The following is an 84,618-nucleotide window of genomic DNA, read 5'->3' on the forward strand; positions in this document are numbered from 1 at the left end:
GGTGATGCCCCGCGTCGACCGGGCCATCAGCGCCGCCGAACGCCGGCTGCACCGGGCGCTGCCCTTCACCACCCAGGCCCGGCGCGGCCTCCTGTGGGGGATCAGGGAACTCCAGGTCCAGGCGTTCACCAAGCGGCCCGACGAACTCGGCCTGGTGGAGAGCCTCGCCAGGCGCAACATGGCCCGCGCGATCAAGGACCCCGCGCTGCGCGCGAAGCTCACCCCGGACTACCGCATCGGCTGCAAGCGGATCCTGCTCTCCAGCACCTACTATCCGGCGCTGGCCCAGCCGAACGTGGACGTGGTGGCGAGCGGGCTCAGCGAGATCCGCGGCTCGACGGTCGTCGCCGCCGACGGCAGCAGCGCCGAGGTCGACGCGATCATCTTCGGCACCGGCTTCCACGTCACCGACATGCCCATCGCCGAGCGGGTCGTCGGCGCCGACGGACGGACCCTCGCGGAGACCTGGAAGGGCGGCATGGAGGCGCTGCGCGGGGCCTCGGCCGCCGGGTTCCCCAACTGGATGACGATCATCGGGCCCAACACCGGCCTCGGGAACTCCTCCATGATCCTCATGATCGAGTCCCAGCTGAACTACCTGGCCGACTACCTGCGCCAGCTCCGCGTCCTCGGCGGGCGGGCGGCCCTGGACGCCCGCCCCGGTGCCGTGGCCGCCTGGAACCACAAGGTCCAGGAGCGCATGAAGCGCACCGTCTGGAACACCGGCGGCTGCACCAGCTGGTACCTCGACGCGAGCGGCCGCAACACCACCATCTGGCCCGGTACGACCACGGAGTTCCGGCGGGCGACCCAGCGGGTGGACCTCGCGGAGTACGACGTGATCCGCGCCCCCCTGCCGAGCGCCGGTGCCGGCGCCGGCGGCCTGGCCGGTGCGGAGGTGGGGGCATGAGCCGGCTCACCCACGTCACCTCCGGGCCGTACGCGCCGCCCGCGCCCGCCCGCGAACTCACCGTCGTCTCCGCCGACGGCGCCCGCCTGCACGTCGAGGTGCACGGCCCTAAGGACGCACCCCCCGTCGTCCTCGCCCACGGCTGGACCTGCTCGACCGCCTTCTGGGCGGCGCAGACACGCGAACTGGCCGTCGACCACCGGGTGATCGCGTACGACCAGAGGGGGCACGGGCGCAGCCCCGCGAGTCCCGCGTGCACCACCCAGGCGCTGGCGGACGATCTCGAAGCGGTGCTCGCGCAGACCCTCGCCCGCGGGGAGCGTGCCGTGGTCGTCGGCCACTCCATGGGCGGCATGACCGTCATGGCGGCCGCCGCCCGCCCCCGCTTCCGCGAGCACGCCGCCGCCGTCCTGCTGTGCAGCACCGGCAGTTCGCGGCTGGTGGCCGAGGCGCGCGTGCTGCCGATGCGCGCCGGTGGCCCGCGCACCTGGCTCACGGCGCGGGTGCTGGCCTCGCGCGCCCCGCTCGGTCCCGTCACGCCCCTCGCGCTGCGCATCCTCAAGTACGCGACCATGGGCCCGGCTTCCGCCCCGCACATGGTCGAGGCGTGCGCGCGGATCGTGCACGCCTGCCCGCGCGCCGTGCGCCACACCTGGGCCCGCGTCCTCGCACAGCTCGACCTCGACCACGGCGTACGGGAGTTGAGCGTGCCCACGGCGGTCGTCTCCGGCACGGCCGACCGGCTCACGCCCCCGGTGCACGCCCGCGCGCTGATCGCCGCGCTGCCGCACCCCCTCGGCCTCACCGAGCTGCCGGGCATGGGCCACATGACTCCGGTCGAGGCACCGGAGCTGGTCAACGGAAAGATCCGGGAGCTGGTCACCGCGTACGTGACCGGCGCCCCTGAGGAAGCCGGCGCCGACGGGCCCGAGCGGATCAAGGAGAGCTCATGAGCAGGGTCGGTCTCGAAGGACAGGTCGCCGTCGTCACCGGAGCGGCGCGCGGGGTCGGCGAGCTGCTCGCCCGCAAGCTCTCCGCGCGCGGGGCGCGGGTCGCGCTGGTCGGGCTGGAGGAGGAGGCCCTCAAGGAGGTCTCCGGCAGGCTGCACAGCGACAGCGCCCACTGGTACGCCGACGTCACCGACCACGAGGCGATGAGCCGGGTCGCCCGGGAGGTCAAGGAGCGGTTCGGGAAGGTCGACATCGTGGTGGCCAACGCCGGGGTGGCGAACGGCGGTCCGTTCGCCGAGTCCGACCCCGGCGCCTGGCGGCGGGTGATAGAGGTCAACCTGATCGGTTCGGCCGTGACGGCGCGCGCGTTCCTGCCGGTCCTCACGGAGAGCCGCGGCTATCTGCTGCAGATAGCGTCGCTGGCCGCGATCACACCGGCGCCGATGATGACGGCGTACTGCGCGTCCAAGGCGGGTGTGGAGGCGTACGCGCACAGTCTGCGCGCCGAGGTCGGTCACCAGGGCGTGCGGGTCGGGGTCGGGTACCTGTCCTGGACGGACACCGACATGGTGCGCGGCGCCGACCAGGACGAGGTGATGCGGGAGTTGCGGCAGCGGCTGCCGTGGCCGGCGAACAAGACGTACCCGCTGGGTCCGGCCGTGGACCGGATCGTGGCCGGCATCGAGCGGCGCTCGGCGCACGTGTACGGGCAGCGGTGGCTGCGCGGGATGCAGGGCGTGCGCGGGTACCTGCCGGCGCTGATCGGCACGGTCGGGCAACGGGAGATGAAGCGGTTCGCGCCCCGGCTGCAGGGCATGCGTACGGGGCTCGTCGGTGCAGGTGGGGCGGCCGACGAGGAGGCGCGCGCTACGCACCGTCATTGATCGAAATGCGCGCGTAGTCGGCCCGTGTGAATCTGGTCGAGGCCCCACTGAGGGCCGATCCCCTCACCCTCCACGGGAGTGAACCCACATGGGTATGAAGGACAAGGCCGGCAAGACGCAGGGACAGGCCAAGCAGAAGATGCAGGAAGGCCGCCCGCAGGCCCAGCAGACGCAGCAGCGTGGCCAGCAGGCCGCCCAGCACACGCAGGAGCGCGGCCAGCAGGCGCAGGAGCGCGGCCGGCAGGCGCAGGAGCGCGGCCGGCAGATGACTGAGCGGGGTCGTCAGAACATGGACGACACCGAGCAGGAGATGCAGGACCGGTTCGACCAGGACTACGACGCCTAGTCGTTGCCCTTGGCTCGGCCGACAGGCGTGGGGCGCCCTTCTTTTCGGAGGGCGCCCTGCGTCTTGTTGCGGGGTGGTCGCGGCGGGCGGCGGGTGCGGGGCGGTGGCGGCTTGTCGCGCAGTTCCTCCCCCAGCCTTCGGCCGGGGGTACCCCCAGCGCCCCTCTGGTGGGGACGCTCCCCGGTGTCTCAAGAAGGCCGTGGGGGCAGTTTGGGGCGGGAACGGTTCGGGACCTCGCTGTAGTCGGGCGGTACCGCTGCCGGGTGGTCGGTGAGGAGGTCGAGGGCCAGTTGGATCGCGTCGTCCATCTCGACGTGGCGGCCCTCCGCCCAGTCCATCGGGGTGCGCAGGACCTCCAGGTCGGGGGCGACGCCGTGGTTCTCGACGGACCAGCCGTAGTCCTCGAACCAGGCCGCGTTCATCGGCACCGTGATCACCGTGCCGTCGCCCAGGCGGTGGCGGCCGGTCATGCCGACCACTCCGCCCCAGGTCCGCTGGCCGACGACCGGGCCGAGCTTCAGCAGCTTGATCGCGGCCGTGATCATGTCGCCGTCGGAGGAGGTGGCCTCGTCGGTCAGTGCGACGATCGGGCCGCGCGGGGCGTTGGAGGCGTACGACACCGGCTGGGCGTTCCTCGTCAGGTCCCAGCCGAGGATGGTCCGGGTGAGCTGCTCCACGACGAGTTCGCTGATGTGGCCGCCCGCGTTGCCGCGCACGTCGACGATGAGCGCCGGCCGGGAGACCTCCATCCGCAGATCGCGGTTGAACTGGGCCCAGCCGGAGCCGCCCATGTCCGGGATGTGCAGGTAGCCGCACCTGCCGCCGCTCATCTCCCGAACCACCTCTCGGCGTTTGGCCACCCAGTCCTGGTAGCGCAGCGGCCGTTCGTCGATCAGCGGGAGGACGGCGACCCGGCGCGGCGGCCCCGACTCGCCCTCGCCCGGGGCGAACGTCAGCTCCACCGTCGTGGCCCCCGCCCCCGCGAGCAGTGGGAACGGTCCGGCCACCGGGTCCACCGGTCTGCCGTCGATGTGGGTGAGCACCGCGCCCTCCCGGATGCCGGTGCCCGCGAGCGGGGAACGCGCCTTGGAGTCGGAGGAGTCGCCCGGCAGGATCCGCCGGACCGTCCAGCCGGCGTCCCGGCGTACCAGGTTGGCGCCGAGCAGGCCCTGGAGGCGCTGGTAGTGCGGCGGGCCCTCGTTGCGGCGGGCCGGGGTGACGTAGGCGTGCGAGGTGCCCAGCTCGCCGAGGACCTCGCGGAGGAGGTCGGCGAAGTCGTCGGGGGACGCGACCCGTTCGACCAGCGGCCGGTACTGGTCGAGCACGCCGTCCCAGTCGATGCCGCACATCCCGGGGTCCCAGAAGTAGTCCCGGATGAGGCGGCCGGCCTCGGCGTAGGACTGGCGCCACTCGGCGGGCGGGTCGACCTCGTGCAGGATGCGGCGCAGGTCGATCCAGACGGTCGTGTCGCCGTCGCCGGACTCGGTCGACGGCACCGCCCGCAGATCGCCCTCGTCGACCACGACCAGTCGGCTGCCGTCGCCGCTGACCGTGAACCAGTCGAGGTGGTCCACGAGTTCGGCCTTCTTCGCCTTGGTGATGTTGAAGTACTCCAGCGTCGGCCGCCCGCTGGTGTCGGCAGGGTTGACGAAGGTCTCGCCCAGCGCGCCCGAGATCGGCCAGCGCAGCCAGACCAGGCCGCCGCCCGCGACCGGGTACAGCTCCGAGTACTTGGAGGCGGTGACCGGGAACGGGGTCACCCGGTTCGCCAGCCCCTCCACCTCGACCCCCACCGCGCCGCCCTCGCCGGGTTCCTCGTCCTCGACGGGGTCCAGGCCGCCGGCCGCCGGCCGCCCGTCCGGGTTGAGCGCGAACGGGGAAGGGGTCGCCGAGGAGAGCGGGACCAGGTAGGGGCGGCAGCCGAGCGGGAACGACAGGTCCCCGGTGTGCACGTCGTACACAGGGTCGAAGCCGCGCCAGGACAGGAACGCGAGGTAGCGGCCGTCGCGGGTGAAGACCGGGTTCTCGTCCTCGAAGCGGCCGTTGGTGACGTCGATGACGAGCCGGTCGCTGATGCGGGCCATCTTGATCTGCCGCAGCGAACGGCCGATACCCGGATGCGACCAGGTCAACCATGACCCGTCCGGTGAGAAGGCGAGATCACGGACCGGTCCGTTGATCGACTGGATCAGCTCGGTGACGACGTCTTCGGAGTCCGGTCCGTCAACAGAATCAATGCCGGCGGGGTGGTCGGCATCAACCCGGTCAATGCCGTCAACAGGATCAACAGGATCAACAGGATCAACAGGGTTGACTCGATCAACAGGATCGACGGAATCGACGGAATCGACGGAATCGACGGAATCGGCGGGATCAGCTGAATCAAGTGAATCAACGGCATCAACGGGAAGCTCCTCGACGACCTCGACCTCCTCGGTCACGTCGATGAGCAGCAGCCTGCCGTCGTGCGCCGCCACCGCCAGCCGTTCGCCGAGGGGGTCCGAGACGAGTTCGAGCACCCGGCCCAGCCTCCCGCAGGCGAGGCGGCGCGGTGGGCGGGCGCCGGTCGCCCGGGGCAGGTGGGCGATCTCGACGGCGTCCTCACCGCCGGCGTCGGTGACGTAGGCGATCTGCCCGGTCGAGCCCAGCATCTCCGGGAGCCGTACCCGTACCCCGGGGGTGTCGGCGATGGTGCGGGCCGGTCCGTCGCGGTGGGTGAGCCAGTACAGGCTGCCGCGTACGACGACGGCGCTGGCCCGGCCGGTCTCGTCCACGGAGACGCCGTCGACGTGCTGGGCGGCCGGCACCTGGTAGGGGCGGCGCCCGGCCCGGGGCCCGGAGAGGCGTACGTCGAGGCGGCGCGGTGCGGCGTCCGGGCCGAGGTCGTCGACGAGCCAGAGGTCACCCGCGCACTGGTACACGACCCTGCTGCCGTCGCTGGCGGCGTGCCGGGCGTAGAAGGCGTCGTGGTCGGTGTGCCGGCGCAGGTCGGAGCCGTCGTACGCGCAGGAGTAGAGGTTGCCGACGCCCTCGTGGTCGGAGAGGAAGGCGATCCGGCCGCCGACGAACATCGGGGAGTCCAGGTGGCCGCCGATGCCGTCGAGCAGCCGCTGCCCGTGCAGCCACAGCCGGCCCATGGCACCGCCCCGGTAGCGCTTCCAGCCGGCCGGTTCGTGCGGCGGGGTGCCGGTGAGCAGCAGGGCTTTGCGCTCGTCGGCGATGTCGGCGACCTGGATGTCGGCGACCGGTCCCCAGGGCAGCTTGCGGCCCGGGTCGCCGTCGGGGGAGACCTTGTAGGCCCAGGTGAAATAGGAGAAGGGCTGGCTGTGCGAGGCGACCGCCAGGATGTCCCCCTCCGGAGTCCAGCCGCACACCCGGGTGTCGCCGCTGCCCCAGTACGTCAGCTGCCGGCCGGGGCCGCCGCCGACGTCGACCAGGTGGATCTCGGGCACCAGGCTCCGCCAGCTCGTGTACGCGATCCGGCGGCCGTCGGGGCAGAAACGCGGGTGGCCGGTCTTGGTGCGGTCGACGGTGAGCCGCCAGGCGCGGCCCGGGGCGTCGAGCGAGGTCAGCCAGAGGTCGTCCTCGGCCACGAAGCACAACTGGTCGCCGCTGAGGTGGGGCATGCGCAGATAGCTCACCTCCCCATGCTTTTCCGGGGGCGGAGGGCCAGCAACTCGTGGCAGCTCACGGATTTCCCGGCCGCGTGAGACAGCACACGTACGAAACGGTTTCGTTTCTGTAGATCGCAGGGTATCTTCGAGGTGTAGACACGAAGTCGATGGTGGAGCGGTGAAGGGTGAGTGGCATGACTGAGGTCGCAACGGCGCGTCGCAGTCGCATCACGCCTGAGCGTGAGGCCGAGCTGTACGAGGCCGTGCTCGACCTGCTCCGTGAGGTCGGCTACGACGCCCTCACCATGGACGCCGTCGCCACCCGCACCAAGTCCAGCAAGGCCACCCTCTACCGCCAGTGGGGCGGGAAGGCCGAACTGGTGGCCAAGGCGGTGCGGTACCAGAAGCCCGGGGCCGCGATCGACGAGATCGACACCGGCTCGCTCCGCGGCGACCTGCACGCCATGACGCTGCGCTCCGACGACTGCGAGATGGAGCAGAGCTCCGCGCTGATGCGGGGCCTCGCCATGGCGATCCACGGCAACCCGGATCTCCTGCAGGCCTTCAAGGAGCACCTGATCGAGCCCGAGATGGCCGGTTTCCGGACCGTGCTGCAGCGGGCGATCGACCGGGGCGAGGTCCGTGCGGACAACCCGGCGATCGACTTCGTGATGCACATGATGATCGGTGGATTCGCCGCCCGCTCGCTGATCGACGAGCAGCCGCCCACCCAGACCTTCCTGCTGTCCTACATCGACGCCGTGGTGCTGCCCGCCCTCGGCGCGCCCACCTGCTGACCCATCCCCGCAGCCTGCCCACCTGACGTCTCCGCTCACGTCGTCGGGCCGATCACTCCTGCCACCCACAGGGTTGATCACCCCTGCCCCGAATACCCCACGACCTGACCGGGAGTACGCCCCCGTGGCCACGTTCCTCTACAAACTCGGCCGGTTCGCCTTTCGGCGACGGCACTACGTCGCCCTCATATGGGTGGCGCTGCTGACCCTCGCCGGCGTCGCCGCCGCCTCCGCCCCCGCGGCCGGCTCCAGCTCCTTCTCGATCCCCGGCACCGAGGCCCAGAAGGCCTTCGACCTGCTGGACCAGCGCTTCCCCGGCTCCAGCTCCGACGGCGCCACCGCGCGGGTCGTCTTCAAGGCACCGGTCGGCGAGAAGATGACGGACAAGCTCAACAAGGCGACCGTCAAGAAGACCATGAAGGAACTGGCGGCCGGCTCCGAGGTCACCTCCGTCACCGACCCCTACCAGCAGCACGCCGTGAGCAAGGACGGCACGGTCGCCTACGCCTCGGTGCGCTACGACGTCTCCGGCACGGAACTCAAGGACTCCTCCCGCGACGCGCTGGAGGCGGCCGGGCACGACGCCCAGAAGGCCGGGCTGACCGTCGAGGTCGGCGGGGACGCGCTCCAGTCCGGGGCCGACGCGGGCGGCGCGGGTGAGGCCGTCGGTCTCGCCATCGCCGCCGTCGTCCTCGTCGTCACCCTGGGCTCACTGGTCGCGGCCGGACTGCCCCTGCTGACGGCGATCATCGGCGTGGGCATCGGCGTCTCCACCATCACCGCCCTCGCCAAGGCACTCGACCTCGGCGACACCACGTCCACCCTGGCCATGATGATCGGTCTCGCGGTCGGCATCGACTACGCGCTGTTCATCGTCTCCCGCTACCGCGGCGAACTGGCCGAGGGCCGCGACCGCGAGGAGGCGGTCGGCCGCGCCGCCGGCACGGCGGGCTCGGCGGTGGTCTTCGCGGGCCTCACGGTCGTGATCGCGCTCGCGGGTCTCTCGGTCGTCGGCGTGCCGATGCTGACGAAGATGGGCCTCGCGGCCGCGGGCACGGTCGTGGTCGCCGTCCTCATCGCGCTCACCATGATCCCGGCGATGCTCGGCTACGCCGGCCGCAAGGTCAGGGCCGCGGGCGAGAAGCGCCGGACGCACGCCCACGCCACCCCGAAGGACAAGCCCGGCCTGGGCGCCCGCTGGGCGAGCTTCGTGGTCCGCCGTCCGGCGGCCGTGCTGCTGCTCGGCGTTGCCGGACTGGGCGCGATCGCCCTGCCGGCCACCCAGCTCGAACTGGGCCTGCCCGACGACGGCTCACAGCCCACGTCCACGACCCAGCGCCGGGCCTACGACCTGCTGTCGGAGGGCTTCGGCCCCGGCTTCAACGGGCCCCTGATGATCGTCGTCGACGCCAAGGGAAGTGACGCCCCCAAGAAGGCGGCCACCAGGGTGGCCGACGACATCAAGGGCCTCAAGGACGTCGTGACGGTGACCCCGGCGGCGTTCAACAAGGCCGGTGACACCGCGACGATCACGGTGATCCCGGACTCCAAGCCGTCCTCGGTGCAGACCGAGGACCTGGTGCACGCCATCCGCGACCAGGGTGCCGACGTCAAGGCCGACACCGGCGCACGGGTCCTGGTCACCGGCACCACCGCGATGAACATCGACTTCTCGCAGAAGCTCAACGACGCGCTGGTCCCGTACCTGGCGCTGGTGGTCGGCCTCGCCTTCCTCCTCCTGATCGCGGTCTTCCGCTCCGTCCTGGTCCCGCTGAAGGCGGCCCTCGGCTTCCTGCTCAGCGTGCTCGCCGCGCTCGGCGCCGTCGTCGCGGTCTTCCAGTGGGGCTGGCTCGGCGGCCTGCTCGGCGTCGAGCAGACCGGCCCGATCATGTCGATGATGCCGATCTTCATGGTGGGCGTGGTCTTCGGCCTCGCCATGGACTACGAGGTGTTCCTCGTGACCCGGATGCGGGAGGCGTACGTCCACGGCGAGACGCCCGGACAGGCCGTGGTGACCGGCTTCCGGCACAGCGCGCGGGTCGTGGCCGCCGCGGCGGTCATCATGATCTCCGTCTTCAGCGGCTTCATCACCGCCGGCGAGTCGATGATCAAGATGATCGGCTTCGGGCTCGCCATCGCGGTCTTCTTCGACGCGTTCGTCGTCCGCATGGCGATCGTCCCGGCGGTGCTCGCCCTGCTCGGCAAGCGCGCATGGTGGCTGCCGAAGTGGCTGGACCGGGCGCTGCCCAACGTCGACGTCGAGGGCGAGGGCCTGCGCGCCCTGTCCGCCGAGGACGCCGGGACCGGCAAGGACGACGAGGACCGGGAGCTCGTACGCGTCTGACGTACGGCTCGTGACAGACCGCCGGTGAGGGTCCGTGGGGACGGGGCGCCCTCACCGGCTTCCTCGTGCGGCCACGGTCAACGACTCGCCGTCGCCTCCCCGGCTTGGCTAGCGTGCCCCCATGACGACGACAGCCGCCACCGACGCCGGCACCGGGGACTCCGGTGCGCACCCTCGTTTCGCCGCCGCCCTGGCCGAGCTGGGCCTCGGGGAGCTGACCGCGCGGATCCGGCGCTTCCCGGACGCGACCCGAACCGCGGCCGAGGCCGCCGCCGCTGTCGGGTGCGAGCTCAGCGAGATCTGCAAGTCGCTGATCTTCGCGGCCGACGGGGTGCCGGTGCTGGTGCTGATGGACGGAGCCTCCCGCGTCGACGTGGAACTGGTCCGCAAGGAACTCGGCGCCGCGAAGGTGACCCGGGCCAAGGCGGACGTCGTCCGTGAGACGACCGGGTACGCCATCGGCGGCGTGCCGCCCTTCGGCCACCGGACCCGCACGCGCGTGCTCGCCGACCGGGCGCTGCTCCGGCACGACGTGGTGTGGGCCGCCGCCGGCAACCCCCACGCCGTCTTCCCCATCGCCCCCGCCGCCCTGGTGAACCACGCCGGCGCCACCGTCGTGGACGTACGCGAGCCCACCGCGTGACCCCGGCGGTCACCGCGGCCGTCCTGCTGGCCGCGGTCACGCACGCCGGCTGGAACGCCATCGCCCACCGGATCACCGACAAGCTCGTCGGATCCTCGCTGATCGCCGGCGGAGGCGTGCTGATCGGGCTGCTGCTGATGCCGTTCGCCGCGGTCCCGGCGGCGGCCGCATGGCCGTACCTGCTCGCCTCGGCGGTCGTCCACGTCGCCTACTTCGCGCTGCTGATGCTCTCCTTCCGGCTCGGCGACTTCGGGCAGGCGTACCCCATCGCACGCGGCACCGCGCCGCTCCTGGTGACGCTGTTCGCCGCCGTGTTCGCGCACGAGGTGCCCGACGCCCCGGCGGCCGCGGGCATCGCCGTGTCCTGCGCCGGGCTCACCGGGGTCGCCCTGTGGGGGCTGCGGGGCCGCCGCCCCGACTGGACCGCGATCGGGGCCGCCCTCGCCACCGGCGTGACGATCGCCGCGTACACCGTCCTGGACGGCCTCGGGGTGCGCGCCTCGGGATCCTCCGTGGGCTACATCGCCTGGCTGATGGCCCTGCAGGGGCTCGCCATCCCGGCGTACGCCCTGAGCCGCCGACGCGGCGAACTGCTCACCGCGGCCCGCCCGTTCGCGGCCCTGGGACTCGTCGGCGCCCTGCTGTCCGTCTTCGCCTACGGGCTGGTCCTGTGGGCCCAGACCCGCGCCGAACTGGCCCCGGTCGCCGCGTTGCGCGAGTCGTCGATCATCGTCGGGGCCGCCATCGGAGCGGTCTTCTTCAAGGAGCGGTTCGGGGCGCCCCGGATCGCCGCGGCCGGCCTTGTGGTGGTCGGGATCGGGCTGATGCTGCACGCCGGTTAGCGGGCCGTCGGCTCCGTCAGCCGCGTCGGGCCGAGGCCAGGAGCGCCGCCACGGCCGACACCAGCGCGGCCGCGACGAGGTACAGGCCGAGGCGGGCTTCGGGCACCGCCGTCGACCAGACCCGCCAGGCGGACGGCGAGTAGCTGTCGGCCGCCAGGTAGTCCCCGTAGATCCTGGCCGTCGTGCCGGTCTGTCCGCGCACCCACAGCAGGGCGCCGATGACAGCGCAGGTCCCGGAGACGGCGTAGAGGATCGTGGCGAGGCGCGGGGCCGGTCTGTTCACGGATTCACCTTCGGTAGGCGTCGCGGTCCGCCGATTCTCCCTCCTGACCGGTAAGGGACTTGAGCCGGATGCCGGTCCGCCGGACTTGCCGTTGCCTTGACGAACCGTTCTCCGGGCGTTCAGCCGACCGCCTGTGCCAGGGATGTGTGTTCTCCATAAAGTCCCTGCGAGTTGCGGAAGAAGGGACGCACGGGACTCATGGACACACCTCACGCGGTTCGGGCCCGCGGGATCACCAAGTGCTTCGGTGACGTCGTCGCCCTGGACGCCGTGGACCTCGACGTGACACCGGGTCAGATCCACGGCCTGGTCGGGCCGAACGGCGCCGGCAAGACGACGCTGCTCGGCCTGCTGCTGGGGCTGGCCGTCGCCGACGGCGGCCGGCTGGAGATCCTGGGCAGGCCGGTCGAGCGGGCGCTCGCCGCCCCCGACGGCGTCGCCGGCTTCGTGGACGCGCCCGGTCTCTACCCCTCGCTCACCGCACGGCAGAACCTCGCCGCGCTGGCCACGCTGCGCGGTCCGGACACCAGGACGGCAGGGACGTCGGGGACCGCAAGGACCGCGGGGAGCGCGGGTGTCGACGACGTGCTCGCCGAGGTCGGTCTCACCGACGTCGCCGACGACAAGACCCGCGGCTTCTCCCTCGGCATGCGCCAGCGGCTCGGGCTCGCCGCCGCCCTGCTCACCCGGCCCCGGCTGCTCGTGCTCGACGAGCCGTCCAACGGCCTCGACCCGGCCGGCAAGCGGCACGTGCACGGCGTCCTCACCAGGCTCGCCGCCGACGGCACCGCCGTGGTGCTCTCCAGCCACCGGATGGACGACCTGGAGGCGCTGTGCTCCGAGGTCACCATCCTCGCCACCGGCCGCGTCGTCTTCTCCGGCCCGCTGACCAGGCTCGCCGCCGAGAACCGTGCACTCGACTACCGGCTGCGCACCTCCGACGCCGGGACGGCACGCCGGCTCGCCGCGGACGCGCCCGGCATCCGGGTCGTCGACGACCCCGGCCCCGGCCTGCGGAACGACCCCGACGTGCTCGTCGTACGCGCCCTGGTGGCCGCCCTCGACCAACTCGTCACGCGGGTCGTGCGGTCGGGGGTCGCGGTGCGTGAACTCGCCCCCGTCGTCTCCCCGCTCGAAGCCGCGTTCCTCGCCCTCACCGAGCACGGGCACGCGCACGAACGCGAGCACGCGCACGAACGCGAGCACCAGCACGAACCCGAGCACCGGCGCCGGCACCAGGAGACCGGCCGATGACCCTCACGGAGAACGCTCCCGTCACCGGACCCGCGCCGGTCGCCCGTCGTGTCCCGGTCTCGCGCTGCTACCGCTTCGAACTGGTGAAGCTGGTCTCGCAGTGGCGGATCCGGCTGCTGGTGCTCGCCTGCTGGATCGTGCCGGGGCTGTTCGTCGTCGGGGTCGGCCGGCAGAGCACGCTGCCCGCCGACACGCTCTTCGGGCGCTGGATGCACGCCACCGGGTGGGCCGGGCCGCTGGTGCTGCTCGGTTTCGCGGGCACCTGGGCGCTCCCGCTGCTGACATCGGTGGTCGCCGGTGACGTGTTCGCCGCCGAGGACCGCCTCGGCACGTGGCGCCACCTGCTGGTGGCGGTCCGCTCGCCCACGCGGATCTTCGTCGCGAAGTCTCTGGCCAGCCTCACCGTCATCCTGCTGCTGGTGGCCGGACTGGCCGTCTCCAGCACGCTCGGCGGCCTGGCGTCGGCCGGGAACCATCCGCTGGTCGGCCTCGACGGCCACCTCCTGTCGCCCGGCGACGCGGCCGGCCGGGTCCTGCTCGCCTGGCTCGCGGCCCTCGCCCCGACCCTCTCCCTCGCCGCGATCGGACTGCTCGGCTCGGTCGCCCTCGGCCGCTCCCCGATGGGCCTGCTGCTGCCCCCGGTCGTGGCGCTCGCGATGTCGGTCGCCCAGATGCTGCCGCTGCCCGTCGCGGTGCGCCTCGCCCTGCCCGGCTATGCCTTCGTCTCCTGGAACGGCCTGTTCACCAGCCCCGAGCAGCTCGCCCCGCTGCTCATCGCCGTAGCGGTGAGCCTGGCGTGGACGGTGCTCGCGACGGTCCTCGCCCATGTGCTCTTCGTACGGCGGGACTTCACCAACCCGGCCTACGACGGCTCCGGGCGCCGCGCGCTCACCCTCGGCGTGCTGCCGCCGGCCGCACTGGCCGCCGTCACCGTCGGCGCACTCGTGGTGGCCACCCCGTCGACGGGCTCCGGGATCCGGCAGGACAAGGTGCAGAAGTCCCTCGCCACGGTCTTCGGCCACCTCTACCGGCTGCAGACCGAGCAACTGCACCGGCCCGCCGTGACCGAGGCCCAGCTGAGGGCCACGGCCGCGTGCACCAAGAGCGACGGCCAGGCCGCGCAGGAGGGCGCGGGCAACGACTGGCGTTGCGTCGTGAGCTGGCACCTCCCCGGCGTCCAGGTCACCGGGACGGCGATCTACCAGCTCGACATCACCTCGGACGGGCGGTTCGTGGCCGACGGCGACGGTCCCAAGGAAGTCAACGGCTACTTCCTGGTGCGGACCCCGACCGGCGACGCCCCGAATCCGCTGTGGCAGTTCGACGGCAACGTCGACCTGCTCGACACCCAGTGAAGGGAACAGTTCCGTGCAGGTAACCCGCCAGCGCCGGATCAGGGAAAAGAAGCAGTTCAACCTCTTCGGCAGACGCGTCGGCCGCCGGGCCCTGCTGGTCACGTCCGGCATCGCGGTCGCCCTGGGCGTCACGGGCACCGCGGTCGCCTCGACGTACCAGTTCGGCACCCAGCAGGTCGGCCGGACCACCGCCAACGGCCAGGTCGTCTCAGCCGATCAGTACATCAACCCCTACGGCACCCGCAGCGTCATCGACGATGGCAAGATCATGTCGTCGGTCGTCAGCCCGGACGGCAGCCACCTGGCCGCCTCGGTCGCCGACGGCGACGCGTCGCTCGTCGTCGTGGACCTGGCGACGGGTCAGGTCACCCAGAAGATCGGCACCAACGCCGCCGACGACCTGCGCATCGGCAGCGGCGCGGTCGGCCAGGAGGGCCCGACCTACTCGCCCGACGGCAAGCAGCTGTGGCTGGGCCAGGCGAACGGCTACACCAGGTTCACCGTCGCCGCCGACGGCACCCTCGCCAACCCGACGGCCGTCACCATCGCGGCCGACGGCGCCAAGCAGGCGCTGGTGGGCGCGGCCGTGTTCTCGGCCGACGGGGCCACCGTGTACTCGGCGGTCAACGGCGAGAACAAGGTGGTCGCCATCGACGCGGCGACCGGAACGATCAAGCAGACCTGGGCGGTCGGCAACGCCCCGCGCGGTCTGGCGCTGGTCGGCGGCAAGCTCTACGTCAGCAACGAGGGCGGGCGCCCGGCCAAGGCCGGCGACACCACCATCAACTCCTACGGCACCGACGTGGTCGCCGACCCGCGGACCGGCGCCAGCACCACCGGCACGGTCAGCGTCATCGACACCGCCGACCCGTCCGCCGCCGTCGGCACCGTCGACGTCGGCCTGCACCCGACCGCCGTGTACGCGAGCAAGGGCGCGGTGTTCGTCACCAACACCGCCGACAACACCGTGTCGGTCATCGACAGCCGCAAGGACAGGGTCGTCCAGACGATCTCCACCCAGCCGTGGCCCGAGGCGTCCGTCGGCTACGAGCCGAACGCGGTCACCCTCACCGACGACGGCCGCCTCCTGGTGACGCTCGGCCGTGCCAACGCCGTCGCCGTCTACCGCTACACCTCCGCGCAGCAGCCGGCCCGCTACGTCGGCCTGCTCCCCACCGACTACTTCCCGTCGGGCATCACCGCCCTCGGCACGAAGGTCGTCGTCGCCAACACCCGCGGCATCGACGCGCTGCGCCCCGACGCCGCCGGGCACAACACGCACGACACCACGTCGAGCCTCACCCGGTTCACGCTGCCGAGCGACCAGGTCGTCAAGGCGCAGACCGCCAAGGTGTTCAAGCAGAACGGCTGGACCGGCGGCTCGGTCGAGACGGCCGGCCGCAAGAGCCGTGCGAAGGCCGTCCCGGTCCCGAAGCGGATCGGCGACCCGTCGACGATCAAGCACGTCTTCCTGCTCGTCAAGGAGAACCGCACCTACGACCAGGTCCTCGGCGACCTCCCGCAGGGCGAAGGCGACTCCACGCTCACCCAGTTCGGCGAGAACGTCACACCGAACCAGCACGCGCTGGCCGAGCAGTTCGGCCTGTACGACAACTTCTACGACATCGGCACCAACTCCGCCGAGGGCCACAACTGGCTGATGCAGTCCGACAACCCGGAGTACACCGAGTCGTCGGCCGGCGAGTACACCCGCAGCTACGACACGGAGAACGACGTCCTCGGCCACCAGAAGTCCGGGTTCCTCTGGACCGGCGCGCAGGCGGCCGGACAGACCGTCAAGGACTTCGGCGAGTTCCAGTCGTACGAGAGCAAGCCGGCCGGTGCGACCTGGCAGAACCTGTACTGCGACAGCAAGGACATGGCCGCCACCGGGGCCCAGACCGCCTACCCGATCAAGACGGGCTCGGCGATCCCCTCGCTCAACGACGTGTCGGTGCAGGGCTTCCCGCTCTTCGACCTCGACGTCCCGGACATCTACAAAGAGCAGATCTGGAAGCAGGACTTCGAGAAGAACGGCCCGGCGAACCTGAACATGTTCTGGTTCTCCAACGACCACACCGGCGGCCCGGCGAACGCCGCCGCCGAGGTCGCCGACAACGACCTCGCGGTCGGCCGCATGGTCGACGAGATCACCCACAGCAAGTACTGGAAGGACTCGGCGATCTTCGTCGTCGAGGACGACTCCCAGGCCGGCCTCGACCACGTCGACGGCCACCGCGCCCCGGTCCAGGTCATCAGCCCGTACGCGCAGCACGGCACGGTCGACGACCACTACTACTCGCAGATCACCATGGTCCGCACCGTCGAGCAGATCCTCGGGATCCACCCGATGAACCAGCTCGACAGCGCGGCCACCCCGATGTACAAGGCGTTCACGCGCAAGCCGGACGACACGCCGTTCACGGCGGTCCCGAACCGCACCTCGCTGACCCTCGGCGTGAACCCGCAGCCGAGCTGCGGCTCGGACACCCCGGCGGCCCAGGACAGGCGGGCGGCGGCCGCGCCGACGTCGGTCTCCGTGCCGGCGGCCGAGGCCGAGGTCGCCGCGCAGTGGCGGACGTGGGCCTCACACCAGCGGCTGACCGGCAAGAACGCGGTGCCGGACTACGCGAACCCCACCCAGATGAACCGCTACACCTGGTACCAGACCCACAACTGGACCAAGCCGTACCCCGGCGACAAGAAGATCTACACGCCGGACGACGTGCCCGGCGCCTACCTCCCGTCCGCGGAGAACGACGGCTGAGCCCGGCCCGCTCGCGCACGGGGACCCCGGCCCTCGCGGCCGGGGTCCCCGTGGGTTCTCCGGCGCGCCGCCGGGATACCCGGACGCCGCGCGCCGGGCGGCCCGCGGTACGTCAAGCTGGCTGCGGAACGTACGAGGACAGGGAGACGTCATGACCGACAAGCCGACCGTGGCCGTGCTGGGCACCGGCATCATGGGCGCCGCGATGGCCCGCAACCTCCTGAAGGCCAGGCACAGCGTCCGCGCGTGGAACCGCACCCGCGCCAAGGCCGAGCCGCTCGCCGCGCACGGCGCCCAGGTCGCGGACACACCGGCCGAGGCCGTCGAGGGCGCCGACGTCGTCCTGACCATGCTGTACGACGGCGCCACCGCCCTGGAGACCCTGCGCGAGGCCGCCGGATCACTGCGCCCCGGGGCCGTCTGGGTGCAGTCGACCACCGCGGGCCTCGACCAGATCCCCGTCCTCGCCGCGTTCGCCGCCGAGCACGGCCTGGTCTTCTACGACGCCCCGGTCCTCGGCACCCGCCAGCCCGCCGAGGCCGGGCAGCTCACCGTCCTGGCCGCGGGGCCCGAGCAGGGCCGGGAGACGGTCACGCCGGTCTTCGACGCGGTCGGCGTCCGCACGGTGTGGACCGGCGACGACGGGTCCACGGCCGCCGCCACCCGGCTCAAGCTGGTCGCCAACAGCTGGGTCCTCGCGGCCACCGCGGCGGCCGGCGAGGTGGTCGCGCTGGCCCAGGGGCTCGGCGTGGACCCGCAGCGCTTCTTCGGCCTGATCGCGGGCGGCCCCCTCGACATGGGCTACCTGCGGGCCAAGGCCGCACTGATCCTCGACGGCGGGCTGACCCCGCCGTCGTTCGCGGTGGACACCGCCGGGAAGGACGCCAGGCTGATCGTCGCCGCCGGCGCGAGCCACGGCGTGCGCCTGGACGTCGCCCAGGCGGCCGCCGAACGCTTCGCCCGTGCCGCCGCTCAGGGGCACGGCGACGAGGACATGGCGGCCGCGTACTTCGCGAGCTTCGAGGACAAGTAGCGGGGCGGCGGGCCGGGCGGGCGCGGAGGCCGGGCCGACGTGACGGGCCCGGTGCCGGAGGAGCACCCTGGAAGCAGCGATTGCGGAGGTGGTCCCATGAACATGATGCAAACCGCTGTGGGATGGCATGTCGAGTTGGAGTTCCTGGAGGACGACACGCACACGCGCGCGGTGGCCCTGGTGCGCCTGGCCGACGGCACCGAGGTACGGGCGCACGGCCACGCGAGCCGGCACGAGTCCGACAGCAACCAGCCCAGAGTCGGCGAGGAGATCGCGGGCGCCCGAGCCCTGAACGAACTGGCCATGCAGCTGCTGTCCAAGGCGCACGGCGAGATCGACGCGCTGTCGGGACGGCATTCGCACCCGATCAACGTGTGAGCGGTGTGCGCGGCGCGCGGGTGCGCGCGGTGGTTACGACAGTGCCGTGCGCACCGCGCGTACCAGTGCCTGCGCCCGCGGGTCCGCCGTCACGCTCTTGCGGAAGCCGTTGGTGACGTAGCCGAAGGCGATGCCCGACCCGGGGTCGGCGAAGCCGAGCGCACCGCCGCGGCCCGGGTGGCCGAAGGAGCCGGGGGAGAGCAGCGGGGACGCGCTGCCGTGCAGCATGTAGCCGAGCCCGAAGCGGGTGGCGACGACCAGCACCCGGTCGGGGCCGGCCGACTGCTCGCCGCGGGCCAGCCGCACGGTCTCCGGCGTGAACAGCCGTCGGCCGCCGTCGACGTCGCCGATCAGGGAGGCGTAGAAGCGGGCCAGGCCGTCGGCGGTGGCGATGCCGTTGGAGGCCGGCAGGGCGGCCGCGCGGTAGGCGGGGTCGTTCTCGTCAGGGAGCGGGTCGATGGCGCCGAACGCCCGGCGGGTCAGCGAGCCGGGGTCGGCGTACGCCTCGGCGACGGCCCGCTTGGGCCGGGTCCGCAGCGCGCCCGCGCTCTGCGGTGCCGGCACCGGCCCGACGCGCCCCACACGTGCCTGCTCCGCCTCCGGCAGCCCGAGCCACAGTCCGGCGCCGATCGGCCCGGCGATCTCGTCCGCGACCCACTCGCCGACGGTCCGTCCGGTCACCCGGCGCACCAGCTCGCCGGTCAGCCAGCTGTACGTCTGCGCGTGGTAGCCGTGGTCGGTGCCCGGCTCCCACACCGGCGCCTGCGCCGCCACGGCGGCCGCGCCGAGGTCGGGGTCGGCGGCCTCCGCGGGCGTGAGCGGCCGGTCCAGCACCGGCACGCCCGCGGAGTGGGCGAGCAGCTGCCGCACCAGCGTCCGCTCCTTGCCGGCCGCCTTGTACTCCGGCCAGTGGTCGCCCACCGGCGCGTCCAGGTCCAGCTCACCGCGCTGGTGCAGGAGCAGCAGGACGGCGGCAGCGACGCCCTTGGTGGCCGAGCGCACGATCTGGGCGGTGCCGTGCTCCCACGGGGCGTCCCCGTCGACGTCCCTGCTACCGCCCCACAGGTCGACGACCCGGTGTCCGTCCCGGTACACGGCGACCGCCGCGCCCCGGTCCCCGAGCAGCTCGAAGTTGCCCGCGAACGCGTCCCTGACCGGCTCGAAGCCCTCCGCCACAGTGCCGTGCACGTCCACGTCCCGATCCCTCCGCCTGCCCATGTGCCGGTGACAGTGAGTGAAACATGGCCGTGCGGTCCCGGATTCCTCGGTACGGCGTGGTCTGCGGCACGTGGCCCGGGGTCAGCCGAGCACGATGGTCACCTCGATGTTCCCGCGGGTGGCGTTCGAGTACGGGCACACCTCGTGGGCGGCGTCCACCAGCTTCGTCGCGACGTCCGCGTCCAGTACCGGGAGCGAGACGCTGAGGGCGACCGCGAGACCGTAGCCGCGCTGCTTGTTGGGGCCGATGCCGACCTTCGCGGCGACCGTGGAGCCGGTCAGGTCGTAGCCCGCGCGGTTGCCGACGAGGATCAGCGCGTTGTGGAAGCAGGCGCTGTAACCCGCCGCGAACAGCTGCTCCGGGTTGGTGCCGTTGCCGTCACCGCCCAGCTCCGGCGGCATCGCGACCTTGAGGTCGATCTGGCCGTCCTGGCTGCTGACATACCCGTCCCGGCCGCCGTGTGCGGTCGCCTCTGCGACATACATGATCTTCGTCGGACGAGAGTCGACGGTGGCGCCTTCGATCACGGCGGGACCTCCCCCAGGGCGGAAACGGTGGTGGGCAACACAAAGGTGTGCAAGCACATCGTGCACAAGGTACCGACCGGTAGGAAGCCCTGTGACCACCAGGGGTGGAAACCGTGGGTGACGGCCGCCGGCCGTCACGACCGCAGGACCGTCCGGCCACGACGGCCGCGCGCGGCCGCCCGGTTACGACGGCCGCAGGGCCGCCCGGCCCGCCCGTTCCGCGAGGTCCCGCAGCTCCTCGCGCAGCCGGGTCACGTCGGCCCCGTCGAGCCCCGTCGTGGTGAGCAGGGCGCCGGGGATGCGCGCCGCGCGCTCCCGCAGCTCCTCCGCGCGCCCGGTGCAACCGACGAGCACCGAGCGCTCGTCCCGCTCCGAGCGCTCCCTGCGCACCAGCCCCGCCCCCTCCAGCCGCTTCAGCAGCGGTGACACCGTGCCGTAGTCGAGCCGGAGCGCCTCCGCCAGTTCCTTCACCGTGATCTCGCCCCGCTCCCACAGGACGAGCAGCACGAGGTACTGCGGGTAGGTGATCCCGAGTTCGTCGAGGAGCGGCCGGTAGGCGGCGGTCACGGCGCGTTGCGCGGCGTACAGCGCGAAGCACAGCTGGTCGTCAAGCCGCGGCGGTCCCGCGGCGGTCCCGGCGTCCTCTTGATGCGTCACGCGCCCATTGTCACGGACGCGGGACGAACCCGAAGGGCAGTTCCAGCCGGTTGGCACGCATCAGGGCGTCGTCGGCCAGGAGTTCGGCGGTGGGCCCGTCGGCGGCGATCGTGCCGTCGCTGAGCACCAGGGAGCGCGGGCACAGCTCCAGGGCGTACGGCAGGTCGTGGGTGACCATCAGGACCGTCACGTCCAGGGAGCGCAGGATGTCGGCGAGTTCGCGCCGGGAGGCCGGGTCGAGGTTGGAGGAGGGCTCGTCCAGGACGAGGATCTCCGGCTCCATGGCGAGCACGGTCGCCACCGCCACCCGGCGGCGCTGCCCGAACGACAGGTGGTGCGGCGGGCGTTCGGCGAAGCCGGCCATGCCGACCTGTTCCAGGGCGGCACGCACGCGTGCCTCCAGTTCCGCGCCCTTCAGCCCGGCCGCCGCCGGCCCGAAGGCCACGTCCTCGCGGACCGTCGGCATGAACAGCTGGTCGTCCGGATCCTGGAAGACGATGCCGACCCGGCGCCTGATCTCCGCCATGTGCCGCGTGCCGACGGGCAGTCCGGCCACCGTCACGGTGCCCGCGCCGCCGCCCAGGATGCCGTTGAGATGCAGCACCAGGGTGGTCTTCCCGGCGCCGTTCGGCCCGAGCAGCGCGACCCGTTCGCCGCGCGCGACGCGGAAGTCCACGCCGAACAGGGCCTGGTGCCCGTCGGGGTAGGCGTAGGCGAGGCCGGAGACCTCCAGGGAAGCCGGAGCAGGGGTCACAGGGCCCATCCCAACAGGCAGACGACGAGAGCGGACAGCGGCAGCGCGAGGGCGTACGACCACTCGGCCCGGGACGCGGTCACCTCGTCGATGACGGGCATCGAACCGGAGTACCCCCGGCTCACCATGGCCAGGTGGACGCGTTCCCCGCGTTCGTAGGAGCGGATGAACAGCGCTCCCGCGGACTTGGCGAGCACGCCCCAGTGGCGTACACCCCGCGCCTCGAAGCCGCGCGACCGGCGGGCGATCCGCATCCGGCGCATCTCGTCGGTGATGACGTCGCCGTAGCGGATCATGAAGGAGGCGATCTGGACGAGCAGGGGCGGCAGCCGCAGCCGCTCCAGCCCGAGGAGCAGTTCGCGCAGCTCCGTGGTGGCGGCCAGCAGGACGGAGGTCGCGACCCCCAGCGTGCCTTTGACCAGAACGTTCCAGGCGCCCCAGAGGCCGTTCACGCTGAGCGAGAGGCCCAGCACGTCGGTCCGCCCGCCCCCCGCGACGAACGGCATCAGCACCGCGAAGGCGACGAACGGCACCTCGATCAGCAGCCGCCCCAGCAGGAAGCCGGCGGGCACGCGCGCGTGGTGCGCGACGACCGCGAGCAGCACGGCGTACAGCGCGAACGCCCACATCGCCGTGCGCGGGGTCGAGACCACGACGACCACGAAGGCGAAGGCGGCGGCGAGCTTGGTGTGCGGCGGGAGCGCGTGCACGCGCGAGTGCGCGTGCCGGTAGAGCCGGTGCGTGTGCCCGGCACCCACGTCAGCGCACCTGCGAAGGGACGCCGGTACGGCGCCTGCGCACCGCCCAGAACACGGCGCTGCCCGCGATCACGGTCGTACCGACCCCGATCACGCCCGCGAGACCCCCGGAGAGCCGGGCGTCGGAGACGTCCTCGACGCCGTAGTCGGCGAGCGGGGAGCCGGCCGACGCGTGCTCCTTCGTCTGCGTGTCGATGCCGTGGTCGTGGGCGACCTTCTCCAGGCCGTCGGGGCTGGCGGAGGCGTAGTGGCTGACGAAGCCGGCGAGCACCAGGGAGGCCGCCAGGCCGCTGAGCCACAGCGCGCGGCGGGAGGTGCGCGCCGCCACGGGCGCGGCCGGCTCCGGCGCGTCCACCAGGTCGCCGTTCACCCGCAGCTTCAGCCCCTGTCGCAGCCCGCGCGCCCCGTACACCAGGTCGGGGCGTACGGCGATCACCGCGCCGACCGTCAGCGCGGTGATCGCGGCCTCGCCGAAGCCGATGAGGACGTGCACGCCGACCATCGCGCCGGCCACCTTGCCGAGGGCGACGTCGGTGGTGCCGCCGACCGCGTAGAGGAGGGTGAAGGCGCCGGCCGCGACGGGCACGGAGAGCAGGGCGGCGACGAAGGCGGCGCCGGTCACCGACCGCCGGGAGCGGGGCAGGACCTTCACCAGGCCGCGGAAGACGGCGTACGCGACCAGGGTGGTCACGACCGCCATGTCGGTGATGTTGACGCCGAGCGCGGTCAGCCCGCCGTCCGCGAACAGGATGCCCTGCATGAGGAGGACCACGGACACGCACAGGACGCCCGTGCAGGGGCCGACGAGTATCGCGGCGAGCGCCCCGCCCAGCAGATGGCCGCTTGTTCCGGCCGCGACGGGGAAGTTGAGCATCTGTACGGCGAAGATGAACGCCGCCACCAGCCCGGCCAGCGGCGCGGCACGCTCTCCTCCACGCTCGGCTTCGCTCGCGCGGGAGGTGCCCCCCAGTTCACGGCGGGCGCCGCGCAGGCTGACCGCGAGGGCGCCGGCCGCCAGCACGGCGGTGGCCGCGGAGGTGGGGGCGTCGATGAATCCGTCAGGTACGTGCACGGTCCGATTTTAGAGTTGTATTGCGAAGCTTTTGCAAGAGAGAGAAGGTTGTCACATGCGGAACCGCCCACCGGTGGCACCCGTCCCCACAGGCGCATTACGGAAAATGTGCGACATTGGATAGGGAAGCGGATGCACAGCTTTCGCACAGATCACGGAGCGTAAAGGGCAGTCCGATGTCTGTAGTCGAGCAGTATGCGCGAGCCCACATCGTCACGGACGAGGACGCGCGAGACGATCCGGGCGCGGTGCCCGTCGTCCTGCGTTACGACCCCGACGCCGATCCGAGGACGGTACAGGTCGGTCTGCCCGGCACGGACGAGTGGACGTTCTCGCGCTCGCTGCTGGAACAGGGCCTCAGGGCGCCGGCGGAGAGCGGCGACGTACGGGTCTGGCCGCTGGGCCGGGTCCAGGCCGTGGTGGAGTTCCACTCCGACCACGGCACGTCGGTGGTGCAGTTCGAGTCGAAGGCACTGCTGCGCTTCCTCAGGCGCACCTACATGGCGACCCCTGTGGCCGGCTGAGCCGCGCCCGCCGGGGGCCGGTCGACCGGCGCCCGCGGGTGGTCACAGAGACGCGCCCAGCTTCAGCAGCGCCGCCACGATCGGTCCCGCCGTGTCGCCGCCGTGGCCGCCCGCCTGGACCACGCCCGCGGCCGCGAAGTCGCCGCAGTACGCGGTGAACCAGCCGTTGGGCTTCTTCTGGCCGTCGACCTCCGCCGAGCCCGTCTTGGCGCCGCAGCTCGAACTCAGGCCCGACATCGCCTTGGCGGCCGTGCCGTACCCCGCCGTGTACTGCATGACCTCCTTCAGCTGCGCCTGCGTCTTCGCGGACATGGTGCGCGAGGCCTTCGCGATCGTCCGGTGGTCGACACCCGGGTCGACCAGGTACGGCTGGTGGAAGGAGCCGGTGTCCACCGTGGCCGACACCGACGCCATGTTCAGCGGGTTCATGCGCACCCCGCCCTGCCCGATCAGCGAGGCGCCCATCTGCGCGCCGCTCTGCACCGGGACGGAGCCGTCGAAGGTCGGGACGCCGATCGCCCAGTTGTTCATGCCGAGGCCGTAGACCTGCTGGGCCTCCGTCGTCAGGTCGCTGGCGGAGAGCTTGGGCGCGAAATCGATGAAGGCGTTGTTGCAGGAGGCGCCGAAGCTCAGCTTGAACGTGCCCTGCTTGATCTCGGAGTCGTCGTCGTTGTGGAACGTCCACCCGGCGAGCTTGTACGTCTTCGGGCAGGGGTGCGAGGCGTCCGGGGTGATGAGCCCCTTCTCGAACAGCATGGTCGACGTGACGATCTTCATCGTGGAGCCCGGCGCCAGGGAGCCCTGGAAGGCCACGTTGAAGCCGTGGCTGGAGTTGGCGACGGCGAGGACCTCACCGGTCGACGGGCGCATCATCACGACCGAGGCGTTCTTCTGCGTGGTGACCTGCTTCTCGGCGGCCGCCTGGAGGGTCGGGCTGAGCGTGGTCTTCACGGTGCCCGGCGTGCCCTTGCTGAGCTCCAGGAGCGTCTTGTCGGACAGCTGCGCCTTCTCGGACGCCGCGCCGCGCACCACGCGCAGTTCGACGCCCGCCTTGCCGCCGGCCTTCTTGCCGAACTTCTCCCGCAGCCCGTCGAGGACCGTGCCCAGCGACGGGTACTTGGCGGTGGTGATCTCCCCGCCGTCCCGGTCCAGGGCCTTGATCGGCGGGGTGCCGGACTCGCCGGTGACCAGGGTGTCGCCGTCCGCGAGGTCCGGGTGGACGACGGCGGCGTGCCAGTTCACCACCGGCTTGCCGTCGCTGGTCCGCCGGATCACGGTGAACGCGGAGTCGTACGACAGCGGCTTGCTGACGCCCTTGTACGACACGGTCGCCTTGACGGAGAACGGGACCTTGCCGCCGGTACGGGTGCCTTCGGTGAGGGTGACGCCCGTGACGTGGGCGTCCTTGGTGTAGCCGGTGAGGAGCTTGATGCACGCCTTGCTGTCGTCCGTGACGGCGGCGGCCCGGGCGACCTTGCCCTGCTGCCAGGACGACAGGAAGGTGCGCGCGGTCGTCTGCACCTCGGTGGCGGACAGCGGGCCGGTCTTGACGGGCTTGTGGTCGGCCGTCCTCGCCGTCGACGCGTCGGCGGCCCCGCCGCCGTACAGCGCGTAGAGGCCGAGGCCCGCGCCGCCGACGACGACGGCGATCATCCCGCCGACGACGGCGGGTCTGTGCTTCCGTCGCTCGGCGACGCGCCTTCTCTTGCCCACTGGTCAGTTCCTCCGCGCATTCCCCAGGGTCCCCGCCGCCCCGTAGCCCTCACGCTCCCCAACGACGGCACCAGCCTAGAGTCCCGGCCTGTGGGGGTGACGTCAGCCTCCGATCCGTAGCACGCTTGCGACAATCGGACCGGCCGCGTCGATGCCGTGGCCGCCGTCCTGGGTCATGGCCGCGGCCGCCACGTCGTTGCGGTAGCCGGCGAACCAGCTGTTCGACTTGGACTGGCCGTCGACCTCCGCCGAGCCCGTCTTGGCGCCGATGCTGCCGCTCAGCCCGCGCATCACACCAGCCGCGGTGCCGCTGGTCGCGGTGCGGTTCATCATGGCGCGCAGCTGGCCGACCGTGGACGGCGACAGGCCCTTCGCGGTGGCCAGTTCCCGGCCGTCCAGCTTCTGCGGGACGAGCACCGGCTGCCGGAAGGTTCCCGTCGTCGCGGTCGCCGCGACCGACGCCATGTTCAGCGGGGACATCTGCACCTGGCCCTGGCCGATCAGGTTGGCCGCGGTGTCCGGGCCGCCGGAGGCGGGGACCCGGCCGTCGAACGTCGGGATGCCCACCTTCCAGTTGTTCTTCCCGAGCCCGAACCGGTCCTCGGCCTCCTTGGTGAGCGAGTCGACCTGGACCGAGTCCGCGTACTTCACGAAGGCCGTGTTGCAGGAGCGCGCGAAGCTGTCGGAGAGGGTGGCCTGCTCGTCCGGCTGGAGTCCCTTGAGGTTGCTGAACGTCTGGCTCTGCCAGGTCGCGGTCGGCGGGCAGGGCGCCGGGCCGTTCGCCGTCGTCAGGCCGGTGTCGATGAGGGTGGCCGCGCTGATGATCTTCATGGTGGAGCCGGGCGCCAGCTCGCCGAGGAAGGCCGCGTTGAAGCCGTCCGCACGGTGGTTGGCGACCGCCAGCACCTCACCGGTGCTGGGCTTGACGGCCACCACCGACGACTCGGCGTACTTCGTCACCGCGGTCTCGGCGGCGGCCTGCACGCGCGCGTCGAGCGTCGTGCGCAGCTTGCCCGCCTTCCCCTCCGTGAGGGTCAGCAGCGTGGTGTCGGCGGACTCCTCGGACGCGTGCTGGATGACCAGCTCCACGCCGGGGGTGCCGCCCGCCTTGTCGCCGTACCGGCTGCGCAGCTCGTCCAGGATCGGGCCCAGGGACGGGTACTTGTCCTTGGTGAGGACCTGGCCGTTGCGGTCCACGGCCTCGATGGGCGGGCTGGCCGCCTCGCCGGTGGACAGGGTGTCGCCGCGCTTCAGCTCCGGGTGGACCACCGACGGGTCCCAGTCGACCAGGGCGCGGTGCGTGGTCTCGCCGCGCACGATCGTCAGCCGGCTCCGGTAGGCGAGCGGCTTCGACTTCCCGCCGTAGGACACGGTCGCCCGCACGCTGTACGGCACGGTGGCGCCGGTCGCCTTGCCCGGCGTGATGTGCACGTCCTTGATGTGCGCCACGTCGCTGAAGGAGGTGAGCACGGGCTCGGCGTCGGCGGAGTCGTTCGTGTACGACGCCGCGGTGGCCGACCGGCCCGTCTCCCAGGCCGCGAAGAACTTCTGCGTGGTGTCCTTGATCTCGTCCTTCGTCGGCGGCCCGGTCCGCACGGCCGGTGCGGTGTCACCGTGCAGCGTCGCCAGAACGTTGTAGGCGCCGTACCCGCCGCCGCCCAGCACGGCTGCGCAGACGCCGCCGATCAGGGCGCCCTTGACCCCCTTGCGCATGGTGCGAAAGTCCCTCCCCGTGGGCTTTTGCGCGTTTTGTGAACGCGTTCAAAAGCTGGTTGTGACTCGCACTGTAGGTCGTTGTGGGGCCCCTGTGGCAGGCGTTGACCGATTGTTGGCCGAACTGTTGGCCGAACGGAGATCAGGGATGTGGTTCACACGCAAGTGTCGGGCCACATACGTGAACGCCAGGAGTCGATGAAGTCCCGACGCGAGGGCCCGCCATGGCGCCGACCAGCTGCGGCAACCGCTCAGCCTGCTCCGGGGTGGGTGCGGCGGCCGGCGTCGCCCAGAGGCGTTTCTCGGCCGGTCCTCGGGCGCCGGAGACCGGCCTCTCCAGCACGGTCACCCAGGGCAGCACCACCTTCTTGCCAGGCGTTTGGTGGCGCCGGTCCAGGCCCGCCGGTGGAGCCGGCGGGCGAGCGAGGTGCCCAGGTAGCGGACGGCGCCGGGCTGGATGGCCCGGCCGATCCGGTGCCGCGCGCCACGGGCGGCCATCGCCCTGCGGCGCGCGGTCTGATCCAGCAGGGAGGACCCGGCGAACTGCCCCTCGTCCGGGTCCTCGGTGAAGTGGCCGAAGTGCCTGCGCTGTTCCTCGCTCAGAAAGCCGGTGGGCACCGCCCGCTCCTTGCTCGTCGGCGTGATTCGCGCGCGACGGTGTCAGGGGGGCGAGGCCGGGGTGGGTGCGGCCGGGCGCTTCGGCGGTGCCGGGCCGCCCCGTGGTCACAGAGTGTGGGACAGACGGTCGGTGAGCAGCCGGGTGAAGCGGGCCGGGTCCGGCAGGTCGCCCCCTTCGGCGAGCAGCGCGCCGCCGTAGATCAGCTCGGCGACCTCCGCCAGTGCGGGGTCGTCAGCGCCTGCGTCGTGTGCCGTGCGCAGGGCGGTGATCAGTGGGTGTGCGGGGTTGAGTTCCAGAATCCGCTTGACCGGGGGTATCTGCTGGCCCATCGCCCGGTACATCTTCTCCAGGGTTGGCGTCATGTCGTGGGCGTCGCCGACGATGCAGGCCGCCGAGGTCGTCAGGCGTGAGGACAGGCGGACCTGCTTGACCTGGTCGGACAGGGTGGTGGTCAGCCACGGCAGCAGGGCGGCGAAGTCCTGCTCGCGCCGGGCCTTGTCGGGGTCGGTGTCCTGGTCGTCGTCGGCGGACTCTCCGAGATCGACCTGGCCCTTGGCGATGGACTGCAGACGGCGGCCGTCGAAGGCCGGGATCTGGTCCACCCACACCTCGTCGACGGGGTCGGTGAGGATGAGGACCTCATAGCCCTTGGCGGCGAAGGCCTCCATGTGCGGGGAGTTCTCGACCATCGTGCGGCTCTCGCCGGTGAGGTAGTAGATGGTGTCCTGACCGTCCTTCATGCGCTCGACGTACTCGCGCAGCGTGGTGGTCTTCTCCGGGTCGTGGGTGGAGGCGGCCGACACCAGCTCCAGCAGGGCCTCCCTGTTGTCCGTGTCCTCGACCAGGCCTTCCTTCAGCGCCCGGCCGAACTGTGCCCACACCTTGGCGTAGCGCTCGGCGTCCTTGGACTGCATGTCCTTGATGGCGCCGAGGACCTTCTTGACCAGGCGCCGGCGTACGCCACGGATCTGCCGGTCCTGCTGGAGGATCTCGCGGGAGACGTTCAGCGACAGGTCGTGGGCGTCCACGACGCCCTTGACGAAGCGCAGGTAGTTGGGCATGAGCGCTTCGCAGTCGTCCATGATGAACACCCGCTTGACATACAGCTGCACGCCGGGCCTGGTCTCACGGGAGAACAGGTCGAAGGGTGCCTGCGAGGGGATGAACAGCAGCGCCTCGTACTCGAAGGTGCCCTCGGCGCGCATGTGGATCGTGTCGGCCGGGGGCAGCCAGTCGTGGCTGATCTGCTGGTAGAACTCGTTGTACTCGTCCTCGGTCACCTCGCTGCGCGGCCGGGCCCACAGCGCCTTCATCGAGTTGAGCGTGTCGATGTCGGAGATGGTCTCGCCCTCGGCGTCGGTGCGCTCGGTGGCCATCCGGATCGGCCAACGGATGAAGTCCGAGTACCGCTTGACGATCTGGCGGATCTTCGACTCGGACAGGTAGTCGGCGAGTCCGTCCTCGCTGTCGGCGGGCTTGAGGTGCAGGGTGACCGAGGTGCCCACGGGCAGGCCGTCGACGTTCTGGAGGTCGTAGGTGCCCTCGCCGTCGGACTCCCACCGGGTGCCGGAGTCGGTGCCGGCCCGCCGGGTGCGCAGGGTGACCTTGTCGGCGACCATGAACGCCGAGTAGAAGCCGACGCCGAACTGCCCGATCAGGCTCTCTGCGGTGGCGGCGTCCTTGGACTCCTTGATCTTCTCCAGCAGGCCGGCGGTGCCGGACTTGGCGATCGTGCCGATCAGCTCCACGAGATCGTCCCGGGTCATGCCGATCCCGTTGTCACGGACGGTCAGTGTGCGGGCGTCCTTGTCGACCTCCAGCGAGATGTGCAGGTCGGTGGAGTCGGCCTCGACGAGGCTGGAGTCGGTCAGTGACTCCAGCCGCAGCTTGTCCAGGGCATCGGAGGCGTTCGAGATCAGCTCACGCAGGAAGATGTCCTTGTTCGAGTAGATCGAGTGAATCACCAGTCGGAGCAACTGGCGGGTCTCGGCCTGAAATTCCAGCGTCTCGACACTGCTACCCATGTGGGTCTCTTTCTGTGGGAACGTCATGAACGGACTTGGACTCGGGCCGGGACGGATCGTTGCCCGCCGTCGGCATGGTCCGGGGCGGGCCGGACTGCACCCGCTTCTGTGACTCTCCGCGGTGGGAATCAGTCATCGTCAGCTGCTGTCGTCGTGAGCCGGTCCTCAAGGGCGTCCAGGCATTCGACGAGGTCGGTGTGGTGGGCATCGAGGTAGGGGCGCATGCCGGTCAGGGGGGCAATGAGCTCGGCGGCGTCGGTGGCGCCGAGGGCGGCATGCAGGGCGGCCTGGGCCGAGCGCGCTTCGGGCGCGAGGTGGGCGAGGGCGGTGATGTGTCCGGCGACGCGGCGCAGGTCGGCGGCGTTGGCACGGGCCCAGGTGGCGGTGGCGCGTTCGGCGGCCCTGGCCTGGCGGGTGGCCGTCACGCGCTGCTCGCCGGTGGTGCCGACGGCGCCGGGGCGGCCGCGCAGATAGCGGCGTTCGGCGGCCTGGCGGCTGGCGACGCCGAGGGGGCGGGCGAGGTCGGCCCAGCTGGCGCCCGCGTCGCGGGCGGTTTCGATCAGGCCGGTCTCCCAGCCGGCGAGCCGCTCGCGCACCTGCCGCAGCAGCATCAGGGAGGCCAGCGCCTGCTCGGGACCGGGGCCGACGGCGTCGGGGGTCTCGTGCTGGGCATCGCGCAAGGCGTCGTCTATGGCGGCAAGGGCCGCAGCGGCGGCGAGAAAGGACGCCGGGCTGTGGGCGTCAGTGCTGGTCGGGGTCGGCTGGTCGGCCGGGGGCAACGGGCACCTCCCTCTGTCGTCATCACTTGGACGACACCATGTTTGTCATCCATTGGATGACATGTTACAACGGTGTCAGTGAGGCGCATTGGCAGCAACTGCCCGAACTTCCTGGAGGTGTTTTCCGATGTTGATGCGCACCGACCCCTTCCGTGAGCTGGACCGGCTGGCCCAGCAGCTGATGGGCCCGGGCACCTGGTCGAGGCCGTCCCCGATGCCGATGGACGCCTACCGCGAGGACGGCCAGTACGTGGTGGCCTTCGACATCCCCGGTGTCAGCGCGGACGCGATCGACATCGACGTCGAACGCAACATGCTGACCGTCAAGGCCGAGCGCCGGCCCGTGACGAAGGCCGACAACGTGCAGATGGAGTTGTCGGAACGGCCGCTGGGAGTCTTCTCCCGCCAGATCGTGCTGGCCGACACGCTGGACACCGAGCACATCCAGGCCGACTACGAGGCGGGCGTGCTCACCCTGCGCATCCCGATCGCCGAGCGCGCCAAGCCCCGCAAGATCTCCATCGGCGTCGGACCGGGCCGCAAGGAGATCTCCGGCTGAGCCGGACAGACGAGGGCTGACCAGCGGCGGAGGACGGGTATCTGATGTCCCCCTCGCCCGTCCTCCGCGCCCCGTGGACCTGAGGAAGGGTGGCGGCCGACGTGACTGTGCGGCGCGAAGCGTTCCTCAATCACGTGAAGGAACGCGGCGGATATGGCACTTTGCAGGAGACCGAACGCGCGGCCCGCGTGGTGCTCGCCCTGCTGGGCGCACACCTGGTCGGCCAGGTACGTGCCCAGCTGGCGGCGCGTCTGCCGGAAGGCTTCGCCCTGATCCTGCTCAACCCGCTGCAGAGCGCCGAGCCGCTGCCCCCGGAGCGGTTCGTGCGGGCGACCGCGGCCTGGATCGAGGGCGCGACCGAACAGACCGCGGCCTGGGACGTCAGCGCCGTCCTGTCCACGGTCGCCGACGCCGCCGGAGACGACCTCCTCAAGGCGATCCTGCTCCAGCTCCCCGTGGGCTACGACCTCCTCTTCGGCCGCCCCCAGCCCACCTGACCACCCACCCCCGGTGGCCGCACACCGGCCACCACGACCCTGGTGACAGAAAGGCAACCACCGCAGTGATGTCCGACCAGAGCGCGCCGCTCCAGCAGCCCTACGGGAGGGCCTACGAGCACCTGCTGGAAAAGGTCCGCTACGCAGGCGCCTACCCCACCGTCGAGAAGGCCGAGGAGGCCGTCCGCCTCGTCCTCGCGGGACTGGGACGCCAGCTGACCGGCGACGAACGCGTCGAACTGGCCGCTCGCCTGCCCCTCGAAGCCGCACGCATCCTCACCGGCCAGATCCCCGACACCCAGCCGCTGGGCGGCTGGGCCTTCGTCAAGGACCTCGCCGCCCGCACCGGCGCCTCCCAGGCCACCACCCGCTGGGACACCGGATCCGTCTTCTCGGCCGTCGCGGCCTACGCCGGTCCCGACCTGCTGACCCGCATCCTGCGCCGGCTCCCCTCCGGCTACGCGCTGCTGTTCGGGCGCGCCGAACTCACCCCTGCCGCATAGCCGGAGACGTGCGTGCCCGAGGCGGGCAGCGACGACCATCGCGTCGCTGTCCGCCCCGCGCCTCGGGGCCCGCGAGGTGACCGCCGTCGCCCGCTCGCCGGCGCGCACCGACGAGTCGGCAACGCCCGGCCGAGCGCATCAGGTCCGGTAAGAACCCGGCGTCAGGGCCGCTCCTCAGCCGGGGGGTTCAGGTCGTGGGGCGGGAGGCGGACCGCGAGGAGGGTGCTGTCGTCGTTACCGCCATGGGCCAGGCCGGCGACGGGCTCGTCACAGAAGACCGCCAGCGGTTCGCGGGGCAGGGCTGCGACGCCGGGGGGCGGGCGCAGGCCCGTCACCGGCCGCTCCGGGCCGGGACGCACCGCCCGCTGGGGGAGCGACCGGAAGGGCCGGACTTCTCTGCCCGCCGCCACACGGTGGGCAGACACAGGCAGTCAGCAGGCTGAGCGGAATTCCCCGAGTGAGCGTTCGGGGAGGCAGAGACACCCCCTGCCGGAAGTCTCCAGGAGGGGGTTTGAGGGTCTGACCCGCGCGCGCCCTGCCTCCCCGGCGCCTCCCTGGTCGCTCCCCCGCGTGAACAGGACGCGCGCAGGGTCCTTGGGGCGCCCACGACCCGGACCACTGTTGCCGACAGCACCCGTACCGACTCCGGCCAGGCCGGGACCGGGCGACCGGCGACGGCCAACGGCGACCGGCGACGGCAGTTGCGCCGCGATGCTCATGACGGGGCGACTGCGGGGTGGCGCCGGCTAGACCCAGGTGTCCAGCCACATCCGCGACCGCCAGCTGTCGATGGGGATCGCCGTGCCCGTGTACAGCGGCCAGAAGTAGATGAAGTTCCACACGATCAGCAGCACCAGGACGCCCGCACCCGACGCGCCGACCAGCCGGCGGGTGTCGCTGGAGCCCGGCGGGCCGATGATCGCGCCGATCATCATCGCCACCGCGAGACACAGGAACGGCACGAAGACGACGGCGTAGAAGAGGAAGATCGTGCGCTCCTGGTACATGAACCAGGGCAGGTAACCGGCCGCGATGCCGCACGCGATGGCGCCGGCCCGCCAGTCGCGGCGGAACGCCCACCGCCACAGGACGTAGGCGATCGCGAAGCAGGCCGCCCACCACAGCAGCGGGGTGCCGATCGCGAGCACCTCACGGGCGCACTTCTGGCCGGCGTCCGCCGGGCAGCCGTCCACGCCCGGGGACGGCGACTCGTAGTAGTACGACACCGGGCGGCCCAGCACCAGCCAGGACCACGGGTTCGACATGTACGTGTGCGGCGAGGACAGGCCGATGTGGAAGAGATAGACCTCGTGCTCGTAGTGCCACAGACTGCGCAGCCAGTCCGGCAGGAACGTCCAGTTCCCGCCCTTGCCGGCGGTGGCCGCCCAGTTGCGGAAGTAGCCGCCGCTGCCGTCGGTGGGGGAGAGGATCCAGCCGATCCAGGAGACCAGGTAGACGGCGATCGCCACCGGGACGGTCGCCAGGAACGTGATCCCCGTGTCGCGCGCCAGGACCGCCCTGTACGGGTGCCGGGCACCGGCCACCCTGCGCGCGCCGACGTCCCACAACAGCGCCATCAGGCAGAACGCGGCCAGGATGTAGAGGCCGTTCCACTTGGTGCCGATCGCGAGGCCGAGCAGTACCCCCGCCGCCCAGCGCCAGGGACGCCACCCGAACCGGAAACCGTCGGCCACGTCCGCGTCCGGCCGGACCCGGCCGTCGGCGTCCGCCGGCAGCGCCGCCGCCAGCTTCGCCCGCGCCCGGTCCCGGTCGACGACCAGGCAGCCGAACGCGGCCAGCACGAAGAACATCAGCACCCCGTCGAGCAGCGAGGTGCGGCTCATCACGAAGTGCAGACCGTCCACCGCCATCAGCGCGCCGGCCAGGCAGCCCAGGAAGGTGGACCGGAACATCCGGCGGCCGATCCGGCACAGCAGCAGCACGCTCAGCGTGCCGAGCAGCGCCGTCATGAACCGCCAGCCGAACGGGTTGAAGCCGAAGATCAGCTCCCCGAGCCCGATGACGTACTTGCCGACCGGCGGGTGCACGACGTACGCCGCGTCCACGGGGATGCCGACGTGCCCCGCCTTCTGCAGGATCAGGTCGTTGGCGTTCTTGTCCCAGTTGACCTCGAAACCGCGGTGGACGAGCGCCCACGCGTCCTTCGCGTAGTACGTCTCGTCGAATATCACCGCCTTGGGGCTGCCCAGGTTCCAGAACCGCAGCAGACCCGCCAGCAGCGTCACCAGCAGCGGACCGCCCCAGCCCGACCAGCGCGTGATCCGCCCGGCGAGCACCGGAGGCACCCCCAGGGCGAGCCACAGCCGGGGGCTGGGCTCCGCGTACGGCGGCACCAGACGGTCGACGACACCGGCGTGCGCCCCGGAACCCGCGGCGCCTCTGTCACCGGAGGTGTGCGCCGTGCGCGCCGGGCTCGCCGGGTAGCCGAACCGGTGCAGCCGCTGCTGCCACGTCGGCCGCTCGTCGAGCACTGCCTGGCCCTGCCGGGTGTCCGAGGAGGACGCGGTACTGGTCACCGCGCCATCGTAGGGAACCGTTCTGTGTGAGTCCCGTGCAATGGGGCTTCACGGTGGGTTCCTTTGCGTTCACCGCCCCGGGGGTCCGCCGGGGACGGCGCTGTCGGTGGCGGCTGCGAGGATGGAGGGGTGACTGGAACCCTTGTCCTCGCAGGCACCCCCATCGGCGACGTCGCGGACGCGCCGCCCCGGCTGGCCGCCGAGCTGACCGGCGCCGACGTGATCGCGGCCGAGGACACGCGGCGGCTGAGGTGGCTCACCCAGGCGCTGGGGGTGACGCCCAAGGGGCGGGTGGTGTCGTACTTCGAGGGCAACGAGGCCGCCCGTACACCGGAGCTGGTCGAGGAACTCGCCGGCGGCGCGCGCGTGCTGCTCGTGACCGACGCCGGGATGCCGTCCGTCTCCGACCCCGGCTACCGGCTGGTCGCGGCCGCCGTGGAGAAGGACATCCGGGTCACGGCCGTGCCGGGGCCGTCCGCCGTGCTCACCGCGCTCGCGCTGTCCGGGCTTCCCGTCGACCGGTTCTGCTTCGAGGGGTTCCTGCCGCGCAAGGCCGGCGAGCGCCGCTCGCGGCTCCAGGAGGCCGCCGAGGAGCGCCGCACCCTCGTCTACTTCGAGGCCCCGCACCGCCTGGACGACACCCTCGCGGCCATGGCCGAGGTCTTCGGCGCCGAGCGGCGGGCCGCCGTCTGCCGCGAGCTGACCAAGACGTACGAGGAGGTGCGGCGCGGGCCGCTGGCCGAGCTGGCGGCGTGGGCCGCCGAGGGGGTGCGCGGCGAGATCACCGTCGTCGTCGAGGGCGCGCCCGAGCGGGGGCCGGAGGATCTGGACGCCGAGGAGCTGGTGCGGCGGGTGCGGGTGCGGGAGGAGGCCGGGGAGCGCCGCAAAGAGGCGATCGCGGCGGTGGCGCTGGCCGCGGGGATTCCCAAGCGGGTGGTGTTCGACGCCGTGGTCGCGGCGAAGCGCTCCGCCGAGTGAGAGCCGGGTTTTCCGGGAGCGCCGTCGTGGTTGCTCCTGCGCAGCCTTCCGCGGGTGGTGGACGGCTGGTCGCGCCGTTCCCCGCGCCCCTTTCGGGGCGCCTCGGGACCCGGGTTTCGAAGGGGGCGCACCTTGATCTCCGAGCGGGTCGCTCCTCTTCTGAGCGTGCGCCTCTGACCTGCGGTGATATGTCCTCTGAGCGGGGTGCATCTCCTCTGAGCGCGCGCCCCACGGGACGGTAAAGCAAGGGCGGGAAACGCAAAGCCCAGCCCTGTGCGGTGCGGCCCGTTTGGCAAGCAGGCTCCAAATCGCCTCCAACACTCGGCAGGCCTGTCGCATTCGCGTGGGTGAAGGCGTCCACTGGTCGTGAGGGACGCACCCGTCCCTCACCCCTATGGGATTCCGGGGGGAATCCCCGTGTCGGGGGTGCGTGCTTGTCCAAGCGGACAAGAGGAGCTGGCATGAGTGAGATCGCAGGGCAGACCGGCCTCCGCGGTGCGGCCACAGCCGTCGTCCATGAGTCGTATTCCTTCGCCTGCATGCGATGCGGGCACGGCTGGGAGCAGTCGTACGAGATAGAGCACCACACGGACGCCGACAATCACGAGTTCGTCAGGTACGTGGCGAACGGCCGGGTCGTCCCGTCACCGCTGAGCAGGCCGTCGTGCCAGAACTGCGACGGGCAGGTCCTGCGGATCATGCGCGCGGGGCAGGTCTCGTCGGTGCGGAACGCCGCGCAGCGCTCGCACCCGCCGGTGGCGCGGGACCGGTCCGCCGGACCGGACGGCGCGGAGACCGGCGCGGCCGGGACGGAGACGCCCGCCGAGGTCGGGGCGGTGCACCACTGGCACCTGTCGGATCTCCTGCATCCCTTCCAGCGCAAGGCGAGCTGACCCGGGCGCGGGAACGGCGGGGCATGCCCCTTTCGTAGGATCGGGGCATGCCTTCGAACGCCTCCGGTACGGCTGCCCGTACGGCCGACAAGAACGTGGCGCCGCCGCTCCCGGAACCCCTCCGGGTGCCCGTCGCCGACTCCCACACCCACCTCGACATGCAGTCCGGCACGGTCGAGGAGGGCCTCGCGAAGGCCGCGTCGGTGGGTGTCGCGACCGTCGTCCAGGTCGGCTGCGACATCAAGGGCTCGCGGTGGGCGGCCGACACCGCGGCCGCGCACGCGAACGTCCACGCGACCGTGGCGCTGCACCCCAACGAGGCCCCGCGGATCGTGCACGGGGACCCCGAGGGCTGGTCCAGGCAGGGCGCCCGCGCCGGGGGCGGGGACGCCGCGCTCGACGAGGCGCTCGCCGAGATCGACCGGCTGGCCGGGCTGCCGCAGGTCAAGGGCGTCGGCGAGACCGGGCTCGACCACTTCCGCACCGGGCCCGGGGGCAAGGCCGCCCAGGAGCGCTCCTTCCGTGCCCACATCGAGATCGCCAAGCGGCACGGGAAGGCCCTCGTCATCCACGACCGCGACGCCCACGCCGACGTGCTGCGGGTCCTCAAGGAGGAGGGCGCCCCCGAGCGGACGGTGTTCCACTGCTACTCCGGGGACGCCGTGATGGCCGAGGAGTGCGCCCGCGAGGGCTACTTCATGTCCTTCGCCGGCAACGTCACCTTCAAGAACGCCCAGAACCTGCGGGACGCGGTGGCGGTGGCCCCCCTGGAACTGCTCCTGGTGGAGACCGACGCGCCCTTCCTGACCCCCGTGCCGTACCGCGGACGGCCCAACGCCCCGTATCTCATTCCGGTCACGGTGCGCGCGATGGCCGCCGTGCGGGGCATCGACGAGGACGCGCTGGCGACGGCCCTGGGCGCGAACACGGCCCGCGCTTTCGACTACTGAGCGTGCATGGATCGTAACTGGCGCATAACGTTCGCCCGGGCGTGCCTCTGGTCCGCACGCGACCCTGTGTAGTCGCGCCGCTTTGGAGAGTGACGAACGCTCCGCTAGGTTCTGGGGGCCCGATCCGGACCCGTCTGGCCCTCTGGAGCGTGTCGGCGTGAGCACATCGCAGTACGAGACGTCTGGGGCGTACGACCCCTACGGCGCGCCCGGAGTGCACGGCGCGCAGGAGATGCACGGCGCGCACGACGCCGGAGTGCCGGCCTACGGCACGGCGTACGGGGACGACACCTATCAGCCGGCCTACGAGGCGGCGGCGCAGGTCGTGCAGGCGCACGCCGACGAGCAGGTGCTCCCGCTGCGGGGCGAGCGGCGGGCGGCGGAGGCGCGGGAGGCCGGTGAGCGCGCCGGCGCGGGGCGACGCGCCGCGCGCCGGCGCAAGGCGCGGTACTCCAGGCGCCCCGAGTCCGCCGTACGCCGGCTGCTGCCGCAGGCGCTCGTCGTCGCGTTCCTGGCGGGCGGCACCACCGCGTTCCTCGCCAAGGACAAGGCGATCGAGCTGACCGTCGACGGCAAGCCGCGCACCCTGCACACGTTCGCCGACGACGTGACCGGACTGCTGGCCGAGGAGGGCGTACCGGTCGGCGCGCACGACGTGGTCGCCCCCGCCGCCGGTACCGCCCTGGCCAGCGGCGACGAGGTCGCCGTGCGCTACGGCCGCCCCGTGCGGCTCACGCTGGACGGCCAGCGGCGCGAGGTGTGGACGACGGCCCGCACGGTGGACGGGGCGCTCCGGCAGCTCGGGGTGCGGGCCGAGGGCGCGTACCTGTCCGCCTCGCGCTCCCAGAACATCGGCCGCGCCGGGCTCGCGCTCGACGTCCGCACCGAGCGCACGGTCACGATCCTGGCGGACGGCCGGACCCGGACCATCCGCACCAACGCCGCGACCGTAGGCGAGGCCGTCGAGGAGGCCGGGATCACCCTGCACGGCCAGGACACCACCTCCGTGTCCCAGGGCGGCTTCCCGCGCGACGGGCAGACGGTGACCGTGCTGCGCGTCACCGGCAGCAAGGAGATCCGTGAGGAGACCATCCCGTTCCAGGTGCGGCGGACGGCGGACCCGACGCTGTTCAAGGGCACCGAGGTGGTGGAGCGGGCCGGGCGGCCGGGGCTGCGCCGTGTGACGTACTACCTGCGCTCCGTCAACGGAGTCCGGCAGAAGCCGCACCGCGAGACGTCCGAGGTGGTCCGGGAGGCGCGCGCCCAGCTGATCAAGGTCGGGACCAAGCCGCACCCCGACTCGGTGACCGGCGCGGACGGCCTCAACTGGCACGGTCTCGCCGCCTGCGAGTCCGGCGGCCGCACGCACGCGGTGGACCCCTCCGGGACGTACGGCGGGCTGTACCAGTTCGACACCCACACCTGGCACAGCCTCGGCGGCAGCGGGCGCCCGCAGGACGCCTCGGCCGAGGAACAGACGTTCCGCGCGAAGAAACTCTACGTGAGCCGGGGTTCCACGCCCTGGCCGCACTGCGGGGCGCGGCTGCACAACTGACCGCCGGAGGCCGCCGCACGGGCGACCGGCGGGAGGCGACCGCGGCGGCCCGTACCCTTGTCCCGTGAGCAGCCCCACCCCCGACGCCCTCCTCGGCCCCGCCGACATCCGTGAGCTGGCGGCAGCGCTCGGTGTCCGCCCGACCAAGCAGCGCGGCCAGAACTTCGTGATCGACGCCAACACGGTCCGCCGCATCGTCCGCACCGCCGAGGTCCGCCCGGACGACGTCGTCGTGGAGGTCGGCCCCGGGCTCGGGTCCCTCACGCTCGCGCTCCTGGAGGTCGCCGACCGGGTCACCGCCGTCGAGATCGACGACGTGCTGGCCGGCGCCCTGCCCGCGACGATCGCGGCGCGCATGCCGGCGCGAGCGGACCGGTTCGCGCTGGTCCACTCCGACGCGATGCACGTCACCGAGCTGCCGGGACCGCCGCCGACCGCACTCGTCGCGAACCTCCCCTACAACGTCGCCGTCCCCGTCCTCCTCCACATGCTCGACACCTTCCCGAGCATCGAGCGGACGCTGGTCATGGTGCAGTCCGAGGTCGCCGACCGGCTCGCCGCCGGACCCGGCAACAAGGTGTACGGCGTGCCCTCCGTCAAGGCCAACTGGTACGCCGAGGTCAAGCGCGCCGGCGCCATCGGGCGCAACGTCTTCTGGCCCGCGCCCAACGTCGACAGCGGACTCGTCTCCCTCGTCCGGCGCGCGGAACCGCTGAAGACGACGGCCTCCAGGCGCGAGGTCTTCGCGGTCGTCGACGCGGCGTTCGCGCAGCGCCGCAAGACCCTGCGGGCGGCGCTCGCCGGCTGGGCCGGGTCCGCGGCGGCCGCCGAGGCGGCGCTGGTCGCGGCCGGGGTCTCGCCGCAGGCCCGCGGCGAGGCGCTGACCGTGGAAGAGTTCGCGAGGATCGCCGAGCACGCCGAGCACAGGGAGTCCGGTAAGTGAGCGTCACGGTACGCGTCCCCGCCAAGGTCAACGTCCAGCTCGCGGTGGGCGCCGCGCGCCCCGACGGCTTCCACGACCTGGCCAACGTCTTCCTCGCCGTCGGCCTCTACGACGAGGTCACGGTCACGCCCGCCGACGAGCTGACCGTCACCTGCGAGGGCCCGGACGCCGCCGAGGTCCCCCTCGACCGCACCAACCTCGCGGCGCGCGCCGCGCTCGCCCTCGCCGAACGCCGGGGCATCGAACCGGCCGTGCACATCCACATCGCCAAGGACATCCCGGTCGCCGGCGGCATGGCGGGGGGCAGCGCGGACGGGGCGGGCGCGCTCCTCGCCTGCAACGAGCTCTGGCAGGCGGGCGCCGCCCGCGCCGAACTCCTCGCCATCTGCGCCGAGCTGGGCAGCGACGTGCCGTTCAGCCTGGTCGGCGGCGCCGCCCTCGGCATCGGGCGGGGCGAGCAGCTGACCGTGCTGGAGACCGGCGGCACCTTCCACTGGGTGTTCGCGATGGCCGGGCGGGGGCTGTCGACGCCGGCGGTCTTCCGCGAGTTCGACCGGCTGGCCCAGGGGCGGGACATCCCGCAGCCGGTGGCCTCGGCGGAGCTGCTCGGGGCGCTGGCCAAGGGGGACGCGGACGCGCTGGCCGCCGCCGTCTCCAACGACCTCCAGCCCGCGGCCCTGTCCCTCTTCCCGGAACTGGCCGACACCCTGGACGCGGGGCGCGGGGCCGGAGCGCTCGCCGCGCTCGTCTCGGGCTCGGGGCCCACGACGGCCTTCCTCGCCCGCGACCCGGAGACGGCCACGAAGATCGCCGACGCCCTGCGGACCTCCGGCACCTGCCGCACGGTACGCACGGCCACGGCTCCCGCGCCGGGCGCCACCGTGATCCACCGGGCCACCGCGCCCTAGCGCCAGGCCTGCGCCGCAGCGCCCCTCGGGGCGCTGCGGGTACCCCCGGCCGAAGGCGGGGGGGGGTAGGAGGGAGGGACTGCGCGACCGGCCCCGACGGCGCCGCAGCCGGCATCCGGATGTCGCGGCACTTCGAGCGGGACGCAGGAGCAGAAGGATCACGGCTGACGTCCGACTACCCTGGACGGGCGATCCATCCCCCGTGCGCAGGAGTGAAATGGCCGTCAACCTGGTCAATGTCGAGAACGTCAGCAAGGTCTACGGCACCCGTGCCCTGCTGGACGGCGTCTCGCTCGGCGTGTCGGAGGGGGACCGCATCGGCGTGGTGGGCCGCAACGGCGACGGCAAGACCACCCTGATCCGGATGCTCGCCAAGCTGGAGGAGGCCGACACCGGCCGGGTCACCCACTCCGGCGGGCTGCGCCTCGGCGTCCTCACCCAGCACGACTCCCTGGACCCGGCCGCCACCGTCCGGCACGAGGTCATCGGCGACATGGCCGACCACGAGTGGGCCGGCAACGCCAAGGTCCGGGACGTCCTGACCGGTCTCTTCGGCGGGCTCGACCTGCCGGGCTTCCCCAAGGGCCTGGACACCGTCATCGGACCGCTCTCCGGCGGCGAGCGGCGGCGTATCGCGCTCGCCAAGCTGCTCATCGAGGAGCAGGACCTGCTCGTCCTCGACGAGCCGACCAACCACCTCGACGTCGAGGGCATCGCCTGGCTCGCCCGGCACCTGAGCACCCGCCGCTCGGCGCTGGTCTGCGTCACCCACGACCGCTGGTTCCTCGACCAGGTCTGCACCCGCATGTGGGACGTGCAGCGCGGTGACGTCTACGAGTACGAGGGCGGCTACTCGGACTACGTCTTCGCCCGTGCGGAGCGCGAGCGGATCGCGGCCACCGAGGAGACCAAGCGGCAGAACCTGGTCCGCAAGGAGCTCGCCTGGCTGCGCCGCGGCGCCCCCGCCCGTACCTCCAAGCCGCGCTTCCGGGTCGAGGCCGCCAACGAGCTGATCGCCGACGTGCCGCCGCCGCGCGACTCCAGCGAGCTGATGAAGTTCGCCTCCTCGCGGCTCGGCAAGACCGTGTTCGACCTGGAGGACGTGACCGTCCAGGCCGGGCCCAAGGTGCTGCTCAAGCACGTCACCTGGCAGCTCGGCCCCGGCGACCGGATCGGCCTGGTCGGCGTCAACGGCGCCGGCAAGACCTCGCTGCTGCGTGCCATGGCCGAGGCCGCCCGCACGGAGGGCGAGACACAGCCGGTGGGCGGCCGGATCGCCGTCGGCCGGACCGTGAAGCTGGCCTACCTCTCGCAGGAGGTCGCCGAACTGAACCCGGCCACGCGGGTCCTGGAGGCGGTCCAGCAGGTCCGTGAGCGCGTCGACCTCGGCAAGGGGCGCGAGATGACCGCCGGGCAGCTGTGCGAGACGTTCGGCTTCAACAAGGAGAAGCAGTGGACGCCGGTCGGCGACCTGTCCGGCGGTGAGCGCCGCCGCCTCCAGCTGCTGCGGCTGCTCATGGACGAGCCGAACGTCCTCTTCCTCGACGAGCCCACCAACGACCTCGACATCGAGACCCTCACCCAGCTGGAGGACGTCCTCGACGGCTGGCCCGGCTCGATGATCGTGATCTCCCACGACCGGTTCTTCGTCGAGCGGACCACCGACCGCGTCTTCGCCCTGCTCGGGGACGCCACGCTGCGGATGCTGCCGCGGGGCATCGACGAGTACCTGGAGCGCAGGCAGCGCATGGAGGAGGCGGTCGCCGCCACCGCGGGCGCCGCGGCCGCCAAGCCCGCCACGACCGAGCGGAGCGCCGCCGACCAGCGGGCGGCGAAGAAGGAACTCCAGAAGATCGAGCGGCAGTTGGACCGGGTCTCCGAGAAGGAGACCAAGCTGCACGACCAGATCGCCGCGAACGCCACGGACTTCGCGAAGGTCGCCGAACTCGACGCCCAGTTGCGCGACCTGGCCGCGGAGCGCGAGGAACTGGAGATGCGCTGGCTGGAGTTGGCGGAGGACGCGTAACGGGCGCACTCACCGGCGTGAATCAGCCCTCTTCACGCTCCCGCGCAACCCCCTTGCGCGGGAGGGGTGAAGGGGGCGTGAAGGCGCGTAACGGCGCCATCACGGGCCGGTTCTCCCTTGGGAACAGCGGCAGATGCGGGCCCGTGGGCTGTCGGTGCCGGGTGGTAGAAAGGTCAGTCCGAGAACCGCCTGAGCGCGACCGCGCGTCCGTCGCCGGCCTCAGGCGTGGCTCAAAATCAGTGAACAAGGGGGAGAACGCTGATGACACAGCCGCCCGGCCGGCCGCCGCAGGGCGCTTTCGGAGCACCGCAGGACCAGCCGCCACCGGGCGGCGGCTTCGGCGCTCCGCAACAGCCGCCCGCGCAGGGAGCTTTCGGCGCACCCCAGGGCGGGCCCCCGCTCCCTCCGCAGCCGCCCCACCAGCCCCAGCCGGGGTACGGCTACCCGCAGCAGCCCGCCCCCGGCCCCTACGGCACGCCGGGCCCGTACGGGCCGCAGCCCGGATACGGCTACCCCCAGCAGCAGCCGCAGTACCCCGGCGGACCGGGGATGCCCCCGCCGCCCGGCGGCGGAGGCGGTCGCGGGCCGTTCCGGGGGAAGCCCGCGCTGATCGTCGCGGCGGCGGTGGCCGCACTGCTGGTCGTCGGCGGCACGGTGTACGCCGTGACCAGCGGCGGGCACGGCGGCGGGAAGCCGGTCGCCGGGCAGTCCGACGACCCCAGGGCCTCCGGCGGTCCGGTCGACCCCGGTGACGGCAGCGGCGACGGCGGTGCGGACCCGGAGAACCTCAACGCGGGCCGCAGATCCGGCGAAGCCAAGGTGCTCTGGTACAAGTCGGCACCCGACGCGCCCGCCTCCGGCGCCGACGCACCCGGCATGTGGATCACCGCGAAGACGGCGGTGAAGGCGGCGTACAAGCAGGTCTTCGCCTACCGGGTGGGCACCGGCGACCCGGCCTGGGCCCCGATCACGTTCCCGCAGAAGATCTGCGCGGTCACCCCGCAGAAGTCGGCGGACGACAAGGTCGTCGTGGCCTACATGAGCGGCACCAGCGACCGCGCCAAGTGCAACCAGTTGCAGGAGATCGACCTCGACACCGGTCGGAAGGGCTGGACCGCGACCGTCGCCGACGGCGGTCTGTTCGACAGCGCTCTCAGCATCGAGCTGACGATCAGCGGAAAGACGCTGATGGTGGGCCGTTCCCAGTCCGGCACGGCGTACGACCTCGGCAGCGGCGACAAGCTGTACGACAAGAAGGAGTACGGCGCGTCCTGCTTCCCGACCGGGTTCGCGGGCGGCACGGACCGGCTGGTCCAGGTGGCGTCCTGCGCCGCCGGCGCCCCCGCCGAGCACGACGAGATCTCGCAGCTCGACCCGGCCACCGGCAAGGTCGAGTGGAGCCAGCCGGTCAAGAAGGGCTGGCAGGTCGAGCGCACCTACTCCGTCGACCCGCTCGTGGTCTACATGACCAACGACGAGAAGAAGGCCTGGAACATCTCGGTCCTGGACGCGAAGGGCGCGTTCCGTTCCGAGGTCAAGGTCGACGAGAAGTTCGCCCCCCAGTGCGGCTGGGCGCTCCTCGCCCGTGACCTGCAGGGCTGCCAGGGCGTGGCCGTCGACGCGAACACCCTCTACCTGCCGACGGACGTGAGCGGCGGCGCCAACGAGATCGTCGCGATCAGCCTCACCGACGGCACGGCGAAGTGGCGGGTGAAGTCCCCGACGGACGAGTCGATGTACCCGGTCGAGGTGGCGGGCGGCAGCCTCGTCGCCTACGTGCGGCCGTCGTACGACGCGGGCGGTCAGGTCGTGTCGATCCCGACCGCCGGCGCGAGTCACCGGACCACCAGGCTGCTGCAGAACCCGCAGCACACCGCCGACATCGAGGGCGGCTTCTACGACGGCGCGGTCGACTGGGCCGACGGTCGTTTCTACCTCTCCTCCACACGGCTGACCGGCAGCGACGACGCGAAGGAGAAGCTGATGATGGCCTTCGGCAACTGAGCGGGGTCCGTCCCGGGCCGTCCCGCAGTCCACGCCGTCCCCAGCCGTCGCACGCGCCGTCTTCCGAGGTGTTTCCGCCATGACCCAGCCGCCCCCGCCCCCGCCCGACCAGCCCCCGAACCCGTACGCCCAGCAGCCCGGCTACGGCTACCCGGGCCAGCCGCCCCCGCAGCCCGGTTACGGCTACCCGCAGCAGCCCCCGGCCCCGAACCCGTACGCCCAGCAGCCCGGTTACGGCTACCCGGGCCAGCCGCCCCAGCCCGGCTACGGCTACCCGGGCGGCCGGCCGGGTGGCCCCGGCCCCCGCCGCAACAACGCCGCGCTGCTCATCGTCGTCGCCGCGGTCGTCGCCATCGCGCTGATCGTCGGCGGCGGTATCTGGTACGCCAGATCCTCCGGCGGCGACGGCAGGAAGGACGACACGGCGAACTCCACCGGCGGTGGCACCGGCGGCCGGGGCGCGGACGGCGGTGAGAACGGCAAGGGGACCGAGAAGGTGCCCGCGGACACCACCTCCAAGGTCCTCTTCCAGGTCCCGTTGCCCGCGGCCAAGGACACCACCGTCATCGCCGGCTCCTGGCTCACCGGCAAGGTGTACGCGAAGACCGGCATCGCCCGGATCACCGGCTACGACCGCGACACGGGCGCCACGCTGTGGACGGTCCCGCTGCCCGGCCCGGTCTGCCGCGCCACCTCGCACGTCAGCGCCGACGGCCAGACCGCGGTCGTCTTCCAGCCGAAGATGCCCGCGAAGGGCTCCACGGCCGGCTGCACCCAGGTCGCCGCGATCGACCTGAACACCGGCAAGAAGCTCTGGACCCGTTCGGTCAAGTCCGGCGATGTGCCGGTCAACTTCGACAACGTGACGGTCGCTCAGCAGACGGTCGCGGTCGGCGGCTCCAGCGGCGGCGCCGCCTTCGACCTCGCCTCCGGCAAGGTCCGCTGGCAGCCGAAGGCGGCCGACAGCTGCGACGACGTCGGCTACGGCGGCGGGGCCAAGCTGGTCGCGGTCCGCAGGTGCGGCAGCGGCGACGCGGGCCAGCTGCACATCCAGACCCTCGACCCGGTCTCCGGCAAGGTGCTCTCCGAGTACCGGATGGCCTCGGGCATCGACTACGCCAGCGTCGTGTCGACCGACCCGCTGGTGGTGGCCGCCGACGTCAACAACAGCGCCGGCGACGGCAGCGGCTTCTCGGACGTCTTCTCCATCGACAACAGGACCGGCGCCCTGCGCACCCGCATCTCCACGCCGGGCAGCTCGTACGCGGCCCGCTGCGACGGCATCTACGAACTGGAGAAGTGCACGGGCGTGGTGGTCGGCAACGACCGGCTCTACCTGGCGACCGAGCAGCACGACGGCGACGGGGACTACACGAAGACCAACGAGATCGTCGCCTTCGACCTGGGCACCGGCAAGCAGACCGGCCAGCGCGCCGACGCCGGGGACAACTACACGATCACACCCCTGCGCATGGACGGGCCCGATGTGATCGCGTACAAGAACGCGCCGTACGACAAGGGCGCTCAGGTCGTCAGCATCGACGGCGGCTCGTTCAAGGAGACCAAGCTGCTGGAGAACCCGGCGACCACGGCGGTGAAGGCCGTGGAGACCGCCATGTCGCCCGACTACGCCGAAGTCCGCTACGCCCAGGGACACCTCTACCTGTCCGCCGCGTACGCCCACGCCCCCACGTCCTCGTCGTCGGTGAAGGAGTACCTGGTCACCGCCTTCGGCGCGGGTGGCTGATACGCGCTCTTGACCCTCGAATGCGAGAAAACCCAGAGATTCCTCCGATCCGGGGCACTTCTCATCAGTAGGGGCAGCGCAACGTCGAACAAGCGTGTAGCTTCCGGGGGCATGAAGGACGGGGTGCCGGGGGGCCCTCTGTCCATGCGGACCAGTGGGCATCCATAGTGGGGCATCCATTGGGGGGACTGGGGGGTTGCTCTATGGGAGTGCGGCTCATGGTGGTCGACGACCACCGGTTGCTCGCGGAGGCGCTGGCCTCGGCGCTGAAACTGCGCGGCCACCGGGTGCTCGCGGCGGCGGCACCCCCGGCCGGCGCGGCCGAGCTGGTGATCACACGGGCGCCCGAGGTGTGCCTGCTCGGTACGGCGACACCGGCCGAACCGGGGATCTTCGACCCGGTGGTGAGGATCAAACGGGAGCGGCCGCAGGTCGCCGTCCTGGTCCTGGGCCCGGTGCCGTCCCCGCGGGGCATCGCGGCGGCCTTCGCCGCGGGCGCCTCCGGGTACGTACGGCACGACGAGCGGATAGAGGGCGTCGAGCGGGCCATCATGAAGGCGCGGGCCGGGGAGGCCGCCGTGGCACCCGCCCTGCTCCAGGGTGCCTTCGGTGAACTCCTCAACCCGGCCGCCCAGCCCGACGACGAGGGCCAGCGCCTCCTCCAGATGCTCACCCCGCGGGAGGTGGAGGTCCTGGTCCGCGTCGCCGACGGCGAGGACACCCGCCTCATCGCCGCCGGCATGGGCATCGCCCCGAGCACGGCCCGCACCCATGTGCAGAGGGTGCTGATGAAGCTGGGGGTGGGGTCGCGCCTGGAGGCGGCGGCACTGGCGGCAAGGACAGGGCTGCTGGACCGGGCCGGACCGCTCAACGGCGGAACCGAAGCGCCCCGATAGGGGCGCGGGGAACCGCGCGACCAGCCCCCCCACGCACCCGCAGTCACCACACGACCGAATCAGTCATCGGCCTCTTCCACCGGGGGCACCGGCCGCAGCCAGAGCCACACCAGGAAGAAAACCCCCAGCAACAACATCCCGATCCCGGTCCACAGGTTGATGTTGATCCCCTGTGCCTTGTCGATCTGGGCCTGCGAGTCCGTGATGCCGGTGATCGTGACGATGATCCCGTACAGCACGAACAGCCCGCCGATGATCCGCCGCAGATCGAAGATCCGCGCCGCGGTCGTGGACCGGCCCTCCAGCTCGGTGACCTCGCGCTGGACGTCCTGCTCGGAGTAGTGGAACCCGGAGTGCCCGGAGTCGTCGGTCATGGTCTCTCCATCCTCCCGCGACCGGGACTAGAACGAGAACGGGATGTAGCAGGCGGCGGCCAGGACCACCGCGCCCCAGCCGAGCAGCGCCGGCCGCCGGTACCAGGCCTCGTCGCCGGGTGCCGGCGCCTCCGACATGCCGGGCGAGCGCGTGCCGTAGACGAGCCCCGCGAGTTCCGCCTCCGGCTTGGGGGCGGTGAACAGGGACACGATCACCATCACCACCGCGCCGGCCACGAACCCGGCGATCGCGGAGACGAAGTTGGCGCCCTGGTCGGAGGGGATGCCGATGACGTCCTTCTTGTAGAGGACGAAGTAGTTGACCATCGCGGTCACGGTGCCCGCGAGCAGCCCCCAGAAGCCGGACTTCGCCGAGGCCCGCCGCCAGAACATGCCGACGACGAAGACGACGAACATCGGCACGTTGAAGAAGGAGAACAGCGTCTGGAGGTAGCTCATGATGTTGGAGAAGGAGGAGGCGAGGAACGCCGTGCCGATCGACGCGCAGACGCCGATCGCCGTGATGAGGCGTCCGAAGCGCACGTAGTAGCCGTCCTCCCGGCCCCGCACCACGTACTTCGCCCAGATGTCGGTCGTGAACACGGTGTTGAAGGACGACACGTTGGCCGCCATGCCGGCCATGAACGCGGCCAGCAGCCCGGTCACCGCGATGCCCAGCACGCCGTTGGGCAGCAGCTGCGACATCAGGTAGGGGATCGCGTCGTTGTACTGGAGGTCCGACTTCGGGGTCCCGATGGTCGGCACCAGCGCGGCGGCGACCAGGCCCGGGATCATCACCAGGAAGACGATGAAGACCTTCGGGTAGGCGGCGATCAGCGGGGTGCGCCGGGCGGCGGACAGGTTCTTCGCCGACAGGGCGCGCTGCACCTCGGCGAAGTTCGTCGTCCAGTAGCCGAAGGAGAGGACGAAGCCGAGACCGAGGACGATGGTCAGCCAGTTCGCGCCCAGCGGGTTGACGGAGCCGATGCCGGTGCCGCCCCAGGCGGTCGTGAAGTTGTGGCCGTGGGTGGCGGTGAGCCTGTCGACCAGGCCGTCCCAGCCGCCCACCTTCTTCAGGCCCAGCACGGACAGCGGGATCAGGGCGGCCAGGATCACGAAGAACTGCAGCACCTCGTTGTAGATGGCGGAGGAGAGCCCGCCGAGGGTGATGTAGGCCAGCACGAAGGCGCCGGCCACCACGATCGCCACCCACTGCGGCCAGCCGAGCAGTGCCTCCACGACGATCGCCAGGGCGTACAGGTTCACACCGGCGATCAGAATGGCGGCGAAGGCGAACAGGATCGAACTGAGCAGGTGTGCGGCTCTGTCGAAGCGGAGCAGCAGCATCTCGGGGACCGAGCGGACCTTGCTGCCGTAGTAGAAGGGCATCATCACCAGGCCGAGGAAGACCATGGCCGGGATGGCGCCGATCCAGTACCAGTGCACGGTGTACGCGCCGTACTGCGCGCTGTTGGCGGCCATGCCGAGGATCTCGGTGGCGGCCAGGTTGGCCGAGATGAACGCGAGGCCGGTGATCCAGGCGGGCAGTGACCGTCCGGAGAGGAAGAAGTCGAGGCTGGTCCTCACCGAGCGGCGGGCCGCGAAGCCGATGCCCAGGACGACGGCGAAGTAGATCGCGAGGATCGTGTAGTCCAGGCCGTTGGTCGGGAGCCGCAGCCCCGCGGCGAGGTATGTGGGGGATACGGGGGCATCTGTGGGGTTCTGCACCCAGTAATTCAACACTTTCGTTGTCTCACCTTGATTGATTGCAATGTTGACTGGCGTGGTGAGTTGTGTTTTGGTGTGTTCGGTTCTGTTGGATGGTTGGCTGGCTCGATCAATGGGAGTCCGCAGTGAAGAAGACCTCGACCCGGCTGGCCGACGGTCGCGAACTCATCTACTACGACCTGCGCGACGACACCGTGCGGGACGCGGTTGACCGCCGCCCGCTGGAGCGGACGCACACCACCTCGGAGATCCGCCGGGACGCGCTGCTCGGCGACCGGGTCGCGATCGCCTCGCACCGGCAGGGCCGCACCTACCACCCGCCGGCCGACCAGTGCCCGCTGTGCCCGACCCAGGGCGAACGGCTGAGCGAGATCCCCGACTCGTCGTACGACGTCGTGGTCTTCGAGAACCGTTTCCCCTCGCTGGCCGGCGACTCCGGGCGGTGCGAGGTGGTCTGCTTCACCTCGGACCACGACGCGTCCTTCGCCTCCCTCACCGAGGAGCAGGCGCGGCTCGTCCTGGACGCGTGGACGGACCGGACCTCGGAACTGTCCCATCTCCCCTCCGTCGAGCAGGTGTTCTGCTTCGAGAACCGCGGCGAGGAGATCGGCGTGACGCTCGGTCACCCGCACGGCCAGATCTACGCCTACCCCTTCACCACCCCGCGCACCGCCCTGATGCTGCGTTCCCTCGCGCAGCACAAGGAGGCCACCGGCGGGGAGAACCTCTTCGACGCCGTGCTGGAGCGTGAACTCGCCGACGAACGGGTCGTCCTCGAGGGTGAACACTGGGTCGCCTTCGTGCCCTACGCGGCACACTGGCCCTACGAGGTCCACCTGTACCCGAAGCGCCGCGTCCCCGACCTGCTCGGCCTCGACGAGGCGGCGCGCTCAGAGTTCCCCCAGGTTTATCTGGAACTCTTGAGGCGCTTCGACCGTATCTTCGGTGAGGGTGAGCCTCCCACGCCCTACATCGCCGCCTGGCACCAGGCGCCGTTCGGGACGCTGGAGGAGTTCGACGGTGTCACGCGCGATGATTTCGCGCTGCACCTGGAGCTTTTCACCATCCGCCGAACGTCCGGCAAGCTGAAGTTTCTCGCGGGTTCCGAATCAGGCATGAGTGTGTTCATCAACGATGTGCCGCCGGAGCGCGCGGCCGAGCGACTGCGAGAGGTAGCGAGTTGATGAAGTACCTGGTGACGGGCGGGGCGGGATACGTCGGCAGCGTGGTCGCCCAGCACCTGCTGGAGGCGGGCCACGAGGTCACCGTCCTCGACAACCTGTCCACGGGCTTCCGCGAGGGCGTCCCCGCGGGCGCCGCCTTCGTCGAGGGCGACATCCGCGACGCCGCCAAGTGGCTGGACCCCTCCTACGACGCGGTCCTGCACTTCGCCGCGTTCTCGCAGGTCGGCGAGTCCGTCGTGAAGCCCGAGAAGTACTGGGACAACAACGTCGGCGGCACCATGGCGCTGCTCGGCGCGATGCGCGAGGCCGGCGTCCGCAAGCTCGTCTTCTCCTCCACGGCGGCCACCTACGGCGAGCCGGAGCAGGTCCCGATCGTCGAGACCGCCCCCACGCAGCCGACCAACCCGTACGGCGCCACCAAGCTCGCCGTCGACCACATGATCACCGGCGAGGCCGCCGCGCACGGCCTGGGCGCGGTCTCCCTGCGCTACTTCAACGTGGCCGGCGCGTACGGCGCGCAGGGCGAGCGCCACAACCCCGAGTCGCACCTGATCCCGCTGGTCCTCCAGGTCGCCCAGGGCAAGCGGGACGCGATCTCCGTCTTCGGCGACGACTACCCGACGCCGGACGGCACCTGCGTCCGCGACTACATCCACGTCGCCGACCTGGCCGACGCCCACCTGCTGGCCCTGACGGCCGCCAGGCCCGGCGAGCACCTGATCTGCAACCTCGGCAACGGCGAGGGCTTCTCGGTCCGCGAGGTCATCGAGACCGTCCGCCGGGTCACCGGCCACCCGATCCCCGAGGTCGTGGCCCCGCGCCGGGGCGGCGACCCGGCCGTCCTGGTCGCCTCGGCGGCCACCGCCCGCGAGAAACTGGGCTGGAACCCGACCCGCGCGGACCTCGCGGGGATCGTCGCGGACGCGTGGGAGTTCGCGCAGCACATCAGCGCAGCAAGGGAGCAGTAAGTGGGGGCACCAGCACAGGTGAGGGACGTCTTCGAGGAGCTGTACGGCACGGCTCCCGACGGCGTCTGGGCGGCGCCGGGCCGGGTCAACCTGATCGGCGAGCACACCGACTACAACGACGGCTTCGTGATGCCGTTCGCGCTGCCGCACGTGGCGACGGCCGCCGTCGCCCGGCGCGCCGACGGCGTGCTGCGGCTGCACTCCTCGGACGTCGAGGGCGGGGTCGTCGAGCTCGCCCTCGACGCCCTGGAGCCCGGCACCGACCAGGAGTGGACGGCGTACCCGGCGGGCGTGGTCTGGGCGCTGCGGGAGGCCGGTCACCCGGTCACCGGCGCCGACGTCCACCTCGCGTCCACCGTGCCGACCGGCGCCGGTCTGTCCTCCTCGGCGGCCCTGGAGGTGGTGATCGCCCTCGCCCTCAACGACCTGTTCGAACTGGGCCTGCAGCGCTGGCAGCTGGCCCGCCTGTGCCAGCGCGCGGAGAACGTCTACGTCGGGGCGCCGACCGGCATCATGGACCAGACGGCGTCCGCCTGCTGCGAGCAGGGCCACGCCCTGTTCCTGGACACCCGCGACCTCTCGCAGCGGCAGATCCCCTTCGACCTCGCGGCCGAGGGCATGCGCCTGCTCGTCGTCGACACCCGGGTCAAGCACGCGCACAGCGGCGGCGAGTACGGCAAGCGCCGCGCGGGCTGCGAGAAGGGCGCGGCCCTGCTGGGCGTGGACGCGCTGCGGGACATCGCCTACGACGACCTCGACGCGTCGCTCCGGCGTCTCGGCGACGAGGAAGAGGTGCGGCGCCTGGTCCGGCACGTGGTCACCGAGGACCACCGCGTCGAGCGCGTCGTCGCCCTCCTCGAAGCGGGCGACACCCGTGCCATCGGCCCGGTCCTCACCGAGGGCCACGCCTCCCTCCGCGACGACTTCCAGGTCTCCTGCCCCGAGCTGGACCTGGTCGTGGAGGCGGCGAACGCGGCCGGTGCGCTGGGCGCCAGGATGACCGGCGGCGGCTTCGGCGGCTCGGCGATCGTCCTCGCGGAGGCGGCCGACGTCGACACCATCGCGAAGGCGGTCGAAGAGGCCTTCGCGGCGGCCGGGTTCAAGGCCCCGCGGGTCTTCGAGGCGGTGCCGTCGGCGGGCGCCCGACGGGAGAGCTGAGGCTCAGCCCAGCCGCTTGACCAGTGTGTACTCCGTGATCCCCGGCGGGTAGTCGGGGATCACGCACACCACGTCGTACCCCTGCTTCCGGTAGAAGTCGGGGGCCTGGAAGTCCCAGGTCTCCAGGCGGGCCGCGGTGCAGGCGCGGTCGGTGCGGGCGATGCGTTCGGCCTCCGCGAGCAGGCTGCCGCCGAGGCCGGTGCCGCGGTGCCGGGCGTCCACCCAGAGGTAGGTGACGTGCAGCCAGGACGCCCAGCTGTGCCCGACCAGACCGCCGGCCATGTCGCCCGAACCCTCGTCCATCGCCCACAGGTGCAGCGGCACTTCGCGTTCGGCCGGGGTGCCGCGCAGGGCGGCCAGGACCGGAGAGGCCGCCGTGTTGGTGGCCAGCAGCCGCGCGCGGAGCAGATCGCGTCGTTCCTTGTCGACTTCCGCCTCAATACGAAACATGCGGCACACCATAAACGCGTCGGCCGGGCAGTTCTGCAAATTGCCTTCCGCTCACGGCGACCGGTCGTACTCTGATGAGCAGTGCCGGTGGGGGCCGGCGCTGATCAGGGGGCGAGACAAGTCGGATACGACGCCCGCGGTGGGGGTAGCAGTTCAGGCACGGCGGCGGCCGTGCGGTTCCGTCCTCCCGCGGGTGTCGTGCCCGCACGGTTCGTCGTTCTCCGGACCTTGGGGTATCCCCGGCTCGTGAAGAGCACTGGGGAAGGGGGTTTCGTGGTTCGCATCCGAGTCCTGGTCGTCGACGACCACCGCATCTTCGCCGAGTCGCTGGCCGCTGCACTGGCCGCCGAGCCCGACGTCGACGTGTCCGCGGCCGGCAGCGGTCCGGCCGCGCTGCGCTGCCTGGAGCGCGCGGTCGCCGAGGGCCGCCGCTACGACGTGCTGCTCGTCGACGCCGATCTGGGCGGTCAACTGCCGGGCGGCCGGGCGGCCGTGCCCGTGCAGGAGGCCAACGCGGAGGGGCTGGTCGACGGCATATCGCTGGTCGCCGGGGTCCGTTCGGCCCATCCGGCCGTCCGGGTCGTCGTCCTCGCCGAGAAGGACGACCCGCGGCGCGCGGCCCTGGCTCTGCAGGCCGGCGCCTGCGGCTGGGTCGCCAAGGACTGCTCGCTCTCCCGGCTGCTCAACGTCATCCGGGGCGTGCTGCGCGACGAGACGCATCTGCCGCCCGCCCTGCTCACGGGCGTGCTGCGGGAGCTGACCGCGGCCCGTAAGCACCGCACCGAGAGCGAGCGCCTGGTGGAGTCCCTCACGCCGAGGGAGCGCGAGGTGCTCCGGTGCATGGTGGCGGGCCTGGGGCGCAAGGCGGTCGCCGAGCGCCTCTTCCTGTCCCCGCACACCGTCCGCACCCACATGCAGAACGTCCTCGGCAAACTGGGCGTCCACTCCACCCTGGCCGCGGTGGCGCTGGCGCGCAGGGCCGGGGTCGGCCCCGTCGATCTGGGGACCGCCGGACGGATCATGCCGGAGGAAAGCAGCAGCGCCTGACAAGCGTCCCGCAGGGGGCGCGGGGAACTGCGCGGCCAGCCGCGACGGTGTCGCAGTCGGTGGAGTCGGAAGTCCGGGGCTTCCGGGCGCAGTCAGCCGTGCGGTCCGGCAGCGCCCTGCAGGGGGCGCGGGGAACTGCGCGACGAGCCGCGACGGTGTCGCAGTCGGTGGAGTCGGAAGTCCGGTGCTTCCGGGCGCAGTCAGCCGTGCGGTCCGGCAGCGTCCCGCAGGGGGCGCGGGGAACTGCGCGGCCAGCCGCGACGGTGTCGCAGTCGGTGGAGTCGGAAGTCCGGTGCTTCCGGGCGCATTCAGCCGTGCGGTCTGGCAGCGTCCCGCAGGGGGCGCGGGGAACTGCGCGGCCAGCCGCGACGGTGTCGCAGTCGGTGGGGTCCGAAGTCTGGTGCTTCCGGGCGCATTCAGCCGTGCGGTCTGGCAGCGCCCTGCAGGGGGCGCGGGGAACTGCGCGACCAGCCACGACGGTGTCGCAGTCGGTGGGGTCCGAAGTCTGGTGCTTCCGGGCGCATTCAGCCGTGCGGTCCGGCAGCGTCCCGCAGGGGGCGCGGGGAACTGCGCGACCAGCCACGACGGTGTCGCAGAGGGAAGACGCCCCGAAGCGGCGGCTCCAGCGGAGCGCCTAGCCGGGGATGTTGTCGAACGGCGCCGTCAACTGCCGTAGCAGCCCGGCGAGTTCGGCCCGCTGTGCGGGGGAGAGCTCGCCGAGGATGGCGCGCTCCTGGTCGAGGAGGCCCGCCAGGGCCTGGTCCGCGCGGTCCTGGCCCTCGGTGGTGAGCCGGACCAGCACCCCCCGCCGGTCGCTCGGGTCCGGCAGCCGCTCGACCAGGCCCTTCTTGGCCAGCCGGTCGATCCGGTTGGTCATCGTCCCCGAGGTGACCAGGGTCTGGGTCAGCAGCTGCCCGGGGGAGAGCTGGTACGGCGTGCCGGCGCGCCTGAGCGCGGTGAGCACGTCGAACTCCCAGGGCTCCAGACTGTGCTCGGCGAAGGCCAGCCGACGTGCCCGGTCCAGGTGCCGCGCCAGTCGGCTCACCCGGCTGAGCACCTCGAGCGGTTCCACGTCGAGGTCCGGGCGCTCCCGGCGCCACGCAGCGACCAGCCGATCGACCTCGTCCTCCATGGCGATCAGTGTAGTGGTTGTGTCGACATGAAGTCTCTTGATGTCGAGTCTCTTGACATCAAGATATCTGCCCGGGGAAGGTGGAGCACATGACGACTCCTGCCTGGGACCCCGCCCAGTACCTCCGCCACTCCGGGCACCGCGCCCGCGCCTTCGCCGACCTCCTCGCCCACGTTCCCGCCCTCCCCGGCGACCCCCCGGCCGTCGCCGACCTCGGCTGCGGCCCCGGCAACGTCACCGCCGTCCTCGCCGACCGCTGGCCCACCGCGCGCATCACCGGCTACGACAACTCGGCCGCGATGCTCGACCGGGCCGAGGTCGACCACGCGGGCCCCACCCCCGGCGGCGGACGCCTCGACTTCGCCCACGCCGACCTGCGCACCTGGGCACCCGACGGGCCGTACGACCTGATCGTGTCCAACGCGGCGCTCCAGTGGGTCCCCGGTCACCTCGACCGCTTCGCCGACTGGCTCGACGCGCTCGCTCCCGGCGGCACCTTCGCCTTCCAGGTGCCGAACAACATCGACGCGCCCCTGCACGCCCTGATGCGCGAGCTCGCCGCCACGCCCCGCTGGAAGGCCCGGCTCGCCGACGTGCTGCGCCACGAGGACTCCGTGCACCCGCCCGCCGTCTACCTCGACCGGCTCGCCCGCCTCGGCTGCGCCACCGACGTCTGGGAGACCACCTACCTGCACGTCCTGCCGGGCGAGGACCCCGTCCTCGACTGGGTCAAGGGCACCGGGCTGCGCCCCGTCCTCACCGCCCTCGGTGACGACCCCGAGGCCCGGGACGCCTTCGTCGCCGACTACCGCGACCTGCTGCGGGAGGCCTACCCGAGCGCCCCCTACGGCACGCTCCTGCCCTTCCGCCGCCTGTTCGCCGTCGCCCGCAGGGAGGACGCCTGATGCTCACCGCCCTCGATCACGTCCAGCTCGCCGCACCGCCGGGCTCGGAGGACCTGCTGCGCGCCTACTACGCCGGTCTCCTCGGCATGACCGAGATCCCCAAGCCGCCCGTGCTCGCGGCGCGCGGCGGCTGCTGGTTCCGGGCCGGGACCGTCCACCTGCACCTGGGGGTCGAGGCCGCCTTCCGGCCCGCCCTCCAGGCCCACCCGGGACTGCGCGTCACGGACATCGACGCCTGTGCCGAACGCCTCGAAGCCGGCGGCGCTCCCGTCACCTGGGACCACGACCTCCCCGGACACCGCCGCTTCTACTCCCAGGACCCGGTCGGCAACCGTCTGGAGTTTCTGGAACCGGTGGCCTGAGCCGCCGTTTGCCACGGCCCGCTTCCGGTTACCCGGGGCAATGACCCCACGCACCTATCCGCTTCAGGAGGGATCGACGGTGTCAGGACACCAGAAGGCCAAGGGCAAGAAGGAACAGATCAAGGGCAAGGCCAAGGAGGTCACCGGGCGCGCCACGCGTGACGTGCCCATGGAGGCCGAAGGACGCCTGGAGCAGTCGAAGGGCGACGCCCGCCAGGCCAAGGAGAAGATGAAGGACATCTTCAAGCACTGATGCGCATCCTGCGCGGCACCGCAGGGCTCACGCCTTGCGGTGCCCTATCAGCCGCGGCTTCTGCTCCAGGCCGTCCAGGCCGTGCCAGGCCAGGTTCACCAGGTGGGCGGCGACCTCCGCCTTCTTCGGGCGGCGCACGTCCAGCCACCACTGGCCGGTCAGCGCCACCATCCCCACCAGCGCCTGCGCGTACAGCGGGGCCAGCTTGGGATCGAAGCCGCGGCTCTTGAACTCGCGGCCCAGGATGTCCTCCACCTGGGTCGCGATGTCCGAGATGAGCGAGGCGAAGGAACCCGTCGACTGCGGGATGGGGGAGTCCCGGACCAGGATCCGGAACCCGTCCGTGTACTCCTCGATGTAGTCGAGCAGCGCGAACGCGGCCTGCTCGCACAGCTCCCGCGGATGACCGGCCGTGAGCGAGCCGGTCACCATGTCCAGCAGGCGCCGCATCTCCCGGTCGACCACCACCGCGTAGAGCCCCTCCTTGCCGCCGAAGTGCTCGTACACCACCGGCTTGGACACCCCGGCCTTCGCCGCGATCTCCTCCACCGACGTGCCCTCGAACCCCTTCGCCGCGAAGAGGGTGCGGCCGATCTCCAGCAGCTGCTGGCGGCGCTCCGCCCCGGTCATACGGGTACGACGCGCCCGCCGCTGCTTGTCGGTACTGGGGGTGCTGGAGTCGGTCGCCACGGCGTCAATCATGCCGCCTTCGCGGCCTCCGCCCCCTGCGGGGAGCCGCCTTCCCCGGTGTTGCGGCGCGAATCGATACGTGAGCGTGACGGCCAGCGCACGTCGTACGCCCAGCCCAGCTGCTCGCACCAGCGGATGATCCGCGCCGACGAGTCGACCTGCCCGCGCTCCACGCCGTGCCGCGCGGACGTCGGGTCGGCGTGGTGCAGGTTGTGCCAGGACTCGCCGCAGGACAGGACCGCCAGCCACCACACGTTGCCCGACCGGTCCCGGGACCTGAACGGCCGCTTGCCCACCGCGTGGCAGATCGAGTTGATCGACCACGTCACATGGTGGAGCAACGCCACCCGGACGAGTGACCCCCAGAAGAACGCCGTGAAGGCACCCCACCAGGACATCGTCACCAGTCCGCCGATCAGCGGCGGCAGCGCCAGGGAGAGCACGGTCCAGTAGATGAACTGCCGGGAGATCGTCCGGATCGCCGGGTCCTTGACCAGGTCCGGCGCGTACTTCTCCTGCGGAGTCCGCTCTTCGTCGAACATCCAGGCGATGTGCGCCCACCACAGACCCTTGATCAGTGCCGGCACGGTCTCGCCGTACCGCCACGGCGAGTGCGGGTCGCCCTCGGCGTCGGAGAACTTGTGGTGCTTGCGGTGGTCGGCCACCCAGCGCACCAGCGGGCCCTCCACCGCCATCGACCCCGCGATCGCCAGCGCGATCCTGAGCGGCCGCTTCGCCTTGAAGGAACCGTGGGTGAAGTAACGGTGGTAACCGATGGTCACACCATGACAGCCGAGATAGTAGAAGAACACCATCAGGCCCAGGTCGAGCCAGCTCACCCCCCATCCCCACGCCAGTGGCACCGCCGCCAGCAGCGCGACGAACGGCACGACGATGAACAGAAGCAGGGTGATCTGCTCCAGCGAACCTTTCCGCTCACCCCCCAGGGTGGCGGACGGGGTCGCGGTGTCGGCCGCCTTCCGGGGGTCTTCGATCACATCGGAATGAGAGGAGGTCATGCGCGTCCCCTGTGGGGTCGAGGGTCTAGAGATGCGCCGATCCGCGGTGACCGAACGGGACGGCAAAGGAGCTTCCCTACGGTTCCGTAACCTACGGCGACGTAAGTATGGCAGCGGGGCGTCTCACGGCAAGAGCCCCAGCACCTGCGCGTCCTCATGGACACCTATCCTTGGAGTCGGTCGGACAGCGCGGTCCGCTCTGTTTCCTTCCCTGATGTCCGGCCGCTATGCGGACAGGCGCCACCCTGCCGCCCGGCCGACGGACGGGTTCCCTCCAGACGAGCTTCAACACTGCAAGGAGCCGCACCTGTGAGCAGTGCCGACGACCAGACCACCACGACCAGCAGTGAACTGCGCGCCGACATCCGCCGGCTGGGCGACCTCCTCGGCGAGACCCTCGTCCGCCAGGAGGGCCCCGAGCTGCTGGAGCTCGTCGAGAAGGTCCGCCGCCTCACCCGCGAGGACGGCGAGGCAGCCGCCGAACTGCTGCGCGGAACCGAACTGGAGACCGCCGCCAAGCTGGTCCGTGCCTTCTCCACCTACTTCCACCTCGCCAACGTCACCGAGCAGGTGCACCGCGGCCGCGAGCTGCGCGCCCGCCGCGCCGCCGAGGGCGGCCTCCTCGCCCGCACCGCCGACCGGCTCAAGGACGCCGACCCCGAGCACCTGCGCGAGACCGTGCAGAACCTCAACGTCCGCCCGGTGTTCACGGCGCACCCCACCGAGGCCGCACGCCGTTCGGTCCTCAACAAGCTCCGGCGCATCGCCGCGCTCCTGGACACCCCGGTCATCGAGTCCGACCGCCGCCGCACCGACATCCGCCTCGCCGAGAACATCGACCTGGTCTGGCAGACCGACGAGCTGCGCGTGGTCCGCCCGGAACCCGCGGACGAGGCCCGCAACGCCATCTACTACCTGGACGAGCTGCACGCCGACGCGGTCGGCGACGTCCTGGAGGACCTCACCGCGGAGCTGGAGCGGGTCGGCGTCAGGCTCCCCGACGACACCCGCCCCCTCACCTTCGGCACCTGGATCGGCGGCGACCGCGACGGCAACCCCAACGTCACCCCCCAGGTCACCTGGGACGTCCTGATCCTCCAGCACGAACACGGCATCAACGACGCCCTGGAGATGATCGACGAACTCCGCGGCTTCCTCTCCAACTCCATCCGCTACACGGGTGCCACGGAGGAACTGCTGGAGTCCCTGCGGGCCGACCTGGAGCTGCTTCCCGGGATCAGCCCCCGCTACAAGCGCCTCAACGCCGAGGAGCCCTACCGCCTCAAGGCCACCTGCATCCGGCAGAAGCTCACCAACACCAAGCAGCGCCTGGCCACCGGCACCCCGCACGAACCCGGCCGCGACTACCTCGGCACCGCCGAACTCATCGACGACCTGCGCCTGATCCAGACCTCCCTGCGCGAGCACCGCGGCGGCCTGTTCGCCGACGGCCGCCTGGCCCGGACCATCCGCACCCTCGCCGCGTTCGGCCTCCAGCTCGCCACCATGGACGTCCGCGAACACGCCGACGCCCACCACCACGCCCTCGGCCAGCTCTTCGACCGCCTCGGCGAGGAGTCCTGGCGCTACGCCGACATGCCCCGCGAGTACCGTGCCAGGCTCCTCGCCAAGGAACTCCGCTCGCGCCGGCCGCTCGCCCCAACCCCGGCCCCCGTCGACGCGGCCGGCGCCAAGACCCTCGGCGTCTTCGAGACCGTGAAGAAGGCCCTGGAGATCTTCGGCCCCGAGGTCGTCGAGTCCTACATCATCTCGATGTGCCAGGGCGCCGACGACGTCTTCGCCGCCGCCGTCCTCGCCCGCGAGGCCGGGCTGATGGACCTGCACGCCGGCTGGGCCAGGATCGGCATCGTGCCGCTCCTGGAGACCACCGACGAGCTCAAGGCCGCCGACACCATCCTGGAGGACATGCTCTCCGACCCGTCGTACCGCCGTCTGGTGGCACTGCGCGGGGACGTCCAGGAGGTCATGCTCGGCTACTCCGACTCCTCGAAGTTCGGCGGCATCACCACCAGCCAGTGGGAGATCCACCGAGCCCAGCGCCGGCTGCGCGACGTCGCCCACCGCTACGGGGTGCGGCTGCGCCTCTTCCACGGCCGCGGCGGCACCGTCGGCCGCGGCGGCGGCCCCTCCCACGACGCCATCCTCGCCCAGCCCTGGGGCACCCTGGAGGGCGAGATCAAGGTGACCGAACAGGGCGAGGTCATCTCCGACAAGTACCTGATCCCCTCCCTCGCCAGGGAGAACCTGGAGCTGACGGTCGCCGCCACCCTGCAGGCCTCCGCCCTGCACACCGCCCCCCGCCAGTCCGTGGAGGCCCTGGCCCGCTGGGACGCGGCCATGGACGTCGTCTCCGACGCCGCCCACGCGGCCTACCGCCGCCTGGTGGAGGACCCCGACCTGCCGACGTACTTCCTCGCGTCGACGCCGGTGGACCAGCTCGCCGACCTGCACCTGGGCTCCCGGCCCTCCCGCCGCCCCGGCTCCGGCGTCTCGCTCGACGGCCTGCGCGCCATCCCCTGGGTGTTCGGCTGGACCCAGTCCCGGCAGATCGTCCCCGGCTGGTTCGGCGTCGGCTCCGGGCTCAAGGCGCTGCGCGAGGCCGGCCTGACTGCAACATTGGGAGGAGAGGGCGTCCTCGACGAGATGCACGAACAGTGGCACTTCTTCCGCAACTTCGTGTCCAACGTCGAGATGACCCTCGCCAAGACGGACCTCAGGATCGCCCAGCACTACGTCGACACCCTCGTCCCCGACGAGCTCAAGCACGTCTTCGACACGATCCGCGAAGAGCACGCCCTGACCGTCGCCGAGGTCCTGAAGATCACCGGCGAGGCCGAACTCCTCGACGCCACCCCGGTCCTCAAGCAGACCTTCTCGATCCGCGACGCCTACCTGGACCCGATCTCCTACCTCCAGGTCACCCTGCTCAAGCGCCAGCGCGACGCGGCGGCGGCGGGCGAACCGGCCGACCCGCTCCTCGCCCGCGCCCTGCTCCTCACGGTCAACGGCGTGGCGGCGGGCCTGCGCAACACCGGCTGACGCCGGCCGGCCGGACATGACGGTGCCCCCGGGGTCGTACACCCCGGGGGCACCGGCCGTTCTCCGCGCTGCTCACTGCAGCGCCGCGAACGCCGCCGTGAGCAGCGCGATCCCCGACCCCCCCAGCACCCACGCCACCCGCCGCAGCCGCAGCCCCCCGGCCACCACCACGGACGCCAGCAGCAGCGCGCCGCCCAGCGGCACCCAGGCGTACAGCACGCCGGCCGCCCCCGACCGGACCACGTCCCCGGTACCGGGCTTCACGATCACGTCGTACGTCTGCCCCTTGCGCACCCCGACCGACCTGTCGAGGACGACACTCGCGCGCTTCGCGGCGCCGGTAGAGGCGGGCGCGAACGGCCCCGTGCAGGTGTCGGCACCGCACGCCGCCACTGTCACGGTGCCCCGCTCCTTGCCCTTCGTCAGCATCACGTCCTGCGCGGTGCCCCACGACCCCCACACCCCGGCGACCAGGATCAGCACGGCGACCACGCCCATCGACAGGACACGCAACGCGTCGACCGGGGCCGTACGGGAGGAGGCGGCGGAGGCAGCAGGCATGGCCGGGATCATTGGCCATGTCCCCACGGCCGGTCAACTGCCGTAAGGGGTGAGGGGGGGACAAGTCAGGAGTTGTACGTGCTTTGCGCCCGTTCCAGCCCCTCGGCGACCAGGGCCTCCACCGCGTCGGCGGCCCGGTCCACGAGGTAGTCCAGTTCCTTGCGCTCGGCCGAGGAGAAGTCCTTCAGCACGAAGTCCGCGACCTGCATACGACCCGGAGGCCGCCCGATCCCGAACCGCACCCGGTGATAGTCCGGGCCCATCGCCTTCGTCATCGACTTCAGCCCGTTGTGCCCGTTGTCGCCACCGCCCAGCTTGAGGCGGAGCACGCCGTAGTCGATGTCCAGCTCGTCATGGACCGCGACGATGTTGGCGACCGGCACCTTGTAGAAGTCGCGCAGCGCGTTCACCGGGCCGCCGGAGAGATTCATGAACGACATCGGCTTCGCCAGCACCACCCGCCGGCTGCCCGGCCCCGGCGCCCCGAGCCGCCCCTCCACGACCTGCGCCTGAGCCTTCCCGGCCCGCTTGAACTTCCCGCCGATCCGGTCGGCGAGCAGGTCCGCGACCATGAACCCGACGTTGTGCCGGTTCATCGCGTACTCGGGCCCGGGATTACCGAGCCCGACGATCAGCCAGGGGGCGCCTGCGGGGGTGGTCACGTCCATGTCTCCTCACACATGCCACAGCCGCCGCTCCACTGGAAGGAGCGGCGGCTGGAGCCTAACTGCTGTGGGCAATCGTTCCGCAGGGCGACGGAGGTCCCCCCGCGCGAGCGAAGCCGAGCGTGGGCACAGCCACCAGCGCAGGGCGCCTACGAAGCAGACGGCACCCGAACCGATGCTCAGGCCTCGGCGGCTTCCTCGGCCGCGCCCTCGCCGGCGCCGGCCTCCTCCGCCTGCGCGGCCAGCACCTGGAGGACGACCGCGTCCTCCTCGACGGCCAGCGTCACACCGGACGGCAGGGTGATGTCCTTGGCGAGGACGGAGGCGCCGGCCTCCAGGCCCTCGACGGACACCGACACGGACTCGGGGATGTGGGTGGCCTCGGCCTCGACCGGCAGCGCGTTGAGCACGTGCTCCAGCAGGTAGCCGCCGGGGGCCAGCTCGCCCTCGGTGTGCACCGGGATCTCGACCGTGACCTTCTCGCCGCGCTTGACCAGCTGCAGGTCGACGTGGACCAGGAAGCCCTTGATCGCGTCGCGCTGCACGGACTTCGGGATCGCCAGCTCGTTCGACTTGCCGTCGATGTCGAGGGAGATCAGGACGTTCGACGTACGCAGCGCGAGCAGCAGGTCGTGGCCCGGCAGGGTCAGGTGGAGCGGGTCCGAACCGTGGCCGTACAGGACACCGGGGACCTTGCTGTCGCGGCGGATACGGCGCGCGGCACCCTTGCCGAACTCGGTGCGCGTGCTGGCGGTGATCTTCACCTCGGACATGGTGATCACTCCTCGTAGAGGTAGATACGGACGTGGTCACCCGGCCACGAACGGCCTGCTACGAAGAGCGCGTCGATAACGGAGGCGTGGCCTCCCTCGCCGAGCAACTGGGGAAGTCTACTCGGCGCGGGAGGCCACGGAGAAATCGATCACCGTCCGACGCACGCGGACGATCATGCAGAAGCGTTTTTACAGCTCACTGCTCGTCGAACAGGCTCGTCACCGAACCGTCCTCGAACACCTCGCGCACCGCACTCGCGATCGTCGGCGCGATCGACAGCACCGTGATCTTGTCCAGGTCCCGGCTCAGCTCACCCGGCGTCGGCAGCGTGTTCGTCAGCACGAACTCGCTCACCGGCGAGTTCTTCAGCCGGTCCGCCGCCGGACCCGACAGCACACCGTGCGTCGCCGTCACGATGACGTCCTCCGCGCCGTGCGCGAACAGTGCGTCCGCCGCCGCGCAGATCGTGCCACCAGTGTCGATCATGTCGTCGACCAGGACGCACACCCGGCCCTTGACCTCACCCACGACCTCGTGGACGGTCACCTGGTTCGCCACGTCCTTGTCGCGCCGCTTGTGCACGATGGCGAGCGGCGCGCCGAGACGGTCGCACCAGCGGTCCGCCACCCGCACCCGGCCGGCGTCCGGGGACACGATCGTCAGCTTGTCCTTGTCCACCTTCCTGCCCACGTAGTCCGCGAGCAGCGGAAGCGCGAACAGGTGGTCCACCGGACCGTCGAAGAAGCCCTGGATCTGGTCCGTGTGCAGGTCCACGGTCAGGATCCGGTCCGCACCCGCCGTCTTCATCAGGTCCGCGATCAGCCGCGCCGAGATCGGTTCGCGGCCCCGGTGCTTCTTGTCCTGCCGCGCGTAACCGTAGAACGGCACGATCACGGTGACGGACCGCGCCGACGCACGCTTCAGCGCGTCGATCATGATCAGCTGCTCCATGATCCACTGGTTGATCGGAGCCGTGTGGCTCTGGATCACGAAGCAGTCGGCACCGCGCGCCGACTCCTGGTAGCGCACGTAGATCTCGCCGTTCGCGAAGTCGAAGGCCTTCGTCGGGACGACCCCGACACCCAGCTGGTGGGCGACCTCCTCGGCAAGCTCGGGGTGGGCGCGGCCGGAGAAGAACATCATCTTCTTCTCGCCGGTCGTCTTGATCCCGGTCACAGCACTGTCTCCTCAGAGGTGTCTCAGCCGTACAGCTGGATCCTCCGCGCCCCGAGTGTCCGGCGCGGAAGGGCGAAACAGCTGGTTAGGTGCGGGTGTGCACTTATCACGGTACGACGTCTTCGGCGCACCTGTTTCCGGTCAGTCCTCGTTCGCGCCCCGCCGGGAAGCCGCATCGGCGGCCTTCGCCGCCGCGCTCCCCGGACGCTTCCGGGCCACCCAACCCTCGATATTCCGCTGCTGACCGCGGGCCACGGCCAGCGAACCGGGCGGCACGTCCTTCGTGATCACGGACCCGGCGGCGGTGTACGCACCGTCCCCGACCGTGACAGGCGCCACAAACATGTTGTCCGAACCCGTCTTGCAGTGCGACCCGACGGTGGTGTGGTGCTTGCTCTCACCGTCGTAGTTCACGAACACGCTCGCCGCGCCGATGTTCGAGTACTCGCCGATCGTCGCATCACCCACGTACGACAGGTGCGGAACCTTCGTCCCCTCCCCGATCGACGCGTTCTTCGTCTCCACGTACGTACCGATCTTGCCCTTCGCCCCCAGCCGGGTCCCCGGCCGCAGATAGGCATACGGTCCCACGCTCGCGTCCGCACCGATATGGGCGGAATCGGACACCGTGTTGCTCACCCGCGCCCCCGCGTCGACCCGGGTGTCCTTCAGCCGGGTGTTCGGACCGACCTCCGCACCCTGAGCCACATGCGTCGAACCCAGCAACTGCGTCCCCGGATGCACCACGGCGTCCTGCTCGAACGTCACCGTCACGTCCACCCACGTCGTCGCCGGATCCATGACCGTCACGCCGTCCAGCATCGCCCGCTCCAGCAGCCGGTCGTTCAGGATCCGCCGCGCCTGCGCCAGCTGCACCCGGTTGTTGATCCCGGCGATCTCCCGGTGGTCCACCGCGACCGACGCCCCCACCCGGTGACCCGCCTCCCGCAGGATCCCCAGCACGTCCGTCAGGTACTCCTCGCCCTGGCTGTTGTCCGTCCGCACCTTCCCCAGCGCGTCCGCCAGCAGCTGCCCGTCGAACGCGAACACCCCGGAGTTGATCTCCCGGATCGCCCGCTGCTCGTCCGAGGCGTCCTTGTGCTCCACGATCGCCGTCACGGCCCCCGAGGCCGCGTCCCGCACGATCCGGCCGTAACCGGTCGCGTCCGGCACCTGGGCCGTCAGCACGGTCACCGCGTTGCCGTCACCGTGGTGCGCCCCGGCGAGTTGCCGCAGCGTCTGGCCGGTCAGCAGCGGAGTGTCCCCGCACACCACGACCACGGTCCCCTCGACCGACCCGCCCAGTTCCTCCAGCGCCATCCGCACGGCGTGCCCGGTGCCGTTCTGCTGCTCCTGCACGGCCGTACGGACGCCGGCGTCGACCGCGCCGAGGTGCGCGGCGACCTGCTCCCGCGCGTGCCCGACGACGACGACCAGGTGCTCGGGGTCCAACTCGCGGGACGCGGCGAGCACATGACCCACCAGGGAACGGCCGCAGATGTCGTGCAGGACCTTCGGTGTGGCCGACTTCATACGGGTGCCCTCACCCGCTGCGAGAACGACGACGGCTGCCGGGCGAATGGCGCTCACGGGGTTGCCCTTCGGCTTTTTGGATGGTGGGGGTGACATCCGCAGGATACCGGGGCGTTTCTTGGGGGACATGGGAGCGGGCCCTGACGGTGCTGTCAGGGCCCGGACTCGGCATGGCTCCCCCGCCAGGACTCGAACCCGGACAGATGGCACCAAAAGCCACAGTGCTGCCAATTACACCACGGGGGAACAATATCGACTGAACCGGACATTTAGTCAGGTCGTCGAGTGGCGCCTCCTACTATGCCGTACCGGGCGCCTTCGATGCGACGGTACAAGTCGGCTCCGCCTCGTACCCCGTGGTGCCGCCGCCCGCTCCCGCGGTTCCCCGAAGTCCCGTACTCGCGGGGTGGATCTGACATACCGTCCGGGCGGAATGATTGGTGCATTTCGGTGCTGTTCGGTTACGGAGTGTGGCTGCGGGCGAGTAGACGAAACTCACCGGAAAAGCCCACCCCCGCGCCCGTAGGCTGGAGCCATGACCACGACGGGGGCAGACCACGCGACGGCCTCGAGAGGGCCGTGGTGGTGGGTGCGGTGGCGTAGCGCGGTGCTGGACGTGGGGCTCGCGCTGGTGTCGGCGCTGGAGTGCGCCGCGGAGGGGATCCCGTTCGCGCGGGACGCGGGGGTCCCGGTGTCGGTGGGGATCGTGTTCGGTCTGCTGACCGGTTCCGTGCTGGTGCTGCGCCGGAAGTGGCCGATCGCCGTGGTGCTGGTCGCGATCGCGATCACGCCGGCCCAGATGGGTTTCCTGATGGGCATCGTCGGCCTGTACACGCTGGCCGCGGCGGAGCTGCCGCGGCGGATCATCGTGGCGCTGGCGGGGATGACGTTCCTGGGGACGTTGATCGTGACGTTCGTGCGGGTGCGGCAGAGCATGGCGCGGGGGGATCTGACGCTGGGGGACTGGTTCGTTCCGTTCGCGTCGCTGGCGACCTCGCTGGGGCTGACGGCGCCTCCGGTGCTGCTCGGGTTGTACGTGGGGGCGCGGCGCCGGCTGATGGAGAGCCTGCGGGAGCGCGCCGACAGTCTGGAGCGGGAGCTCCAGCTGCTCGCGGAGCGGGCCGAGGAGCGCGCGGAGTGGGCGCGGGGTGAGGAGCGGACGCGGATCGCGCGGGAGATGCACGACGTGGTGGCGCACCGGGTGTCGTTGATGGTGGTGCACGCGGCGGCGTTGCAGGCGGTGGCGCGGAAGGATCCGGAGAAGGCGGTGAAGAACGCGGCGCTGGTGGGGGACATGGGGCGCCAGGCGTTGACGGAGCTGCGGGAGATGCTGGGGGTGCTGCGCTCGGGGGAGGCGGCGCAGCGGCGTTCGGCGGCGTCGGCCGCGGTCCCGGCTTCGGTGCCGCTGGCTGCCGTCGGTGTGGCGGCCGCGGCGGCGGCTTCGCGGGTGGCGGCCGAGGAGGAGGGGCCGTGGCTGTCGGAGCTGGAGGTGCTGGTGGGGCAGTCGGCGGCGGCGGGGATGGTGGTGGATCTGTCGATCGAGGGGGATGCGCGCTCGTACGCGGCGGTGATCGAGCAGACGGCGTTCCGGGTGGTGCAGGAGGCGCTGACGAACGCGCACAAGCACGCGGCGGGTGCGAAGACGCATGTGCGGCTGGCGCACCGGGTGGCGGAGATCGCGATGCAGGTGGAGAACGAGCCGCCGCCGGAGCCGGCGGCCGCGGCGGCCGCGGGGCTGCCGTCGGGTGGGAACGGTCTGGTGGGGATGCGTGAGCGGGTGCTGGGGCTGGGCGGGGTGTTCGTGTCGGGGCCGACGGACGCCGGGGGGTTCCGGGTGTCCGCGGTGATTCCGTCGGCCTGACCGCCGGAGGGCCCTAGGTCTGTGTGGTGAGGCGTTGGGGTTCGACGCCCGCGATCAGGGTGGTCAGTCCGTGGTCGATGTCGGGGCCGACGTACCAGTCGCCGGTGTGGTCGAGGGTGTAGACGCGGCCTTCGGCGTCGATGGCGAGGAGCGAGTGGGTGTCGGTCTCGGCGCCGAGGGGGCAGATCTCGGTGTCGAGGGCGCGGCCGAGGTCGCCGAGGGTGCGGGCGAGGTGGAGGCCGTGCAGGGGGTCGAGGTGCAGGGTGGCGGGGGCGATCTGGCGGCCGGTGCCGGTGGGGTTGATCCGCAGTCCGCCGAATTCGGCCCAGGCCTCCACGGCGGCGGGGAAGACGGCGTGCTTGTGCCCGGCGGGTGAGGCGTGGTCGCGCAGGGTGTCGGCCCATACCTCGGCCTGCTTTATGTCCCAGCGTCCGGGCTGCCAGCCGGCGGCGCGCAGGGCTGCGTCGACGGGCACGGAGAAGCGTGTGGAGGTGGTGCGGTCGGCGTGCATCTGCCCTTCGATCGTCCTGGTTGCTGTGCGGGTGCGGGTGCGGGTGTGTGGAGGCGGGGGTGTGTCAGTCGTCGGAGGTCGGGTCGACGACGCGGACGCCGAAGTGCGCGGTGAGGGCGGTGCAGGCCCGGCAGGGGGCGGCGAAGCTGCCGTGCAGCGGGTCGCCGTCCTCGCGTATGCGCCGGGCGGTGAGTTTGGCCTGCTTGAGGGATCTGCGGGCTTCGCCGTTGGTCATGGGCTTGCGGGCGGCGCGTTTGCTGCGGGCGCTGTCGGCGGTGCTGATGTGCCGGGAGATGAGGATGGCCTCGGCGCAGCGGCCGGTGAAGCGGTCGCGCTGTCCGCTGGGCAGGGTGTCGAGGAACTCCTGGACCAGCGGGTGCAACGGGGGCGGCTGGTCGCCGCGGGCGGCGGTGCCGGTGAGGGTGGCGCCGCGGACGGAGAGGGCGGCGGCGACGGTGGGCAGGATGCCGTCGCGGCGGTGCTGGAGGGTGGGGATGGGAGGTATTTCGTCGCTGCTCCAGCCGATGCGGGGGTCGCCGTTGGTGGCGCCGTGGTTGGCGCCGGACATGGCGGTGTGCGGTCCCGTCTGTGTGGTGTTCATGATCGTCTTCCCCTCCCGGGCATCCCCCCGAAAGTCACAGACTGCCAAATCCTGTGGCGGGTGCGGTAGCTGGGGCGGTGCGACACGCCCGGGCCCGGGCAGGCTGTCACGGCGGGGTGACGGCTGGTCACGGAACCGGAGGCCCGGTGACCGGGGTTCGTGTACCGCATAGGCTGTCGCCAACCGCGACGGGCGCGGTCGACGCGTCTGGTACGTGGGAGAGACAGCCGGATACGGGCCGTGGCGCGCCGCAGGGGTGTGATACCGGTCCGTACAGAGTGCCGCAGGGGGCAACCGTCATGACGACAGGTCGGCTCGGGCAGCAGGCCGCGCCGCCGAACGCGGCCTATGCCGGGCAGGTCGTGCATTTCCCGGATCCGGTTCGGGCGGCACGTCACCCGAGAGGGGTACGGATCGACGAGCGTGGCTACCCCGACTTCTCGCCCTACGCGCGCGCGGCGGCGGAGATCGCCGATCCGCCGGAGGGTTTCGGCGTCGACGAGTTGCGGCTGACGGACTTCGTGTCCGCGAACGCGGTGCTGGCGGCCTCGGGCCACGAGCTGTGGGACACGGTGCCGGCGGTGGCGACGCCGCACGGCTGGACGTGGCACCACGTGGCGGGGTCGCGGCGGCTGGAACTGGTCCCGGTCGAGGTGAAGGCGTTGCTGCGGCACCACGGTGGGGTGGCGACGGCGCGGGTGGACCACGACAAGCGGGGGACGCGGCCGTTGCAGGAGACGCGGCCGGCGCACTTCGGGCTGCCGAAGTCGGGTGTGGCGGTGTCGGAGTCGCAGGTGCAGGGGGTCGAGGAGGACCTCGGCTACCGGTTGCCGGGTGCGTACCGGTCGTTCCTGAAGGCGGCGGGCGGCTGCGCGCCGGTGGGGACGGCCCTGGACGCGGGTCTCGGACTGCTGGTGGACCAGCCGTTCTTCACGGTCCGCGACGAGGCGGCGGTGAACGACCTCGTGTACGTCAACAAGTGCCTGCGCGACCATCTCACCAAGGACTACCTGGGCGTCGGCTTCGTGCAGGGCGGTCTGCTGGCGGTGAAGGTCAAGGGCGACCGGCTGGGTTCGGTGTGGTTCTGCGCGTACGACGACGCGCGTGACGTGGATCCGGGGTGGCCGCCGGCGGAGCGGGTGGAGCGTCTGCTGCTGTCGTGCGGTGCGGACTTCGACGCGTTCCTGTCGCGGCTGGCGGGGTCCCCGCCGGAGTTGGAGACGGTGGCGAACCTGATGGTCGACGGTGGTTTCGCGCGTGCCGTGCCGGTGTCCTCGGCCGGCTCGGGGGAGTGAGGTCCGGCATGGTGACGTTCGCGCAGGCGCAGGAGCGCGCGGAAGAGTGGATCAACGGTGACGTCCCGGCGTACCAGCATCGTGAGGTGCGGGTGCGGGAGTTCGGTCTCGGGTTCGTGGTCTGGGGCGAGGACCGTGCGGAGGGTCCGCGGTCGGACGGGGGCGGGCAGCGGCTGGTGGTCGCCCGTGACAGCGGTGAGGCCACGCTGTGGCCCGCGCTGCCGGTGGGCGAGGTGATCCGCCGGTACGAGGAGGAGTACGGCCGTGAGGCGGAGATCGCCGACGCGGTGCCGGCGCCCGCGGCGCGGGTGGACCTGAACCAGACGTCGTTCCTGTTGAGTCCGCCGGAGTGGCTCCAGGAGGCGGCGGACAAGCTGGGTATTCCGGATCGGCGGCCGGGGGCTGACGGAGCGTCGGCGGGTGCGGGTGCGGGTGCGGGTGCGGGTGCGGGTGCGGGTGCGGGTGCGGGTCCGGTTCCTGGCTCCGGGTCAGTTCCCATCGGGCTCGCCGAGACGCAGGCGGGGGTGCCGGCGGCTTCCGGTCCGACTCCCTGGGCCGGTACCGACACCAACGCCGACGCCGGAGAGGACCGTTCCGTGCCGTTGCCCGCGACGGTGTTCGCACCGCCGCTGAGCGATGCCGACGACGGTGCGCTGGGAGAGGCCGAGACGGCCCTGATGGCGGGCGGCAGCCAACTGCCGCGCACCGCGGTGAACCCGGCGCTCGACGAGGCGGGTGCGCGGGGCGTCCCGGGTGCGCCGGGTGCCCCGGGTGCGCCGGGCGGTGTGCCGCAGGGCAGCACACCTCCGCCGCCCGAGCGGGATGCCCCGTCGTACGGCTACCCGCAGGGGCCGGCGGCTCCCGGGACGCCCCCGCCGGGTGCGCCGTCGGACCGGCAGGCGCCCGCCAGGCCGCCCGCGACGCCGCCCGCGTCCTCGTACGGTTACCCGCAGGCGCCGGCCGCTCCGGGGCAGCCGCTCGCGCCGAACGCCAGTGACATAGCGGATGCCGCGACGAGCCGGGCCGCGCCTCCTCCGCGCAGGGCGCGTGGCGGGGCCGGTGCGCCGCCTCCGCCGCCGGGCGTACCGGGAGCGCCGGGGGTCCAGCTCGGCAGCGGACCTCAGCAGCCCGCGGGGGGCTATGCGCCGACGCAGATGGTGTCGGCGGCGGGGCCCCAGGGTCCCGGGGGCCCGGGACAGACCCCGCCGGGCGCGCAGACCCCGCCGGGCGTCCCCAACCCGCCCGGTGTGCCGGGTACTCCGGCCGGCCCGCCGCCGGGTGACGTTCATCGTGCGGCGACGATGCTGGCCGACCCGAGCGGGACGGGCGAGGGCGCGCAGCAGCCTCCGGGCGCCCCTGGCGCCCCCTTCGCCCCCGGCGCGTCGCAGCCTCCGGGCGCTCCCGTCACGCCTCCCGCGCGGGGTTCTGCCGGTGGGGCGGGCGGCGCGGCGGTCCACCACGCCGAGACAGTGCTGGCCGCGCCTCCGGTGGGCGCTCCGCCGGCCCCTGGCAGGCCGCCGGGCGCTCCGCCGATGCCGCCGCCGATGCCGGCCGGCGCGATGCCACCGCCCGGCCAGCCCGTGCCGGGGCAGCCTGTACCGGGTCAGCCCGTGCCGGGTCAGCCCGTGCCGGGGCAGCAGCCGCCGGCGTACGGCTACCCGCAGCAGGGGCAGCCGACGGTCGGGCCGGGATACCAGGCGGTGCTGCGCTACCGGGCGCAGGACGGTTCGGAGCAGCAGCTGATCCGGCGGTCCGCGCCGGGCACGCCGCACCCGGAGTGGCAGATCTTCCACGAGCTGCGGGCCATGAACGTGCCGCCGGACCAGGTGCTGGAGCTGCACACGGAGCTGGAGCCGTGCGAGCTGCCGGGTGCGTACTGCGCGCGGATGATCCGGGAGCAGTGGCCGCAGGCGCGGCTGGCGAGCATCGCGCCGTACGGGACGGATCACGCGAGCCGGCAGCAGGGGATGCGGCAGTTGCTGGCGCATCAGGGCGAGTTGCACCAGGTGGCGGCGGGTCCCGCGCGGCCCGCGCCGGTGCGGGCGCCGTTGCCGCAGGTGCAGGCGGCGCCGCCGATCCCGCCGGAGGCGGTCGCGCAGGAGCTGGCGGCGGCGTTCGGTCCCGGCGTGTTCCGGTTCGAGCAGGCGGCGGTGTCGCGCCAGGGCGTGCCGCCGATCGTCGCGCACACGCTGGTGGCGGCGGGGCTGCCGCTGGACATGGGGCCGTTCTTCTGGGCGCAGGCGCAGCCGGGCCGGCCGGTGCCGACGCTGGCGGAGCTGGCGCAGGAGCGCGGGTTGCAGCCGGCGCCGGACGCGGCGTCGTACCTCGTGATGGGGACCGACTTCGGCAAGGCGGTCTGCGTGCAGTACGGCACCGCGAACATCGTGGCCGTGCCCGTGGAGGCGGGGCCGGGCGGGGCGTCGGTGCCGCCGCAGTTCGTGAACACGGGTCTGCCGGAGTTCGCCCGCTGCCTGGCGCTGCTGGGCCGGATGTGGCGGCTCAGGTTCGGCCTGAACCAGGAGCAGGCGGGCCGCTGGACCGTCGACTTCCAGGCCCAGCTGGCCTCCCTGGACCCGGCGGCGCTCGGCTCGCCGGAGAGCTGGTGGTCGGTGCTGCTGGAGCAGATGTGGGACGGCCTGCTGTAGCGCGCGGGCAGGACGGCCGCACGGGGGCCGGTCGGGCCGGGAGGCCGGGCCGGCCCCCACGTGCGCGTGCCCCGCTGTCCTACCGGGCGGGCATGATGGGCGGATGGACTTCGAGCCGTACCGGGGCGAGTTGGTCGCGTACTGCTATCGGATGCTGGGCTCGTTCCACGAGGCCGAGGACCTGGTGCAGGAGACCATGCTGCGGGCCTGGAAGGCGCGTGAGCGCTACGACCCCGCGCGGGCCTCGGTGCGGACCTGGCTGTACCGGATCGCGACGAACGTGTGCCTGACGGCGCTTCAGGGGCGCGGGCGGCGGCCGTTGCCGTCGGGGCTCGGGGCGCCCGGTACGGACCCGGAGGCGCCGCTCACACCGTCGTTCGACGTGCCGTGGCTGGAGCCCTTCCCGGACGCGCGTTTCGACGTGGAGGCGCGGGCGGATCTGCGGCTCGCGCTGGTGGCGGCGATGCAACTGCTGCCCGCTCGGCAGCGGGCGGTGCTGGTGCTGCGTGAGGTGCTGGAGTTCAGCGCCGCCGAGGTCGCCGACCAGCTGGAGACCTCGGTGCCGGCCGTGAACAGCGCGCTGCAGCGGGCGCGTGCCGGGCTCGTGGGGGCGGCCGATGCGGACGAGGTGAGCGAGCCCGACGATCCGGCGGTGCGGGCGGCGGTCCTGAGGTACCAGCGGGCGTTCGAGGCGGCCGACGTGCCGGCGCTGGTGCGGCTGCTCACCGACGACGCGGTGCTGGAAATGCCGCCGGTGCCGCTGTGGTACCGGGGCCGCGGCGACTACGGCCTGTTCATGGAGCGGGTGTTCCGGCTCCGTGGCACCGGCTGGCGGGTGCGCTCCCTCACCGCGGGCGGACAGCCCGCGCTCGCCGCGTACACCCCCGGGCCGGAGGGCGGGTACCGGCTGCACTCCGTGCAGGTCCTCACGGTCACCGGCGACGGCCTGATCGCGCGCAACGTGGTGTTCACCGACCCGCGCGTGCTGGCGGCGTGCGCGCCGGCGCAGCCCTCCGCCGCCGGCTGAGAGCCGTCGGAAGAAAGGTCCGACGCGGCGATGAGCCGGGCCGGTGCCGCCGGTATGTACCGGTGACCACCGAGCGAAGGGACAACCGTCATGAGCGTTGTCGTCATCGAGTTCACCACCCTGGACGGGATCGTGTCCGACCCCGACGGCTCCGGGGGCACGCCGTACGGCGGCTGGATCTTCCGGTTCGGCCGGGAGGAGATCGCCGGGGACAGGTTCGGTCTGGGCCGCGCCCTGGACGAGGGGGTCGTCCTGCTGGGGCGTGCCACCTGGCAGGCCTTCGCCCGTGTGTGGCCCGGCCGCGACGACCCCTTCTCCGCGCGCCTGAACGCCGCACCGAAGCTGGTCGCCTCCCGCACCCCGTCCGACGCACCCGACCTGTCCGCGTGGGCGAACTCCCGTCTCCTCGACGGGGATCTCCTGGACGCCGTCAGGACCGAGCGGCGGGACGTGATCGTCATGGGCAGCATCGGGGTCGTCCATGCCCTGGCGGAGGCGGACCTGGTCGACGAGTACCGGCTGCTGACCTTCCCCACCGTCCTCGGCACCGGCCGGCCGCTCTTCCCGGCCGGCGGCCCGGCCGCCGAACTGGAGTGCCGGTCCGTGGAACGCGGGGGCGCGACGGTGCTGACCCGCTACCGAAGGGCGCGCGGCTGAGTCTTCGCGCCCCCTGACGCGCCCCTCTCTCCCCGGTGGGGCGCGCGGTGTTTCCGGCGCGGCATGCGGAGTGTCGCGTTATGAACACTTACGTCCGATCCATCAAGATATCCGCGAAATCATCATTTCGTGCGGGTCCGGCGGAGAGGGGTTCCAGGTGAGCAGCGCATCGATGTCGCCGTACGAGTTCGTGACCGTCCGGGGGCGTGGCTACTGCCCCGACCAGGTAGAGGCGTTCATGGCGGAGCTCGGCGAGGACCGGGACGCGGCGTGGGAGCGTGCCGCGCGGCTCACCGTGCTCGCCAAGGAGATGGAGGCGGAGGCCGAGCAACTGCGGACCGCGGTCGAGGAGCTTCCGCCGCAGACGTACGAGGCGCTCGGGGACCGCGCGCACCGGATCTTCCGGCTCGTGCTGGAAGAGGCGAAGACCCTGCGCGAGGGCGCCCGGCGCGAGCTGACGGAGGGGGTCGTGGAGGCTGCGGCGCGCGCCGACGGCGAGTGCGACGCGGTGCGGGAGCGGGCCGACGCGCTCCGTGCCGACACCGAGGAGCGCGCCCGCCAGGTGCTGCTCGCCGCGAGCGCGGAGGCGGACGACATCCGCATCAGCGCCCGTCTGGAGGTCAAGGAGCAGCGGGGCGAGGCTCTTTCGGCGCTGCGTGAGGTACGGCAGCGCACCACCGGGATGCTCGCCGACCAGGCCAAGGAGCACGCCGAGCGCTGGGCCGAGGAGGAGCGCGAGGAGGCCGCGCGCGCCGCCGCGGTCGACGCCCACAACGCCGAACGCATCGCGCGCGCCGAGGCCGCCCTGGCGGAGGCGGAGCGGGCCCTGGAGGAGGCCGGGGAGTCGGCGCGCCGCTCCGAGGAGGAGGCACAGGCGCGGGCCGACGAGATCCTCGCGGACGCCAAGGTCCGCGAGGAGCACATCGCGCGGGAGACCGAGCGGGTGCTGCGTGAGCACGGCGAGACCTGGGACGACGTGCAGGCGCACATGGACCACATGCGGGACAGCCTCATGACCCTGACGGGGCGCGCGGCGGCGGAATAGCGCCCCCTGCCACGCCCCCCTGCCGCACCCCCCCCGCCGCACCCCCGGCCGTACGCCCGCGCCCTCAGTCGCCCCTGCGTACCGCCCCCGCCAGGATCCACCCCTCCACCGCCTCGTACTGCCGCCGCTGTTCCGCGGCCCTGCGCCGGCCGGAGGCCACCGTCCCCAGCCAGCCCAGGAAGAACCCGGCCGGGATGGAGACGAGGCCGGTGGTGGTGAAGGGGAACCAGTTGAAGTCGGCGTGCGGGAAGGCGGCGCCCGGCGAACCCGAGACCAGGTTGGTTCCGGGCATCAGGAGCAGCACGGTGAGGGTGCCGCCGAGCAGGGTGCACAGCAGGCCGGTGCGGGTGTAGCGGCGCCAGAAGAGGCCGTAGACCAGGGCGGGGGCGAGGGCGGAGGCGCCGATGCAGAAGGAGAGGGTGATCAGGGGCTGCAGGCTGTGGTGCTGGACCAGGGTCGCCAGCAGGATCGTGGGGACTCCTGTGGCGAGCGCGGAGACGCGGGCCAGGGTCATCTCGCGGCGGGCCGGCATCTCTCGGACGCGGGTCGCGAAGACGTCGTGGGCCAGGGAGTTGGCGCAGGCGAGGATCATGCCGGCGACGGAGGCGAGCAGGGTCAGGAAGATCGCCGTGGTGACCGTGGTGAAGAGCAGGGTCTCCGCCGCCGAGACGTCGGTGCCGAAGGCCGCGCGGGAGCCCAGCAGGTAGGCGGTGTTGCCCTGCGGGTCGCCGGCGGTGACGGCGGCGCGGCCGACCAGGGCGGTGGCGCCGAAGCCGACGACACTGACGACCAGCACGAACAGGGCCACGCAGGACACCGCCCAGGACATCGAGCGGCGGACCTGGCGGGCGCTGGAGGCGGTGTACATGCGCATGGTGATGTGCGGCAGGCAGGCGCCGCCGAGGACGACGGTGAGCTCCGAGCTGATCATGTCCAGACGGGGGGCGGGACCGCCGCTGAACTCGAGGCCGGAGCGCAGGTACGCGGTTCCGGAGCCGCTGCCCCGGGCGGCGGCGGCGAGCAGGGCGCCGGGGTCCCAGCCGAAGCGCTGCAGGACCAGCAGGGCGACCACGGTGCCGGAACCGAGCAGCATCACGATCTTCAGGATCTGGATGAGGGCGGTGCCCTTCATGCCGCCGATGGCCGCGTAGCTGATCATCAGGGCGCCGAGGCCGACGACACAGCCGGTCTGCACGGTCCCGTTGGAGAAGCCGAGGACGAAGGCCATCAGCTGTCCGGCGCCGGCCAGCTGGACCAGCATCAGCGGCAGCAGGGCGGCGACGGTCACCGCGCAGGCCGCGATCCGTACGCTGCGGCCGGGCATCCGGCGGGCCAGCGCGTCGCCCATGGTGAACCGGCCCGCGTTGCGCAGCGGTTCGGCCAGCAGGAACATCAGCAGCAGCAGTGACAGGGCCGTGCTGAGGGCGAGGACCACGCCGTCGTAGCCGCACAGGGCGATCACGCCGCCGGTGGCGAGGACGCCGGCCCCGGAGATGTAGTCGCCGGCGATCGCCAGGCCGTTGCGGAGCGGGGAGAGGGAGCCGTAGCCGGTGTAGAACTCGTCCAGGTCGTCGCGGTCCGGGCCGGTCATCACGCACAGCAGGAGGGTGAGCGTCGCGACGACGGTGAAGGCGACCAGCGACATGGACTGGGCGGAACCGCTGAAGCCGGTCACCGCACGGCCCCGCGCCTGGCGTCCAGTTCGGCGGTGCGGCGGATGCGGTCGGCGAGCGGGTCGACGTGGCGGCGCGCGGAGTGCTCGTAGCGGGCGATCGCCAGCCAGGTGACGGGAAGCTGGAGCAGGGCGAGGAACAGGCCCGTGGGTACGCCGTCGGCGACCGTGCTCGTCATCAGGCCCGGGGCGAACGCCGACAGCACCAGGAACACGGTGAAGTAGCCGAGCGCGGTGAGCGTCGCGGCGCGCCGTCGGAGGCGGTAGGCGCCGCGCAGCACCCGCAGGTCGCTGTAGTGGCCGACCGGCTCCCGGCGCGGCATGTGGCGCGGTCTCGGCGGCTCGGGCGGCAGCGGCCGCCAGGGGTAGGTGAGGTGCGACGGCTCGCGCGGGGTGGGACCCGAAGGGCCGGAAGGGGCGGCTGGGTCGGGTGGGTCGGCTGGGTCGGAAAGGTCGTGGGTCATCCCGGTGCTCCTTGCGTGGCTCGGGTCCGTGGCGGCGGACCGCAGGGAGAGGAGGGAGCGGGGGACGCACGTTACTCGCAGGTATCCGGGGCGTGCGGGTATTTTCTGCAACTGCCCCGCCGGTACGCGCTTACTGCACTCGAACGTGTCTGACCTCGGGTGTTACCCGCGTTAACTCCGGGACGGGAGTCATTCCTTGAGGACCGGGAAGCGTCGCGGTGCCACCGACAGGAGCACCACGAACGCCAGTGCGGCCGCGCATGCCGCCCCGAAGTACACGGCGTGGACCGCGTCCGCGACGGCGTGCCGGGTGGCCTCGGGGACCGTGCCGTCGTCCAGCGCGCGCGTGACGGAGTCGAGATCGCCCGCGCCGCCCAGCCGGGTCGCCAGCACCCCGTTGGCGACCGCGCCGAACACCGACGCCCCGATCGTCTGACCGGTCTGCCGGCAGAACAGCACCGACGCGGTGGTGGTGCCCCGCTCCGCCCAGCCCACCGTCGACTGCACGCCCACCAGCAGCGGCAGCTGGAACAGGCCCAGCGCGGCGCCGAGCAGGAGCATGAGCAGCGTCGGCTGCCAGGCCGACCCCGGATAGGGCAGGAACGGGAACGCGAACAGGATCAGCGCGGCCGCGCCGATGCCGAGCAGCGCGGTGTCGCGGAAGCCGATCCGCCGGTACACGTGCTGGCTGAGGGCCGCGGAGACCGGCCAGCTCAGCGTCCACACCGACAGCACGAACCCGGCGGCCACCGGCGCGAGGCCCAGCACCGACTGCGCGTACGTCGGCAGGAACACCGTCGGCGCCACCATCAGCAGGCCCAGCGCGCCGAGCGCGAGGTTGACGGCCGCGATCGTGCGGCGCCGCCACACCCACCCCGGGATGATCGGCTCGGACGCCCGGCGCTCGGTCCACACCACGAACCCCACCAGCGCGAGCCCGGTGGCGAACAGCGCGCACGACGGCGCGGACCACCACGCCCACGCCACCCCGCCCTGCACGAGCGCCGTCAGCAGCACGCCACCGCACGCGAAGACCGCCAGCGCACCCGCCCAGTCCACCCGCGGGGGCGTGCGCGGCGCGCGCTTCGGCTCGTGGAGGTGCCGCACTATCAGCCAGAGCGCCGCCGCGCCGATCGGCAGGTTGACGAGGAAGATCCACCGCCAGTCCGCGTACGCGGCCAGCACCCCGCCGAGTCCCGGCCCGGCCACCGCGGACACCGCCCACACCGTGGACAGCTTCGACTGGATCTTCGGGCGGTCCTTGAGCGGGTAGAGGTCGGCGGCGAGGGTCTGCACGGTGCCCTGCAGCGCCCCGCCGCCCAGGCCCTGCACGATCCGGAACGCGATCAGCGCGGCCATGTTCCACGCGGCCGCGCACAGCAGCGATCCCAGCAGGAACAGCACGGCGCCCGCGACCAGCACCGGCTTGCGGCCGAAGGTGTCGGAGAGCTTCCCGTACACCGGCAGCGTCACGGTGACGGCCAGCAGGTAGCCGGAGAAGAGCCAGGAGAAGACCGAGAAGCCGCCGAGGTCGCCGACGATCTGGGGTACGGCGGTGGAGACGACGGTGGAGTCGAGCGCCGCCAGCGCCATGGCGAGCATCAGGGCGGCCACCACGGCCCCCCGCCGGTCCGTCCCGGCCCCGCGTGCCGCCGCGGGTATCGCGGGTTCCGTGTTCTCGCTCTTCTCCTTCTTCTTCTCCGTCTCCGCGTTCTCCCGCTCCACGCCGGATCCCCTCCCCGTGCCACCGTCATGTATCTATGTCGCGCACAACAGCTTCCCACCCGTCCACGTGCGGCGGGAGTCCGCGTCCACCTGGTGAGAGGGCGCGGCCGCTTGACCCTCACGCGGCGGGAGGGTGGACGCTGCCTGGGGCGGTGGGTGGAGGCCGACCCCGAGACGGGCTCCACCCGGCGGTGGACGTCCCCTAGGGGGTTCTCCGTACTACGGCTCGGGGAGGGTTCGTACCGCCGGAGGAGGAGACGGCACCCGGTCCGTCCTTAACCTGGCTTTACACCGCCGGGGGGCGGTTGACCGAACCGGCGGGGGTGGGGTTTTCCCCCGGGCAAGACGGGGCTCCGCACCAGCGCGGAGCAGCCCCGCCGGCCGCCAGACTCGTCGTCGTACCGACCACCGCACAGCAACGCGCAGCACAGGGCTGTTCGTTCGCTGACCGACTTAGGAGACATACCGTGACATCGGCTGTGACCATTCCCAGGCACGGGGGTACTGGAGGGCGTACGGCCGTTGCCGCGCGGGCGCGGCAGGTCGTCAAGGCGTACGGAGCCGGGGAGACCCGCGTCGTCGCCCTGGACCACGTCGACGTGGACATCATGCGCGGGCAGTTCACCGCGATCATGGGCCCCTCGGGGTCCGGGAAGTCCACCCTGATGCACTGCCTCGCCGGGCTCGACACCGTGACGAGCGGTCAGATCTACCTGGACGAGACCGAGATCACCGGCCTGAAGGACAAGAAGCTCACACAGCTGCGCCGCGACCGGATCGGCTTCATCTTCCAGGCGTTCAACCTGCTGCCGACGCTGAACGCGTTGGAGAACATCACGCTGCCCATGGACATCGCCGGGCGCAGGCCCGACAAGGAGTGGCTGCGGCGCGTGGTCGACACCGTGGGGCTCGCGGACCGGCTCAAGCACCGCCCCACCCAGCTCTCGGGCGGCCAGCAGCAGCGCGTGGCCGTGGCGCGCGCCCTCGCCGCCCGCCCGGAGATCATCTTCGGCGACGAGCCGACCGGAAACCTGGACTCCCGGGCGGGCGCGGAGGTCCTCGGCTTCCTGCGCAGCTCCGTCGACGACCTGGGCCAGACGATCGTGATGGTCACGCACGACCCGGTCGCCGCCTCCTACGCGGACCGCGTGCTCTACCTCGCCGACGGCCGGATCGTCGACGAGATGTTCAAGCCGACCGCGGAGACCGTCCTGGACCGCATGAAGGACTTCGACGCGCGGGGGCGTACGTCATGACCGTCCTGAAGACCTCGATGCGCAACTTCTTCGCGCACAAGGGGCGCATGGCCCTCTCCGCGGTCGCCGTCCTGCTGTCGGTGGCGTTCGTGTGCGGCACGCTGGTGTTCACCGACACCATGAACACGACCTTCGACAAGCTGTTCGCGGCCACCTCGTCCGACGTGACGGTCAGCGCCAAGGGTGCCTCCGACACCGGTGAGACCACCTCCGACAACGGCAGGCCGCCGGTCATGCCGGCCGCGGTGGTCGGCAAGGTCCGCGCCGCGACCGGCGTCAAGGCGGCGGAGGGCACGGTCTTCTCGACCTCCGTGACCGTCGTGGACGCCGAGAAGGACAGCCTGTCCCCGTCCAGCGGCGCGCCGACCATCGTCGGCAGCTGGAACTCCAACGACGCCCGCACCATGAAGATCACCTCCGGTGCGGCGCCGCGGAACTCCGGCCAGGTCATGGTGGACGCCGACACCGCCGACAAGCACCACCTGAAGCTGGGCGACGAGATCGGCGTGATCAACGCGGTCGGCACGCACACCGCGAAGATCTCCGGCATCGCCGACTTCACCGTCACCAACCCCGGTGCCGCGATCTTCTACCTGGACACGAGGACCGCCCAGCAGACGCTCGTCGGGCGGACCGGCGTCTTCACGAACATCAACGTGACGGCCGCGCCGGGCGTGACGGACGCGCAGCTGAAGAAGAACGTCGTCGGCGAACTCGGCACCGCCTACAAGGTGCAGACCGCCAAGGAGACCGCCGACGCCAACCAGAAGGACGTCGAGAGCTTCCTGGACGTCATGAAGTACGCGATGCTCGGCTTCGCCGGGATCGCCTTCCTGGTCGGCATCTTCCTGATCATCAACACCTTCTCGATGCTGGTCGCCCAGCGCACCCGCGAGATCGGCCTGATGCGGGCCATCGGCGCCGGCCGCCGCCAGGTCAACGGGTCCGTGCTCGTCGAGGCCCTGCTGCTCGGTGTGGTCGGCTCGGTCCTGGGCGTCGGCGCGGGCGTCGGCATCGCGGTCGGCCTGATGAAGCTCATGGGCTCCATGGGCATGCACCTGTCGACCAGCGACCTGACGGTCGCCTGGACGACCCCGGTGCTCGGCCTGGTCCTCGGCGTCGTCGTCACCGTCCTCGCCGCCTACCTGCCCGCGCGCCGCGCCGGCAAGGTCTCCCCGATGGCCGCGCTGCGCGACGCGGGTGCCCCCGCCGACGCCAGGGCGGGCCGCATACGCGCCCTGATCGGCCTCGTGCTGACCGGCGCGGGCGGCTACGGCCTCTACCTGGCCTCCGCCGCCGACAAGGCCAAGGAGGGCTCGGCCTGGCTCGGCCTCGGCATCGTCCTCTCCCTCCTCGGGTTCGTCGTCATCGGCCCGCTGCTCGCCGGCGGCGTCGTCCGGGTCCTCGGCGCCGTCCTGCTGCGGATGTTCGGCCCCGTCGGCCGCATGGCCGAGCGCAACGCGCTGCGCAACCCGCGCCGCACCGGCGCCACCGGTGCCGCCCTGATGATCGGACTGGCGCTGGTCGCCTGCCTCTCGGTGGTCGGCTCCTCCATGGTCGCCTCCGCCTCCGACCAGCTCGACAAGACCGTCGGCACGGACTTCATCATCCAGTCCGACAGCGGCCAGCGGATCACCCCGCAGGCGGTCAAGGCCGTCAAGGACGTCCCCGGACTCGCCCGCGTCACCGAGTACCGCACCACCACCGCCGACTACACCACGCCCGACGGCAAGACCCTCAAGGACACCGACATCACGGCGGCCGACCCCACCTACGCGACCGACCTGCGCACCAAGACCGTCGCCGGCGACCTCAAGGACGCCTACCTGCCCGACTCGATGTCCGTGTACGACAAGTTCGCCACGGCCCACCACATCCACCTCGGCTCGAAGATCACCGTCGGGTTCAAGGACGGCCGCACCGCCCACCTCACGGTCCGGGCCATCACCAGCAGCGACGGCCTCATCGACGCCGGCTCCAAGTACACGAACATCGCCACGCTCGCCAAGTACGTGCCGGCCGCCAAGATGCCCCTCGACGACCTGGTCTTCGCCACCGCCAGGGACGGGCAGCAGGCCGCCGCGTACAAGTCGCTCAAGTCCGCGCTGCACGACTACCCGCAGTACACCGTGCGCGACCAGACCGACTACAAGAAGGCGCTCAAGGACCAGATCGGCCAGCTGCTGAACCTGATCTACGGCCTGCTCGCCCTCGCGATCATCGTCGCGGTCCTCGGCGTCGTGAACACCCTGGCCCTCTCGGTGGTCGAGCGGACGAGGGAGATCGGCCTGATGCGGGCCATCGGCCTCTCCCGCCGCCAGCTGCGCCGCATGATCCGCATGGAGTCCGTGGTGATCGCCCTCTTCGGTGCCCTGCTCGGCCTCGGTCTGGGCATGGGCTGGGGCGCCACCGCCCAGAAGCTGCTCGCCCTGCAGGGCCTGAAGGTCCTGGAGATCCCCTGGCCGACGATCATCGGGGTCTTCGTCGGCTCGGCCTTCGTGGGCCTGTTCGCCGCCCTGATCCCGGCGTTCCGCGCGGGCCGCATGAACGTCCTGAACGCGATCGCGACCGACTGACCGCGACCGCCCGAGAGACCACCGCACACGGGGGTTGCGGGGGAACACCCGGCGCCGGGGAGTCCTGACGACTCCCCGGCGCCGGGCGCCGCCGTCCCCTGCGAGCCCGGCGCCCCGGCCCCCCGGCCGCTGCCGTCCCCTGCGAGCCCGGCTCCCCGCGACCGCCGGATTCCGGCGCCTCGGCCGCCCAACTCCGGCCCCCCTCGGCCGCCGGAGTCCGGCTCCCCGCGGTCGCTGGAGTCTGGCGCCTCGGCCGCCCGAGCCCCGCCCCCTCGGCCGCCCGAGTCCGGCTCCCCGCGGTCGCTGGAGTCCGGCGCCTCGGCCGCCTGAGTCCGGCTCCCCGCGGCCGCCCGAGCCCCGCCCCCTCGGCCGCCTGAGTCCGGCTCCCCGCGGTCGCTGGAGTCCCCGCTGGTGACGAGCTGGGTGTACAGGCCGGCGGCGTCCGCGGCGCCGACCAGCTCGGGCAGATCGCGCCTGAGCAGCGGCTCG

General features: G+C 72.0%; 74 protein-coding genes and 1 tRNA gene (1 of these 75 cut by a window edge). 43 read left to right on the forward strand and 32 right to left on the reverse strand.

Features of this window, described 5'->3' with window-relative positions; translation table 11 throughout:
• The 4 genes from AB0472_RS15640 to AB0472_RS15655 form a co-directional block, all read left to right on the forward strand.
• Positions 1-910, forward strand: the 3' portion of a protein-coding gene (locus tag AB0472_RS15640) for an NAD(P)/FAD-dependent oxidoreductase (RefSeq protein ID WP_366356843.1). The gene continues 617 nt to the left of window position 1, outside the view; 910 of the gene's 1,527 nt are visible here — the last part of the coding sequence; the start codon falls outside the window, past its left edge; the stop codon is at positions 908-910.
• On the forward strand, positions 907-1,863 hold the full coding sequence (locus AB0472_RS15645) for an alpha/beta hydrolase (RefSeq protein ID WP_366356845.1): 957 nt from the start codon (positions 907-909) through the stop codon (positions 1,861-1,863). The genes AB0472_RS15640 and AB0472_RS15645 overlap by 4 nt, the downstream gene beginning before the upstream one ends.
• The gene (locus AB0472_RS15650) at positions 1,860-2,744 is read left to right on the forward strand and encodes an SDR family oxidoreductase (protein WP_366356846.1); all 885 of its coding nucleotides are present in this window, start codon (positions 1,860-1,862) and stop codon (positions 2,742-2,744) included. Before AB0472_RS15645 ends, AB0472_RS15650 begins: the two co-directional genes overlap by 4 nt.
• An 88-nt stretch (positions 2,745-2,832) precedes the next feature.
• Entirely contained in the window at positions 2,833-3,090 is a 258-nt protein-coding gene (locus tag AB0472_RS15655; protein WP_366356848.1) for a hypothetical protein, read from the forward strand.
• Positions 3,091-3,278: 188 nt separating this feature from the next.
• On the opposite strand, the gene AB0472_RS15660 is transcribed toward AB0472_RS15655, so the two are convergent.
• Entirely contained in the window at positions 3,279-6,731 is a 3,453-nt protein-coding gene (locus tag AB0472_RS15660) for a S41 family peptidase (RefSeq protein ID WP_366356850.1), read from the reverse strand.
• A 167-nt stretch (positions 6,732-6,898) separates the two neighbouring features.
• Between AB0472_RS15660 and AB0472_RS15665 the strand changes: the two genes are divergently transcribed.
• From AB0472_RS15665 to AB0472_RS15680, 4 genes are all read left to right on the forward strand, one after another.
• Positions 6,899-7,501 (forward strand): TetR/AcrR family transcriptional regulator, encoded by a 603-nt coding sequence (locus tag AB0472_RS15665; RefSeq protein ID WP_366356852.1) that lies wholly within the window; start codon positions 6,899-6,901, stop codon positions 7,499-7,501.
• A 124-nt stretch (positions 7,502-7,625) separates the two neighbouring features.
• On the forward strand, positions 7,626-9,845 hold the full coding sequence (locus AB0472_RS15670; protein ID WP_366356854.1) for an MMPL family transporter: 2,220 nt from the start codon (positions 7,626-7,628) through the stop codon (positions 9,843-9,845).
• Between the two features lie 121 nt (positions 9,846-9,966).
• Positions 9,967-10,488: a YbaK/EbsC family protein gene (locus tag AB0472_RS15675; protein WP_366356856.1), complete on the forward strand. Its 522-nt coding sequence runs from the start codon at positions 9,967-9,969 to the stop codon at positions 10,486-10,488.
• Positions 10,485-11,330, forward strand: a complete 846-nt coding sequence (locus AB0472_RS15680; protein WP_366356858.1) for an EamA family transporter — start codon at positions 10,485-10,487, stop codon at positions 11,328-11,330. Before AB0472_RS15675 ends, AB0472_RS15680 begins: the two co-directional genes overlap by 4 nt.
• Positions 11,331-11,346: 16 nt before the next feature.
• Here AB0472_RS15680 and AB0472_RS15685 read toward each other — a convergent pair whose 3' ends face one another.
• Positions 11,347-11,613, reverse strand: a complete 267-nt coding sequence (locus AB0472_RS15685; protein ID WP_366356859.1) for a hypothetical protein — start codon at positions 11,611-11,613, stop codon at positions 11,347-11,349.
• 198 nt (positions 11,614-11,811) lie between these two features.
• On the opposite strand from AB0472_RS15685, the gene AB0472_RS15690 reads away from it, so the two are divergent.
• The 5 genes from AB0472_RS15690 (at position 11,812) to AB0472_RS15710 (ending at position 18,400) form a co-directional block, all read left to right on the forward strand.
• Entirely contained in the window at positions 11,812-12,867 is a 1,056-nt protein-coding gene (locus AB0472_RS15690) for an ABC transporter ATP-binding protein (RefSeq protein WP_366356860.1), read from the forward strand.
• Positions 12,864-14,222 (forward strand): ABC transporter permease, encoded by a 1,359-nt coding sequence (locus AB0472_RS15695; protein WP_366356861.1) that lies wholly within the window; start codon positions 12,864-12,866, stop codon positions 14,220-14,222. Before AB0472_RS15690 ends, AB0472_RS15695 begins: the two co-directional genes overlap by 4 nt.
• A 13-nt stretch (positions 14,223-14,235) precedes the next feature.
• Positions 14,236-16,989 carry a bifunctional YncE family protein/alkaline phosphatase family protein gene (locus AB0472_RS15700; RefSeq protein WP_366356863.1) on the forward strand — a complete coding sequence of 918 codons (2,754 nt, stop codon included), beginning with the start codon at positions 14,236-14,238 and terminating at the stop codon, positions 16,987-16,989.
• A gap of 151 nt (positions 16,990-17,140) precedes the next feature.
• Positions 17,141-18,022: an NAD(P)-dependent oxidoreductase gene (locus tag AB0472_RS15705; RefSeq protein WP_366356865.1), complete on the forward strand. Its 882-nt coding sequence runs from the start codon at positions 17,141-17,143 to the stop codon at positions 18,020-18,022.
• Positions 18,023-18,124: 102 nt separating this feature from the next.
• Entirely contained in the window at positions 18,125-18,400 is a 276-nt protein-coding gene (locus tag AB0472_RS15710; RefSeq protein WP_366356972.1) for a DUF1876 domain-containing protein, read from the forward strand.
• A gap of 33 nt (positions 18,401-18,433) precedes the next feature.
• On the opposite strand, the gene AB0472_RS15715 is transcribed toward AB0472_RS15710, so the two are convergent.
• The 6 genes from AB0472_RS15715 to AB0472_RS15740 all read right to left on the reverse strand — a co-directional run bounded on the left by AB0472_RS15715 (position 18,434) and on the right by AB0472_RS15740 (position 23,387).
• Positions 18,434-19,594: a serine hydrolase domain-containing protein gene (locus AB0472_RS15715; protein ID WP_366356867.1), complete on the reverse strand. Its 1,161-nt coding sequence runs from the start codon at positions 19,592-19,594 to the stop codon at positions 18,434-18,436.
• 105 nt (positions 19,595-19,699) lie between these two features.
• Positions 19,700-20,104 (reverse strand): organic hydroperoxide resistance protein, encoded by a 405-nt coding sequence (locus AB0472_RS15720; RefSeq protein WP_366356974.1) that lies wholly within the window; start codon positions 20,102-20,104, stop codon positions 19,700-19,702.
• A 225-nt stretch (positions 20,105-20,329) separates the two neighbouring features.
• Positions 20,330-20,803 carry a MarR family transcriptional regulator gene (locus AB0472_RS15725; RefSeq protein WP_366356868.1) on the reverse strand — a complete coding sequence of 158 codons (474 nt, stop codon included), beginning with the start codon at positions 20,801-20,803 and terminating at the stop codon, positions 20,330-20,332.
• Between the two features lie 10 nt (positions 20,804-20,813).
• The gene (locus AB0472_RS15730; RefSeq protein ID WP_366356870.1) at positions 20,814-21,566 is read right to left on the reverse strand and encodes an ABC transporter ATP-binding protein; all 753 of its coding nucleotides are present in this window, start codon (positions 21,564-21,566) and stop codon (positions 20,814-20,816) included.
• Positions 21,554-22,315 carry a cobalt ECF transporter T component CbiQ gene (gene cbiQ / locus AB0472_RS15735; protein WP_366356872.1) on the reverse strand — a complete coding sequence of 254 codons (762 nt, stop codon included), beginning with the start codon at positions 22,313-22,315 and terminating at the stop codon, positions 21,554-21,556. The genes AB0472_RS15730 and cbiQ overlap by 13 nt, the downstream gene beginning before the upstream one ends.
• A gap of 1 nt (position 22,316) precedes the next feature.
• Positions 22,317-23,387 carry an energy-coupling factor ABC transporter permease gene (locus AB0472_RS15740; RefSeq protein ID WP_366356874.1) on the reverse strand — a complete coding sequence of 357 codons (1,071 nt, stop codon included), beginning with the start codon at positions 23,385-23,387 and terminating at the stop codon, positions 22,317-22,319.
• A 176-nt stretch (positions 23,388-23,563) separates the two neighbouring features.
• Between AB0472_RS15740 and AB0472_RS15745 the strand changes: the two genes are divergently transcribed.
• The gene (locus tag AB0472_RS15745) at positions 23,564-23,911 is read left to right on the forward strand and encodes an SsgA family sporulation/cell division regulator (RefSeq protein WP_366356876.1); all 348 of its coding nucleotides are present in this window, start codon (positions 23,564-23,566) and stop codon (positions 23,909-23,911) included.
• Between the two features lie 42 nt (positions 23,912-23,953).
• On the opposite strand, the gene AB0472_RS15750 is transcribed toward AB0472_RS15745, so the two are convergent.
• The 5 genes from AB0472_RS15750 to AB0472_RS15770 all read right to left on the reverse strand — a co-directional run bounded on the left by AB0472_RS15750 (position 23,954) and on the right by AB0472_RS15770 (position 30,759).
• Positions 23,954-25,624, reverse strand: a complete 1,671-nt coding sequence (locus tag AB0472_RS15750) for a penicillin-binding transpeptidase domain-containing protein (protein ID WP_366356877.1) — start codon at positions 25,622-25,624, stop codon at positions 23,954-23,956.
• A gap of 102 nt (positions 25,625-25,726) precedes the next feature.
• Complete coding sequence (locus AB0472_RS15755; protein ID WP_366356879.1) at positions 25,727-27,337, reverse strand: penicillin-binding transpeptidase domain-containing protein; 1,611 nt, start codon at positions 27,335-27,337, stop codon at positions 25,727-25,729.
• A gap of 345 nt (positions 27,338-27,682) precedes the next feature.
• Complete coding sequence (locus AB0472_RS15760; RefSeq protein ID WP_366356881.1) at positions 27,683-27,955, reverse strand: DUF4158 domain-containing protein; 273 nt, start codon at positions 27,953-27,955, stop codon at positions 27,683-27,685.
• A gap of 105 nt (positions 27,956-28,060) precedes the next feature.
• Positions 28,061-29,980, reverse strand: a complete 1,920-nt coding sequence (gene htpG, locus AB0472_RS15765; protein WP_366356883.1) for a molecular chaperone HtpG — start codon at positions 29,978-29,980, stop codon at positions 28,061-28,063.
• A gap of 128 nt (positions 29,981-30,108) precedes the next feature.
• A complete protein-coding gene (locus AB0472_RS15770; RefSeq protein ID WP_366356884.1) occupies positions 30,109-30,759 on the reverse strand; it encodes a type III effector protein in 651 nt (216 codons plus the stop codon).
• Positions 30,760-30,886: 127 nt separating this feature from the next.
• On the opposite strand from AB0472_RS15770, the gene AB0472_RS15775 reads away from it, so the two are divergent.
• The 3 genes from AB0472_RS15775 to AB0472_RS15785 all read left to right on the forward strand — a co-directional run bounded on the left by AB0472_RS15775 (position 30,887) and on the right by AB0472_RS15785 (position 32,318).
• Positions 30,887-31,318, forward strand: coding sequence for an Hsp20/alpha crystallin family protein (locus AB0472_RS15775; protein WP_366356886.1), 432 nt, complete (start codon positions 30,887-30,889; stop codon positions 31,316-31,318).
• 101 nt (positions 31,319-31,419) lie between these two features.
• The gene (locus AB0472_RS15780) at positions 31,420-31,815 is read left to right on the forward strand and encodes a DUF2267 domain-containing protein (protein ID WP_366356887.1); all 396 of its coding nucleotides are present in this window, start codon (positions 31,420-31,422) and stop codon (positions 31,813-31,815) included.
• A 65-nt stretch (positions 31,816-31,880) separates the two neighbouring features.
• Entirely contained in the window at positions 31,881-32,318 is a 438-nt protein-coding gene (locus AB0472_RS15785; protein ID WP_366356889.1) for a DUF2267 domain-containing protein, read from the forward strand.
• Positions 32,319-32,479: 161 nt separating this feature from the next.
• On the opposite strand, the gene AB0472_RS15790 is transcribed toward AB0472_RS15785, so the two are convergent.
• Both AB0472_RS15790 and AB0472_RS15795 read right to left on the reverse strand, forming a co-directional pair.
• The gene (locus AB0472_RS15790; protein WP_366356891.1) at positions 32,480-32,653 is read right to left on the reverse strand and encodes a hypothetical protein; all 174 of its coding nucleotides are present in this window, start codon (positions 32,651-32,653) and stop codon (positions 32,480-32,482) included.
• 411 nt (positions 32,654-33,064) lie between these two features.
• On the reverse strand, positions 33,065-34,855 hold the full coding sequence (locus AB0472_RS15795; protein ID WP_366356892.1) for a phospholipid carrier-dependent glycosyltransferase: 1,791 nt from the start codon (positions 34,853-34,855) through the stop codon (positions 33,065-33,067).
• A 129-nt stretch (positions 34,856-34,984) separates the two neighbouring features.
• Here AB0472_RS15795 and rsmI point away from each other — a divergent pair, with 129 nt between their 5' ends.
• The 10 genes from rsmI to AB0472_RS15845 all read left to right on the forward strand — a co-directional run bounded on the left by rsmI (position 34,985) and on the right by AB0472_RS15845 (position 47,755).
• Positions 34,985-35,833: a 16S rRNA (cytidine(1402)-2'-O)-methyltransferase gene (rsmI, locus tag AB0472_RS15800; protein ID WP_366356894.1), complete on the forward strand. Its 849-nt coding sequence runs from the start codon at positions 34,985-34,987 to the stop codon at positions 35,831-35,833.
• 461 nt (positions 35,834-36,294) lie between these two features.
• The gene (locus AB0472_RS15805) at positions 36,295-36,726 is read left to right on the forward strand and encodes a hypothetical protein (RefSeq protein WP_366356895.1); all 432 of its coding nucleotides are present in this window, start codon (positions 36,295-36,297) and stop codon (positions 36,724-36,726) included.
• Between the two features lie 47 nt (positions 36,727-36,773).
• The gene (locus AB0472_RS15810; protein WP_366356897.1) at positions 36,774-37,676 is read left to right on the forward strand and encodes a TatD family hydrolase; all 903 of its coding nucleotides are present in this window, start codon (positions 36,774-36,776) and stop codon (positions 37,674-37,676) included.
• Between the two features lie 157 nt (positions 37,677-37,833).
• Entirely contained in the window at positions 37,834-39,231 is a 1,398-nt protein-coding gene (locus AB0472_RS15815; protein WP_366356898.1) for a ubiquitin-like domain-containing protein, read from the forward strand.
• Positions 39,232-39,295: 64 nt separating this feature from the next.
• Positions 39,296-40,174: a 16S rRNA (adenine(1518)-N(6)/adenine(1519)-N(6))-dimethyltransferase RsmA gene (gene rsmA, locus AB0472_RS15820; protein ID WP_366356899.1), complete on the forward strand. Its 879-nt coding sequence runs from the start codon at positions 39,296-39,298 to the stop codon at positions 40,172-40,174.
• Entirely contained in the window at positions 40,171-41,082 is a 912-nt protein-coding gene (locus AB0472_RS15825; protein WP_366356901.1) for a 4-(cytidine 5'-diphospho)-2-C-methyl-D-erythritol kinase, read from the forward strand. The genes rsmA and AB0472_RS15825 overlap by 4 nt, the downstream gene beginning before the upstream one ends.
• 217 nt (positions 41,083-41,299) lie before the next feature.
• On the forward strand, positions 41,300-43,108 hold the full coding sequence (locus tag AB0472_RS15830; RefSeq protein ID WP_366356903.1) for an ABC-F family ATP-binding cassette domain-containing protein: 1,809 nt from the start codon (positions 41,300-41,302) through the stop codon (positions 43,106-43,108).
• Positions 43,109-43,369: 261 nt separating this feature from the next.
• Positions 43,370-45,112, forward strand: coding sequence for a PQQ-binding-like beta-propeller repeat protein (locus AB0472_RS15835; RefSeq protein WP_366356905.1), 1,743 nt, complete (start codon positions 43,370-43,372; stop codon positions 45,110-45,112).
• 79 nt (positions 45,113-45,191) lie between these two features.
• Entirely contained in the window at positions 45,192-46,859 is a 1,668-nt protein-coding gene (locus AB0472_RS15840; protein ID WP_366356907.1) for a PQQ-binding-like beta-propeller repeat protein, read from the forward strand.
• A 203-nt stretch (positions 46,860-47,062) separates the two neighbouring features.
• Complete coding sequence (locus AB0472_RS15845; protein ID WP_366356909.1) at positions 47,063-47,755, forward strand: response regulator transcription factor; 693 nt, start codon at positions 47,063-47,065, stop codon at positions 47,753-47,755.
• Between the two features lie 59 nt (positions 47,756-47,814).
• Here AB0472_RS15845 and AB0472_RS15850 read toward each other — a convergent pair whose 3' ends face one another.
• Both AB0472_RS15850 and AB0472_RS15855 read right to left on the reverse strand, forming a co-directional pair.
• Positions 47,815-48,129, reverse strand: a complete 315-nt coding sequence (locus AB0472_RS15850; RefSeq protein ID WP_366356911.1) for a hypothetical protein — start codon at positions 48,127-48,129, stop codon at positions 47,815-47,817.
• A gap of 27 nt (positions 48,130-48,156) precedes the next feature.
• A complete protein-coding gene (locus tag AB0472_RS15855; protein WP_366356912.1) occupies positions 48,157-49,857 on the reverse strand; it encodes a sodium:solute symporter family protein in 1,701 nt (566 codons plus the stop codon).
• A gap of 125 nt (positions 49,858-49,982) precedes the next feature.
• Here AB0472_RS15855 and galT point away from each other — a divergent pair, with 125 nt between their 5' ends.
• The 3 genes from galT to galK are packed head-to-tail and all read left to right on the forward strand — an operon-like array spanning position 49,983 to position 53,167.
• Entirely contained in the window at positions 49,983-51,041 is a 1,059-nt protein-coding gene (gene galT, locus AB0472_RS15860) for a galactose-1-phosphate uridylyltransferase (RefSeq protein WP_366356914.1), read from the forward strand.
• Complete coding sequence (gene galE, locus AB0472_RS15865) at positions 51,041-52,009, forward strand: UDP-glucose 4-epimerase GalE (protein ID WP_366356916.1); 969 nt, start codon at positions 51,041-51,043, stop codon at positions 52,007-52,009. The genes galT and galE overlap by 1 nt, the downstream gene beginning before the upstream one ends.
• Positions 52,010-53,167, forward strand: a complete 1,158-nt coding sequence (galK, locus tag AB0472_RS15870) for a galactokinase (protein ID WP_366356917.1) — start codon at positions 52,010-52,012, stop codon at positions 53,165-53,167.
• 3 nt (positions 53,168-53,170) lie between these two features.
• On the opposite strand, the gene AB0472_RS15875 is transcribed toward galK, so the two are convergent.
• On the reverse strand, positions 53,171-53,629 hold the full coding sequence (locus tag AB0472_RS15875) for a GNAT family N-acetyltransferase (protein ID WP_366356975.1): 459 nt from the start codon (positions 53,627-53,629) through the stop codon (positions 53,171-53,173).
• Positions 53,630-53,890: 261 nt separating this feature from the next.
• On the opposite strand from AB0472_RS15875, the gene AB0472_RS15880 reads away from it, so the two are divergent.
• Positions 53,891-54,664 carry a response regulator transcription factor gene (locus tag AB0472_RS15880; RefSeq protein WP_366356919.1) on the forward strand — a complete coding sequence of 258 codons (774 nt, stop codon included), beginning with the start codon at positions 53,891-53,893 and terminating at the stop codon, positions 54,662-54,664.
• Between the two features lie 634 nt (positions 54,665-55,298).
• On the opposite strand, the gene tamR is transcribed toward AB0472_RS15880, so the two are convergent.
• Complete coding sequence (gene tamR / locus AB0472_RS15885) at positions 55,299-55,796, reverse strand: MarR family transcriptional regulator TamR (RefSeq protein ID WP_352366911.1); 498 nt, start codon at positions 55,794-55,796, stop codon at positions 55,299-55,301.
• Positions 55,797-55,885: 89 nt separating this feature from the next.
• Here tamR and AB0472_RS15890 point away from each other — a divergent pair, with 89 nt between their 5' ends.
• From AB0472_RS15890 to AB0472_RS15900, 3 genes are all read left to right on the forward strand, one after another.
• Positions 55,886-56,701 carry a trans-aconitate 2-methyltransferase gene (locus AB0472_RS15890; protein ID WP_366356921.1) on the forward strand — a complete coding sequence of 272 codons (816 nt, stop codon included), beginning with the start codon at positions 55,886-55,888 and terminating at the stop codon, positions 56,699-56,701.
• The gene (locus tag AB0472_RS15895) at positions 56,701-57,063 is read left to right on the forward strand and encodes a VOC family protein (RefSeq protein WP_366356923.1); all 363 of its coding nucleotides are present in this window, start codon (positions 56,701-56,703) and stop codon (positions 57,061-57,063) included. Before AB0472_RS15890 ends, AB0472_RS15895 begins: the two co-directional genes overlap by 1 nt.
• Before the next feature lie 79 nt (positions 57,064-57,142).
• Positions 57,143-57,316 (forward strand): CsbD family protein, encoded by a 174-nt coding sequence (locus tag AB0472_RS15900; protein WP_366356925.1) that lies wholly within the window; start codon positions 57,143-57,145, stop codon positions 57,314-57,316.
• Between the two features lie 27 nt (positions 57,317-57,343).
• Here AB0472_RS15900 and AB0472_RS15905 read toward each other — a convergent pair whose 3' ends face one another.
• Together AB0472_RS15905 and AB0472_RS15910 are read right to left on the reverse strand one after the other, a co-directional pair.
• Positions 57,344-58,018 carry a TetR/AcrR family transcriptional regulator gene (locus AB0472_RS15905; RefSeq protein ID WP_351957297.1) on the reverse strand — a complete coding sequence of 225 codons (675 nt, stop codon included), beginning with the start codon at positions 58,016-58,018 and terminating at the stop codon, positions 57,344-57,346.
• A complete protein-coding gene (locus tag AB0472_RS15910) occupies positions 58,015-59,025 on the reverse strand; it encodes a fatty acid desaturase (protein WP_366356927.1) in 1,011 nt (336 codons plus the stop codon). Before AB0472_RS15910 ends, AB0472_RS15905 begins: the two co-directional genes overlap by 4 nt.
• A gap of 309 nt (positions 59,026-59,334) precedes the next feature.
• Here AB0472_RS15910 and ppc point away from each other — a divergent pair, with 309 nt between their 5' ends.
• The gene (gene ppc / locus AB0472_RS15915) at positions 59,335-62,085 is read left to right on the forward strand and encodes a phosphoenolpyruvate carboxylase (protein ID WP_366356929.1); all 2,751 of its coding nucleotides are present in this window, start codon (positions 59,335-59,337) and stop codon (positions 62,083-62,085) included.
• A 72-nt stretch (positions 62,086-62,157) separates the two neighbouring features.
• On the opposite strand, the gene AB0472_RS15920 is transcribed toward ppc, so the two are convergent.
• The 6 genes from AB0472_RS15920 to AB0472_RS15945 all read right to left on the reverse strand — a co-directional run bounded on the left by AB0472_RS15920 (position 62,158) and on the right by AB0472_RS15945 (position 67,040).
• Positions 62,158-62,658 (reverse strand): hypothetical protein, encoded by a 501-nt coding sequence (locus tag AB0472_RS15920; protein ID WP_366356931.1) that lies wholly within the window; start codon positions 62,656-62,658, stop codon positions 62,158-62,160.
• Between the two features lie 53 nt (positions 62,659-62,711).
• On the reverse strand, positions 62,712-63,314 hold the full coding sequence (gene pth, locus AB0472_RS15925; protein WP_366356933.1) for an aminoacyl-tRNA hydrolase: 603 nt from the start codon (positions 63,312-63,314) through the stop codon (positions 62,712-62,714).
• 176 nt (positions 63,315-63,490) lie between these two features.
• On the reverse strand, positions 63,491-64,084 hold the full coding sequence (locus AB0472_RS15930) for a 50S ribosomal protein L25/general stress protein Ctc (protein ID WP_366356935.1): 594 nt from the start codon (positions 64,082-64,084) through the stop codon (positions 63,491-63,493).
• Between the two features lie 196 nt (positions 64,085-64,280).
• Positions 64,281-65,261, reverse strand: coding sequence for a ribose-phosphate diphosphokinase (locus tag AB0472_RS15935; RefSeq protein WP_366356937.1), 981 nt, complete (start codon positions 65,259-65,261; stop codon positions 64,281-64,283).
• Between the two features lie 141 nt (positions 65,262-65,402).
• Positions 65,403-66,851, reverse strand: a complete 1,449-nt coding sequence (glmU, locus tag AB0472_RS15940) for a bifunctional UDP-N-acetylglucosamine diphosphorylase/glucosamine-1-phosphate N-acetyltransferase GlmU (RefSeq protein WP_366356939.1) — start codon at positions 66,849-66,851, stop codon at positions 65,403-65,405.
• A 114-nt stretch (positions 66,852-66,965) separates the two neighbouring features.
• Positions 66,966-67,040 (reverse strand) — tRNA-Gln (locus AB0472_RS15945).
• A gap of 289 nt (positions 67,041-67,329) precedes the next feature.
• Between AB0472_RS15945 and AB0472_RS15950 the strand changes: the two genes are divergently transcribed.
• Positions 67,330-68,655: a histidine kinase gene (locus tag AB0472_RS15950; RefSeq protein ID WP_366356941.1), complete on the forward strand. Its 1,326-nt coding sequence runs from the start codon at positions 67,330-67,332 to the stop codon at positions 68,653-68,655.
• 13 nt (positions 68,656-68,668) lie between these two features.
• On the opposite strand, the gene AB0472_RS15955 is transcribed toward AB0472_RS15950, so the two are convergent.
• Both AB0472_RS15955 and AB0472_RS15960 read right to left on the reverse strand, forming a co-directional pair.
• The gene (locus AB0472_RS15955) at positions 68,669-69,166 is read right to left on the reverse strand and encodes an SUKH-3 domain-containing protein (RefSeq protein ID WP_366356943.1); all 498 of its coding nucleotides are present in this window, start codon (positions 69,164-69,166) and stop codon (positions 68,669-68,671) included.
• A gap of 64 nt (positions 69,167-69,230) precedes the next feature.
• Positions 69,231-69,767, reverse strand: a complete 537-nt coding sequence (locus tag AB0472_RS15960; protein WP_366356945.1) for a YwqJ-related putative deaminase — start codon at positions 69,765-69,767, stop codon at positions 69,231-69,233.
• 299 nt (positions 69,768-70,066) lie between these two features.
• Here AB0472_RS15960 and AB0472_RS15965 point away from each other — a divergent pair, with 299 nt between their 5' ends.
• From AB0472_RS15965 to AB0472_RS15985, 5 genes are all read left to right on the forward strand, one after another.
• The gene (locus AB0472_RS15965) at positions 70,067-71,062 is read left to right on the forward strand and encodes an SMI1/KNR4 family protein (protein WP_366356946.1); all 996 of its coding nucleotides are present in this window, start codon (positions 70,067-70,069) and stop codon (positions 71,060-71,062) included.
• A gap of 8 nt (positions 71,063-71,070) precedes the next feature.
• Positions 71,071-73,707 (forward strand): SUKH-4 family immunity protein, encoded by a 2,637-nt coding sequence (locus AB0472_RS15970; protein ID WP_366356948.1) that lies wholly within the window; start codon positions 71,071-71,073, stop codon positions 73,705-73,707.
• Between the two features lie 103 nt (positions 73,708-73,810).
• Positions 73,811-74,734: a sigma-70 family RNA polymerase sigma factor gene (locus AB0472_RS15975; RefSeq protein WP_366356949.1), complete on the forward strand. Its 924-nt coding sequence runs from the start codon at positions 73,811-73,813 to the stop codon at positions 74,732-74,734.
• A gap of 90 nt (positions 74,735-74,824) precedes the next feature.
• The gene (locus AB0472_RS15980) at positions 74,825-75,391 is read left to right on the forward strand and encodes a dihydrofolate reductase family protein (protein ID WP_366356951.1); all 567 of its coding nucleotides are present in this window, start codon (positions 74,825-74,827) and stop codon (positions 75,389-75,391) included.
• A gap of 172 nt (positions 75,392-75,563) precedes the next feature.
• Positions 75,564-76,436 carry a cellulose-binding protein gene (locus AB0472_RS15985; protein WP_366356977.1) on the forward strand — a complete coding sequence of 291 codons (873 nt, stop codon included), beginning with the start codon at positions 75,564-75,566 and terminating at the stop codon, positions 76,434-76,436.
• A 64-nt stretch (positions 76,437-76,500) separates the two neighbouring features.
• On the opposite strand, the gene AB0472_RS15990 is transcribed toward AB0472_RS15985, so the two are convergent.
• From AB0472_RS15990 to AB0472_RS16000, 3 genes are all read right to left on the reverse strand, one after another.
• Complete coding sequence (locus AB0472_RS15990) at positions 76,501-78,111, reverse strand: cation acetate symporter (RefSeq protein ID WP_366356953.1); 1,611 nt, start codon at positions 78,109-78,111, stop codon at positions 76,501-76,503.
• Complete coding sequence (locus tag AB0472_RS15995) at positions 78,108-78,572, reverse strand: DUF485 domain-containing protein (RefSeq protein ID WP_366356955.1); 465 nt, start codon at positions 78,570-78,572, stop codon at positions 78,108-78,110. The genes AB0472_RS15990 and AB0472_RS15995 overlap by 4 nt, the downstream gene beginning before the upstream one ends.
• A 189-nt stretch (positions 78,573-78,761) precedes the next feature.
• Positions 78,762-80,234, reverse strand: coding sequence for an MFS transporter (locus tag AB0472_RS16000; protein ID WP_366356979.1), 1,473 nt, complete (start codon positions 80,232-80,234; stop codon positions 78,762-78,764).
• A 530-nt stretch (positions 80,235-80,764) separates the two neighbouring features.
• Here AB0472_RS16000 and AB0472_RS16005 point away from each other — a divergent pair.
• Positions 80,765-81,553: an ABC transporter ATP-binding protein gene (locus tag AB0472_RS16005; RefSeq protein ID WP_294004041.1), complete on the forward strand. Its 789-nt coding sequence runs from the start codon at positions 80,765-80,767 to the stop codon at positions 81,551-81,553.
• A complete protein-coding gene (locus AB0472_RS16010; RefSeq protein ID WP_366356957.1) occupies positions 81,550-84,129 on the forward strand; it encodes an ABC transporter permease in 2,580 nt (859 codons plus the stop codon). Before AB0472_RS16005 ends, AB0472_RS16010 begins: the two co-directional genes overlap by 4 nt.
• Positions 84,130-84,618: the final 489 nt, after the last annotated feature.

This window comes from Streptomyces sp. NPDC086777 (assembly GCF_040702065.1).
GTDB lineage: Bacteria > Actinomycetota > Actinomycetes > Streptomycetales > Streptomycetaceae > Streptomyces.

What these genes read in the sequence shown, in the direction of transcription:
- galE (WP_366356916.1), top strand. Translation starts at nt 51,041, where the DNA reads ATGAAGTACCTGGTGACGGGCGGGGCGGGATACGTCGGCAGCGTGGTC.
- AB0472_RS15695 (WP_366356861.1), top strand. Translation starts at nt 12,864, where the DNA reads ATGACCCTCACGGAGAACGCTCCCGTCACCGGACCCGCGCCGGTCGCC.
- AB0472_RS15980 (WP_366356951.1), top strand. Translation starts at nt 74,825, where the DNA reads ATGAGCGTTGTCGTCATCGAGTTCACCACCCTGGACGGGATCGTGTCC.
- AB0472_RS15975 (WP_366356949.1), top strand. Translation starts at nt 73,811, where the DNA reads ATGGACTTCGAGCCGTACCGGGGCGAGTTGGTCGCGTACTGCTATCGG.
- AB0472_RS15665 (WP_366356852.1), top strand. Translation starts at nt 6,899, where the DNA reads ATGACTGAGGTCGCAACGGCGCGTCGCAGTCGCATCACGCCTGAGCGT.
- htpG (WP_366356883.1), bottom strand. Translation starts at nt 29,980, where the DNA reads ATGGGTAGCAGTGTCGAGACGCTGGAATTTCAGGCCGAGACCCGCCAG.
- AB0472_RS15960 (WP_366356945.1), bottom strand. Translation starts at nt 69,767, where the DNA reads ATGAACACCACACAGACGGGACCGCACACCGCCATGTCCGGCGCCAAC.
- AB0472_RS15840 (WP_366356907.1), top strand. Translation starts at nt 45,192, where the DNA reads ATGACCCAGCCGCCCCCGCCCCCGCCCGACCAGCCCCCGAACCCGTAC.
- AB0472_RS15745 (WP_366356876.1), top strand. Translation starts at nt 23,564, where the DNA reads ATGTCTGTAGTCGAGCAGTATGCGCGAGCCCACATCGTCACGGACGAG.
- AB0472_RS15890 (WP_366356921.1), top strand. Translation starts at nt 55,886, where the DNA reads ATGACGACTCCTGCCTGGGACCCCGCCCAGTACCTCCGCCACTCCGGG.
- AB0472_RS15690 (WP_366356860.1), top strand. Translation starts at nt 11,812, where the DNA reads ATGGACACACCTCACGCGGTTCGGGCCCGCGGGATCACCAAGTGCTTC.
- AB0472_RS15775 (WP_366356886.1), top strand. Translation starts at nt 30,887, where the DNA reads ATGTTGATGCGCACCGACCCCTTCCGTGAGCTGGACCGGCTGGCCCAG.
- tamR (WP_352366911.1), bottom strand. Translation starts at nt 55,796, where the DNA reads ATGGAGGACGAGGTCGATCGGCTGGTCGCTGCGTGGCGCCGGGAGCGC.
- AB0472_RS15655 (WP_366356848.1), top strand. Translation starts at nt 2,833, where the DNA reads ATGGGTATGAAGGACAAGGCCGGCAAGACGCAGGGACAGGCCAAGCAG.
- AB0472_RS15835 (WP_366356905.1), top strand. Translation starts at nt 43,370, where the DNA reads ATGACACAGCCGCCCGGCCGGCCGCCGCAGGGCGCTTTCGGAGCACCG.
- AB0472_RS15730 (WP_366356870.1), bottom strand. Translation starts at nt 21,566, where the DNA reads ATGGGCCCTGTGACCCCTGCTCCGGCTTCCCTGGAGGTCTCCGGCCTC.
- AB0472_RS15910 (WP_366356927.1), bottom strand. Translation starts at nt 59,025, where the DNA reads ATGACCTCCTCTCATTCCGATGTGATCGAAGACCCCCGGAAGGCGGCC.
- AB0472_RS15675 (WP_366356856.1), top strand. Translation starts at nt 9,967, where the DNA reads ATGACGACGACAGCCGCCACCGACGCCGGCACCGGGGACTCCGGTGCG.
- AB0472_RS15995 (WP_366356955.1), bottom strand. Translation starts at nt 78,572, where the DNA reads ATGACCCACGACCTTTCCGACCCAGCCGACCCACCCGACCCAGCCGCC.
- AB0472_RS15755 (WP_366356879.1), bottom strand. Translation starts at nt 27,337, where the DNA reads ATGCGCAAGGGGGTCAAGGGCGCCCTGATCGGCGGCGTCTGCGCAGCC.
- AB0472_RS15830 (WP_366356903.1), top strand. Translation starts at nt 41,300, where the DNA reads ATGGCCGTCAACCTGGTCAATGTCGAGAACGTCAGCAAGGTCTACGGC.
- AB0472_RS15805 (WP_366356895.1), top strand. Translation starts at nt 36,295, where the DNA reads ATGAGTGAGATCGCAGGGCAGACCGGCCTCCGCGGTGCGGCCACAGCC.
- AB0472_RS15650 (WP_366356846.1), top strand. Translation starts at nt 1,860, where the DNA reads ATGAGCAGGGTCGGTCTCGAAGGACAGGTCGCCGTCGTCACCGGAGCG.
- AB0472_RS15705 (WP_366356865.1), top strand. Translation starts at nt 17,141, where the DNA reads ATGACCGACAAGCCGACCGTGGCCGTGCTGGGCACCGGCATCATGGGC.
- AB0472_RS15810 (WP_366356897.1), top strand. Translation starts at nt 36,774, where the DNA reads ATGCCTTCGAACGCCTCCGGTACGGCTGCCCGTACGGCCGACAAGAAC.
- AB0472_RS15895 (WP_366356923.1), top strand. Translation starts at nt 56,701, where the DNA reads ATGCTCACCGCCCTCGATCACGTCCAGCTCGCCGCACCGCCGGGCTCG.
- AB0472_RS16010 (WP_366356957.1), top strand. Translation starts at nt 81,550, where the DNA reads ATGACCGTCCTGAAGACCTCGATGCGCAACTTCTTCGCGCACAAGGGG.
- AB0472_RS15645 (WP_366356845.1), top strand. Translation starts at nt 907, where the DNA reads ATGAGCCGGCTCACCCACGTCACCTCCGGGCCGTACGCGCCGCCCGCG.
- AB0472_RS15710 (WP_366356972.1), top strand. Translation starts at nt 18,125, where the DNA reads ATGATGCAAACCGCTGTGGGATGGCATGTCGAGTTGGAGTTCCTGGAG.
- AB0472_RS15920 (WP_366356931.1), bottom strand. Translation starts at nt 62,658, where the DNA reads ATGATCCCGGCCATGCCTGCTGCCTCCGCCGCCTCCTCCCGTACGGCC.
- AB0472_RS15965 (WP_366356946.1), top strand. Translation starts at nt 70,067, where the DNA reads ATGACGACAGGTCGGCTCGGGCAGCAGGCCGCGCCGCCGAACGCGGCC.
- AB0472_RS15930 (WP_366356935.1), bottom strand. Translation starts at nt 64,084, where the DNA reads ATGTCCGAGGTGAAGATCACCGCCAGCACGCGCACCGAGTTCGGCAAG.
- pth (WP_366356933.1), bottom strand. Translation starts at nt 63,314, where the DNA reads ATGGACGTGACCACCCCCGCAGGCGCCCCCTGGCTGATCGTCGGGCTC.
- AB0472_RS15720 (WP_366356974.1), bottom strand. Translation starts at nt 20,104, where the DNA reads ATGTATGTCGCAGAGGCGACCGCACACGGCGGCCGGGACGGGTATGTC.
- AB0472_RS15845 (WP_366356909.1), top strand. Translation starts at nt 47,063, where the DNA reads ATGGGAGTGCGGCTCATGGTGGTCGACGACCACCGGTTGCTCGCGGAG.
- AB0472_RS15955 (WP_366356943.1), bottom strand. Translation starts at nt 69,166, where the DNA reads ATGCACGCCGACCGCACCACCTCCACACGCTTCTCCGTGCCCGTCGAC.
- AB0472_RS15985 (WP_366356977.1), top strand. Translation starts at nt 75,564, where the DNA reads ATGTCGCCGTACGAGTTCGTGACCGTCCGGGGGCGTGGCTACTGCCCC.
- AB0472_RS15950 (WP_366356941.1), top strand. Translation starts at nt 67,330, where the DNA reads ATGACCACGACGGGGGCAGACCACGCGACGGCCTCGAGAGGGCCGTGG.
- AB0472_RS15850 (WP_366356911.1), bottom strand. Translation starts at nt 48,129, where the DNA reads ATGACCGACGACTCCGGGCACTCCGGGTTCCACTACTCCGAGCAGGAC.
- AB0472_RS15905 (WP_351957297.1), bottom strand. Translation starts at nt 58,018, where the DNA reads ATGATTGACGCCGTGGCGACCGACTCCAGCACCCCCAGTACCGACAAG.
- AB0472_RS15970 (WP_366356948.1), top strand. Translation starts at nt 71,071, where the DNA reads ATGGTGACGTTCGCGCAGGCGCAGGAGCGCGCGGAAGAGTGGATCAAC.
- AB0472_RS15875 (WP_366356975.1), bottom strand. Translation starts at nt 53,629, where the DNA reads ATGGTGTGCCGCATGTTTCGTATTGAGGCGGAAGTCGACAAGGAACGA.